This is a genomic window from Leclercia sp. S52, assembly GCF_039727615.1.
Classification (GTDB): domain Bacteria; phylum Pseudomonadota; class Gammaproteobacteria; order Enterobacterales; family Enterobacteriaceae; genus Enterobacter; species Enterobacter adecarboxylatus_B.
Genome location: NZ_CP152474.1, coordinates 2013166 through 2127347, shown reverse-complemented (window position 1 = coordinate 2127347; position 114182 = coordinate 2013166). Strand labels below are relative to the sequence as shown.

At 57.9% G+C, this 114182-nt stretch carries 105 protein-coding genes, 2 tRNA genes and 13 pseudogenes (2 of these 120 only partly in view); 69 read left to right on the top strand and 51 right to left on the bottom strand.

Annotated elements, in window-relative coordinates:
• The 9 genes and pseudogenes from AAHB66_RS10250 to AAHB66_RS10210 form a co-directional block, all read left to right on the top strand.
• Positions 1 to 46, top strand: partial view of a M20 family metallo-hydrolase gene (locus tag AAHB66_RS10250; protein WP_347116111.1) — the end only. It extends 1265 nt beyond the left edge of the window; 46 of the gene's 1311 nt are visible here — the last part of the coding sequence; its start codon lies beyond the left edge, outside the window; the stop codon is at positions 44 to 46.
• Entirely contained in the window at positions 46 to 1491 is a 1446-nt protein-coding gene (locus tag AAHB66_RS10245) for a M20 family metallopeptidase (RefSeq protein ID WP_347116110.1), read from the top strand. Before AAHB66_RS10250 ends, AAHB66_RS10245 begins: the two co-directional genes overlap by 1 nt.
• Positions 1492 to 1527: 36 nt before the next feature.
• Positions 1528 to 3091: pseudogene (gene abgT / locus AAHB66_RS10240) on the top strand (p-aminobenzoyl-glutamate transporter).
• Positions 3069 to 3584: a methylated-DNA--[protein]-cysteine S-methyltransferase gene (ogt, locus tag AAHB66_RS10235; RefSeq protein WP_307762692.1), complete on the top strand. Its 516-nt coding sequence runs from the start codon at positions 3069 to 3071 to the stop codon at positions 3582 to 3584. The pseudogene abgT and the gene ogt overlap by 23 nt, the downstream one beginning before the upstream one ends.
• 182 nt (positions 3585 to 3766) lie before the next feature.
• Positions 3767 to 4519, top strand: coding sequence for a fumarate/nitrate reduction transcriptional regulator Fnr (gene fnr, locus AAHB66_RS10230; protein WP_032617879.1), 753 nt, complete (start codon positions 3767 to 3769; stop codon positions 4517 to 4519).
• 138 nt (positions 4520 to 4657) lie between these two features.
• A complete protein-coding gene (gene uspE, locus AAHB66_RS10225) occupies positions 4658 to 5608 on the top strand; it encodes a universal stress protein UspE (protein ID WP_347116109.1) in 951 nt (316 codons plus the stop codon).
• Positions 5609 to 6287: 679 nt separating this feature from the next.
• Positions 6288 to 8549 (top strand): M23 family metallopeptidase, encoded by a 2262-nt coding sequence (locus AAHB66_RS10220; protein ID WP_347116108.1) that lies wholly within the window; start codon positions 6288 to 6290, stop codon positions 8547 to 8549.
• Entirely contained in the window at positions 8549 to 9205 is a 657-nt protein-coding gene (locus tag AAHB66_RS10215) for a hypothetical protein (RefSeq protein ID WP_347116107.1), read from the top strand. The genes AAHB66_RS10220 and AAHB66_RS10215 overlap by 1 nt, the downstream gene beginning before the upstream one ends.
• Before the next feature lie 150 nt (positions 9206 to 9355).
• Positions 9356 to 9439: pseudogene (locus AAHB66_RS10210) on the top strand (IS3 family transposase); the annotation flags it as partial.
• 47 nt (positions 9440 to 9486) lie between these two features.
• Here the strand turns inward: AAHB66_RS10210 and AAHB66_RS10205 are convergent.
• The 3 genes from AAHB66_RS10205 to pntA form a co-directional block, all read right to left on the bottom strand.
• Entirely contained in the window at positions 9487 to 10602 is a 1116-nt protein-coding gene (locus tag AAHB66_RS10205; RefSeq protein ID WP_347116106.1) for a mechanosensitive ion channel family protein, read from the bottom strand.
• Between the two features lie 110 nt (positions 10603 to 10712).
• The gene (pntB, locus tag AAHB66_RS10200; RefSeq protein WP_337015255.1) at positions 10713 to 12101 is read right to left on the bottom strand and encodes a Re/Si-specific NAD(P)(+) transhydrogenase subunit beta; all 1389 of its coding nucleotides are present in this window, start codon (positions 12099 to 12101) and stop codon (positions 10713 to 10715) included.
• Between the two features lie 10 nt (positions 12102 to 12111).
• On the bottom strand, positions 12112 to 13641 hold the full coding sequence (pntA, locus tag AAHB66_RS10195) for a Re/Si-specific NAD(P)(+) transhydrogenase subunit alpha (protein ID WP_347116104.1): 1530 nt from the start codon (positions 13639 to 13641) through the stop codon (positions 12112 to 12114).
• A gap of 178 nt (positions 13642 to 13819) precedes the next feature.
• On the opposite strand from pntA, the gene AAHB66_RS10190 reads away from it, so the two are divergent.
• The 4 genes from AAHB66_RS10190 (at position 13820) to folM (ending at position 17462) form a co-directional block, all read left to right on the top strand.
• Positions 13820 to 14188: a hypothetical protein gene (locus AAHB66_RS10190; RefSeq protein ID WP_347116103.1), complete on the top strand. Its 369-nt coding sequence runs from the start codon at positions 13820 to 13822 to the stop codon at positions 14186 to 14188.
• On the top strand, positions 14178 to 15131 hold the full coding sequence (gene ydgH, locus AAHB66_RS10185) for a DUF1471 family protein YdgH (RefSeq protein ID WP_347116102.1): 954 nt from the start codon (positions 14178 to 14180) through the stop codon (positions 15129 to 15131). The genes AAHB66_RS10190 and ydgH overlap by 11 nt, the downstream gene beginning before the upstream one ends.
• 186 nt (positions 15132 to 15317) lie before the next feature.
• A complete protein-coding gene (locus tag AAHB66_RS10180) occupies positions 15318 to 16700 on the top strand; it encodes an amino acid permease (protein ID WP_347116101.1) in 1383 nt (460 codons plus the stop codon).
• A gap of 39 nt (positions 16701 to 16739) precedes the next feature.
• The gene (gene folM, locus AAHB66_RS10175) at positions 16740 to 17462 is read left to right on the top strand and encodes a dihydromonapterin reductase (RefSeq protein ID WP_347116100.1); all 723 of its coding nucleotides are present in this window, start codon (positions 16740 to 16742) and stop codon (positions 17460 to 17462) included.
• Here the strand turns inward: folM and AAHB66_RS10170 are convergent.
• Positions 17459 to 17794 carry a GlpM family protein gene (locus AAHB66_RS10170; protein ID WP_347116099.1) on the bottom strand — a complete coding sequence of 112 codons (336 nt, stop codon included), beginning with the start codon at positions 17792 to 17794 and terminating at the stop codon, positions 17459 to 17461. The genes folM and AAHB66_RS10170 overlap by 4 nt on opposite strands.
• A 128-nt stretch (positions 17795 to 17922) precedes the next feature.
• Here AAHB66_RS10170 and rstA point away from each other — a divergent pair, with 128 nt between their 5' ends.
• From rstA to tus, 3 genes are all read left to right on the top strand, one after another.
• Positions 17923 to 18639, top strand: coding sequence for a two-component system response regulator RstA (rstA, locus tag AAHB66_RS10165; RefSeq protein ID WP_347116098.1), 717 nt, complete (start codon positions 17923 to 17925; stop codon positions 18637 to 18639).
• Between the two features lie 20 nt (positions 18640 to 18659).
• On the top strand, positions 18660 to 19958 hold the full coding sequence (gene rstB / locus AAHB66_RS10160; protein WP_347116096.1) for a two-component system sensor histidine kinase RstB: 1299 nt from the start codon (positions 18660 to 18662) through the stop codon (positions 19956 to 19958).
• A 73-nt stretch (positions 19959 to 20031) separates the two neighbouring features.
• Positions 20032 to 20961: a DNA replication terminus site-binding protein gene (tus, locus tag AAHB66_RS10155; protein WP_347116095.1), complete on the top strand. Its 930-nt coding sequence runs from the start codon at positions 20032 to 20034 to the stop codon at positions 20959 to 20961.
• Here the strand turns inward: tus and fumC are convergent, their stop codons facing one another.
• Together fumC and fumA are read right to left on the bottom strand one after the other, a co-directional pair.
• On the bottom strand, positions 20962 to 22356 hold the full coding sequence (gene fumC, locus AAHB66_RS10150) for a class II fumarate hydratase (protein ID WP_347116094.1): 1395 nt from the start codon (positions 22354 to 22356) through the stop codon (positions 20962 to 20964).
• Positions 22357 to 22504: 148 nt separating this feature from the next.
• Entirely contained in the window at positions 22505 to 24151 is a 1647-nt protein-coding gene (gene fumA, locus AAHB66_RS10145; protein ID WP_347116093.1) for a class I fumarate hydratase FumA, read from the bottom strand.
• Between the two features lie 199 nt (positions 24152 to 24350).
• On the opposite strand from fumA, the gene manA reads away from it, so the two are divergent.
• Together manA and AAHB66_RS10135 are read left to right on the top strand one after the other, a co-directional pair.
• Positions 24351 to 25523, top strand: a complete 1173-nt coding sequence (gene manA, locus AAHB66_RS10140; RefSeq protein WP_347116092.1) for a mannose-6-phosphate isomerase — start codon at positions 24351 to 24353, stop codon at positions 25521 to 25523.
• A gap of 101 nt (positions 25524 to 25624) precedes the next feature.
• The gene (locus AAHB66_RS10135; protein WP_347116091.1) at positions 25625 to 27178 is read left to right on the top strand and encodes a YdgA family protein; all 1554 of its coding nucleotides are present in this window, start codon (positions 25625 to 25627) and stop codon (positions 27176 to 27178) included.
• A gap of 41 nt (positions 27179 to 27219) precedes the next feature.
• Here AAHB66_RS10135 and AAHB66_RS10130 read toward each other — a convergent pair whose 3' ends face one another.
• Both AAHB66_RS10130 and AAHB66_RS10125 read right to left on the bottom strand, forming a co-directional pair.
• Positions 27220 to 28074, bottom strand: a complete 855-nt coding sequence (locus AAHB66_RS10130) for an alpha/beta hydrolase (RefSeq protein WP_347116090.1) — start codon at positions 28072 to 28074, stop codon at positions 27220 to 27222.
• A 15-nt stretch (positions 28075 to 28089) separates the two neighbouring features.
• Positions 28090 to 29061: an MBL fold metallo-hydrolase gene (locus AAHB66_RS10125; protein WP_347116089.1), complete on the bottom strand. Its 972-nt coding sequence runs from the start codon at positions 29059 to 29061 to the stop codon at positions 28090 to 28092.
• Between the two features lie 116 nt (positions 29062 to 29177).
• Between AAHB66_RS10125 and AAHB66_RS10120 the strand changes: the two genes are divergently transcribed.
• Positions 29178 to 30074 carry a LysR substrate-binding domain-containing protein gene (locus AAHB66_RS10120; RefSeq protein WP_347116088.1) on the top strand — a complete coding sequence of 299 codons (897 nt, stop codon included), beginning with the start codon at positions 29178 to 29180 and terminating at the stop codon, positions 30072 to 30074.
• 2 nt (positions 30075 to 30076) lie between these two features.
• Here the strand turns inward: AAHB66_RS10120 and AAHB66_RS10115 are convergent, their stop codons facing one another.
• Positions 30077 to 31105 carry a Mal regulon transcriptional regulator MalI gene (locus AAHB66_RS10115; RefSeq protein WP_347116087.1) on the bottom strand — a complete coding sequence of 343 codons (1029 nt, stop codon included), beginning with the start codon at positions 31103 to 31105 and terminating at the stop codon, positions 30077 to 30079.
• 178 nt (positions 31106 to 31283) lie between these two features.
• On the opposite strand from AAHB66_RS10115, the gene malX reads away from it, so the two are divergent.
• The 3 genes and pseudogenes from malX to add all read left to right on the top strand — a co-directional run bounded on the left by malX (position 31284) and on the right by add (position 35199).
• Entirely contained in the window at positions 31284 to 32876 is a 1593-nt protein-coding gene (malX, locus tag AAHB66_RS10110) for a maltose/glucose-specific PTS transporter subunit IIBC (protein WP_347116086.1), read from the top strand.
• Positions 32877 to 32927: 51 nt separating this feature from the next.
• Positions 32928 to 34100, top strand: a complete 1173-nt coding sequence (locus AAHB66_RS10105) for a MalY/PatB family protein (RefSeq protein WP_347116085.1) — start codon at positions 32928 to 32930, stop codon at positions 34098 to 34100.
• A 96-nt stretch (positions 34101 to 34196) separates the two neighbouring features.
• Positions 34197 to 35199, top strand: a pseudogene (gene add, locus AAHB66_RS10100) (adenosine deaminase).
• A 34-nt stretch (positions 35200 to 35233) separates the two neighbouring features.
• On the opposite strand, the gene AAHB66_RS10095 reads toward add, so the two are convergent.
• Entirely contained in the window at positions 35234 to 36274 is a 1041-nt protein-coding gene (locus tag AAHB66_RS10095; RefSeq protein ID WP_347116084.1) for an oxidoreductase, read from the bottom strand.
• A 245-nt stretch (positions 36275 to 36519) separates the two neighbouring features.
• On the opposite strand from AAHB66_RS10095, the gene blr reads away from it, so the two are divergent.
• The 12 genes and pseudogenes from blr (at position 36520) to gstA (ending at position 46811) form a co-directional block, all read left to right on the top strand.
• Positions 36520 to 36678 carry a division septum protein Blr gene (gene blr, locus AAHB66_RS10090; RefSeq protein ID WP_347116452.1) on the top strand — a complete coding sequence of 53 codons (159 nt, stop codon included), beginning with the start codon at positions 36520 to 36522 and terminating at the stop codon, positions 36676 to 36678.
• Positions 36679 to 36879: 201 nt separating this feature from the next.
• A complete protein-coding gene (gene ydgT / locus AAHB66_RS10085) occupies positions 36880 to 37095 on the top strand; it encodes a transcription modulator YdgT (RefSeq protein WP_032617854.1) in 216 nt (71 codons plus the stop codon).
• An 84-nt stretch (positions 37096 to 37179) separates the two neighbouring features.
• Positions 37180 to 37620, top strand: coding sequence for a DUF2569 domain-containing protein (locus tag AAHB66_RS10080; protein ID WP_347116083.1), 441 nt, complete (start codon positions 37180 to 37182; stop codon positions 37618 to 37620).
• 76 nt (positions 37621 to 37696) lie between these two features.
• Complete coding sequence (rsxA, locus tag AAHB66_RS10075; RefSeq protein ID WP_142489255.1) at positions 37697 to 38278, top strand: electron transport complex subunit RsxA; 582 nt, start codon at positions 37697 to 37699, stop codon at positions 38276 to 38278.
• Entirely contained in the window at positions 38278 to 38856 is a 579-nt protein-coding gene (gene rsxB / locus AAHB66_RS10070) for an electron transport complex subunit RsxB (RefSeq protein ID WP_347116082.1), read from the top strand. The genes rsxA and rsxB overlap by 1 nt, the downstream gene beginning before the upstream one ends.
• Positions 38849 to 40966, top strand: a complete 2118-nt coding sequence (gene rsxC / locus AAHB66_RS10065; protein ID WP_347116081.1) for an electron transport complex subunit RsxC — start codon at positions 38849 to 38851, stop codon at positions 40964 to 40966. The genes rsxB and rsxC overlap by 8 nt, the downstream gene beginning before the upstream one ends.
• Positions 40967 to 42021: pseudogene (gene rsxD, locus AAHB66_RS10060) on the top strand (electron transport complex subunit RsxD).
• A 10-nt stretch (positions 42022 to 42031) separates the two neighbouring features.
• Positions 42032 to 42653 (top strand): annotated as a pseudogene (rsxG, locus tag AAHB66_RS10055) (electron transport complex subunit RsxG).
• A 2-nt stretch (positions 42654 to 42655) separates the two neighbouring features.
• Entirely contained in the window at positions 42656 to 43342 is a 687-nt protein-coding gene (locus AAHB66_RS10050; protein WP_106993715.1) for an electron transport complex subunit E, read from the top strand.
• Complete coding sequence (nth, locus tag AAHB66_RS10045) at positions 43339 to 43974, top strand: endonuclease III (RefSeq protein ID WP_347116080.1); 636 nt, start codon at positions 43339 to 43341, stop codon at positions 43972 to 43974. The genes AAHB66_RS10050 and nth overlap by 4 nt, the downstream gene beginning before the upstream one ends.
• A gap of 615 nt (positions 43975 to 44589) precedes the next feature.
• Entirely contained in the window at positions 44590 to 46098 is a 1509-nt protein-coding gene (gene dtpA, locus AAHB66_RS10040) for a dipeptide/tripeptide permease DtpA (protein ID WP_347116079.1), read from the top strand.
• 107 nt (positions 46099 to 46205) lie between these two features.
• On the top strand, positions 46206 to 46811 hold the full coding sequence (gstA, locus tag AAHB66_RS10035) for a glutathione transferase GstA (RefSeq protein WP_142489247.1): 606 nt from the start codon (positions 46206 to 46208) through the stop codon (positions 46809 to 46811).
• An 84-nt stretch (positions 46812 to 46895) separates the two neighbouring features.
• Here gstA and pdxY read toward each other — a convergent pair.
• From pdxY to anmK, 5 genes and pseudogenes are all read right to left on the bottom strand, one after another.
• Positions 46896 to 47757, bottom strand: a pseudogene (pdxY, locus tag AAHB66_RS10030) (pyridoxal kinase PdxY).
• A 57-nt stretch (positions 47758 to 47814) separates the two neighbouring features.
• Positions 47815 to 49095: a tyrosine--tRNA ligase gene (tyrS, locus tag AAHB66_RS10025; RefSeq protein ID WP_347116078.1), complete on the bottom strand. Its 1281-nt coding sequence runs from the start codon at positions 49093 to 49095 to the stop codon at positions 47815 to 47817.
• Between the two features lie 126 nt (positions 49096 to 49221).
• On the bottom strand, positions 49222 to 49878 hold the full coding sequence (pdxH, locus tag AAHB66_RS10020; RefSeq protein ID WP_347116077.1) for a pyridoxamine 5'-phosphate oxidase: 657 nt from the start codon (positions 49876 to 49878) through the stop codon (positions 49222 to 49224).
• A gap of 57 nt (positions 49879 to 49935) precedes the next feature.
• Positions 49936 to 50259 carry a C-type lysozyme inhibitor gene (gene mliC, locus AAHB66_RS10015; protein ID WP_337015340.1) on the bottom strand — a complete coding sequence of 108 codons (324 nt, stop codon included), beginning with the start codon at positions 50257 to 50259 and terminating at the stop codon, positions 49936 to 49938.
• Positions 50260 to 50355: 96 nt separating this feature from the next.
• Positions 50356 to 51480, bottom strand: coding sequence for an anhydro-N-acetylmuramic acid kinase (anmK, locus tag AAHB66_RS10010; protein ID WP_347116076.1), 1125 nt, complete (start codon positions 51478 to 51480; stop codon positions 50356 to 50358).
• Positions 51481 to 51765: 285 nt separating this feature from the next.
• Between anmK and slyB the strand changes: the two genes are divergently transcribed.
• Together slyB and AAHB66_RS10000 are read left to right on the top strand one after the other, a co-directional pair.
• Entirely contained in the window at positions 51766 to 52233 is a 468-nt protein-coding gene (slyB, locus tag AAHB66_RS10005; protein ID WP_307762665.1) for an outer membrane lipoprotein SlyB, read from the top strand.
• 202 nt (positions 52234 to 52435) lie between these two features.
• Complete coding sequence (locus tag AAHB66_RS10000) at positions 52436 to 53797, top strand: GGDEF domain-containing protein (protein WP_347116075.1); 1362 nt, start codon at positions 52436 to 52438, stop codon at positions 53795 to 53797.
• 36 nt (positions 53798 to 53833) lie between these two features.
• Here the strand turns inward: AAHB66_RS10000 and slyA are convergent, their stop codons facing one another.
• Positions 53834 to 54274, bottom strand: a complete 441-nt coding sequence (gene slyA / locus AAHB66_RS09995; RefSeq protein WP_347116074.1) for a transcriptional regulator SlyA — start codon at positions 54272 to 54274, stop codon at positions 53834 to 53836.
• Between the two features lie 188 nt (positions 54275 to 54462).
• Here slyA and AAHB66_RS09990 point away from each other — a divergent pair, with 188 nt between their 5' ends.
• Genes AAHB66_RS09990 through AAHB66_RS09980 form a run of 3 tightly spaced genes read left to right on the top strand, consistent with a single transcriptional unit; the run spans position 54463 to position 57580 of the window.
• Positions 54463 to 54699, top strand: coding sequence for a DUF1656 domain-containing protein (locus tag AAHB66_RS09990; protein ID WP_347116073.1), 237 nt, complete (start codon positions 54463 to 54465; stop codon positions 54697 to 54699).
• Positions 54700 to 54701: 2 nt separating this feature from the next.
• Positions 54702 to 55565 (top strand): HlyD family secretion protein, encoded by an 864-nt coding sequence (locus AAHB66_RS09985; protein ID WP_347116451.1) that lies wholly within the window; start codon positions 54702 to 54704, stop codon positions 55563 to 55565.
• Positions 55562 to 57580: an FUSC family protein gene (locus AAHB66_RS09980; RefSeq protein ID WP_347116072.1), complete on the top strand. Its 2019-nt coding sequence runs from the start codon at positions 55562 to 55564 to the stop codon at positions 57578 to 57580. The genes AAHB66_RS09985 and AAHB66_RS09980 overlap by 4 nt, the downstream gene beginning before the upstream one ends.
• Here the strand turns inward: AAHB66_RS09980 and sodC are convergent.
• From sodC to AAHB66_RS09965, 3 genes are all read right to left on the bottom strand, one after another.
• The gene (gene sodC / locus AAHB66_RS09975; RefSeq protein ID WP_347116071.1) at positions 57559 to 58077 is read right to left on the bottom strand and encodes a superoxide dismutase [Cu-Zn] SodC; all 519 of its coding nucleotides are present in this window, start codon (positions 58075 to 58077) and stop codon (positions 57559 to 57561) included. The genes AAHB66_RS09980 and sodC overlap by 22 nt on opposite strands.
• Positions 58078 to 58158: 81 nt before the next feature.
• Positions 58159 to 59055 carry an aldo/keto reductase family oxidoreductase gene (locus AAHB66_RS09970; RefSeq protein WP_347116070.1) on the bottom strand — a complete coding sequence of 299 codons (897 nt, stop codon included), beginning with the start codon at positions 59053 to 59055 and terminating at the stop codon, positions 58159 to 58161.
• A 48-nt stretch (positions 59056 to 59103) separates the two neighbouring features.
• The gene (locus AAHB66_RS09965) at positions 59104 to 59343 is read right to left on the bottom strand and encodes a DUF1289 domain-containing protein (RefSeq protein ID WP_347116069.1); all 240 of its coding nucleotides are present in this window, start codon (positions 59341 to 59343) and stop codon (positions 59104 to 59106) included.
• Between the two features lie 146 nt (positions 59344 to 59489).
• Between AAHB66_RS09965 and eptA the strand changes: the two genes are divergently transcribed.
• The 5 genes from eptA (at position 59490) to rnt (ending at position 64145) form a co-directional block, all read left to right on the top strand.
• Positions 59490 to 61118, top strand: coding sequence for a phosphoethanolamine transferase EptA (gene eptA, locus AAHB66_RS09960; RefSeq protein WP_347116450.1), 1629 nt, complete (start codon positions 59490 to 59492; stop codon positions 61116 to 61118).
• Between the two features lie 38 nt (positions 61119 to 61156).
• The gene (locus AAHB66_RS09955) at positions 61157 to 61756 is read left to right on the top strand and encodes a TetR/AcrR family transcriptional regulator (RefSeq protein WP_347116068.1); all 600 of its coding nucleotides are present in this window, start codon (positions 61157 to 61159) and stop codon (positions 61754 to 61756) included.
• Between the two features lie 53 nt (positions 61757 to 61809).
• Positions 61810 to 62907, top strand: a complete 1098-nt coding sequence (locus AAHB66_RS09950) for an alkene reductase (protein WP_347116067.1) — start codon at positions 61810 to 61812, stop codon at positions 62905 to 62907.
• 83 nt (positions 62908 to 62990) lie between these two features.
• A complete protein-coding gene (gloA, locus tag AAHB66_RS09945) occupies positions 62991 to 63398 on the top strand; it encodes a lactoylglutathione lyase (protein WP_347116066.1) in 408 nt (135 codons plus the stop codon).
• A gap of 96 nt (positions 63399 to 63494) precedes the next feature.
• A complete protein-coding gene (gene rnt / locus AAHB66_RS09940; protein ID WP_347116065.1) occupies positions 63495 to 64145 on the top strand; it encodes a ribonuclease T in 651 nt (216 codons plus the stop codon).
• 48 nt (positions 64146 to 64193) lie between these two features.
• Here rnt and grxD read toward each other — a convergent pair whose 3' ends face one another.
• The gene (gene grxD, locus AAHB66_RS09935) at positions 64194 to 64541 is read right to left on the bottom strand and encodes a monothiol glutaredoxin 4 (protein WP_032617810.1); all 348 of its coding nucleotides are present in this window, start codon (positions 64539 to 64541) and stop codon (positions 64194 to 64196) included.
• 337 nt (positions 64542 to 64878) lie between these two features.
• Between grxD and AAHB66_RS09930 the strand changes: the two are divergent.
• Positions 64879 to 65685 (top strand): annotated as a pseudogene (locus AAHB66_RS09930) (C40 family peptidase).
• 122 nt (positions 65686 to 65807) lie between these two features.
• Positions 65808 to 66389: a superoxide dismutase [Fe] gene (gene sodB / locus AAHB66_RS09925; protein WP_347116064.1), complete on the top strand. Its 582-nt coding sequence runs from the start codon at positions 65808 to 65810 to the stop codon at positions 66387 to 66389.
• A 35-nt stretch (positions 66390 to 66424) separates the two neighbouring features.
• On the opposite strand, the gene AAHB66_RS09920 is transcribed toward sodB, so the two are convergent.
• Positions 66425 to 67591, bottom strand: a complete 1167-nt coding sequence (locus AAHB66_RS09920; protein ID WP_347116063.1) for an MFS transporter — start codon at positions 67589 to 67591, stop codon at positions 66425 to 66427.
• A gap of 164 nt (positions 67592 to 67755) precedes the next feature.
• On the bottom strand, positions 67756 to 67845 hold the full coding sequence (locus AAHB66_RS09915) for a YnhF family membrane protein (RefSeq protein ID WP_106993692.1): 90 nt from the start codon (positions 67843 to 67845) through the stop codon (positions 67756 to 67758).
• A gap of 295 nt (positions 67846 to 68140) precedes the next feature.
• On the opposite strand from AAHB66_RS09915, the pseudogene purR reads away from it, so the two are divergent.
• Positions 68141 to 69167: pseudogene (purR, locus tag AAHB66_RS09910) on the top strand (HTH-type transcriptional repressor PurR).
• Here purR and punR read toward each other — a convergent pair.
• On the bottom strand, positions 69164 to 70096 hold the full coding sequence (gene punR, locus AAHB66_RS09905) for a DNA-binding transcriptional activator PunR (protein ID WP_347116062.1): 933 nt from the start codon (positions 70094 to 70096) through the stop codon (positions 69164 to 69166). The pseudogene purR and the gene punR sit on opposite strands and share 4 nt — an antisense overlap.
• Before the next feature lie 116 nt (positions 70097 to 70212).
• Between punR and punC the strand changes: the two genes are divergently transcribed.
• Complete coding sequence (punC, locus tag AAHB66_RS09900) at positions 70213 to 71409, top strand: purine nucleoside transporter PunC (protein ID WP_347116061.1); 1197 nt, start codon at positions 70213 to 70215, stop codon at positions 71407 to 71409.
• A 280-nt stretch (positions 71410 to 71689) separates the two neighbouring features.
• Entirely contained in the window at positions 71690 to 72838 is a 1149-nt protein-coding gene (gene cfa / locus AAHB66_RS09895) for a cyclopropane fatty acyl phospholipid synthase (protein ID WP_347116060.1), read from the top strand.
• Positions 72839 to 72872: 34 nt separating this feature from the next.
• Here the strand turns inward: cfa and AAHB66_RS09890 are convergent, their stop codons facing one another.
• Positions 72873 to 73517 carry a riboflavin synthase subunit alpha gene (locus AAHB66_RS09890; protein WP_347116059.1) on the bottom strand — a complete coding sequence of 215 codons (645 nt, stop codon included), beginning with the start codon at positions 73515 to 73517 and terminating at the stop codon, positions 72873 to 72875.
• Positions 73518 to 73739: 222 nt separating this feature from the next.
• Here AAHB66_RS09890 and mdtK point away from each other — a divergent pair, with 222 nt between their 5' ends.
• The 3 genes from mdtK to AAHB66_RS09875 all read left to right on the top strand — a co-directional run bounded on the left by mdtK (position 73740) and on the right by AAHB66_RS09875 (position 75429).
• On the top strand, positions 73740 to 75113 hold the full coding sequence (gene mdtK / locus AAHB66_RS09885; RefSeq protein WP_347116058.1) for an MdtK family multidrug efflux MATE transporter: 1374 nt from the start codon (positions 73740 to 73742) through the stop codon (positions 75111 to 75113).
• A gap of 151 nt (positions 75114 to 75264) precedes the next feature.
• Positions 75265 to 75341, top strand: a tRNA-Val gene (locus AAHB66_RS09880).
• 11 nt (positions 75342 to 75352) lie between these two features.
• A tRNA-Val gene (locus tag AAHB66_RS09875) sits at positions 75353 to 75429 on the top strand.
• Positions 75430 to 75493: 64 nt separating this feature from the next.
• Here the strand turns inward: AAHB66_RS09875 and AAHB66_RS09870 are convergent.
• The 4 genes and pseudogenes from AAHB66_RS09870 to AAHB66_RS09855 form a co-directional block, all read right to left on the bottom strand.
• Positions 75494 to 76369 (bottom strand): 4Fe-4S binding protein, encoded by an 876-nt coding sequence (locus AAHB66_RS09870; protein WP_347116057.1) that lies wholly within the window; start codon positions 76367 to 76369, stop codon positions 75494 to 75496.
• On the bottom strand, positions 76369 to 77202 hold the full coding sequence (locus AAHB66_RS09865) for a DmsC/YnfH family molybdoenzyme membrane anchor subunit (RefSeq protein WP_347116056.1): 834 nt from the start codon (positions 77200 to 77202) through the stop codon (positions 76369 to 76371). Before AAHB66_RS09865 ends, AAHB66_RS09870 begins: the two co-directional genes overlap by 1 nt.
• A complete protein-coding gene (locus AAHB66_RS09860; protein ID WP_347116055.1) occupies positions 77195 to 77827 on the bottom strand; it encodes a DMSO/selenate family reductase complex B subunit in 633 nt (210 codons plus the stop codon). The genes AAHB66_RS09865 and AAHB66_RS09860 overlap by 8 nt, the downstream gene beginning before the upstream one ends.
• Positions 77811 to 80212: pseudogene (locus tag AAHB66_RS09855) on the bottom strand (DMSO/selenate family reductase complex A subunit). The gene AAHB66_RS09860 and the pseudogene AAHB66_RS09855 overlap by 17 nt, the downstream one beginning before the upstream one ends.
• Positions 80213 to 80509: 297 nt before the next feature.
• Between AAHB66_RS09855 and AAHB66_RS09850 the strand changes: the two are divergent.
• Positions 80510 to 82120: an FAD-NAD(P)-binding protein gene (locus AAHB66_RS09850; RefSeq protein WP_347116449.1), complete on the top strand. Its 1611-nt coding sequence runs from the start codon at positions 80510 to 80512 to the stop codon at positions 82118 to 82120.
• Here the strand turns inward: AAHB66_RS09850 and AAHB66_RS09845 are convergent.
• The 7 genes and pseudogenes from AAHB66_RS09845 to AAHB66_RS09815 form a co-directional block, all read right to left on the bottom strand.
• Positions 82107 to 82892, bottom strand: a complete 786-nt coding sequence (locus AAHB66_RS09845) for an amidase family protein (protein WP_347116054.1) — start codon at positions 82890 to 82892, stop codon at positions 82107 to 82109. The two genes, AAHB66_RS09850 and AAHB66_RS09845, sit on opposite strands and share 14 nt — an antisense overlap.
• 121 nt (positions 82893 to 83013) lie before the next feature.
• A pseudogene (locus AAHB66_RS09840) lies at positions 83014 to 83421 on the bottom strand (amidase family protein); the annotation flags it as partial.
• 55 nt (positions 83422 to 83476) lie between these two features.
• Positions 83477 to 84787 carry a histidinol dehydrogenase gene (gene hisD / locus AAHB66_RS09835; RefSeq protein ID WP_347116053.1) on the bottom strand — a complete coding sequence of 437 codons (1311 nt, stop codon included), beginning with the start codon at positions 84785 to 84787 and terminating at the stop codon, positions 83477 to 83479.
• Positions 84787 to 85926: an ester cyclase gene (locus AAHB66_RS09830; protein WP_347116052.1), complete on the bottom strand. Its 1140-nt coding sequence runs from the start codon at positions 85924 to 85926 to the stop codon at positions 84787 to 84789. Before AAHB66_RS09830 ends, hisD (AAHB66_RS09835) begins: the two co-directional genes overlap by 1 nt.
• Positions 85927 to 86044: 118 nt before the next feature.
• A complete protein-coding gene (locus tag AAHB66_RS09825) occupies positions 86045 to 86800 on the bottom strand; it encodes a nuclear transport factor 2 family protein (RefSeq protein WP_347116051.1) in 756 nt (251 codons plus the stop codon).
• Entirely contained in the window at positions 86757 to 87017 is a 261-nt protein-coding gene (locus AAHB66_RS09820) for a hypothetical protein (RefSeq protein WP_347116050.1), read from the bottom strand. The genes AAHB66_RS09825 and AAHB66_RS09820 overlap by 44 nt, the downstream gene beginning before the upstream one ends.
• Positions 87014 to 88084, bottom strand: a complete 1071-nt coding sequence (locus tag AAHB66_RS09815; RefSeq protein WP_347116049.1) for a LacI family DNA-binding transcriptional regulator — start codon at positions 88082 to 88084, stop codon at positions 87014 to 87016. Before AAHB66_RS09815 ends, AAHB66_RS09820 begins: the two co-directional genes overlap by 4 nt.
• A 351-nt stretch (positions 88085 to 88435) precedes the next feature.
• Here AAHB66_RS09815 and AAHB66_RS09810 point away from each other — a divergent pair, with 351 nt between their 5' ends.
• The 7 genes from AAHB66_RS09810 to AAHB66_RS09780 all read left to right on the top strand — a co-directional run bounded on the left by AAHB66_RS09810 (position 88436) and on the right by AAHB66_RS09780 (position 94525).
• Entirely contained in the window at positions 88436 to 89674 is a 1239-nt protein-coding gene (locus AAHB66_RS09810) for an MFS transporter (RefSeq protein ID WP_347116048.1), read from the top strand.
• Positions 89675 to 89746: 72 nt separating this feature from the next.
• Positions 89747 to 91069 (top strand): histidinol dehydrogenase, encoded by a 1323-nt coding sequence (gene hisD, locus AAHB66_RS09805; RefSeq protein ID WP_347116047.1) that lies wholly within the window; start codon positions 89747 to 89749, stop codon positions 91067 to 91069.
• Positions 91070 to 91072: 3 nt separating this feature from the next.
• Complete coding sequence (locus tag AAHB66_RS09800; RefSeq protein WP_347116046.1) at positions 91073 to 91837, top strand: SDR family oxidoreductase; 765 nt, start codon at positions 91073 to 91075, stop codon at positions 91835 to 91837.
• Between the two features lie 11 nt (positions 91838 to 91848).
• A complete protein-coding gene (locus AAHB66_RS09795) occupies positions 91849 to 92571 on the top strand; it encodes an alpha/beta hydrolase (RefSeq protein ID WP_347116045.1) in 723 nt (240 codons plus the stop codon).
• On the top strand, positions 92558 to 93346 hold the full coding sequence (locus tag AAHB66_RS09790; RefSeq protein ID WP_347116044.1) for an aldolase/citrate lyase family protein: 789 nt from the start codon (positions 92558 to 92560) through the stop codon (positions 93344 to 93346). Before AAHB66_RS09795 ends, AAHB66_RS09790 begins: the two co-directional genes overlap by 14 nt.
• Positions 93347 to 93357: 11 nt before the next feature.
• Positions 93358 to 94065, top strand: coding sequence for a hypothetical protein (locus AAHB66_RS09785; protein WP_347116043.1), 708 nt, complete (start codon positions 93358 to 93360; stop codon positions 94063 to 94065).
• On the top strand, positions 93980 to 94525 hold the full coding sequence (locus AAHB66_RS09780; protein WP_347116042.1) for a hypothetical protein: 546 nt from the start codon (positions 93980 to 93982) through the stop codon (positions 94523 to 94525). Before AAHB66_RS09785 ends, AAHB66_RS09780 begins: the two co-directional genes overlap by 86 nt.
• A 39-nt stretch (positions 94526 to 94564) precedes the next feature.
• On the opposite strand, the gene AAHB66_RS09775 is transcribed toward AAHB66_RS09780, so the two are convergent.
• Positions 94565 to 95200, bottom strand: a complete 636-nt coding sequence (locus tag AAHB66_RS09775) for a carbonic anhydrase (RefSeq protein WP_347116041.1) — start codon at positions 95198 to 95200, stop codon at positions 94565 to 94567.
• Between the two features lie 43 nt (positions 95201 to 95243).
• Complete coding sequence (locus AAHB66_RS09770) at positions 95244 to 96062, bottom strand: MBL fold metallo-hydrolase (RefSeq protein WP_347116040.1); 819 nt, start codon at positions 96060 to 96062, stop codon at positions 95244 to 95246.
• A 127-nt stretch (positions 96063 to 96189) separates the two neighbouring features.
• Here AAHB66_RS09770 and AAHB66_RS09765 point away from each other — a divergent pair, with 127 nt between their 5' ends.
• Positions 96190 to 96330, top strand: a complete 141-nt coding sequence (locus AAHB66_RS09765; RefSeq protein ID WP_032617828.1) for a hypothetical protein — start codon at positions 96190 to 96192, stop codon at positions 96328 to 96330.
• A 105-nt stretch (positions 96331 to 96435) separates the two neighbouring features.
• Here AAHB66_RS09765 and AAHB66_RS09760 read toward each other — a convergent pair whose 3' ends face one another.
• The 5 genes and pseudogenes from AAHB66_RS09760 to AAHB66_RS09740 all read right to left on the bottom strand — a co-directional run bounded on the left by AAHB66_RS09760 (position 96436) and on the right by AAHB66_RS09740 (position 99264).
• The gene (locus tag AAHB66_RS09760) at positions 96436 to 96918 is read right to left on the bottom strand and encodes a heme-binding protein (protein WP_347116039.1); all 483 of its coding nucleotides are present in this window, start codon (positions 96916 to 96918) and stop codon (positions 96436 to 96438) included.
• A 77-nt stretch (positions 96919 to 96995) separates the two neighbouring features.
• A pseudogene (locus AAHB66_RS09755) lies at positions 96996 to 97620 on the bottom strand (LuxR C-terminal-related transcriptional regulator).
• Positions 97613 to 98302, bottom strand: coding sequence for an ATP-binding protein (locus AAHB66_RS09750; RefSeq protein ID WP_347116038.1), 690 nt, complete (start codon positions 98300 to 98302; stop codon positions 97613 to 97615). The pseudogene AAHB66_RS09755 and the gene AAHB66_RS09750 overlap by 8 nt, the downstream one beginning before the upstream one ends.
• On the bottom strand, positions 98253 to 98942 hold the full coding sequence (locus tag AAHB66_RS09745; protein ID WP_347116037.1) for a hypothetical protein: 690 nt from the start codon (positions 98940 to 98942) through the stop codon (positions 98253 to 98255). Before AAHB66_RS09745 ends, AAHB66_RS09750 begins: the two co-directional genes overlap by 50 nt.
• A 160-nt stretch (positions 98943 to 99102) precedes the next feature.
• Positions 99103 to 99264, bottom strand: a complete 162-nt coding sequence (locus AAHB66_RS09740; protein ID WP_166182259.1) for a hypothetical protein — start codon at positions 99262 to 99264, stop codon at positions 99103 to 99105.
• Positions 99265 to 99505: 241 nt separating this feature from the next.
• Between AAHB66_RS09740 and AAHB66_RS09735 the strand changes: the two genes are divergently transcribed.
• The 4 genes and pseudogenes from AAHB66_RS09735 (at position 99506) to AAHB66_RS09720 (ending at position 102589) form a co-directional block, all read left to right on the top strand.
• Positions 99506 to 100324, top strand: coding sequence for an ABC transporter substrate-binding protein (locus tag AAHB66_RS09735; RefSeq protein WP_347116036.1), 819 nt, complete (start codon positions 99506 to 99508; stop codon positions 100322 to 100324).
• Position 100325: 1 nt separating this feature from the next.
• Entirely contained in the window at positions 100326 to 101141 is an 816-nt protein-coding gene (locus AAHB66_RS09730; RefSeq protein ID WP_347116035.1) for an amino acid ABC transporter ATP-binding protein, read from the top strand.
• A pseudogene (locus AAHB66_RS09725) lies at positions 101141 to 101909 on the top strand (amino acid ABC transporter permease). Before AAHB66_RS09730 ends, AAHB66_RS09725 begins: the two are co-directional and overlap by 1 nt.
• Positions 101903 to 102589, top strand: a complete 687-nt coding sequence (locus tag AAHB66_RS09720) for an ABC transporter permease subunit (RefSeq protein WP_347116034.1) — start codon at positions 101903 to 101905, stop codon at positions 102587 to 102589. Before AAHB66_RS09725 ends, AAHB66_RS09720 begins: the two are co-directional and overlap by 7 nt.
• Here the strand turns inward: AAHB66_RS09720 and fumD are convergent.
• The 4 genes from fumD to AAHB66_RS09700 form a co-directional block, all read right to left on the bottom strand.
• Positions 102570 to 102779 carry a fumarate hydratase FumD gene (fumD, locus tag AAHB66_RS09715; RefSeq protein WP_130588972.1) on the bottom strand — a complete coding sequence of 70 codons (210 nt, stop codon included), beginning with the start codon at positions 102777 to 102779 and terminating at the stop codon, positions 102570 to 102572. The two genes, AAHB66_RS09720 and fumD, sit on opposite strands and share 20 nt — an antisense overlap.
• A 111-nt stretch (positions 102780 to 102890) precedes the next feature.
• A complete protein-coding gene (locus tag AAHB66_RS09710; protein WP_039029111.1) occupies positions 102891 to 103703 on the bottom strand; it encodes a MetQ/NlpA family ABC transporter substrate-binding protein in 813 nt (270 codons plus the stop codon).
• A gap of 28 nt (positions 103704 to 103731) precedes the next feature.
• Positions 103732 to 104400 carry a methionine ABC transporter permease gene (locus AAHB66_RS09705; RefSeq protein ID WP_032617773.1) on the bottom strand — a complete coding sequence of 223 codons (669 nt, stop codon included), beginning with the start codon at positions 104398 to 104400 and terminating at the stop codon, positions 103732 to 103734.
• Entirely contained in the window at positions 104393 to 105415 is a 1023-nt protein-coding gene (locus AAHB66_RS09700) for an ATP-binding cassette domain-containing protein (protein WP_347116033.1), read from the bottom strand. Before AAHB66_RS09700 ends, AAHB66_RS09705 begins: the two co-directional genes overlap by 8 nt.
• Before the next feature lie 397 nt (positions 105416 to 105812).
• Between AAHB66_RS09700 and AAHB66_RS09695 the strand changes: the two genes are divergently transcribed.
• Together AAHB66_RS09695 and AAHB66_RS09690 are read left to right on the top strand one after the other, a co-directional pair.
• The gene (locus AAHB66_RS09695; protein WP_347116032.1) at positions 105813 to 107183 is read left to right on the top strand and encodes a cystathionine beta-synthase; all 1371 of its coding nucleotides are present in this window, start codon (positions 105813 to 105815) and stop codon (positions 107181 to 107183) included.
• A 10-nt stretch (positions 107184 to 107193) separates the two neighbouring features.
• Positions 107194 to 108339: a PLP-dependent aspartate aminotransferase family protein gene (locus AAHB66_RS09690; RefSeq protein WP_347116031.1), complete on the top strand. Its 1146-nt coding sequence runs from the start codon at positions 107194 to 107196 to the stop codon at positions 108337 to 108339.
• Here AAHB66_RS09690 and AAHB66_RS09685 read toward each other — a convergent pair.
• The gene (locus AAHB66_RS09685; RefSeq protein WP_347116030.1) at positions 108321 to 108539 is read right to left on the bottom strand and encodes a hypothetical protein; all 219 of its coding nucleotides are present in this window, start codon (positions 108537 to 108539) and stop codon (positions 108321 to 108323) included. The two genes, AAHB66_RS09690 and AAHB66_RS09685, sit on opposite strands and share 19 nt — an antisense overlap.
• 177 nt (positions 108540 to 108716) lie before the next feature.
• On the opposite strand from AAHB66_RS09685, the gene pykF reads away from it, so the two are divergent.
• Positions 108717 to 110138 carry a pyruvate kinase PykF gene (gene pykF, locus AAHB66_RS09680; protein WP_333849948.1) on the top strand — a complete coding sequence of 474 codons (1422 nt, stop codon included), beginning with the start codon at positions 108717 to 108719 and terminating at the stop codon, positions 110136 to 110138.
• 311 nt (positions 110139 to 110449) lie between these two features.
• Positions 110450 to 110686, top strand: coding sequence for a murein lipoprotein Lpp (gene lpp / locus AAHB66_RS09675; protein ID WP_001082307.1), 237 nt, complete (start codon positions 110450 to 110452; stop codon positions 110684 to 110686).
• A gap of 62 nt (positions 110687 to 110748) precedes the next feature.
• On the opposite strand, the gene AAHB66_RS09670 is transcribed toward lpp, so the two are convergent.
• The 4 genes and pseudogenes from AAHB66_RS09670 to sufD all read right to left on the bottom strand — a co-directional run.
• Positions 110749 to 111762 carry a L,D-transpeptidase family protein gene (locus AAHB66_RS09670; RefSeq protein ID WP_347116029.1) on the bottom strand — a complete coding sequence of 338 codons (1014 nt, stop codon included), beginning with the start codon at positions 111760 to 111762 and terminating at the stop codon, positions 110749 to 110751.
• 97 nt (positions 111763 to 111859) lie between these two features.
• Complete coding sequence (gene sufE / locus AAHB66_RS09665; protein ID WP_347116028.1) at positions 111860 to 112276, bottom strand: cysteine desulfuration protein SufE; 417 nt, start codon at positions 112274 to 112276, stop codon at positions 111860 to 111862.
• A gap of 13 nt (positions 112277 to 112289) precedes the next feature.
• Positions 112290 to 113512, bottom strand: a pseudogene (sufS, locus tag AAHB66_RS09660) (cysteine desulfurase SufS).
• Positions 113509 to 114182 carry the 3' portion of a Fe-S cluster assembly protein SufD gene (gene sufD, locus AAHB66_RS09655; protein ID WP_347116027.1) on the bottom strand. The gene runs 598 nt beyond the window's last position, so the window shows 674 of its 1272 coding nt (coding positions 599–1272); the start codon falls outside the window, past its right edge; its stop codon occupies positions 113509 to 113511. Before sufD ends, sufS begins: the two are co-directional and overlap by 4 nt.

Below are 114182 nucleotides of genomic sequence, written 5' to 3'. Positions count from 1 at the left end.
CCTGGCGCGTATCGCGCTTAACTTCCCGTGGACGCGAGGTGTGTAATGCAGAGCATTTACCGTTTTGTTGAGGATGCCATCGACACCCGATGTCAGGACTTCACCGACATTGCCGATGAGATCTGGGATCACCCTGAGACCCGTTTTGAAGAGTACTGGTCCGCCGAACGGCTGGCCAGCGCCCTGGAAGAGGCCGGTTTTACCCTGACCCGCGAGGCTGGCGGCGTGCCGAATGCCTTTATTGCCAGCTACGGCGCGGGCAAACCGGTGATCGCCATTCTGGGAGAGTACGATGCGCTGGCAGGCCTGAGCCAACAGGCGCACTGCGCCACCCCGCAGACCGACACGCCAGGGGCCAACGGTCACGGCTGCGGGCATAACCTGCTCGGCACCGCCGGGCTGGCGGCTGCGGTGGCGGCAAAGTCCTGGCTGGAGCAGCACGGCGGCAGCGGCACCCTGCGCTTTTATGGCTGCCCTGGCGAAGAAGGCGGATCGGGTAAAACCTTTATGGTGCGCGAGGGGCTGTTCGACGATGTGGACGCCGCGGTCACCTGGCATCCGGAAGCCTTCGCCGGGATGTTTAACGTCAGCACCTTAGCCAACATTCAGGGGGCGTGGCGTTTTCACGGCACCGCCGCCCATGCCGCTAACTCCCCGCATCTGGGGCGCAGCGCGCTGGATGCCGTTACGCTGATGACCACCGGCACCAACTTCCTCAATGAACACATTATTGAAAAAGCCCGCGTCCACTACGCCATCACCGATACCGGCGGCATCTCCCCGAACGTGGTGCAGGCCCAGGCGGAAGTGCTGTATCTGATCCGCGCCCCGGAGATGGCCGACGCGCAGCAGATCTATGAGCGAATCGAAAAGATTGCCCAGGGTGCGGCGCTGATGACCGAAACCACCGTCGAACGCCGCTTCGATAAAGCCTGCTCCAGCTACCTGCCGAACCGCACGCTGGAGGCCGCCATGTACAGCGCCCTGCAGCATTACGGCACCCCGACGTGGAGCGATGAAGAACGCGCCTTTGCGGCGGAGATCCGCGCCACCCTGACCGATAACGATCTGCAAAACAGCCTGAAAAATATCGCTGCCACCGGCGGGGAAGACGGAAAGCACTTTGCCCGTCGCCATCAGCAGACCCTGCTGGTTGATGAGGTGGCTCCGTACGCCATCACCGATAACGTGCTGGCGGGTTCCACCGACGTAGGCGACGTCAGCTGGAAAATGCCGGTTGCTCAGTGCTTCAGCCCCTGCTTTACCGTCGGTACGCCGCTGCACACCTGGCAGCTGGTGGCCCAGGGCCGCACCTCCATCGCCCATAAAGGGATGTTGATGGCCGGGAAGGTGATGGGGGCGACCGCCCTGGCGCTGCTGCAGGATCCGGCGCTGCTGGCCGCCTGCCGCGAGGAGTTTACACAACAGATAAATGAAAAACCGTACGTTTGCCCGATCCCAAAAAACGTGACACCGTCACCTTTAAAATAATAAAACACCACAACACAACACTCCCGAGGAACGCCCATGAGTATGTCATCCATACCTTCGCATTCCCCCACCGGCAAGCTCTATGGTTGGGTTGAAAGGATCGGCAATAAAGTGCCGCACCCTTTCCTGCTTTTTGTTTATTTGATTGTGATCCTGGCGGTGACCACCGCCGTGCTGTCGGCCTTTAACGTCAGCGCCCGTAATCCGGCCGATGGCAACCTGGTGGAGGTCAAAAACCTGCTCAGCGTTGAGGGGCTGCACTGGTTTTTACCGAATGTGATTAAAAACTTCAGCGGTTTTGCCCCGCTGGGGGCGATCCTGGCCCTGGTGCTGGGTGCCGGTCTGGCCGAACGTTCCGGCCTGCTGCCTGCCCTGATGGTAAAAATGGCGTCCCACGTCAGCGCGCGTTACGCCAGCTATATGGTGCTGTTTATCGCCTTCTTCAGCCATATCTCATCCGATGCGGCGCTGGTCATCATGCCGCCGATGGGGGCGCTGATCTTCCTCGCCGTCGGACGGCATCCGGTGGCGGGCCTGCTGGCGGCCATCGCCGGGGTCGGGTGTGGTTTTACCGCCAACCTGCTGATCGTCACCACCGACGTGCTGCTCTCCGGCATCAGCACCGAAGCGGCCAAAACCATCGATGCCGCGATGCACGTCAGCGTGATCGACAACTGGTACTTTATGGCCAGCTCGGTGATTGTGCTGACCATTGTCGGGGGGGTTGATCACCGATAAGATCGTGGAGCCGCGTCTGGGCAAATGGCAGGGCAGCAGCGACGAGAAGCTGGATGCGCTGTCGCCGGAGCAGCGCCGCGGGCTGCGCGTTGCCGGAGTAGTGTCGCTGCTGTTTATCGCCGCCATCGCCCTGATGGTGGTGCCGGAGAACGGCATCCTGCGCGATCCGGTGCAGCACACCGTGCTGCCCTCGCCGTTTATCAAAGGCATCGTGCCGCTGATCATCCTGTTCTTCTTCGTCGTCTCGCTGGCCTACGGCATTGCCACCGGGAAAGTGCGTCGTCAGGGCGATCTGCCGCAGCTGATGATCGAGCCGATGAAAGAGATGGCCGGGTTTATCGTAATGGTGTTCCCGCTGGCGCAGTTTGTCGCGATGTTTAACTGGAGCAACATGGGCAAGTTTATGGCGGTGGGCCTGACCGACCTGCTGGAAACCGCCGGGCTGAGCGGCGTGCCCGCGTTCGTTGGTCTGGCGCTGCTCTCCTCCCTGCTGTGCATGTTTATCGCCAGCGGCTCGGCCATTTGGTCGATTCTGGCGCCGATCTTCGTGCCGATGTTTATGCTGCTGGGCTTCCACCCGGCGTTTGCGCAGATCCTGTTTAGGGTAGCGGATTCGTCGGTGATCCCGCTGGCCCCGGTGTCGCCGTTCGTGCCGCTGTTTTTAGGCTTCCTCCAGCGCTACAAGCCCGAGGCCAAACTGGGTACCTACTATTCGCTGGTGCTGCCGTATCCGCTTATCTTCTTAGGAGTATGGTTGGTGATGCTGGTGGCGTGGTATCTTGTCGGCCTGCCCATCGGGCCGGGGGGTGTACCCGCGACTGAACTAAGGAAGAGCACACATGCTGAGATTACTCGAAGATAAAATAGCCACCCCGCTGGGGCCGCTGTGGGTAATTGCGGATGAGCAATTTAACCTGCGCGCCGTCGAGTGGGAGGAGCACAGCAACCGGATGGTGGAACTGCTCAATATCCACTACCGGGCGCAGGGCTATGAGCGTATCAGCGCCCGCAACCCGGGCGGGCTTAGCGATAAGCTGACCGCCTGGTTCGAGGGCGATCTCAGCATTATCGACACCCTGCCGACCGCCACGGCCGGCACCCCTTTTCAGCGTGAAGTGTGGCAGGCGTTGCGCTCCATTCCCTGCGGCCAGGTGATGCATTATGGTCAGTTGGCCGCACAGCTGGGTCGCCCGGGCGCAGCGCGCGCCGTGGGTGCCGCTAACGGGTCTAATCCGGTCAGTATCGTGGTGCCCTGCCACCGCGTGATTGGCCGCAACGGCACCCTCACCGGCTATGCTGGCGGCGTGCAGCGCAAGGAGTGGTTGCTGCGTCACGAAGGGTATTTGCTGCTGTAGATCCAGGCTTTTAGTGCTTAATTTTCCTTAAGTTAGTGATAAAGTCCGCAGCTAATTTGTGGAATTTCAAGAAGATGCTAGCGCATTCACGGTTCTTGTCCTGATTGATGGTTTACCAGGCTTACGCAGGGTCCAAAAAGATGTTAAAATTGACCAATATCAATTAAGGCTTGAGCAAACCTATGATCCCGGAAAAGCGAATTATTCGACGCATTCAGTCTGGCGGTTGTGCTATCCATTGTCAGGACTGCAGCATCAGCCAGCTCTGTATCCCGTTTACCCTGAATGAGCACGAGCTTGATCAGCTTGATAATATTATCGAGCGTAAAAAGCCGATTCAGAAAGGGCAGACGCTGTTTAAAGCGGGAGACGAACTGAAATCGCTGTACGCTATCCGTTCTGGCACCATCAAGAGCTATACCATCACCGAACAGGGCGACGAGCAGATCACCGGCTTCCACCTGGCGGGCGATCTGGTGGGCTTTGATGCGATCGGCACCGGTAACCATCCGAGCTTTGCTCAGGCGCTGGAAACCTCAATGGTTTGCGAAATCCCGTTTGAAACTCTGGACGATCTGTCAGGCAAAATGCCGAACCTGCGCCAGCAGATGATGCGTCTGATGAGCGGTGAGATCAAAGGCGACCAGGACATGATCCTGCTGCTGTCCAAAAAGAATGCTGAAGAGCGTCTGGCGGCCTTTATCTATAACCTGTCCCGTCGTTTCGCCGAGCGTGGTTTTTCACCGCGTGAGTTCCGCCTGACCATGACCCGTGGCGACATCGGTAACTACCTGGGCCTGACCGTGGAAACCATCAGCCGTCTGCTGGGTCGTTTCCAGAAAAGCGGCATGCTGGCGGTGAAAGGTAAATACATCACCATCGAAAACGGTGAAGCGCTGGCGGTGCTGGCGGGCCACTCGCGTAACGTGGCATAACGTCCTCAAAAAATCCTCTGCCAGATCGGTAATTTTACTGATTTATTGATCTGGCAAATCTTCCCCCCCTGTTTCATTTCAGATATATAGGTTACTCTTTTAATTACAGACTGTGGTGACAGTAGTAAGGAGACCTGTATGGCAAAGTATCAAAACATGCTGGTGGCCATCGATCCTAATCAGGACGATCAACCGGCGTTACGACGAGCTGTCTATTTACATCAACGGATTGGTGGCAGAATTAAAGCGTTTCTGCCGATATATGACTTTTCTTACGAAATGACCACCCTTCTGTCGCCTGACGAACGCACCGCTATGCGTCAGGGAGTGATCAGCCAGCGTACCGCGTGGATCCGCGAGCAGGCAAAATTCTATCTTGAGGCCGGTGTCCCCATTGAGATCAAAGTGGTCTGGCACAACCGTCCCTTTGAAGCCATCATCCAGGAAGTGGTGAGCGGCGAACACGATCTGCTGCTGAAGATGGCCCACCAGCACGACAAGCTGGAAGCGGTGATCTTTACCCCGACCGACTGGCACCTGCTGCGTAAATGCCCATGCCCGGTGTGGATGGTGAAAGACCAGCCGTGGCCGGAAGGCGGTAAAGCGGTGGTGGCGGTGAATCTCGCCAGCGAAGAGAACTACCACAACGCCCTGAACGAAAAACTGGTGAAAGAGACGCTTCACCTGGCCGAGCAGGTCAACCATACCGAAGTCCACCTCGTGGGGGCCTACCCGATTACCCCGATTAACATTGCCATCGAACTCCCGGAATTTGATCCGAGCGTCTATAACGACGCCATTCGCGGGCAGCATCTGCTGGCGATGAAAGCGCTGCGCCAAAAATTCGGTATTGATGAGAAGTTAACCCACGTCGAGAAAGGGCTGCCGGAAGAGGTCATCCCGGATCTGTCAGAGCATCTGCAGGCGGGTATTGTGGTGCTGGGCACCATCGGCCGCACCGGTATCTCTGCCGCCTTCCTCGGCAACACGGCGGAACAGGTGATCGATCATCTGCGCTGCGACCTGCTGGTGATTAAGCCGGACCAGTATCAAACCCCGGTTGAGCTGGACGACGACGAAGACGATTAACAGCGAAAAAGCCCGCCTGAAAGGACTGCACCCCAAATGTTGGATACCCAACTGAGTAAGGTGCAGTTTTTTATGGCAAAGCCAAAATATTCCCTCGAGCTTCGACTGGAGGTCGCTCATCACTACCTTTCAGATAAGGATGGAAAACAGCATACAGCCGCGTTTTTTGGTATTGAGAGAACATCTGTTCTTCGCTGGGTCAGAGCCTGGCAATTGTACGGCATCGATGGCATCCCCTCGAAAAATTACCACCATTCGCCAGCGTTCCGGCTGGTTGTTGCCGGGAATGTTCTCAGTAAGAACTTTCGATGCGCGAAGCTGCAGCACGGTTTAATATCTCAAATGAAGCCGTTGTTCGGCACTGGGTCTATGTCTATAAAGAGACCGGCCCGAAAGAACTCTTGAGCGTTAAATCTGCAAGCCGAAAGTTCATGACAAAACCCAAACAGGCGTCTGTGCTTAACGATGCGGCATGGCGGCTAACAGTCAACCGGGAACAGATGCTAGCTCTACGGCAGGAAGGCCTGGATGCATCAGAAATAGCCCGCACCCCGGTCTATAAAATATCTTGTAAGGCATAGGTATTCCGCATTTTCTTTGCCAGCGAACAATGCTTTCTTAAGTGAAATTGCGCTATTCTGCGCTTTTATGGATTCTATAGATCAGACAGGGAGTCAATATGATAATCAGTCCGCCGTTTATCCGTCCCCGGAACGCCGGAGAAAGTGAGCCATCATGGGTCAGCAGAATGATGCCCGTGGATACCAACCGGGACTTCCCGCTCAACCGGCGCGCGTCATGGCACGGTGGCGTTCATGTTCTCCACACTGACCGCGATGGTGAAGAAGGCTATGATCGCATTGAGTTTGTTCGCGCCATTGCGGATGGGGAAGTTGTTTCTTTTCGTTCTCCGTCTTCCACAGACAAACGCGATACTTTCCCGCTGAATTATGATGGCAGAACCGATGACGGATATGTGCTGCTGAAGCATCAAACCGATATCGGTGAAAACTGTAGTGTCGTGTATTACTCCCTGTACATGCACCTCATGAACCGACTGGACCCCTCAATCAGTGTCGGAGCAAGAATCTGGCGTAAGGAGCGCATCGGGCAGAGTGGTATGGTTAGCGAAACCAATGCCTTTCATTTTCAGGTGTTCTGCGACAACGAAAACATGCTGAAACTGACCGGACGCACCACGCCCGAACTCGATATCACCCGTGACGGCAGAATCGACACCGTTTACGGCGATATCCATTTTTATCAGCCTCCCGGTACACGCTTTTACGAATCGGTACCTGACGCTGCCTCACCGGGCACGGACCGTCTGAATGCCGTTCATACCAGTGCCGAACCGCTGTTCGTCAGCATGACGTTCGAAAAAGGCGACTGTACTATGGTCACCCGCAGACAAAACACCACCACCGAGGCACGCTTCGACACTGTGGGGGAGCCGCTGACCAATACTGATGCTAGTCCAGCAGACAATTCGATTGCTGAGACATATCTGAAATATGAATACAATCTGTACAGGACAGCCAGACGTCTTTACCCCCAGAATCCCTCTGCCGGGTTCGAGCTGCTCCGCTTCGGCCGGGTCATCAGTGCAGAATATGAAACCCTGACGCCTGCTGATGCCCCGCTGTGGCGTACCGTCAGCTACCCCGGAGGAACGGGCATGGTCAATCTGGCCTCCCCTGACATTAAAAAATTCAGCGATGCCGACTTCCCGCACTGGACGGGCTGGCGGGTGGTGAACGATGACACGGACAACAACAGTCAGTGTAATTCCTCCCTTATTGCCGGATTACAGGACAGCGAACATTTCATCGATCTGAAAAGCCGTCTGATCTGTCATTTCCCGCTGGAATGGAATGCCGCCACATTTGACCAGCGCTATGCCTGGCTCAGGACCGGCTCTGACGATGTTCCGGCCATGTCTGAAGAAAACTATGAACGGCTGAAAAGTCATGTCTCAGCGCTGTGTTTTGACACGGGCGAACATGGCATCGGCCGGTTATGGCATTTCCATCCGGAGGCCTTCATCACCCATTTCCGCAAATGCTGCTGGCTGAGCAAGTCAGAGCTGAAGCAGCTTGTTCCCCGGAACGCGTTAAGGATGGCCGGACGGAATGATTACCGCTGGGAGGCCATCACCTACCGGGACGGCAACGGCAGCATTGCGGACAATATCCGTACGCATATAAACAGGACAATGCAGAAACACCTGATAACTACCCCACTGCGCATTGCCTGTTTCCTAGGGAATGGCATTCAGGAGACGGGCTGGCTCGGGACGATGGAGGAAGGTTACCGCTATACGGAAACAGACCCGCGCACGCATCAGGTCATCCGACGATACAACATCTGGTACTACCCGTGGTACGGACGTGGCCTGTTACAGCTTACCAGTCCAGTGAATTACTTCGAGTATTTCAGCTTCAGAGGACGAACCTGCCCTGAAAATATCACGAACACTCTGATAAACGAATATAATCGTCTTTATGCACACCGGCCCCTTCGCTACTCGAATAATCACCTTTCTGATGCGGAAAACCACGTCCCTGAGAACATTATCCGATGGCGGGATAACGTCAGTAGCGACCGCCATGAGGCGGCAAGCAGCGCCGGGTTTTACTGGGTGGCAAGGGATATGTCCCCCTACGCTGATGCCGAACACGTGCTAGAGCGGTGCAGCGTCACTCCCCGACGGAGTGGTATAAAGATTTACTACCGCAGCCCGGCCTTCTGGCGGGCCAGCGCCGCCGTTAACCTGCCAAACCAGGTGAGCAACACCGAATATCAGGGGCTGAATGGTTTTGATACCCGCTGCTGCGTCTACGGCAGCGCGATAGCCGTCCTTACCGAGCAGAAATTCCCGGACAGCCATAACAACCCGGTCAACGAAAAACCCGAATCAGACCAGCTAAGGAGAGGCTGATGAAGAAATTATTACTATTAGTGGTTATCCCTTTTTTTTCCTTAGGAAAAATAACGCCGGAGATAACCACGCCAGACAGCTTCAGTGAGTTGTCTTTCGACCAGCTAACATTACACAGAGGCAACTACCTGGCGAACACGGCTGACTGCGGAATGGTTTCATTAAAATTATTCTACCCAGCAGAGCATAATAAATACCCGCCTTCAGCATCCTGGCTTTGCCTGTTTCCTGTTGATGTAATCAAAGACGGATACGGCCCAAACAGGTCGCTTACTGAAAAGGTCTATTTTGATAAAAAAACGGATCTGTGGAAAAAGAAAAAATATAACCGGAACAGAGAAGAAACCCGGCGTTCTCTGGTCGTTTATGGTATCAACAACCTGAACGAGTTGCAGCCTCTGGAGCTGTATAACATTCAGTCTATCAATACCCGTGGCTATGCGGTTATAGACAGCAATATTCCCCTAGAGGAAAAGCAGAAAGGAGTGAAGAAAAAACTGTCATTCTGCCTTATACAAAACCAGAGCTATTCAGCATTCTGTGGTTCAGGATCAATCATTGATGAAGAAAATGGAAAAGAAATCGATTTCACCCCCTACATGCTCAAGTCTCTTGAAACAGTCGAAATAGGTCTGCCGGAAAAATCATATAACTGATGGTGGATGAAATTTGCCTTAAGCTTAATTCAGAGCCATATAGATAACTAAGGTCCTCACAAACGAATGGATCTAATAAGGATTTTTTGTTTATCCCGGCTTACCATAATTTCTGAATGTGAGTTCTATTTGCACTGAGCTTCAGGCTCCTACTACAACAACGAGCGGATAAGCTTGAAATTTCATGGACTGAGTCCGGTTGAATACCGGACTCAGTCCATGAAAGCCGCTTAACATGAACTGTTCAATTTTTGGGTGCAGTTCAACTGGCGGGCTTTTTTTTAGCTCTCGATGGCGGGCTGAGGGGAATGTTGCGCGCCCTCGCCCTCTTTCATCCAGGGCGCATGCAGTACCATGCTTGGCAAGGCCAGTTTCACTCCCTCATCATTCAGACTCTCCAGAATGCGAATATTGATCTCCTGCTGGATATCCATGTACTTGTTGTAATCCGCCGTGTTGACGATATGCACCACTTCAAAGGTGAGCCGGTCTTTGTCAAAGCCCAGCAGATGAGCACGGTCAAAGCGCGTTTCGCCAATGTCGGTGATAATTTTCTTCACGTTATCGCCAATGATCCGCAGCTTTTCCGGCGGCGTATCGCTGGCCACGCCGAAGGTAAAGACGATACGACGGGTCTGCATCCGCTTGTAGTTATGCAGCGTCTGCTGAAGCAGGATCGCATTACCACAGACAATCTGTTCCCCACTCAGGCTACGAATACGGGTTGTCTTGAGGCCGATATGCTCCACCGTCCCGGCAACGTCGTTAAACACCACAAAATCGCCGATCTCAAAGGGCTTGTCGAAGCCAATGGAGAGCGAGGCGAAGACATCGCTGAGAATGGTTTGTACCGCCAGCGCTATCGCAATACCCCCGACCCCAAGGCTTGCCACCAGCGCCGTAATGTTCACCCCGGCGTTGGCCAGAATCGACAGCAGCATCACGGACCAGACAATCGCCCGCAGGATCATCCCGGTGATCACCAGGGTGACCGGGTTTTTATGGCTTCCCGGGGCCAGCATCACGTGCCGTAGCCAGGAGACCACCCCCTGATCCATCCACAGCGCCACCTGAATCGCCAGCACCAGGAACCAGGCGTGGCTCAGGGCACCGTAAAGGCGATCCGGCAGTTCGACAAATCGCAGGCTAAACAGAAAGGCGACCACGAACAGCAGAACCCGGCTGGTTCTGTTGAGTATCTCCGTGAGGATAAAATGCATCTTGTGGGTGGCGGGATGTTTGTCGCCCCAGCTGGTGATGCCCTTATGGACAAAGGTGATGAGGCGTTTCAGTAGCCAGTAGATCAGCAGGGTGACCACCGTCACGGTGGCAAAACCAATCCAGAATCTGGGGGTCATCATTAACGTCAGAAAATCGAAATGTGACAAAAACTGCATGTCCCTTCTCCCTTTACACAAAAAAGGAAAGTATAGACAGTGAGCGTGTACAGCCTGCAGAAATGAGAAAACCGCCCAGATGGGCGGTTTTATTAGGGTGCGTTGCCGGATTACAGCGCTTTCAGAATCGCATCCACGCTGGCCTTGGCATCGCCAAACAGCATGTGGGTGTTCTCCTTGAAGAACAGCGGGTTCTGCACGCCAGCGTAACCGGTGTTCATGGAGCGTTTGAAGACGATAACGTTCTGCGCCTTCCACACTTCCAGAACCGGCATACCGGCGATCGGGCTCTTCGGATCGTCCTGCGCGGCCGGGTTAACGGTATCGTTCGCGCCAATCACCAGCACGGTGTCGGTATCGGAGAAGTCGTCGTTGATCTCATCCATCTCCAGCACGATGTCGTAAGGCACTTTCGCTTCCGCCAGCAGCACGTTCATGTGGCCCGGCAGACGCCCGGCAACCGGGTGAATACCAAAGCGCACCTTGATGCCACGGGCACGCAGACGCTCGGTGATTTCCGCTACCGGATACTGCGCCTGTGCGACCGCCATGCCGTAGCCCGGGGTGATGATCACCGAGTGCGAGTTTTTCAGCAGGTCAGCGGTATCTTCAGCGTTGATCTCGCGATGTTCACCCACCTCTTCGTCACCGTCGGAGGTTTGTCCGTCGGTACCAAAGCCCCCGGCAATCACGCTAATGAACGAGCGGTTCATCGCCTTACACATGATGTAGGAGAGGATCGCACCGCTGGAGCCCACCAGCGCACCGGTGACGATCAGCAGGTCGTTGCTCAGCATAAAGCCCGCCGCTGCCGCCGCCCAACCGGAGTAGGAGTTCAGCATCGAGACCACCACCGGCATATCTGCACCACCGATGGAGGCCACCAGGTGCCAGCCGAAGGCCAGGGCGATGATGGTCATCACCAGCAGCGCCAGCACCTGCATGCCCACGCTGTCGGTACGCACGAATACCACCAGCAGCACGAAGGAGACGACCAGCGCCGCCAGGTTCATCTTGTGACGGTTTGGCAGCATCAGCGGTTTAGAGGAGATCTTGCCGCGCAGCTTGCCGAACGCCACGATAGAGCCGGTAAAGGTCACCGCACCGATGAAGATGCCGAGGAACACTTCGGTCAGGTGGATGTTCACCAGAATCGGCTCCATCCCCGGCTCGTGATACAGGTAGCTGTTAAAGCCGACCAGCACCGCCGCCAGACCCACGAAACTGTGCAGGATCGCCACCAGTTCCGGCATTTCGGTCATTTCAACGCGTTTGGCGAGACGGATACCAATCGCACCGCCGATGATCATCGCCACCAGGATCCACGCGACGTTGCCGGTGTCCGGCCCGAAAATCGTGGCAATCAGCGCAATCGCCATCCCGGCGATACCAAAGTTGTTACCCTGCTGCGACGTTTCATGTTTTGAAAGCCCCGCGAGGCTGAAAATAAACAGGACCGCGGCAACAATGTATGCAGCTGTAACTAATCCTCCAGACATAGGTTACCCCTTATCCCTTACGAAACATTTTCAGCATGCGCTGAGTCACGGTGAAGCCACCGAAAATATTGATACTGGCGATCAGTACCGCGATAAAGCTGAGGAAACTGACCCAGCCGCCGTGACCAATCTGCAATAATGCCCCGACCACGATGATCCCGGAGATGGCGTTGGTGACCGACATCAGCGGCGTATGCAGCGCATGGGAGACGTTCCAGACCACGTAGTAACCCACTACGCAGGAGAGCGCGAAGACGGTGAAGTGGCCGAGGAACTCTTTCGGTGCCACGTCTGCCAGCCAGCCGAACAGAATGATAGCCAGCGCCATAAAGGCAAATTTCCGCCACGGCGAGGCCGGTTTTTCAGGCTCTTTAGGTGCCGGAGCAGCTTTGGCTGCCGCCTGCGGCTGGGCGGAGACCTGAATTGGCGGTGCCGGCCAGGTAATCTCACCTTCGCGAACCACGGTCACGCCGCGCACGACCACGTCGTCAAAATCAACGGTGATGGTGCCGTCTTTCTCTTTGCACAGCAGCTTCAGCAGGTTAACCAGGTTGGTCCCGTACAGCTGGGAGGACTGGGTCGGCAGACGGCCCGGCAGGTCGGTATAACCGATCACCTTCACGCCGTTAGCGGTGGTAGTGACTACGCCCGGCACGGTGTATTCGCAGTTGCCGCCGTTTTGCGACGCCAGATCGACGATCACGCTCCCGGCCTTCATAGAGTCGACCATTTCGCGGGTGATCAGCTTCGGTGCCGGTTTACCCGGGATCAGCGCGGTGGTAACGATAATATCCACCTCTTTCGCCTGGGCGGCGAATAGCGCCATCTCGGCTTTGATAAAGGCCTCAGACATCACTTTGGCGTAGCCGTCGCCGCTGCCGGCCTCTTCTTTGAAGTCCAGCTCAAGGAACTCGGCGCCCATACTCTGCACCTGCTCTTTCACTTCCGGACGGGTATCAAAGGCACGGACGATAGCGCCGAGGCTGTTAGCCGCGCCAATGGCGGCCAGACCGGCAACCCCTGCGCCGATAACCATCACCTTCGCCGGCGGGACTTTACCCGCCGCGGTGATCTGCCCGGTAAAGAAGCGACCAAATTCGTGTGCGGCTTCGACGATGGCACGGTAGCCCGCGATATTCGCCATTGAGCTCAGGGCATCCAGCGATTGCGCACGCGAGATGCGCGGCACGGAGTCCATCGCCATCGCGGTGACGCCGCGCGCCGCCAGCTTCTCCATCAGCTCCGGGTTTTGCGCCGGCCAGACGAAGCTCACCAGCGTGGTGCCTGGATTGAGCAGTGCGATTTCATTCTCTTCCGGTGCGTTGACCTTCAGAATAATGTCCGAATGCCAGACGTTATCGCCGTCTACAATTTCTGCGCCAGCCTGAATAAACGCCTCGTCATCGAAACTTGCCAGCTTGCCTGCGCCGCTTTCAACCGCGACGGTAAAACCCAGTTTGAGCAGCTGCTCCACCGTTTTTGGTGTTGCCGCTACGCGGGTTTCATTGGCAAACCGTTCTCTTGGTACCCCAATACGCATAGTAATCCCTTCCATCGGTTTTTGATGATGGTTTGTCGAACATTCATCACGGGTACACGACAGCAGTGGCATGACTTAACCTGCCACTCACGCTTACCCGCAGAAAATAAAACAGTAACAAACTTTCTATAACCTACTGAAAATACCGCCTGTGATCCACAGCAAGAAAACACTATTTATGACTTTAACTGTCAAAAATAAGCGATCGGCGTCTCAGACAGGCATATCTGCCTTTATTTCCCCGCCAGGGCCGATGTTTAGCTCAGCCGAAGCGGCAAAAACACGATATAGCCCCAGCAAGAAACAACTTATTAACATTAAATCAACCAGTGGAAGTTATATGCTTTATGAGTTTTACTGGTCAAACGCGTATTTTTTCAACATATCACTAAATGTTATATATTTTGGCGACTTAGTCCGCACCCGCCGCAAAAAATGCCGCAGACAGCGGCAGGTGTTAAATGCAATAATCGACAACGTTTTCAAATTAACAACTACACCAGTACCTGGTTTGCGTAAGGCGAAGGATTATTTTTATGAAGCTTAAGAACACTCTCCTGGCGTCCGCACTCCTTGCTGCGACCGCCCTGTCTGCCAATGCCGCGACAGAGTTAACGCCAGAGCAAGCGGCTGCAACGAAACCTTACGATCGCGTTTTGATCGTAGGTCGTTTTAACGCAATTGGCGACGCGGTTGCTGCCGCCTCCAAACGCGCCGATAAAGAGGGCGCCGCCGCATTTTACGTCGTGGATAACTCCGATTATGGCAACAGCGGTAACCAGCGCGTGCTCGTTGCGCTGTATAAAGACAATGCCCCGAAAGCGGATGAGCAAAAAAACCGCGTCATCAACGGCGTAATGGAGCTGCCGAAAGAGCAGGCCGTTCTGCTTGAGCCGTATGATACCGTCACCGTCCAGGGCTTCTACCGCAGCCAGCCGGATGTGAACGAAGCCATCACCAAAGCCGCGAAGGCGAAAGGGGCTGATTCTTACTACATCGTTCGTCAGATCGATGCCAACGATGGCGGCAACCAGCGCATCACAGCCTATATCTACAAAAAAGACGCTAAAAAACGTGTCCTGCAGAGCCCGGATGCGATCCCGGCTGACTCTGATGCCGGCCGTGCAGCCGTTGCCAAAGGCGGCGAAGAAGCGAAGAAAGTGGAAATCCCGGGCGTGGCCACCAGCGCAGCACCTGGCGCCTCCGTTGCCGGCGTGGGTCGTTTCTTTGAAACCCAGACCACCAAAGGCGGCCGTTACAGCGTGACCCTGACCGACGGCACCAAAATTGAAGAGCTGAACAACGCCACTGCCGCGCAGATGGTGCCGTTCGACAGCATCAAATTCACCGGTAACTACGCCAATATGACCGAAGTCTCCTACCAGGTGGCGAAGCGTGCGGCGAAGAAAGGGGCCAAGTATTACCACATCACCCGCCAGTGGCAGGAACGCGGTAATAACATGACCATCAGCGCCGACCTGTACAAATAAGTAAACAGTGACTGAGAGGCGGCGTAATGCCGCCTTTTTTTTCGCTTTTTACGCAGAATTCCTCCCTTCCTGATTGCATGCCTTCGTGACACTCCGTAAAATCCCGCGCCTTAGTGTGATCCACCATTTTTATGCGCTTCGACGAAATAATTATTCTGGATCTGACCCTTTTTAAAAAGGAAGCCAATGGAAAAGAAACTTGGCCTGAGCGCTTTGACTGCGCTTGTTTTAAGCTCCATGCTCGGTGCAGGCGTATTCAGTCTGCCGCAGAATATGGCTGCCGTTGCCAGCCCGTCTGCGCTGCTTATCGGCTGGGGGATCACCGGTGCCGGGATCCTGCTGCTGGCCTTCGCCATGCTGCTGCTGACGCGTATCCGTCCCGATCTCGACGGCGGCATTTTCACCTACGCCCGTGAAGGCTTTGGTGAGCTGGTGGGCTTCTGTTCCGCGTGGGGTTACTGGCTGTGCGCGGTGATCGCCAACGTCTCTTACCTGGTGATCGTCTTCTCTGCGCTGAGTTTCTTTACCGATACCCCAGAACTGCGCCTGTTTGGCGATGGCAACACCTGGCAGTCCATCGTCGGCTCCTCGGTGCTGCTGTGGTTTGTCCATTTCCTCGTTCTGCGCGGCGTGCAGACCGCGGCGAGCATCAACCTGGTCGCCACCCTGGCGAAGCTGGTGCCGCTGGGGCTGTTTGTCGTGCTGGCGTTTATCGCGTTTCGTCTTGATGTGTTCAGCATGGACTTTACCGGCGTGGCGCTGGGGGTCCCGGTCTGGGAGCAGGTGAAAAACACCATGCTCATCACCCTGTGGGTATTCATCGGGGTGGAAGGCGCGGTGGTGGTTTCGGCCCGGGCGCGTAATAAACAGGATGTCGGTCGCGCCACGCTGCTGGCGGTGCTGGCTGCGCTGGGGGTCTATCTGCTGGTCACCCTGCTCTCCCTGGGCGTGGTGGCCCGTCCTGAACTGGCGGAGATGCGTAACCCGTCGATGGCAGGTCTGATGGTGAAGATGATGGGGTCCTGGGGCGAAGTGGTGATTGCCGCCGGTCTGATCGTGTCGGTGTGCGGGGCCTATCTGAGCTGGACGATTATGGCGGCAGAGGTGCCGTTCCTCGCCGCCACTCATAAAGCGTTTCCGCGTCTGTTTGCCCGTCAGAACAAAAACAGTGCGCCTTCCGCCTCGCTGTGGCTGACCAACATCAGCGTGCAGGTTTGTCTGGTGCTGATCTGGCTCACAGGTTCGGACTATAACACGCTGTTAACCATCGCCTCCGAGATGATTCTGGTACCCTATTTCCTGGTGGGCGCATATTTGCTAAAAATAGCTACCCGCCCGATGCACACCGTTGTGGGGATGGGGGCCTGTATTTATGGCTTATGGCTGCTGTATGCCTCCGGCCCGATGCATCTGCTGCTCTCTGTGGTACTTTATGCGCCGGGGCTGCTGGTGTTCATTTACGCCCGTCGCACGCACCAGCTGCAACACGCGCTGAAGCGCCGTGAAATGGTGTTGATTGGAATGTTACTGGTTGCCGCATTACCGGCAACGTGGATGCTGATGGGATAAGTGACCGTTTCCCATCGTCGAACGGTTAAGGAGAATACGATGGGACACGCAAAGCCGCTCCCGATCCTGATTACTGGCGGAGGCCGTCGCATCGGCCTCGCGCTTGCCCACCATTTTTTGAATCTTCACCAGCCTGTCATTATCAGCTATCGCACGAAATATCCGGCGATTCAGACATTGTGCGAGGCCGGTGCGACCTGCATTCAGGCCGATTTTGCCACGGATGAGGGTATCCTGGCGTTTGCCGAACGGGTTAAATCTGAAACCTCCGGGTTGCGCGCCATCATTCATAACGCCAGCGCGTGGATGTCAGAAACCCCGGGGACCTCGCTCAGCGAAACGCTCTCCTGCATGCTGCAGATCCACGTTCACGCCCCCTATCTGCTTAACCATGCTCTGCAGGATCTGCTGCGCGGGCACGGCCACGCCGCCAGCGACATCATCCACTTCACCGACTATGTGGTGGAGCGCGGCAGCGATAAGCACATCGCTTACGCGGCCAGCAAAGCCGCGCTGGATAACATGACCCGCTCGTTTGCCCGCAAGCTGGCGCCGGAAGTGAAGGTTAACGCCATCGCCCCGTCGCTGATCCTGTTTAACGAGCACGACGATGCCGACTATCGCCAGCAGGCGCTGAATAAATCGCTGATGAAGATCGCCCCCGGTGAAAAAGAGGTGATCGACTTAATCGACTACATTTTCACCAGCTGCTACGTCACAGGCCGGTCGTTTGGCGTCGACGGCGGGCGGCCGTTACGTTAGTGAAAGCGGCTCCAGCAGAAGATTAACACCCAGGCGCTGAGGCACCAGCAGACCACCGCCCCGCCCAGCGCCAGGGGCAGACGCATTACGCCGACGAAATACCAGAGCGAGAGCAGATAGAGGAAGTAAGGAATAATCGCCCACATCCCAAAGATAATGGTGGTGCGCAGCGCCTCGATGCCGCGCTCGGAGGCGACAATATAATGGGCTATCAAAGCAAAGGTCGGAAACAGCGGCAGCAAGCCGGCGATATAGTAGTTTTTCGTTTTCGCCAGTATCCCAATCAATAACACCACCAGCGCGCCTATCGCCGCTTTAATAAACAACCCCATCCCTTTTCCCTTAACAACTAAATAACAATGCCGGGCAGCATAACGGAACGGCAATAATTTGCGAACGATTAATGGAAGGTTAAGGTTGCGCGGTGTATGTTGGCCTTTTCCGCAGACACAGACGTGCTATGAACAAGATCGTATACGTTGAGGATGAACCCGAAGTTGGCCAGCTGATTGCTGCCTATCTGGGTAAACATGATATGGACGTCATCGTCGAACCGCGCGGCGACCGCGCTGAAGAGGTGGTGGCGCGGGAAAAACCCGATCTGGTGCTGCTGGATATTATGTTGCCCGGTAAAGACGGCATGACCCTGTGCCGCGATCTGCGTGCCCGCTGGCAGGGCCCGATTGTGCTGCTGACCTCCCTCGACAGCGATATGAACCATATCCTGTCGCTGGAGATGGGCGCCAACGACTATATTCTCAAAACCACCCCACCGGCGGTGCTGCTCGCGCGCCTGCGCCTGCATCTGCGCCAGCACGTTGCGGCCTCCAGTGAGGTTCCCGCTCCGCTGTTAACCCCGCACAAAGCCCTGCGGTTCGGCACCCTGTCCATTGACCCGGTGAATCGCCAGGTGCTGCTGTCCGGCGAGCAGGTCGCGCTGTCGACGGCGGATTTCGATCTGCTGTGGGAGCTGGCAACCCATGCCGGACAAATCATGGACCGGGACGCGCTGCTGAAAAACCTGCGCGGCGTCAGCTACGATGGCATGGACCGCAGCGTGGACGTGGCCATCTCCCGCCTGCGTAAAAAGCTGCTGGATAACGCCACCGAACCCTTCCGCATTAAAACCGTGCGTAACAAAGGCTATCTCTTCGCGCCACACGCCTGGGATATCTGACACTTCCTTCGGGTACTTTCATGAAAAAGCTGTTTGTGCAGTTTTACCTCCTGCTGTTTGTCTGCTTTCTGGTGATGACCATGCTGGTCGGGCTGGTCTACAAGTTCACCGCCGAGCGCGCGGGCAGACAGTCGCTGGATGATTTAATGAAAAGCTCGCTCTATCTGATGCGCAGCGAACTGCGTGAGATCCCCCCGCACGACTGGGCGCGCACTATCAAACAGCTGGATCTGAACCTGTCATTCAAACTGCGCATTGAACCGCTGAAAAAGTACGACCTGGATGCCCCGACCATGCAGCGTCTTCGTAGCGGTGATATCGTGGCGCTGGACGAGCAGTACACCTTTATCCAGCGTATTCCGCGCAGCCACTATGTGCTGGCGGTCGGCCCGGTGCCCTACCTCTACTTCCTGCACCAGATGCGTCTGCTGGATATCGCCCTGCTGGCCTTTATCGCCATCTCGCTGGCCTTCCCGGTGTTTATCTGGATGCGCCCCCACTGGCAGGACATGCTGCGCCTCGAGGCCGCCGCCCAGCGCTTTGGCGACGGGCACCTGACCGAGCGGATCCACTTCGACAGCGCCTCCAGCTTTGAGCGTCTGGGCGTGGCCTTTAACCAGATGGCGGACAACATTAACGCCCTGATCGCCAGCAAGAAGCAGCTGATCGACGGTATCGCCCACGAGCTGCGCACCCCGCTGGTGCGGCTACGCTACCGGCTGGAGATGAGTGAAAACCTGACCGCCGCGGAGTCGCTGGCGCTGAACCGCGATATCGGCCAGCTTGAGGCGCTGATCGAGGAGCTGCTGACCTACGCCCGCCTCGACCGTCCGCAAAACGAGTTGAAGCTCACCACCCCGGACCTGCCTGCCTGGCTGCGCAGCTACGTTGAAGACGTGCAGAGCGTCAATCCGCAGCGCACGCTGCTGATCGACAGCATGAACGGCGATTATGGCGCGCTGGATATGCGTTTAATGGAACGGGTGCTGGATAACCTGGTTAACAACGCCCTGCGCTACAGCGATAACACCCTGCGCATCTCGCTGCAGCTGAACGGCAGCCGCGCCACGCTGTCGGTAGAGGATGATGGCCCCGGCATCGCGCCAGATGCCCGCCAGCGGGTGTTTGAGCCCTTTGTACGCCTCGACCCGAGCCGGGACCGCGCCACCGGCGGCTGCGGCCTCGGGCTGGCGATCGTCCACTCTATCGCCCAGGCGCTGGGCGGCGACGTGAGATGTGAAGCAAGCGATCTCGGCGGAGCCCGGTTCTGCTTCAACTGGCCCATCTGGCATCATATCGCCCTGCCCATCCCTGATTAATCTAAACCGCACGCTGGCCTGACCCGGCGTGCTGTGCTATATATTGAGTATGTTGTAACTAATGTGGTGCGCTATGGCAACTTACGATCTCATCGAACGCTTAAACTCAACCTTTCGCCAGATGGAGCACGAGCTGGCGCAACTCACGGACGATCTGCAGTCCTGCCGCCTGCTGGCGGGCCGCGTCTTCTCCCTGCCGGACGTCGCCAAAGGCGCCGAGCACGATCCGCTTAACGCCATTGCGGTGAAGCAGCACCTCGGCAAGGAGGCGCTGGCGATGGCGCTGCAACATTACCGCCACCTGTTTATTCAGCAGCAGTCGGAAACCCGCAGCAGCAAGGCCGCCGTGCGCCTGCCGGGGGTGATCTGCCTGCAGAGCGATGCCGCCCACAGGGCGCAGCTGACGGACCAGATTTCGAGCATTAACGCTTTAAAAGCGGAATTTGAGAAAATTGTTACCGAGGAGTCAGGCCTCGCCCCCGCCGCCCGCTTTGAGTGGGTGCATCATCAGCTGCCGGGTTTGATTACTCTTAATGCCTATCGCACGTTAACGGTCATCAACCACCCCGCCACCCTGCGCTTCGGCTGGGCCAATAAGCACATCATCAAGAATTTCACCCGCGATGAGGTGCTGGCGATGCTGGAAAAAAGCCTGAAATCGCCGCGCGCCGTGGCGCCCTGGTCCCGGGATCAGTGGGTGGAGCGGCTGGAGGCAGAATATACCGCTATCCACGCCCTGCCTGCGGAGGCGCGGCTGAAGATCAAAAGGCCGGTGAAGGTGCAGCCCATTGCCCGGGTCTGGTATGCCGGACAGCAAAAGCAGGTGCAGTACGCCTGCCCGACGCCGCTGATCGCCCTGTACGACGCCGATCAAGGGGCGCTGATCCCGGACATTGGAGAGCTGCTGAATTACGATGCTGACAACGTTCAGCATCGCTATAAGCCGCAGGCACAGCCGCTGCGATTGATTATCCCGCGGCTGCACCTGTACGTGGCGGAGTAGCTATTTCAGGCTGCCAACCATCTCTTCCGGGCGGACCCAGCTGTCAAACTCGGCCTCGGTAAGATACCCCAGCGCCAGGGCAGAGGCTTTCAGGGTCAGCCCCTCTTTGTGCGCTTTCTTGGCGATTTCAGCCGCTTTGTCATAGCCGATATGGGTATTGAGCGCCGTCACCAGCATTAACGACTCATTGAGCAGCTGGCTGATGCGCTCGCGGTTCGGCTCAATGCCCACCGCGCAGTGCTCGTTAAAGCTCTCCATTCCGTCCGCCAGCAAACGCACCGACTGCAGGAAGTTATGGATGACCATCGGGCGATAGACGTTGAGCTCAAAGTTGCCCGAAGCCCCGCCCATGTTCACCGCCACGTCGTTGCCCATCACCTGACAGCAAAGCATGGTCATGGCTTCGCACTGGGTCGGGTTGACCTTGCCCGGCATGATGGAGCTGCCCGGCTCGTTCTCGGGAATGCTTATTTCGCCGATGCCGCAGCGCGGCCCGGAGGCCAGCCAGCGCACGTCGTTGGCGATTTTCATCAGCGAGGCCGCCAGCCCTTTCAGCGCCCCGTGGGCGTGCACCAGCGCGTCACAGGTCGCCAGCGCCTCGAACTTGTTCGGCGCGGTGACGAACGGCTGCCCGGTGATGGTCGCCAGCTCTTCCGCCACGCGTACCGCGTACTCGGGATGGGTGTTGAGCCCGGTGCCCACCGCGGTGCCGCCCAGCGCCAGCTCCGCCAGGTGCGGCAGGCTGTTGTCGATATGGCGCAGATTGTGCTCAAGCATCGCCACCCAGCCGGAGATCTCCTGGCCGAGGGTCAGGGGGGTGGCATCCTGCAGATGAGTACGCCCAATTTTGACGATTCCGGCAAAGGCCTGGGCTTTGTCGTCAAGGGTCTGCTTCAGCACGTTCAGCTGGGGGATCAGCTGCTCGCGCAGGGCGATCACCGCCGCCACGTGCATCGCCGTCGGGAAGACGTCGTTGGAGCTCTGGCTTTTGTTGACGTCATCGTTGGGGTGGATTTTGCGCTCCATCCCTCGCACGCCGCCGAGCAGCTCGCTGCCGCGGTTAGCCAGCACCTCGTTCATGTTCATGTTGCTCTGGGTGCCGGAACCGGTCTGCCAGATGGCGAGGGGGAATTCATCGGGATGTTTGCCCACCAGCACTTCATCGGCGGCACTGATAATCGCGGTGGCCTTTTCCGCCGCCAGCAGGCCTAGATCCTGGTTTACTTTGGCGGCCGCACGTTTAGTCAGCGCCAGGGCCTGGATCAGCGAGACCGGCATTTTTTCAGTGGAAATACGGAAATGTTCCAGCGAACGCTGGGTTTGCGCGCCCCAGAGTTTGTCCTGCGGGACGTCGATGGCACCCATCGAATCTTTCTCACTGCGTGAGGTGGTCATTACTTTCTCCTTGATAACACTGAAGTGGATTGCTCACAGCTCAAAGAAACAAGTATTGATGAGAACGGGGAAAGGGTATGGCGCTTTGTGCGCTCTTTTTGTTGCCCGGCTGTGCCGGGTGGCGCTGCGCCACCCGGCAGGTTTCAAACTACTTCACACAGGCCGCACACTGGGATGACTGGATCTGTTTGAAGAAGTCGTTGCCTTTGTCATCCACGAGGATAAACGCCGGGAAGTCTTCTACTTCAATTTTCCAGATCGCTTCCATCCCGAGCTCCGGGTACTCCACGCACTCGAGGCTCTTGATGCTGCCCTGGGCCAGTACCGCAGCCGGGCCGCCGATGCTGCCGAGGTAGAAGCCGCCGTGCTTGTGGCACGCGTCGGTCACCTGCTGGCTGCGGTTGCCCTTCGCCAGCATGATCATGCTGCCGCCATTGGCCTGGAGCTGATCCACGTAGGAGTCCATACGCCCGGCGGTGGTTGGGCCTAAGGAGCCAGAGGCATACCCGTCAGGCGTTTTCGCCGGGCCCGCGTAGTAGATCGGGTGATCCTTGATGTACTGCGGCAGCCCTTCGCCGTTATCCAGGCGCTCTTTCAGCTTGGCGTGGGCGATGTCGCGGCCCACGATAATGGTGCCATTCAGGGAGAGTCGGGTGGAGACCGGGTACTGAGAGAGCTGAGCCAGGATCTCGCTCATCGGACGGTTGAGGTCAACGTGGACCGCCTCGCCCTCGCCCGCCTTACGCAGCTCTTCCGGGATGTACTTGCCCGGGTTGTTTTCCAGTTTTTCGATCCAGATACCGTCGCGGTTGATCTTGGCCTTGATGTTGCGGTCTGCGGAACACGACACACCCATGCCCACCGGACAGGAGGCGCCGTGACGCGGCAGACGGATCACGCGGATATCGTGGGCGAAATATTTGCCGCCAAACTGCGCGCCGAGGCCGAGGTTCTGCGCTTCCACCAGCAGCTCCTGCTCCAGCTGGACGTCGCGGAACGCCTGGCCGTGCTCGTTACCTTCGGTCGGCAGGCCGTCGTAGTATTTGGTCGAGGCCAGCTTGACGGTTTTCAGGGTGCTTTCCGCCGAGGTACCGCCGATGACAAACGCGATGTGGTACGGCGGACAGGCTGCGGTCCCCAGAGTGCGCATCTTCTCCACCAGGTAATTCTTCAGCTTGCCCGGAGAGAGCAGCGCCTTGGTCTCCTGATAGAGATAGGTTTTGTTGGCTGAACCGCCGCCTTTGGCGATGCAGAGGAATTTGTATTCGTCGCCATCAACGCTGTAGAGGTCGATCTGCGCCGGCAGGTTGGTGCCGGTATTCACCTCTTTGTACATATCCAGCGCGGCATTTTGCGAGTAGCGCAGGTTGTCTTCGATATAGGTGTTGTACACGCCGTGCGCGAGGGCCGCTTCATCGCCGCCGCCGGTCCAGACGCGCTGGCCTTTTTTGCCGGTGATGATGGCGGTGCCGGTGTCCTGACAGGTCGGCAGAATGCCTTTCGCCGCGATATCGGAGTTACGCAGGAACTGCAGGGCGACATATTTGTCGTTCTCACTGGCCTGCGGGTCGCTGAGGATATCGGCCACCTGCTGCTGGTGCGCCGGGCGCAGCATAAAGGAGGCGTCGTGGAAGGCGTGCTGCGCCAGTAAGGTCAGCGCCTGCGGATCGACTTTGAGGATCTCCTGACCTTCAAACTCAGAGACAGACACGTGATCGCGGGTTAACAGATAATATTCGGTCTGATCCTTGGCCAGCGGGAAAGGATCCTGATAATGGAAGGGTTTATTCGACATTGATCTCTCACTTACTGCTTGGGTCTGATTATGTAGAGCAGATGTTCCGCTGCCCCGATTAAAAGCGAGTTGGCTTATCCTACACAATTTTTTAACAAAAACTGAGACTAGTACGACTTTTTCCGTGCGCAGGTTACTTCCGCCCGGTTTATTGCTTTAATACGGGCAGTTAATTCCACATTTGAAACAGGGCTTGATAATGCAAAAACTCATTAACTCAGTGCAGAACTACGCCTGGGGAAGTAAAACTGCGTTAACGGATCTCTACGGTATCGCCAACCCGGACAACCTGCCGATGGCAGAGCTGTGGATGGGCGCGCACCCGAAGAGCAGCTCAAAAATTGACGATGCCCGCGGGGTGCGTTCCCTGCGCGAGGTCATCGACGCGGATAAAACGACGCTGCTGGGCGCGAAGGTCGCGGACCGTTTTGGCGAGCTGCCGTTCCTCTTTAAGGTGCTGTGCGCCGATCAGCCGCTGTCGATTCAGGTTCATCCGAACAAGCAGGCTTCTGAAGCGGGCTTTGCCAAAGAGAACGCGGCAGCTATTCCGCTGGATGCCGCCGAGCGTAACTATAAAGATCCGAACCACAAACCGGAGCTGGTGTTCGCCCTGACGCCGTTCCTGGCGATGAACGCCTTCCGCGAATTTTCGGAGATCGTCTCCCTGCTGCAGCCGGTGGCCGGGGCGCACAGCGCCATTGCCCACTTCCTCGAAAAGCCGGATGCCGAACGCCTGAGCCACCTCTTCGCCAGCCTGCTCAATATGCAGGGGGAGGAAAAATCCCGCGCGCTGGCGGTGCTGAAAGCAGCTCTTAACAGCCAGCAGGGCGAGCCGTGGCAGACCATTCGCGTGATTTCAGAATTTTACCCGGACGACAGCGGCCTGTTCTCTCCGCTGCTGCTGAATGTGGTCAAACTGGAGCCAGGCGAAGCGATGTTCCTGTTCGCCGAAACCCCGCACGCCTACCTTAAGGGTGTGGCGCTTGAGGTGATGGCCAACTCCGATAACGTCCTGCGTGCAGGCCTGACGCCGAAGTACATCGACATCCCGGAACTGGTGGCTAACGTCAAATTCGTCGCCAAACCTGCAGCAGAGCTGCTGACCCAGCCGGTGAAAAACGGCGCGGAGCTGGACTTCCCGATCCCCGTGGATGACTTTGCCTTCTCGCTGCACGACCTCAGCAGCGCAGAGACCCGGATTGCCCAGCAGAGCGCGGCAATTCTGTTCTGCGTCGAGGGCGAAGCGGTGCTGAGCAAGGGCGACGAGCGTCTGGTACTGAAGCCGGGCGAGTCGGCGTTTGTAGCCGCCAATGACTCGCCGGTCAGCGTCAGCGGCGTCGGCCGTCTGGCCCGGGTTTTCAACAAGCTATAGTGACCTGCTGAATTTTTTAACAATTATTGCTAAGCTATTGGTAATCTTATGACCTCACCGGGCGGTTTTCACCGCTCGGTTTCATTTTAGGGATAATCACGATGAAGAAATCGGTTATAGCTGCAGGCGTTATTGTTGCATTAGGGGTGGTCTGGACGGGTGCATCCTGGTATACCGGGAAACAGCTGGAGAGCCATCTGGCAGAAATGGTGGCGCAGGCGAATAGCGAATTCAAACGCACCGCACCGGAAGCCGGGCTGGAGTTGAGCTATCAGGATTACCAGCGCGGCCTGTTCAAAAGCCATCTGCAGCTGGTGCTTAAGCCCATTCCGGGCAACGAGAATCCGTGGCTTCAGCAAGGACAAAGCCTGGTGCTGAACGAAGTGGTCGATCATGGCCCTTTCCCGCTGGCCCAGCTGAAACACTTCAACCTGATCCCGTCGATGGCCTCGGTAAAAACCACGCTGCTGAACAACGAAGCCTCTAAGCCGCTGTTCGATCTGACGAAAAATGAATCCCCTTTCGAGGCCAATACCCGCATCAGCTATGCCGGTGATACCAGCACCGATCTGGCGCTGAAAGCGTTGAATTACGAAAATGGCGACGAGAAAGTGGCCTTCAGCGGCGGCAATTTCAAACTGGATGCTGACCGCGACGGCAACAGCTTCTCCCTGAAAGGTGAAGCGGCAAGCGGCCTGGTGAATGCGGTGAACGAGTACGGCCAGAAAGTGCAGCTCACCTTCAATAACCTGAAAACCGAGGGCAACAGCCGTCTGACCGACTTTGACGAGCGGATCGGCGATCAGAAAGTGACCCTCGATAAGCTGGCTATCGCCATTGAAGGCAAAGAGATGGCGGTGCTGGAAGGGACGGATCTGAACGGTAAGGCTGAGCTATCGAAAGACGGCAAGAGCGTCAACAGCCAGCTGGATTACAGCCTTAAGAGCCTGAAAATACAGAATCAGGACATGGGTACCGGCAAGCTGACGCTTAAAATCGGCAATATCGATGGCCAGGCATGGCACCAGTTCAGCCAGCAGTATCGCGCCCAGAGCCAGGCCCTGCTGGCCGACAAAGAGCTGATGACCAACAACCCGGCGCTCTATCAGCAGAAAGCGGCGGAGGCTTTCTTCAGCAACCTGCCGATCCTGCTTAAAGGCGAACCGGTGGTCACCCTCGCGCCGCTGAGCTGGAAAAACAGCAAAGGCGAAACCAACTTCAACCTGTCGCTGTTCCTGAAGGATCCGGCCACCGCCACGGGTGAAGCCCAGACGCTGGCTCAGGAAGTGGATCGCAGCGTGAAATCGCTGGAGAGCAAGCTGACCATCCCGATGGACATGGCGACCGAGTTCATGACCCAGATTGCGAAGCTGGAAGGCTATAACGAGGATGACGCCGGCAAGCTGGCCAACCAGCAGGTGAAAGGCCTGGCGGCGATGGGTCAAATGTTCCGCATCACCACCGTGGAAGATAACGTCATCAGCACCAGCCTGCAGTACAGCAACGGTCAGGTGACGCTGAATGGTCAGAAAATGCCGCTGGAAGAGTTTGTCGGCATGTTTGGCGTTCCGACGCTGAACCTGGCCGTACCGGACGAGCCTGCCGCGCCTGCGGTGCCGGCCCCTGCGCCAGCGCCTGCGGTTCCGCAGCAGTAAACGGCAAAACCCCTCTCCGGAGGGGGTTTTTTTATTACCCATCATCCTTGCCAGCCGGTCAGGAAGTCCATCAGCAGGGCGTTCACCTTCTCAGGCTGTTCCTCCTGCGGCAGATGGCCGCACTCTTCAATGGCATAAGCCCTGAGATCGTCTGCCATTTCCGCCCAGACGCTCTGCATATCGAACAACTTACCCACGGCGTGGAAGTCATTACCCCACAGCGACATCACCGGACAGGCGATTTTAACCTCCGCGTCGGCCAGATCCTGCGCCACATCCTCGGCGTTGGCGCGATAGTCCGCCATCGCCCCGCGCACGGCACCGGGGGCCTGATACGCCCGGACGTAAGTATCAAACGCCTCGCCGCTAATGGTGGCGGGATCGAAGGTCCAGTCTGAGAAGAAATGGCGCAACCAGATATGCTCCCGACCGGCAATCAGGGCTTCCGGCAGATCGGGCACCAGATGGAACAGAAAGAACCAGTAGGCGCGGGCGATGGAGGCGTTCAGATCCCGCGCCACGATACGCGTCGGCACGTTGTCCATCACCACCAGGCGATCCACCAGCTCGGGATAATCTTTGGCAAAGCGGGTGGCAACGCGCGCCCCGCGATCGTGCCCCACCAGCACCACTTTCTTCAGCCCAAGTGCGCGCATCAGCTCCCGGATATCCCGCGCCATATTGCGTTTATCGTAGCCGGAGGCCGGTTTATCGGTCTCGCCGTAGCCGCGCAGATCCGGGGCAATCACCCGGTAGTGCTTTGACAGGACCGGAATTTGATAGCGCCAGGCGTAGTGGGTTTCCGGGAAACCGTGGAGCAGGATCACCGGGGCGCCTTCGCCCTCTTCAACCACAAACTGACGAATGCCATTAGCCGTTACGGTGTAACTTTTCATGATGTTTTCCTCGTCTTATTTCAGCAGGGGCACGTCGGTCGCACGTTGATACGGGCCATAAATTGCCGGATTCCAGCTGTATCCCTGAGCGTTGGTCGTGATGTGGCCAATGCCCGGGAAGGCCAGATGCGCTGCCGCCATCCACTCGCCATCTTTCGCCAGGGCGTTAAACTCCTGCCCGCGGGATGCGGTGGCTTTCTTCGCATCCACATCAAAGCGAATCGATACTTCCGGGTGCGGGAACTGCACGGCCGGGGTGTGGATCAGATCCCCGATAAAGTTGATGGCCTTCCCTTCAGAGGCAAAACGATACACCGTGCTGCCTGGGGTATGACCGGTTGCGTATGCCGTCTGGACTTCCGGAATGGGCGAGGCGGGCGGAACGAAGGTTTTCAGCTTTCCGGCCGCTTTATAGGCCGCAAGGGCGTGCCGGGCGATAGCGAAATACTCCTTCGCATTGGCAGGCGCGCTGGCCTCTTTCGCCGGATCCAGCCAGAAGTCGGCTTCACCCTGCGGCACCCAGACGGTGGCATTGGGGAACAGCGCTTTACCCGAGGCATCGCTCAGGCCACAGACGTGGTCCAGGTGGAGGTGGGTCAGGAAGAGGGTATCCACCTGTTCCGGGCGATACCCGGAGGCCTCCATATTGGGAATCAATTGCCCGGCGGTTTGCGGCACGCAGTGGCCCGCCCCGCTGTCAATCATCACCAGATGTTTACCGGTATTCACCAGAAAGGCGTTAAAGGAGGTAGGCATGCGCTCGGCATCAATCTTATGCTGCGCCAGCAGATCGCGGATTTTGTCGGCTGAGAGGCCTTTTAACAGCGAGGGCGAGAGATCGTTATAGCCATCGAAAAGCGCCGTCACCTCATTTTGCCCCACCGCCAGGCGATAATAACCCGGCACCTGCTGGCGCACCTGCGCGGGGGCGTCAGCCCAGGCTGAGCCAGCAAAAACCAGGCTGCTGAGCGCTAAAACCGTTGTCATCTTTTTCATCGTCACTCCAAATTCATGTTTATCAGGATGTGGAGTGACTATGGCGCTATAACGATAATTAGTGTAGATGTGTAATTTGATACGCCAGTATAACGAGAAACGAGATAATGAGACTGGACGATGTGGAAGTGTTCGTTGAAGCGGTAAAAGCGGGCAGCCTGGCGGGTGCCGCGCGTCGGCTGTCAATGAGCGCCATGGCGGCGTCGCGCTGCCTCAATAACCTGGAAGCGGAGCTGGGCGTCCGGCTGGTACATCGCACCACGCGCTCCCTCTCGCCCACCAGCGATGGCGAAGTCTTTTTGCCGCACGCCCAGGCGCTGCTGGAAGATAAAACCAATGCGCTGGCCGACCTGTTTCCCGATGGCGCACACCTTTCCGGGCGGCTGCGCATCACCACCTCGGCGGCGTTTGGCCGCAAGATCGTCGCCCCGATGCTGCCCGGATTTATGCGCCAGCATCCTGCCCTGCAGGTGGATTTGCTCGCCACCGATGAACAGGTGGATATTGTCGGGAAAGGCATCGACGTGGCGCTGCGTATCGCCCCGCTGCGGGATAACCGGCTGGTTGCCCATCGCCTGTGCGATAATCCCCGCGACCTGTGCGCCAGCGCTGAATATCTGGCGGCGAACGGCTACCCGAAAACGCTCGGCGATCTGGCGGCCCACAGCTGCCTGACCACCTCTGACACCACCCACTGGTGGTTTGAGCAGGCCGGGCAGCGGAGCAGGCAAAAGGTGTCGGGGCGATTTTCGGCGAATTCGATTGAGGCGATTTTTGAGGCGTGCCTGGGTGGAATGGGCATTGCCAACTTATCCCGCTGGTACGTTGGGCCCGCCCTGGCGCAAGGCCAGCTGAAGAAGATCGTGCTGGAGGACGCCGAGCCGGAAGCGTTGGCCGTCTGGGCCGTTTATCCGACTTCGCGGCTGATCCCCGCGAAGGTGCGTAAGTTTGTCGAGGCGCTGGAGGCGCGCCTGGCGCTCAACCCGCTCACGCCCTGGCCCTGAGGCTATTTCACCGTGACTAACCGGGCCGACACAATCTGGTGCCCGGCCGGCACGTCGGATTTCTCAATCCGCTGCATAATGCGGTCTGCCAGGGTGTAGCCCATCTCCCGTGCCGGGGTGGTGGCCCAGACGATAGGCAGATCGTCCAGCGCGTTCTCTGACACATCCGCAAAGGCACCAAGCGCCACCTGATGACCAAAGAAGGTTTCCACCCCGCCTTCCCCGCCCTGACGACCGGCGCGGATCAAACCAAACCAGGCCCCCATGGCGATGACGTCGTTGTAACAAATCACGGCGCTGATGGTCGGGCTGGCGCGCAGCAGCGTACTTATCGCCTCTGCCGCCTGTTTCTGGCTGGATCCGCACTCCACCACCCACTCGCTGTGGAACGGGAGGCCGTACTTTATCAGCGTCGAGCAGTAGCCACCCACCCGTTCGGCGCGGGTCAGGGACGAACTTTGCCCCCCCAGCCAGGCGATCCGCTGATGGCCGCGACGAATAAGATGTTCGGTCAGCATTTGTGCTGCCTGCATGTTGTCCGGACGCAGGGTGTCGGCTTCATCGAGATAGCTGGCGCGTGAGGCAAACACCAGCGGAACGCCCTTCTCTGCGGCACGCTCGCAGAGTTCATTGCTCACTCCGGAGGCCCCGGCGACGATCACGCCATCAACCCCCTGGTTCAGCAGCATGTCGAGGCGCTGGAGCAGCTGATCGGCCTCTCGACCACCGTGCAGTAAAAAGACCATCCGTCCCTGGGCTTCCAGCGCTTCGGTCAGGCCCGCCGTGAGCTCTGCATAGAACGGCGAGGTGAGATCGCGGACGATCAGGCCAATCACCCCGCTCTGCCCACCGCGCAGCGCTGAGGCCTGGCGGTTACGCACAAAGCCCAGCTGCTCAACCGCGTCGTTGACGCGCTGGCCCGTCGCGGAGGAGATCCGCCCTTTCCCGCTCAGCACCAGTGACACCGTGCTGACGGAGACGCCCGCCGCCAGCGCGACGTCATTGATGGTGATCTTTTTCGCTACCGCCATGTGTTGCCGTGACTCCCTGATAATGAGATCGGTAAAACGTTTTATCAATACGTTATCTTTATACTCTCTGCCAAAGCCTGAGAATGTGATTTAGCGCGCACTAAACTTTGATAAAACGTTTTATCTTCTCGCAGCACTGAGGCAGGTAAACTTATTTTAACAATAAAGGAGTCGTTTTATGACGGCGAAAGCAGCACAAAAAATCTCGCTATGGGAATTTTTCCAGGAACTGGGTAAGACCTTTATGCTGCCCGTGGCTCTGCTCTCCTTCTGCGGGATCATGCTGGGGATCGGCAGCTCGCTCAGCAGCCACGATGTCATTACGCTGATCCCGTTCCTTGGCAATCCTGTGCTGCAGGCGATCTTTATCTGGATGAGCAAGGTCGGCTCCTTTGCCTTTAGCTTCCTGCCGGTGATGTTCTGTATTGCTATCCCGCTGGGGCTGGCCCGTGAAAACAAAGGCGTGGCGGCGTTTGCCGGTTTCGTTGGTTATGCGGTGATGAACCTGGCGGTCAACTTCTGGCTGACTGCGAAAGGCATCCTGCCGACCACCGACGCGGCGGTGCTGAAAGCCAACAACATCCAGAGCGTGATTGGTATTCAGTCTATTGATACCGGGATCCTCGGGGCGGTGATCGCCGGGGTGATCATCTGGATGCTGCACGAGCGTTTCCACAATATCCGCCTGCCGGATGCGCTGGCCTTCTTCGGCGGCACCCGCTTTGTGCCGATCGTTACCCTTGTGGTGATGGGGCTGTTTGGCCTGGTGATCCCGCTGATCTGGCCGGTCTTTGCCATGGGCATTACCGGCATTGGACGGATCATTAACAGTGCCGGTGATTTTGGCCCGATGATCTTCGGTACCGGCGAGCGCCTGCTGCTGCCGTTTGGTCTCCAGCATATCCTCGTGGCGCTGATCCGCTTCACCGAAGCGGGCGGCACCATGGACGTGTGCGGGCACGATGTGAGCGGCGCGCTGACTATCTTCCAGGCGCAACTGAGCTGCCCGACCACCCATGGCTTCTCGGAGAGCGCCACCCGCTTCCTCTCCCAGGGTAAAATGCCGGCCTTCCTCGGCGGTCTGCCGGGTGCGGCGCTGGCGATGTACCACTGCGCCCGTCCGGAAAACCGTCATAAGATTAAAGGTCTGCTGATCTCCGGCGTCATTGCCTGCGTGGTGGGCGGCACCACCGAACCGATCGAATTCCTGTTCCTGTTTGTGGCGCCGGTGCTGTACCTGATTCACGCCGTGCTGACCGGTCTGGGCTTTACCACCATGGCAGTGCTGGGCGTGACCATCGGTAACACCGACGGCAACGTGATTGACTTTGTGGTGTTCGGGATCCTGCACGGTCTGTCGACCAAGTGGTATCTGGTGCCGGTGGTGGCGGCAATCTGGTTTGCGGTGTACTACGGGATCTTCCGCTTCGCCATCACCCGCTTTAATCTGAAAACGCCGGGGCGCGATACCGACGCGGCTACCAGCGTTGAGCAGGCCGTGGCGGGTACCATTGGTAAATCCGGCTATAACACCCCTGCTATTCTGGCAGCGCTGGGCGGTGCGGATAACATTACCTCGCTGGATAACTGCATCACCCGCCTGCGCCTGTCGGTGGCGGATATGTCTAAAGTGGATACCAACGCCCTGAAAGCCAACCGCGCTATCGGCGTGGTACAGTTGAATCAGCATAATTTGCAGGTGGTCATCGGCCCGCAGGTGCAGTCAGTGAAAGACGAGCTGGCAACCCTGATGCGAACAGTAGAAGCCTGATGCCTCAGCCCCCCTCGCCATGAGGGGGGTTTTATTTTAAGGACCAACGTCATGTTTGATTTTTCTACCGTCGTGGATCGTCACGGCACCTGGTGTACCCAGTGGGACTACATTGCCGACCGCTTCGGTGCCGCGGATCTGCTGCCCTTTACCATCTCGGATATGGATTTTGCCACCGCCCCCTGCATCATCGACGCCCTGCAAGCCCGCATCGGCCACGGAGTGTTTGGCTACAGCCGCTGGAAAAATGACGAATTCCTGACCGCCGTTGCCCACTGGTTCCGCCAGCGCTTTAACAGCACCATTGATACCAGCACCATCGTCTATGGCCCGTCGGTGATCTATATGGTGTCTGAGCTGATCCGCCAGTGGTCGGACGCCGGCGACGGGGTGGTGATCCATACCCCGGCTTACGACGCCTTTTACAACGCCATTGCGGGGAATAACCGTCAGGTGGTCTCCGTCGGTCTGCACAAAGCGGCGGAAGGCTGGCAGTGCGATATGGCCGAACTGGAAGCGGTGCTGGCCCAGCCGCAGAACAAAATTCTGCTGCTCTGTAGCCCGCACAATCCGACCGGCAAGGTCTGGACCCGGGGCGAGTTAACGACCATGGCTGAACTCTGCGCGCGACACGGCGTAGCGGTGATTAGCGATGAGATCCATATGGACATGGTGTGGGGCAACCATCAGCACACCCCCTGGTGCAAGGTAGCGCTGGGTAAATGGGCGCTGCTGACCTCCGGTTCCAAGAGCTTCAATATTCCGGCACTTACCGGCGCTTACGGCCTGATTGGCGATGACGTCAGCCGCACGGCGTATCTCCAGGCGCTGAAGGGGCGCGACGGGCTCTCCTCACCGTCGGTGCTGGGGCTGGTAGCGCATATCGCCGCCTACCAGCAGGGCGAAGAATGGCTGGATGAATTGCGCGCTTATCTGGAGGCGAATTTACGCTATGTGGCCGACAGTCTGAATGCCGCCTTCCCGGCGTTAAACTGGCAGCCGCCTGAGGCGACCTATCTGGCGTGGGTCGATCTTCGTCCGCTCAATATTGACGATAAGGCACTGCAGAAGGTGCTGATTGAGCAGCAAAAAGTGGCGATCATGCCGGGATATACCTACGGCGATGAGGGTAATGGTTTTATCCGCCTTAACGCCGGATGCCCGCGCAGCAAACTTGAGGAAGGTGTGAAGCGCCTGATTGCCGGGATTAACACCCTGCGGTGATTTTGTTGCGCAACGGATATTTATTTTGCGCAAATAGCTTTTTAACCGCTTTTGTTTTTATAATGGGTCGCACTTCTACTAATAAAGAGTGCGACCATGATTGATACCACCCTCCCGTTAACTGACGTTCATCGCCACCTTGATGGCAACATCCGCGCCCAGACCATCCTTGACCTGGGTCGTCAGTATAATTTAACCCTGCCCGCACAAACCCTTGAGACGCTGATCCCACACGTGCAGGTGACGGAAAACGAGCCGGATCTGGTCAGCTTCCTGAGCAAACTTGACTGGGGGGGTAAAAGTCCTCGCCTCGCTGGATGCCTGCCGGCGTATCGCCTTCGAAAATATTGAAGATGCCGCGCGCAACGGCCTGCACTACGTCGAGCTGCGTTTCTCGCCGGGCTATATGGCGATGACCCATCAGCTGCCGGTCGCAGGTGTGGTAGAAGCCGTGATTGCCGGCGTGCGCGAAGGCTGCAAGACCTTTAACGTAGAAGCGCGCCTGATCGGCATCATGAGCCGCACCTTCGGGCAAGATGCCTGCCTGCAGGAGCTTGAGGCCCTGCTGGCGCACCGGGACCATATCACCGCCGTGGATCTGGCGGGCGACGAGCTGGGCTTCCCGGGCAGCCTGTTCCTTTCTCACTTCAATCGCGCCCGGGATGCGGGCTGGCACATCACCGTCCATGCCGGTGAAGCGGCAGGTCCGGAGAGCATCTGGCAGGCGATCCGCGAGCTGGGTGCCGAACGTATCGGACACGGGGTGAAGGCGGTCGAAGATCGCGCCCTGATGGACTTCCTGGCGGAACAGCGCATCGGGATTGAATCCTGTCTGACCTCCAACATTCAGACCAGCACCGTGGCGACCCTGGCGCAGCATCCCCTGAAAACCTTCCTTGAGCATGGGGTGATGGCCTCGCTGAACACCGACGATCCGGCGGTTCAGGGGGTGGATATTATTCACGAGTATACGGTTGCCGCTTCGCTGGCTGGACTTAGCCGGGAGCAGATCCGTCAGGCGCAGATCAACGGCCTGGAGATGGCTTTCTTAACGCCAGCCGAAAAGCAGGCGTTGCGCGACAAGGTCGCACGCGGATAAGAAAAAGCCCGGCAATGTTGCCGGGCTCTGTTTTTTAAGCGAGACATAAGGTCGCGCGATGCTTCGCGGACTCAATCCCCAGCTCAATCAGCTCCATAATCTGGATCGCCTGGCTTGCCGGAACCGGGTTTTCACCGTCGCCGTTCAGCGCATCGCGGATCCCGGCATAATAGGCCGGATAGTTACCCGGCAGCGTCAGCCAGGTCTCTTCCACACGCTCTTCCCCTTCGACGCGGGTCAGCACGCCGTCACGCATGTCGTAGCCCCAGTCTTCCTGCGGCAGACGTTCGCCGTTTTTCAGACGATCTTCCTGCGGGTCGAGACCAAACTTCACGTAGCTGGCGCGGGTGCCGTGCACGATATAGCGCGCGGATTCCGCTGCCGCCATCATGGTGCCATGCAGTACCACGCGACGCTGCGGGTAGCTCAGCACGGCGTGGAAGTAGTCGGTAGCCTGCGCGCCAGGGCGCAGCTGGGCCAGATCGACGTTCAGACTCACCGGCAGGCCGAACAGGTTAACGGCCTGGTCGAGGAGATGCGGGGCCAGATCGTACCAGATGCCGCTGCCCGGGCCCGCCTGCTCGCGCCAGCGGTTACGTACCTGCGGACGAAAACGGTCAAAATGGGATTCGAAGAAGGCCACTTCCCCGAGGGAGCCATCGGCGATCAATGCCTTCAGGGTCAGGAAATCGCTGTCCCAACGGCGGTTATGGAACACGGAGAGCAGCTTGCCGAGGCTTTTCGCCAGCGCATCCAGCTCACGGGCCTGTGACAGTGTCACGGTAAAGGGTTTATCCACGACCACATGCTTGCCGGCTTCCAGGGCCGCTTTTGCCAGCGGGAAGTGGGTGTCATTTGGTGTCGGGATGACGATCAAATCGATAGTGGGATCGTTAAACAGATGCTTTGGCTCGGATACCACCGGGACCGTCGGCCAGTCGGCATGCACTTTCGTTGCATCGCTGCTGGAAATTGCCGCCAGCTCCATCCCCGGAGTGCCATCAATCAGCGGGGCATGAAACGTTTTACTCGCATAACCATAACCTATTAATCCAACACGGATTTTATCGCTCATGAAGTCGCCTCTCATCTTTTGACACGCATATTTCACACTAACTCTACTCTGGTCACAATAGATTAATCCGGGGTTTCGTGCCTTAAGACGATACAAGCAATCAGTAATTTCTGATTAACAATTATAACTCGCTGAATACAATCGCAAAACATCAATGCAAAGCGCTTGCCGGAAGGCATTCTGCGCTGTAAAATTCTCAATCTGTATTTATGGATAAAACAAAATAACGAATCATGACGACAATTATTAATCGAATTATTGAGTTAGCCGGGTGGATTGTGTTGGGCGTGTCGGTGATATTGCTGGGGATCGCCAGTCATATCGATAACTATCAACCGCCAGAGCCGGTCAATAGCGTCACTCAAGCTAAGCCGCATGCACTGATCAAAAATAGTGACATATGATGTCAGTTGCATATTGCCAGCCGTCATGAACAGCGTTAACCTTCATCGCCAGGCGTCGACCGACGCCTGATTTCACCAGTAAAGAATATTCTTATTTTTGCCGATACGCGTCGGCAAATGTTTACGTCATTTTTGTTCCGTTTAGTATTCGATCGAATTACTCCTTTGGTATCACTCCTTCTTATATGGAAAATTATTAATATGACCGTTCAGGACTATTTATTAAAATTTCGCAAGATTAATTCTCTCGAAAGTCTGGAAAAGCTGTTTGATCATCTCAACTACAGCCTGAGCGATAACCAGGAGATCATCAGCATGTACCGCGCTGCGGATCACCGCCGGGCGGAACTGGTCTCTGGCGGGCGTTTGTTCAACATTGGCGAAGTCCCTAAATCCGTGTGGCGTTACGTGCTCTAAGAGGGTAGCCATTCCCTGGAAATGTTATATACTCTCGCCCCTGTTAATTTGCAGATTGCGCTGTTACTGATTTCAGGAGAGAACATGACCACAACGGCTGGAGAAAGAATTGGCGGCTGGTTACTGGCTCCGCTTGCCTGGCTGCTGGTGGCATTATTAAGCGCCTCGCTGGCACTGGTACTTTACTCTACGGCGTTAATTTCGCCGCACGCGTTAAAAACGCTGGGCGCGCAAAATACCATTAATATTGTCATGTGGTTTATTTCTTTCGCCTTTGCGATTGCCATGTGGTACTACACGCTGTGGCTGACCATTGCGTTTTTTAAACGCCGTAGGTCTGTACCTAAACACTATATTATCTGGCTGCTTGTCTCTGTATTACTGGCCGTTAAAGCCTTCGCATTTTCGCCGGTCTCCGATGCGCTGGCGGTCCGTCAGTTACTATTCCCCCTGCTGGTGACCGCGCTGTTTGTGCCCTACTTTAAGCGCTCGGCACGCGTAAAGAACACCTTTGTGAACCCGTAATAACCTTACAGTTAACCTGTTGTCGCCTGCCCCGGTTTGTCCGATAATAGGCGGCTTTTTTATTTCAGGCTGAAAAATGACCGATTACTTACTGCTCTTTGTCGGCACGGTGCTGGTAAACAACTTCGTCCTCGTGAAGTTCCTTGGCCTGTGTCCGTTTATGGGCGTGTCCAAAAAGCTGGAAACCGCGATGGGGATGGGGCTGGCAACCACCTTCGTGATGACCCTTGCCTCGATCTGCGCCTGGTGGATTGACACCTGGATCCTGATCCCCCTCGGTCTGACCTACCTGCGCACGCTGGCCTTTATTCTGGTTATCGCGGTGGTGGTACAGTTCACCGAAATGGTGGTGCGTAAAACCAGCCCGGCGTTATACCGTCTGCTCGGCATCTTCCTGCCGCTGATCACCACTAACTGTGCGGTGCTCGGCGTGGCGCTGCTCAACATTAACCTTGGGCACAATTTCCTGCAGTCGGCGCTGTACGGCTTTTCGGCTGCGGTCGGCTTCTCGCTGGTGATGGTACTGTTTGCGGCGATCCGCGAACGCCTGGTCGCTGCCGATATCCCGGCACCGTTTCGCGGTAACGCTATCGCGCTGGTTACCGCCGGTCTTATGTCTCTGGCCTTTATGGGCTTTAGTGGTCTGGTGAAGTTGTAATGAATGCAATCTGGATCGCCATCGCAGCCATCAGCGTACTGGGGCTGCTTTTTGGCATCATTCTCGGTTACGCCTCGCGCCGCTTCGCGGTGGAGGACGATCCGATCGTTGAAAAAATTGATGAGCTGCTGCCGCAAAGCCAGTGCGGACAGTGCGGCTTTCCTGGCTGTCGCCCGTACGCCGAGGCGGTAGGCAACGGCGGGGAGAAAATTAACCGCTGTGCGCCCGGTGGCGAAGCGGTGATGCTGAAGATTGCCGCGCTGCTGAACGTTGATCCGCAGCCGGTCGACGGCGACGAAAGCGCGCAGGAGCCGGTTCGCATGCTGGCGGTGATCGATGAACCTAACTGCATCGGCTGCACCAAATGTATTCAGGCCTGCCCGGTGGATGCCATCGTCGGTGCCACGCGCGCCATGCACACCGTGATTGAGGATCTGTGTACCGGCTGTAATCTCTGCGTCGCTCCCTGCCCGACCCAGTGTATTGAGTTACGCCCGGTAGCGACAACGACCGACAGCTGGAAATGGGATCTTCAGGCCATTCCGGTTCGCAATATTCCTGTGGAACAACATGCTTAAGTTATTTTCTGCCTTCAGAAAAGAGAAGATCTGGGATTTCGACGGCGGTATTCATCCGCCGGAGATGAAAACCCAGTCCAGCGGCACGCCGCTGCGCCAGATCCCGCTGGCCAACCGTTTTGTTATCCCCCTGAAACAGCACATCGGTGCTGAGGGCGAGCTGTGCGTGAAGGTCGGCGACCGCGTGTTGCGCGGCCAGCCGCTGACCTTCGGCCGCGGCCGTATGCTGCCGGTTCATGCCCCGACCTCCGGCACCGTGGCGGCGATTGCCCCGCACACCGTGGCCCACCCTTCCGCCCTCTCCGAGCTGTGCGTGGTGATTGACGCCGACGGCGAAGATCGCTGGATTGAACGCGACGGCTGGAGCGATTTCCGCAGCCGCAGCCGGGAAGAGCTGATTGCACGCATCCACCAGTCTGGCGTCGCCGGTCTGGGCGGGGCGGGCTTCCCGACCGGCAACAAACTGCAGGGCGGTGGCGACAAGATCCAGACTCTGATTATCAACGCCGCCGAGTGTGAGCCGTACATCACCGCCGACGATCGTCTGATGCAGGACTGCGCCGCGCAGATCGTCGAAGGCATCCGCATCCTCGCCCATGTTCTGCAGCCGAAAGAGGTGCTGATCGGCATTGAAGACAACAAGCCGCAGGCCATCTCTATGCTTCGTGCGGTGCTGGCCGGCAGCCACGATATCAGCCTGCGGGTGATCCCGACCAAATATCCTTCCGGCGGTGCGAAGCAGCTGACCCAGATTTTAACCGGCAAGCAGGTTCCGCATGGCGGCCGCTCTTCGGATATCGGCGTGCTGATGCAGAACGTCGGCACCGCCTATGCGGTGAAGCGCGCGGTCGTGGACGGCGAGCCGTTGACCGAGCGTGTCGTGACCCTGACCGGGGAAGCCGTCAGCCGTCCCGGCAACGTCTGGGCACGTCTGGGCACCCCGGTGCGTCATCTGCTGGATCAGGCCGGTTTCTGCCCGAGCGCCGAGCAGATGGTGATCATGGGCGGGCCGCTGATGGGCTTTACCCTGCCGTGGCTGGATGTTCCGGTGGTGAAAATCACTAACTGCCTGCTGGCTCCGTCCGTCAGCGAGATGGGCGAAGAGCAGGAAGAGAAAGGCTGCATTCGCTGCAGCGCCTGCGCCGACGCCTGTCCGGCGGATCTGCTGCCCCAGCAGCTGTACTGGTTCAGCAAAGGGCAGATCCACGATAAAGCGAAATCCCATAACCTGGCCGACTGCATTGAATGCGGTGCCTGCGCCTGGGTTTGTCCGAGCAATATTCCGCTGGTGCAGTACTTCCGCGTTGAGAAGGCCGAAATATATGCCATCGCGCAGGAAGAGAAACGCGCTGCCGACGCCAAAGCGCGCTTTGAAGCACGCCAGCAGCGCCTGGAGCGCGAGAAAGCCGCCCGCGAAGAGCGTCATAAGAAAGCAGCGGTACAGCCTGCAGCGAAAGATCAGGATGCCATCAATGCGGCCCTGGCTCGCGTGCGGGAGAAGAAAGCCACCGCCGCGCAGGACGTGGTGATCCCGGCCGGACAGCGCCCGGATAACAGCGACGCCATTGCCGCCCGCGAAGCACGTAAAGCCGAGGCCCGCGCCCGTCAGGCGGAAAAAGCCCAGACCAGCGCCGCGCAGCCAGAGACCGATCCGCGTAAAGCCGCCGTCGAGGCCGCTATCGCCCGGGCGAAAGCGCGTAAAGCCGCGCCGCCGGAGGAGACTCAGGCCGAGGCTGCCCCGGTCGATCCGCGTAAAGCGGCCGTCGAAGCGGCCATAGCTCGTGCGAAAGCCCGCAAAGCGGCCCAGCCGGGCGATATTCAGATCGAACAGACCCCGGTCGACCCGCGCAAAGCCGCCGTCGAAGCGGCCATTGCCCGCGCGAAAGCCCGCAAAGCGGCCCAGTCCGGGGAAGTCCAGGCAGAACCGACACCCGTCGATCCGCGTAAAGCCGCGGTCGAAGCCGCCATCGCCCGTGCGAAGGCACGTAAAGCGGCACAACAGGAAGAAGAACCGGCAGCCAATGACGATCCACGCAAAGCGGCAGTTGCGGCCGCCATTGCGCGCGTTCAGGCGAAGAAAGCCGCACAGAAGGCAGTTAACGAGGATTAAATGGTTTTCAGAATCGCAAGCTCCCCTTATACCCACAACCAGCGCCAGACATCGCGCATCATGATGCTGGTCTGTCTGGCCGCGCTGCCGGGCATTGCCGTTCAGGTCTGGTTCTTCGGCTGGGGTACGCTGCTGCAGATCGTTCTCGGCTGCGCGAGCGCGCTGGCGGCGGAAGCCCTGGTCCTCAAACTGCGTAAAATCGCGGTGAGCAAAATCCTGGCGGATAACTCCGCCCTGCTCACCGGCCTGCTGCTGGCGATCAGCATTCCGCCGTTCGCCCCCCTGGTGGATGGTGGTGCTCGGCACCGTATTCGCGGTGATCATCGCTAAACAGCTGTACGGCGGCCTCGGGCATAATCCCTTTAACCCGGCGATGATTGGCTACGTAGTGCTGCTGATCTCCTTCCCGGTGCAGATGACCAGCTGGCTGCCACCGCATGAGATTGCCGCGACCGTGCCAGGCTTTATGGATGCCCTGCAGGTGATCTTCTCCGGCCATACCGCCAGCGGCGCGGATATGAACACCCTGCGGATGGGCGTGGACGGCATCAGCCAGGCCACCCCGCTCGATACCTTTAAAACCTCCCTGCACGCCGGTCACAGCGTGGAGCAGATCCTGCAGTACCCGATTTACAGTGGCGTGCTGGCCGGCGCGGGCTGGCAGTGGGTTAACCTGGCGTATCTGGCCGGGGGGAGTATTCCTGCTGTGGCAGAAAACGATCCGCTGGCATATCCCGGTGAGCTTCCTGGTCACTCTCGCGATCTGTTCTGGCCTGGGCTGGGCATTTTCGCCGGAGTCGCTGGCTTCCCCGCAGATCCATCTGCTGTCCGGCGCGACCATGCTGGGGGCGTTCTTTATTCTGACCGATCCGGTGACGGCCTCCACCACCAACCGGGGACGCCTGATTTTCGGCGCGCTGGCCGGTCTGCTGGTGTGGCTGATCCGCAGCTTTGGCGGCTATCCGGACGGCGTGGCTTTTGCGGTTCTGCTGGCTAACATCACCGTACCGTTAATTGATTACTACACGCGCCCGCGCGTGTACGGCCATCGCTAAGGGACTCGCCATGTTAAAAACGATGCAAAAACACGGCGTGACGCTGGCGCTGTTTGCCGCGGTGCTGACCGGCCTGACGGCCCTCGTCAACGGCCTGACCAAATCCACCATTGACGAACAGGCAGCCCGTCAGCAAAAGGCGCTCTTTGACCAGGTGATCCCGGCGGAACTCTACGATAACGATCTGCAAAAAAAGCTGTTATCTTGTCGAGGCCGCGCCCATAGGCAAAGGTACTCGCCGCATCTTTATCGCCCGTAAAGGGGATGCCCCGGTGGGTGCGGTGATGGAAGTCACTGCGCCAGACGGCTATTCCGGCGCCATCCAGCTGCTGGTCGGCACCGATTTCTCCGGCACCGTACTGGGAACCCGCGTCACCGAGCACCACGAAACGCCAGGCCTCGGGGATAAAATCGAAACCCGCTTAAGCGACTGGATTTTGCACTTTGCCGGCAAAACCATCCACGGCAGCAACGATCCGGCCTTCGCGGTGAAGAAAGATGGCGGTGAATTCGATCAGTTTACCGGTGCGACCATCACCCCTCGTGCGGTGGTGAATGCCGTTAAACGTGCGGGCGTCTATGCTCAGACGCTGCCTGCGCAACTTAACAATCTGCCCGCCTGTGAGGAGTGATCATGAGCCAGGTTAAAGAGGTTATCGTCCAGGGTCTGTGGAAGAACAACTCCGCTCTGGTACAGCTGCTGGGGATGTGTCCGCTGCTGGCCGTCACCTCGACCGCCACTAACGCGCTCGGTCTGGGTCTGGCCACCACGCTGGTGCTGACCCTGACCAACCTGTCGATCTCGGCCCTGCGTCGCTGGACGCCGTCAGAAATCCGTATTCCGATCTACGTGATGATCATCGCCTCGGTGGTGAGCGTCGTGCAGATGCTGATCAACGCCTACGCCTTTGGCCTCTATCAGTCGCTGGGGATCTTTATCCCGCTGATCGTGACCAACTGTATCGTGGTCGGCCGCGCCGAAGCCTTTGCGGTGAAGAACGACCCGCTGATCTCAGCCCTTGATGGCTTTTCCATTGGCATGGGGGCCACCGGGGCGATGTTCGTGCTGGGCTCGATGCGTGAAATCCTCGGCAATGGCACCCTTTTCGACGGCGCAGACGCGCTGCTAGGCGGCTGGGCGAAATCACTGCGCATTGAGGTGTTCCACACCGATACGCCGTTCCTGCTGGCGATGCTGCCACCGGGCGCGTTTATTGGCCTCGGCATGATGCTGGCGGTAAAATACCTGATTGATGAGAAACGTAAGCGCCGCGCTGCTGCACGCAGCGTAGAGGAAGGGATCCCTGAGAAGGCCTCATGAACAAAGAGAAGCGTTTAACCATTTTGCAGCGCCTGCGGGATAACAACCCGCACCCGACGACCGAACTGAACTTTACCTCGCCGTTTGAACTGCTGATCGCAGTCCTGCTCTCTGCGCAGGCCACTGACGTGAGCGTGAATAAAGCCACCGCGAAGCTCTATCCCGTCGCCAACACGCCGCAGGCGATGCTGGAGCTGGGCGTAGAGGGCGTCAAATCCTATATCAAGACAATCGGCCTGTTTAACAGCAAAGCCGAGAACGTAATCAAGACCTGCCGTATGCTGCTGGAGCTGCACGGTGGTGAGGTGCCGGAAGATCGTGCCGCGCTGGAAGCCCTGCCCGGCGTAGGGCGTAAAACCGCCAACGTGGTGCTGAATACCGCCTTTGGCTGGCCAACGATAGCCGTGGATACCCATATCTTCCGCGTCTGTAACCGCACCAATTTCGCCCCCGGCAAGAACGTCGAACTGGTGGAAGAGAAGCTTCTGAAGGTGGTTCCGGCGGAGTTTAAGGTCGATTGCCATCACTGGTTTATCCTCCATGGGCGCTATACGTGCATCGCGCGGAAACCGCGCTGCGGCTCCTGCATTATCGAAGATCTCTGTGAATATAAAGAGAAAACCGACCTCTGAAACCGTCATCCGACGGTTTTTTTACGCTGTGTATTTCTTACAGAAAGTATGACTCCCTGCTCATATCCACTTTCACAGCCATTCTGCCTGAGTCAAAGTTCGTCCTTCGCGGATTGTGCGGCTATATAACAATAAAACAGGTTAATTGTTTTTTCGTCAGCGAAATTTTCTATATAAATGTGATCGGGATCACTCTGTTCACATGGTGTTAATTTTATGTATCGAAAAACCTAATAAAGCCTTATTGCATCAACAAATCGCCCCTGATAACCGGAAGATATGACCGGATATATTTCAGAACTTAGCCCATATCACTGCCCTTTCCCTTTTACAGCAGAACATATCGCCAGTTGCGCACTTTTTCGGCTAAGTGATAGTGGAAAAAACCAGTTTCACCGCAACGGTAAAATTTAACGCTAAATAACATTTAGGTTTCTGGCGCATTATAGCGCGGGAGTTATATGTAACAGAGTATTACAAACGCCTTGCCAGATGGGTCAGGATAGTGAACATTACCCGCCGTTTCCCCTCCCACTATAACTATAAAGCGGATGGACTACGGTCTTCACGCTATGAACACCCCCGTTAATATGGGATGTAAAAAAAGAGGTATATGTGTCTACTGCAAACAATAAACCAGCTGAGGAAAGCGTAAGTCTTAACGCTTTCAAACAACCGAAATCGTTCTATCTCATTTTCTCCATTGAGCTGTGGGAACGTTTCGGTTACTACGGTCTGCAAGGGATCATGGCGGTTTACCTGGTTAAACAACTGGGTATGTCCGAAGCTGATTCCATCACGCTGTTCTCTTCTTTCAGTGCTCTGGTGTACGGTCTGGTCGCGATTGGCGGCTGGCTGGGCGATAAAGTACTGGGAACCAAACGTGTCATTCTGCTGGGCGCCATCGTTCTGGCGATCGGTTACGGTCTGGTTGCCTGGTCTGGTCATGATGCCGGTGTGGTGTACATGGGTATGGCGACCATCGCGGTCGGTAACGGCCTGTTCAAGGCGAACCCATCTTCCCTGCTCTCGACCTGCTATAACAAAGATGATCCCCGTCTCGATGGCGCATTTACCATGTACTACATGGCCATCAACATCGGTTCCTTCTTCTCTATGCTGGCGACCCCGTGGCTGGCAGCGAAATTCGGCTGGAGCGTGGCGTTTGCCCTGAGCTTCGTCGGGATGCTGATCACCGTGGTGAACTTCCTGTTCTGCCGCAGCTGGGTGAAGGACTACGGTTCCAAGCCTGACTTTGCGCCGGTACAGATGGGCAAACTGCTGGCGACCATCGTCGGCGTGGTGATTCTGGTTGCCGTTGCCACCTGGCTGCTGCACAACCAGGGTATCGCGCGTGCGGTGCTGGGCGTGGTTGCGCTGGGTATCGTCTGTATCTTCGCCAAAGAAGCCTTTGCCATGCAGGGCGCAGCACGTCGTAAGATGATTGTTGCCTTCATCCTGATGGTTGAAGCCATTGTCTTCTTCGTCCTGTACAGCCAGATGCCAACGTCCCTGAACTTCTTCGCTATCCGTAACGTTGAGCACTCTATCCTCGGCATCGCGTTCGAACCTGAGCAGTTCCAGGCCCTGAACCCGTTCTGGATCATGATTGGTAGCCCGATTCTGGCCGCTATCTATAACAAGATGGGCGACCGCCTGCCGATGCCGCACAAGTTCGCGGTGGGTATGGTGCTGTGCTCCGGTGCCTTCCTGGTGCTGCCGCTGGGCGCGAAATTCGCCAGCGACGCCGGTATCGTCTCCGTTAACTGGCTGATCCTGAGCTACGCCCTGCAGTCTATCGGTGAGCTGATGATTTCCGGTCTGGGTCTGGCGATGGTTGCACAGCTGGTGCCACAGCGTCTGATGGGCTTCATCATGGGTAGCTGGTTCCTGACCACTGCCGGTGCAGCGATCATCGCCGGTAAGATTGCTAACCTGATGGCCGTGCCATCTGACGTAACCGACCCGCTGCAGTCTCTGCATGTCTACGGTGACGTATTCCTGCAGATTGGTATCGCCACCGCGGTTATCGCCGTGCTGATGATGCTGACCGCACCGAAACTGAATCGCATGACTCAGGACGACGACACTACCGCAAAAGCGAGCAAAACCGCGACCGCGTAATGTCATCGGGAAACGACTGAATTGAAGCCGCTAACTGTGCGTTAGCGGCTTTTTTTTATCCTGGGCCGCACTACCATAGGATAAACCTACGTAAACAGGAGTGACCGATGAAACTGTTCTATAAACCAGGCGCCTGCTCTCTTGCCTCCCATATTACGCTGCGCGAGAGCGGTAAAGACTTCACCCTCAACGGGGTGGATCTGATGAAGAAGCGTCTGGAAAACGGCGATGATTTTTTCGCGGTGAATCCTAAAGGCCAGGTCCCGGCCCTGCTGCTGGAAGACGGTACCCTGCTGACCGAAGGGGTGGCGATCATGCAATACCTGGCGGATGGCGTCGCGGATCGCCAGCTGCTGGCCCCAACCGGCAGCATCGCCCGCTATAAAACCCTCGAATGGATGAACTACATCGCCACCGAGCTGCACAAAGGCTTCACCCCGCTGTTCCGCCCGGATACCCCGGAAGAGTACAAGCCGACCGTACGCGCCCTGCTGGAGAAAAAGCTGCAGTATGTGAACGAGTCGCTGAAAGACGAGCAGTGGATCTGCGGTCAGCGCTTTACCATTGCCGATGCCTATCTGTTTACCGTTCTGCGCTGGGCGCGGGCCGTGAAGCTGAACATGGAAGGGTTGAGCCATATTGACGCGTATATGCAGCGTATGGCGGAGCGTCCTGCCGTAGCGGCAGCGCTGGAAGCGGAAGGGTTGAAGTAAGTCTGTTGCCGGGTGGCGCTGGCGCTTACCCGGCCTACGGTTTTCCAGGCCCGTGCAAGCGCAGCGCCGCCGGGCATTATGATGCTAAAGCCGGGTCGCGCTAAACAGGTGCTCCGGCTTCGCAATCCGGTCCTGTGCGGCCACAACCTGCAGCTCGTACTCCTGCATGTTCTTTGTGGCGATCATGATTTCATACACCGCTGCAGTGACATGCTCAAGCGCATCGCGCACCGTTGCCCCCCTGCAGCAGTTTCACCAGCAGCAGACCGCTGGTCACATCTCCAACGCCCACCGGCTGACGGCTGCCGAAATCCACCAGCGGACGGCTGATGTGCCAGGCTTCGTCTTTGGTTACCAGCAGCATCTCAAAGCGGTCCGGGCTGATCCCGGCGCGCGCCAGATGCTTCACCAGCACGATCTCCGGGCCCTTCGCAATCAGCTCGCGGGATGCCGCAATGGCCTCTTCCACGCTATTGACCGGATGCTCACAGAGGATCTCCAGCTCGATAAGGTTCGGGGCGATGATGTCGCTGGCCGGTAAAGCATGACGGACATGAAACTCCGCGACGCCAGGCGCGACGATGCAGCCCTTCTCCGGGTGACCCATCACCGGATCGCAGAAATATTTCGCCGCCGGATTGGCCGCCTTCACCTGACGGACAATCCCCAGAATATGCTCGCCCTGCTCGGCTGACCCCAGATAGCCGCTCAGCACGGCGTCACAGGTTTTGAGCTTGTCGATCTCCGCAATGCCCTGGACAATCTCTGTCAGATGGGCGGGCGGCATCACGCAACCGGTCCACTTGCCGTATTGCGTATGATTGGAAAACTGAACGGTATTTAACGGCCAGACGTTGGCCCCGAGACGACGCATCGGAAATTCAGCGGCGCTGTTGCCAGCATGCCCAAACACGACGTGGGACTGGATGGCGAGGATATTCTTCATTTTCTTACCACAACCCTGAAAAAATAAAGGGGCATGGTTTCCCATGCCCCTGTGCTTTTACGATGACTTCCAACAGATCAGACAGTAATTCTTTTTGCCGCGACGCAGTAAGGTGTAGCGGCCAAACAGGCGATCGCTGTCCACAAAGGTATACTCCTCGTTGGACTGTTTTTCGCCGTTGATGGTGATGGCGTTCGAGGCGATGGTTTTACGCGCCTGGCCACGGGACGGCTGCAGCCCGGAGTCCACCAGCGCCTGCATCAGGTCTGCCCCTTTCTCCATCTCAACCATTGGCACGCCGTCCTGCGCCAGCTGTTCGAAGTCAGCTTCGCTCAGATCGCTCAGGGTACCGTTGAACAGGCTGGCGGTAATACGCTTCGCGGCCGCCAGGCCCTCTTCACCGTGAACCAGCTTCGTGACCTGCTCCGCCAGTACGTACTGGGCGCGCGGGGCTTTGCCGCTGTTCTTGTCTTCTTCTTCCAGGGCGTTGATCTCTTCCAGATCCATAAAGGTGAAGAACTTCAGGAAGCGATAGACGTCAGCATCCGCGGTGTTGATCCAAAACTGGTAGAACTTGTACGGGCTGGTTTTCTTCGGATCGAGCCATACCGCGCCGCCTTCGGTCTTACCGAACTTGGTGCCGTCGGCTTTGGTGATCAGCGGAACCGTCAGGCCGAAGACCTGGTTCTGGTGCAGACGACGGGTCAGGTCGATACCGGAGGTGATGTTACCCCACTGATCGGAGCCGCCAATCTGCAGCGACACGCCGTGCAGGTTGTTCAGGCAGGCGAAGTCATAACCCTGCAGCAGGTTATAAGAGAACTCGGTGAACGAGATGCCCTGGTCGTCACGGTTCAGACGCTGCTTCACCGCTTCTTTGTTGATCATCTGATTAACGGAGAAGTGCTTGCCGATATCACGCAGGAAGGTCAGCACGTTCATGCCACCGAACCAGTCGTAGTTGTTAGCGGCGATCGCTGAGTTTTCACCACAGTCGAAATCGAGGAACGGGGCGACCTGTTTGCGGATCTTATCCACCCACTCCTGCACGGTGTCTGCCGTATTCAGTTTACGCTCAGCGGCTTTGAAGCTCGGGTCACCAATCAGACCCGTTGCGCCGCCGACCAGCGCCACAGGCTTATGGCCTGCCAGCTGGAAGCGTTTCAGGCATAACAATGGAACCAGATGCCCCAAATGCAAGCTGTCGGCGGTAGGATCGAAGCCGCAATAGAGCGCGATCGGGCCTTGCGCCAGTCGCTCTGCTAACGCTTCCTCGTCCGTCACCTGGGCTACCAGCCCCCGCTCTTGCAATTGTTTAATCAAGTTACTGCTTGCCATCAAATTCTCCATGTATAAAACGACTGCACCTCTGCCGGTACACGACTTTTCGCCAGACGCGAAAGGTACATAGAATAAAGCGCTGACACCCGTTGTACCAGCGCTTAAGAGAACAAATTTCGGGGATTAAGGTGCGAGACGATCGATTTTCCAGGCGTCGTTATCACGCTGGTATAAAAAGCGGTCGTGCAGGCGATGTTCACCGCCCTGCCAGAACTCCATCTGCTGAACCGAGACGCGGAAACCGCCCCAGAAGCTTGGCAGGGGCACTTCGCCCTGCTGGAACTTCTGTTTCAGCTCAAGGAACTTGCTCTCCAGCACGCCGCGTGCGGAAATGCGGCTCGACTGTTTCGAGACCCAGGCGCCAATCTGGCTGTCGCGTGGGCGGCTGTGGAAATATTTCACCACTTCCAGGGTAGAGAGGCGCTCGACGGTGCCGGTGACCATCACCTGACGCTCCAGCATGTGCCAGGGGAAGAGCAGGCTGATGCGCGGGTTATTTTCGAGGTGGTGCGCTTTGCGGCTGCCGAGGTTGGTGTAGAACACCAGCCCTTTCTCGTCATAGTGCTTGAGCAGCACAATGCGCTGGTAGGGTTGACCCTGTTCGTCGACCGTCGCTACCACCATCGCGGTGGGATCGGCCAGACGGGCTTCACAGGCCTGTTTCAGCCAGTGCTCAAACAGCACCAGCGGCTCGGCGGGGAGATCCTGGCGACGCAGGCCGCCTTTGGTGTATTCGCGCCTGAGGTGCGCGATATTCTGCAATTCGTCGTTATCTGACATGGCGTTAGCTGACATTGACAATGGGTGACGCTATTGTGCGCCGCCCCCTGCAAAATCTCAACGCTTCGGATTTTCGATCTGACAATTGTTCAGCACGATGCGATCGCGCTTGTAGACCGTCGCGCTGTCGCCTTTCGACCAGAACACATACACCCCGTCGCTGTAACGGGTGCCGGAAGCCGACATCCCCTGCTTCAGCGTCAGCAGCTTGTTGTCATAGACGAAACTGACTTCCTGACGAGGATTATTGAGCTTCACGGTGAGCGGTTTCTCTTCGCACTGGTACGCCAGGGTGTCGGTTTGCATGCGTTCGACAAACTGGTTGTAGACGCTACAGCTCGCCAGCAGGAAGGGGGATAAAGCAAGAAGCAGTTTTTTCATGGGTGAGTTCCGAAGACTTTCCTGGTCCCGGAGGGCGCAAACGCCCTCCCGTTTTTCCGTGTCATTCTACCCATCACGCCTTTAAGCGAAATTCGGTTAACTCTGATTTTGCCGCGGATTGGCTGGAAAAACAGCACCTAACACGCTGGCTTCCCGCGCGCCGGTCACGGAAGGCAGATTTCCCGGCAGGCCCGCCACCGTTCGCCACGCCAGCCAGGCGAAGGCCAGCGCTTCCATATCATCGCCGCTGATCCCGGCCTTATCGGTAGTGCTAACCTCCGTGCCCGGCAGCAGACCGGCCAGTCGCGCCATCAGCAGCGGGTTACGGCTCCCGCCGCCGCACACCAGCAGACGATCGCAGCCGCCGCTCAGCAATACCTGTTCCGACACCGAGACGGCGGTCAGCTCAGCCAGCGTAGCCTGCACATCTTGCGGGGCCAGGCCCGGGAAGTTCGCCAGCTGGCGCTCCAGCCAGCCGTAGTTGAAATACTCGCGGCCGGTGCTCTTCGGTGCCGGGGCGGCAAAATAGGGATCGCAGAGCATGCTTTGCAGCAGCGGGATGATGACCTTACCGCTGCAGGCCCACTGGGCGTCTTTATCGTAAGGTTTGCCGGCCTGACGCCAGATCCAGGCGTCCATCAGCATATTCCCCGGCCCGGTGTCGAAACCGCGTACCGGCTGCCCGGGGATCAATAAGGAGAGATTGGCGATACCGCCAATATTGAGCACCATGCGGCGCTCCGTCGGGTGGGCTAGCAGCGCGTGATGGAAGGCCGGAACCAGCGGCGCGCCCTGCCCGCCGAGCGCCATATCCCGACGGCGGAAATCGCCGACGACCGTCACGCCGGTTTTGGCCACGATCTGGTTGTTATCGCCAATCTGCAGGGTATGAGGCGCTTCCCCGCCCGGCTCATGCCAGACCGTCTGGCCGTGGCAGCCGATCGCCACCACATCCTGAGGGCGCAGATCTTCCTGATTCATCAGCGCCAGCACCGCATCGCCAAACAGACGTCCGAGCTGCGTATCCAGTTGCCCCAGCTGAGACAGCGTGAGCTGCTGGCCCTGACAGATATTCAGGATCGCTTGTTTGGTTTCCGGGGGAATGGGCCAGCTAAGGCTTGCCTGCTGTGCCACCATATTCTCGTCGATTGCTGCGAGAACGACATCCACGCCATCCAGACTGGTTCCTGACATTACGCCAATATAGCGACCCGATTTCATCCGTTTTCCTTACTCCGCTGGGTTGATGGCCCACTCCACCATAAACCCGACATCAATGCCATGACGCGATAATACTTTTTAACAATACCTGGACGTAACGATGATTCCAGGAATTATCCTTAGCGAATGCGGGGTGAAGTCAGAGCCTGTTTATATCTGGTTAAGCCAGAATCAAGTACTATTCTCCTAATGTTTAGGCGAAGATAGGAACTGTGGCACCTGATGCCATATAATTTAGCCATAACGGATGCTCACAGAGCGTTTTTTGGTGAACAGGAGATTCAAATGATTTTACGTGTACTGGCCGTTTCGCTGGTTGGATTCACTCTGGCCGGCTGTGTTAATGATAGCTCCCTCTCCGGGGATGTTTACAGTGCGTCTGAGGCGAAACAGGTACAACAAGTCACCTACGGCACCATTGTGAACGCACGCCCGGTGCAGATTCAGGGTGGTGACGAGAACAACGTGATCGGTGCCCTTGGCGGTGCGGTCCTGGGTGGCTTCCTCGGTAACACCGTTGGTGGCGGCACCGGCCGTTCACTGGCGACTGCGGCAGGTGCTGTAGCCGGTGGCGTTGCCGGTCAGGGCGTTCAGGGCTCAATGAACAAATCCCAGGGCGTTGAGTTAGAAATTCGCAAAGATGACGGCAGCACCATTATGGTGGTGCAGAAACAGGGCAACACCAAATTCGCCGCTGGCCAACGCGTTGTGCTGGCAAGCAACGGCAGCCAGGTGACCGTCTCCCCGCGTTAATGACATTATGGGCGTGGTCTTCTGGCCACGTCCATTTACATTACTCACTTCTCATTGGTCGGATGAATATATTTGCGAAATGTATTCACCAAACAAATAGTTAATATTCGCTTATCTTGTTCCTGCGCAAAGTATTTCCCCCTGCGCTTATGAGACTATTCGCAAACCCTCTTTACCTGTTTACTATTTTAAAACAATACCTATGGTTGCGATGAGTCGTTATATTAAGAACAATTGTGTTCGGTTTTTTCTGGGATGCATGATTGTTATCGGAATCTTACATTCGCTGTTTATAGGGCTCGAAGAGAAGATTTCGTCGTTTTCACCGCTTTTATTTCCGATGCTCACCATATTTTTACTGGTTTTTCACCTCTTTATTGCCTGTTTTATGGTAATGAAATACTGGTGCGACAGACAGCGCTTATATCTGATGGCTTTTGCTTTCGCCTTTGTCGGTTCCGCTATGCTGATGGTGGGGACGCTCTCCAGCTATCCGGCGTGGCTGGACCTGCATCAGTTCAACGTGGTGAACTACAACGACGCCATGATCTTCTTTACGTTCCGTCATCTGCTGATGGCGGTGCTGTTTATCGTTTCGGCCCTGCTGTACTTTATCCGTAACAGACCGCTGTCGCGGACGTTTCATCTTTCCATCATTGTTGGCGCGTCTCTTTTTACTGCCCTAATCGTAACGCTGGCCTGGTTTTATTCCAGCTATTCGTCTTTGCTATCAATAGATTTGGTTGATAATGAAACCCGGCAATATATGCTGCTGTGGAAAGAGGCCATTAGCATTGCCTTAATTATCCTGTGGGTTGTTTCATTAGCAACATTGATGATTATTACCCGCGTGCGCAATATGTTTTGGGTCGGCGGTAATTTTTTATGTGTCTGTTATATCGCAACCCTGGTGATGCTGTATTTAGGTGGTCACGCGGAAGACATTACCTGGTATCGCGCCCGCTTATTTGAAACCGTTGCTACGCTGCTGATTATTTTTGTCCTGCTGTATGACGTATTTAATCTGTATCGCGAATCGCATCTGAAGTACCAGCAGTCTTATCAGAACTCGATTCGCGATCCCCTGACCCGCCTCTACAATCGAAGCTATTTTTACGACGCCCTGAACCAGTCGCTTCGCACGACAAACGATCATCACCCGGTTTCGGTTATCGTGAGCGATCTCGATCGTTTTAAGCGTATTAACGACAACTACGGGCACCTGCAGGGAGATAAGGTATTGCAGTTTGTCTCCCGGCTGCTGATGGATTCGGTACGGCCTCAGGACATCGCAGCGCGCATTGGTGGGGAAGAGTTCGTCCTGATGTTAACCCATACCTCTTCCGACGCAGCCCGCCAGGTTGCAGAGCGGATCAGGTTAAAACTGAGCAGCTTTGACAGAGCCAGCTCCGGGGGACAGCTTCCTGAACCTATTACCATCAGTATGGGCGTGTTTACTGCCACCTCGTCGCAAACCAGCGCAGAAACGTGCGTTGAATGTGCGGATAAGGCGATGTACGAGGCGAAGGAGACCGGGCGTAACCGGGTGGTGGTGTTCCGGTAAAGAAAAAGCCTTGCATTCGCAAGGCTTTTTTAATGGTTAATCACGGGACTGTAGCTCGTGGATATTGCTTTCAAGCCGGGCGACCAGCGAGATCAGCATTTCCAGTTCAGCCGGGCTGATCCCGGAGAGGATTTCACCGCGCGTTTTGCTGATTACGGCTTCCATCTCAGTGATGATCGGTGTGGCTTTGTCGGTAAGTTTAATGCGCTTGGCACGACGATCGCTGGCACAGGTCTGACGCGAAATCAGTCCCTTATCTTCCAGTTGATCGAGCGTACGTACCAGTGATGGCTGCTCGATGCCAATCGCTTTTGCCAGTTGGATCTGTGACTGGTCGGGCGGCAGCTGATGGATATTATGCAGCGTGACCCAATGCGTCTGTGTCAACTCCAGAGGTTTCAGGCGATGGTCAATCAGAGCACGCCAGATGCGTACTAACCTTGCCAGATCAGAACCTAGTGGCGATTCCAATTTCATCTCCTTATAATTAGCTTGCTAAGTTATTATACTGATTTTAGAATAGTGTGCAGCATTTATATTGCCAAAACAAATGCAATACTGGATAAAAACTTGATGACCGTCTGCTTTATATTGAGTTGAGACGCCGCCAGGCGTTATGCGGCTGCTTTTTTTAGTCACTTTCCCCTATGCAAAGGAACCGGCTCGTGAATTTCACGTTTAACGCCACGGGGTTACCGCTTCAGGATCTGATTGTCGGCGCCTCGGTGTACTTTCCCCCCTTATTCAAGGCGGTGATGCTGGGTTTTGTTATCTGGCTTGTCACCCACCGCTTGCTGCGTGACTGGATGTATTCCGGTGAAATCTGGCACCCGATGTTGATGGATCTGTCGCTGTTTGTGCTGGCGGTGTGCCTGAGTCTGTTTCTGTTGATTGTGTGGTGACGATACCTATGAAAACAATTAAATATTTTTCATCATTACTTGTTCTGGCCCTGGCACTGATCGCCGGCTGGTGGCTATGGAATTACTATATGCAGTCGCCCTGGACCCGCGACGGCAAGGTGCGCGCCGAGCAGGTCAGCGTCACGCCGCAGGTCTCCGGCACTATCACCACACTGCAGGTTAAAGACAACCAGTTTGTCCACGCGGGCGAGGTGCTGTTTCATATCGATGAAACCCCTTATCACATCGCGGTCCTCAACGCCGAAGCGCAGCTGGCAAAATCCCAGTCCGACCTGGCGAAAGCCAATAACGAGGCTAACCGCCGCCGCCATCTGTCGCAGAACTATATCTCCGCCGAAGATCTGGATACCGCCAATATCAACGTTAAGGCGATGCAGGCCAGCGTCGCGGTGGCCGAAGCCACGCTCAAGCAGGCCCAGTGGCAGCTAACCCAGACGGTGGTCAAAGCCCCGGTCGACGGCTGGGTGACCAATCTTTCCACCCGCCCAGGCGATTACGCCACCACCGGCCAGCCGGTCTTCGCTCTGGTCGACAGCCATTCGTTTTACGTGGTGGGCTACTTTGAGGAGACCAAACTCCGGCATATCCGCGAGGGAGCGCCAGCGCAGATCGTCCTCTACAGCGGCTCGACAAGGTTACAGGGGCATGTTTCCAGTATCGGGCGCGCCATCTACGATCAGAGCGTGGAGACCGATTCCGGCCTGGTGCCCGACGTTAAACCCAATATTCCCTGGGTGCGACTGGCGCAGCGCATCCCGGTGCGCATTGCCTTTGACCAGCTGCCGACGGACCTGACGCTGGTCTCCGGCACTACCTGCACCGTCTCCATCGGAACTGCCCGGTGAACTGGCGCAACCTGCCGTGGCTCAGGGCAACCCCGGCGCAGTGGCGCTATGCCCTGCGCAACGGCATTGCAATGTGCCTGGCCCTCACCGTCGCCTATTGTCTCAACCTGGATGAACCCTACTGGGCGATGACCTCGGCGGCGGTAGTCAGCTTTCCGACCGTGGGTGGCGTGATCAGCAAAAGCCTTGGACGCGTAGCGGGCAGCCTGATGGGGGCCACCGCGGCGCTGATCATCGCGGGCCACACCCTTAACGATCCCTGGCTGTTTTTATTAAGCATGGCGGCCTGGCTGGGGATCTGCACCTGGGCCTGCGCCCATTTCACCAATAACGTTGCCTACGCCTTCCAGCTTGCGGGTTACACCGCGGCGATCATCGCTTTCCCGGTGATCGACATCCTCGACATTACCCAGCTGTGGGATATTGCCCAGGCCAGGGTGTGCGAAGTCATCATCGGTATTCTGAGCGGCGGGGTGATGATGATGATCCTGCCCAGCACCTCCGACGGCACGGCTCTGATCAACGCCCTGAAAGCGATGCACGCCCGGCTGCTGGAGCACGCCGGCCTGCTGTGGCAGCCCGACAGCAACGATGCCATTCGTCTCGCCCATGAGAAGGTCATCGCCCAGATCCTGACCATGAACCTGCTGCGCATTCAGGCCTTCTGGAGCCACTATCGCTTTCGTCGGCAAAATGCCCTGCTCAACTATCTGCTCCACCAGCAGCTGCGCATGACCAGCGCCATCTCCAGCCTGCGCCGCATGCTGCTGAACTGGCCCAACCCGCCTGCCCATACCCGGGAGGTCATCGACCAGCTGCTCGCCGCCCTCGCCCGTCCCGACGTCGATTTTTATACTGTGTCCCGCATCATTGCCCCGCTCAAACCGGGCAATGACGGTGATTACCGGCATCGCGCCGTCTGGCAGCGGCTGCGCTATTTCTGCCGCCTGTATCTGCGCAGCAGCCGCTGGATAGCGGCAGTAGAAGCGGCCACGCCGGTGACGGAGTTTGCCGTGCCGCGCAGCCCGGCCCTGGCCCGGCATACCGATAACATGGAGGCACTGTGGAGCGGCTTTCGTACCTTCTGCGCCCTCATTCTGGTGGGGGCCTGGACCATCACCGCCCAGTGGGATGCCGGGGGCGCAGCCCTGACGCTGGCGGCGATCAGCAGCGTGCTCTACTCGGTGGCGGCTTCGCCCTTCAACTCCCTGACGCTGCTGCTGCGCACCCTGATCCTGCTCTCGCTGTTCAGCTTTGTGGTTAAGTTTGGCCTGATGGTGCAGATCTCCGATCTGTGGCTGTTCCTGCTGTTCCTGTTCCCGCTGTTGACCACCATGCAGCTGCTGAAGCAGCAAATGCCCGCCCTTGCCGGTCTGTGGGGGCAGTTGATCGTCTTTATGGGTTCGTTTATTTCGGTGACCAACCCGCCGGTGTATGACTTTGCCGATTTCCTGAATGACGATCTGGCAAAAATTCTTGGCGTGGGGCTGACCTGGCTGGCCTTTGCGGTGCTACGACCGGGATCGGATGCGCGGAAAAGCCGTCGTCATATCCGGGAGCTGCGGCGGGGGTTTGTCGATCAGCTCAGCCGTAAGCCGCGATTGAGTGAAAATGGCTACGAATCGCTGGTGTATCACCATGTGAGCCAGCTCAACAGCAGTCAGGATGCGCTCTCGCGCCGCTGGCTGCTGCGCTGGGGGGTGGTGTTGCTTAACTGCAGCCACGTGGTGTGGCAGCTGCGCGACTGGGAGACCCGCTCGGATCCGCTGGCGCAGGTGCGGGATGTCGCGGTGTCGCTGCTGCGGGATATCATGAGCGAGCGCGGGGTACAGCAGCGGCCGCTGGCCGCCACCCTTGATGAGCTTCAGCGCATCTGCGACGCCCTGGGGCATCATCCGCAACCGGCCGGGCAGGAGCTGGCGGCCCTGATCTGGCGCCTGCACTGCTCGCTGTCCCAGCTGGAACAGGCGCCCGCCCCGGGCACCTTAAGCGATCAGATCACCCCGCAGGCGTAACGCGCCCCGCCTCCGCCGAGCGGTTTGGGTTGATCCGACATGTTGTCGCCGCCAACGTGGATCATCAGCGCTTTGCCTTTGACCTCATCCAGCTTTTTCAGGCGCGGCGCGACCACAGGATCGGTGGCTTTTCCATCGTTATTGACCACCAGCGCGGGCAGATCGCCGAGGTGGCCCATGCCCTCTGGTCCTTCATGCTTGCCGGTATTCTGGGGATCGAGGTGTCCGCCCGCAGCCTCAGCGGCAGAAGGTTTACCCTCTTTCATGGCCGGTTCGCAGGAACCTTTAGCGTGGACGTGATAGCCGTGTTCGCCCGGCGGAAGGGCTTTGAGGTCGGGGGAAAACTCCAGCCCTTTATCGGTTTCGGTAATTTTCACCGTCCCGATGGACTGGCCTATCCCCTGAGAGGTGACGAGGTTCATCTCGACTTCTTCACTGGCAGCCTGCGCACCTGCGCAGACCACCAGCGTCAACGCTGCCAGAGTAAATCGCTTCATATGACCTCCTTCGGTTGTTTTTTGCCCCTTAAGCTTATACCAGGGGCAATAATTTCACCGGGAAGTCAGATAAATACGGAATTACGGCACGTCATAACCCAGCGCGGCCTTGCGAATGCGGAACCACTGCTGGCGCGTCATCTGAAGCTGCTCTGCCGCCAGGGCCGCACGCACGCGCTCGATTTTACCGGAACCGATAATCGGCAGCGGCTGCGATGGCAGGCGTAATATCCACGCGTACACCACCTGCTCGATGGTTTCGGCATTCAGCTCCTGGGCAACCTGAGCGAGTTCATCGCGCAGCGGCTGGAAGGCGTCGTCATTAAACAGACGACCGCCGCCGAGGCAGGACCAGGCCATCGGGCGGATCCGCAGCTGCTGGAGCTGATCGAGGGTGCCGTCCAGCAGCAGCGGCTGGTAAACCGGGGAAATCTCGACCTGGTTGGTCGCCAGGGTGAACGGCAGACGCGACTGCAGCAGGGCAAACTGCGCCGGGGTAAAGTTAGACACGCCGAAATGGCGCACCTTGCCGCTCTGATGCAGAGCAAGGAAGGCCTCGGCAACCTCATCGGCATCCATCAGCGGATCGGGGCGATGGATCAGCAGCAGGTCAAGATAATCGGTCGCCAGGTTAGCGAGGGACTGTTCCGCACTGCTGATGATATGGTCGCGGTCGGTGATGTAGTGACCGAGGGCATGCTCTGGTTTGGCGGTGGTAGCAATGCCGCATTTGGTGACGATCTCCATCCGCTGACGCAGCGCGGGAGAGAGCTTCATCGCCTCACCGAAGGCCGCTTCACACTGGTACCCGCCATAAATATCGGCGTGGTCGACGGTGGTGATCCCCAGATCAAGATGCTCTTCAATAAAGCTGACCAGCTGTTGAGCGGACATATTCCAGTCCATCAGACGCCAGTAACCCATCACAAAACGAGAAAACTCCGGGCCCTGCGGGGCAAGGGTAATACGCTGAACCATAGCAATTTCCTTAAAAAAAGTCTGGGGAGAGTATACGCGTTTACGGGGCTAAAACAGTGAGGGTTGCTGCGGTTCTTCGGTTTCAGGGGCTTTGTTTGCGCGCAATTTGCGCAAAAGACGCTGGCGGCACAGGCGCAGAACCTCCTGCTTCTGGGCATCACTGAAGGTTTGCCAGTTAAAACGTTCATCCCGGGTGCGCATACAGCCGCGACAAAAACCCCGTTCGTCAGACTGGCAGATACCCCGGCACGGGCTCTGGACAGGAAAGAACTCCAGTTGTTCAGCCACACGACCCTCCCGAAACCCAAGATTGAGTAAAGTGAAGACCTTAAGTCCGGGTAACGCAAGAGGTCAACCACAGAATTGTGGCATTAAGGTTTCACTAATCTTCGCTCCCTATACTCGCCTCATCACTACGATCTGGTTTAACGATGATGCTGACCTTCAAAAAGTTACAGTGTAACGATACGAAATTTACGCTGGGCTGCGCACTCTTATTTACGCTGTTAAATGCCCTGTTTATTCACCGCAGCTGGCAGGTGATCTCTCCCGCCCGGCTGCATGACGTCATCTTCGCCCTCACGGTGCCGCTGGTGCTGTTCTGCGGCTGGGTGATCGTATTCAGCATTCTGAATATTCCGCTGATCCGCAAACCGCTGCTGGTGCTGCTGACCCTCGGCTGCGCGGCGGCGACCTGGTTTATGTTTACCTACGGCGCGGTGATTGACCAGAATATGATGGTCAACGTCTTTGAGACTAACTCCCAGGAGGCCACGGCGCTGGTCACCCCGCAGCTGGTACTGTGGCTGGTTGTCGCCGGACTGGTGCCTGCCTGCGTGCTGGCGATGATCCGCATCCGCCCTGGCAAGTGGTGGCAGACGCTGTTAATGCGCCTCGCGGCTATTCTCGCCAGCCTGGTGGTCATTATTCTGGTGGCGGCGGTCTTTTATAAGGACTATGCCTCGCTGTTCCGCAATAACAAAGGCATCGTCAAGATGGTGACCCCGGCCAACTACGTCAGCGCCCTGGCGAAGTACAGCAAGGCGCGCTGGTTTGCGGGCGATCAGACCTTAATTCGTCTCGGTGAAGATGCCCGTAAAGGCCCGGTGCTGATGGCGCAGCAGAAAAAGACCGTGCTGGTCCTGCTGGTGGGCGAAGCTTCCCGGGCAGAGAACTACTCCCTGAACGGCTATAACCGTGAGACCAACCCTGAGCTGAAAAAACAGAACGTGATTAACTTCCCGCAGGCCTCTTCCTGCGGGACCGAAACCGCCGTCTCCGTCCCGTGCATGTTCTCCGGGATGCCGCGCAAAAAATACGATGCTGACCTGGCGCATCATCAGGAAGGATTAATGGATGTGCTGGGCCACGCCGGGATTAATATGCTGTGGCGGGATAACGACGGCGGGTGTAAAGGCGCCTGCGATCGCATCCCGCACACCGACATGACCCAGTGGAAGCTGGACCAGTTCTGTAAGGACAAATCCTGTATTGACGACGTTAACCTTTATCGCCTGAATGACACCCTGGATGGCCTGAAGCAGGATACGGTGCTGGTGATCCACCTGATGGGCAGCCACGGCCCGGCCTACTATCAACGTTACCCGGAGCAGTACCGTCGCTTTACCCCGACCTGCGACACCAATCAGATTCAGGACTGCGATCATCAGGCGCTGATAAATACCTATGACAATACCATTCTGTATACCGACAGCGTGGTGAGTCGCACCATTGATGCCCTGAAAGCCCGCCAGGCGACGATGAACACCGCGCTGGTCTATCTCTCCGATCACGGGGAGTCGCTGGGGGAAAACGGCCTGTACCTGCATGGCACGCCGTACATGCTGGCCCCGGAGCAGCAGACGCACATTCCGTTTATGTTCTGGCTGTCGCAGGACTATAAACAGAACTTTGGCGTTGATGAGCAGTGCCTGCGCGATCAGGCGGCGAAAGAGACGGTGTCGCAGGATAATCTGTTCTCCACCGTGCTGGGGATGATGAACATCCAGACGTCGGTCTATCAGCCGCAAATGGATCTGCTCACCCACTGCCGTCGAACATAAGGCTTGCATTAGACCGATTGGTCTACTACATTGACGACATGAATAAGCATACTGAACACGATACACGCGAACACCTCCTGGCGACCGGCGAGCGGCTGTGCATGCACCGCGGGTTTACCGGGATGGGGCTGAGCGAACTGCTGAAAACCGCCGATGTGCCGAAGGGGTCGTTCTATCACTACTTCCGCTCCAAAGAGGCGTTTGGCGTGGCCCTGCTGGAGCGCCACTATGCGGGCTACCATCAGCGTCTGGCCGCGCACTTCGCCAGCGGTAACGGCAACTGTCGCGATCGTGTTCTGGCTTATTATCAGGAGACGCTGGCCCAGTTTTGTGCCCAGGGCATTATCAGCGGCTGTCTGACGGTGAAACTGTCTGCCGAGGTGTGCGATCTCTCCGAAGATATGCGCACCGCGATGGATAAAGGGGCAACGGGTGTGATCACCCTGCTGGCGCAGGCGCTGGCGAAAGGGCGGGATGAAAAATCACTGACCTTCGTCGGCGAACCGCTCACCCAGGCGCAGGTGCTCTACTCCCTGTGGCTGGGCGCCAACCTGCAGGCCAAAATGTCCCGCAGCGCGCTGCCGCTGGAGAGCGCGCTGGACCATGTTAAAAATATCATTGCGACGCCTGCCGTTTAACAGGCGTTTTTATTTCACGAATTACTAGACGACCGGTCTACTCAGGAGCCACTATGTCAGCCGAAAAATTATTCACCCCGCTTAAAGTGGGCGCGATCGTTGCACCAAACCGCGTCTTTATGGCACCCCTTACCCGTCTGCGCAGCATTGAGCCGGGCGATATCCCGACGCCGCTGATGGGCGAATACTACCGTCAGCGCGTCAGCTCGGGTCTGATCATCTCTGAAGCGACCCAGATCTCCGCCCAGGCCAAAGGCTATGCGGGCGCACCTGGTCTGCACAGCCCTGAGCAGATCGCAGCGTGGAAGAAGATCACTGACGGCGTGCATGCCGAAGAGGGCCGTATCGCGGTCCAGCTGTGGCACACAGGCCGTATCTCTCACAGCAGCATTCAGCCGGGCGGCGAAGCGCCGGTTTCGGCCTCTGCGCTGAATGCGGGCACCCGCACTTCCCTGCGTGATGAAAACGGCCATGCGATCCGCGTCGACACCACCACCCCACGCGCGCTGGAGCTGGACGAGATCCCGGGTATCGTTGACGATTTCCGCCAGGCGGTTGCTAACGCCCGTGAAGCCGGTTTCGACCTGGTCGAGCTGCACGGTGCTCACGGCTATCTGCTGCACCAGTTCCTGTCGCCGTCTTCTAACCAGCGTACCGACCAGTACGGCGGCAGCGTTGAGAACCGCGCCCGTCTGGTGCTGGAAGTGATTGATGCCGTCTCGAAAGAGTGGAGCGCCGATCGCATCGGGATCCGCGTTTCGCCAATCGGTTCCTTCCAGAACGTCGATAACGGCCCGAACGAAGAAGCCGACGCGCTGTACCTGATTGAAGAGCTGGCAAAACGCGGCATCGCCTATCTGCACATGTCCGAGCCAGACTGGGCCGGCGGCGAGCCGTACACCGACGCGTTCCGCCAGAAAGTGCGCGACCGCTTCCCGGGCGTGATCATCGGAGCCGGTGCCTATACGCCAGAGAAAGCGGAAGATTTGATTAACAAAGGGCTGATTGATGCCGTGGCCTTTGGCCGCGCCTACATCGCCAACCCGGATCTGGTGGCGCGCCTGGAGCGCAAAGCCGAGCTGAACCCACAGCGCCCGGAGAGCTTCTACGGCGGCGGCGCGGAAGGTTATACCGATTACCCTTCTTTATAATCCCTTCATTGATAGCGGCGACGATTCGCCGCTATACTAAAACATCGTTTCTGTTCAAGATGATAAAAAGCTAAGAGGATAATATGCGCCTACTTCACACCATGCTGCGCGTCGGCGATCTGCAACGTTCCATTGAGTTCTATACCAACGTGCTGGGCATGACCCTGCTGCGCACCAGCGAAAACCCGGAGTACAAATACTCTCTGGCGTTTGTGGGTTACGGTCCGGAGAGCGATGAAGCCGTTATCGAACTGACCTATAACTGGGATGTTGATAGCTACGAGCTGGGCACCGCCTACGGCCACATCGCGCTGGAAGTGGATAACGCGGCAGAAGCCTGCGAGCGTATCCGCAGCAACGGCGGCAACGTGACCCGTGAAGCGGGTCCGGTTAAAGGCGGCACCACGGTGATCGCTTTTGTCGAAGATCCAGACGGTTACAAAATCGAACTGATCGAAGCCAAAGACGCCGGTCGCGGTCTGGGCAACTGATCCCTGCGGGCGCGCCAGGCGCCCGTTGTTTTACTGCATCTCATTGCAAAATTTGCCATAATGCCCACTGCTTTTTTCCCCTTGTAAGAGATCCAGATGTCCGATAACGCTCAACTTACCGGTCTGTGCGACCGTTTTCGTGGTTTTTATCCTGTAGTCATTGATGTCGAAACCGCTGGATTTAACGCCAAAACCGATGCGCTGCTGGAAATTGCCGCCATCACGTTGAAAATGGATGAACAGGGCGATTTGCTGCCGGACTCCACGCTGCATTTCCATGTCGAACCCTTTGAAGGGGCGAACCTGCAGCCGGAGGCGCTGGCGTTTAACGGCATTGATCCGCATAACCCACTGCGCGGGGCGGTCAGTGAATATGAGGCGCTGCATGCCATTTTTAAAATGGTGCGCAAGGGCATGAAAGACCAGAACTGTAATCGCGCGATTATGGTGGCGCATAACGCGACCTTCGATCACAGCTTTATGATGGCCGCCGCCGAGCGTGCATCACTGAAGCGTAATCCGTTCCACCCGTTTGTCACCTTCGATACCGCCGCATTAAGCGGGCTGGCGCTGGGGCAAACCGTGCTGTCGAAAGCCTGCATCACCGCCGGCATTGAATTTGACGGTACCCAGGCGCACTCTGCCCTGTACGATACCGAGCGCACCACGGAACTGTTTTGTGAAATTGTGAACCGCTGGAAACGCCTTGGTGGCTGGCCGCTGCAGGAAGCCGACGACAACGCATAAAAAAAAGCGACCAGAAGGTCGCTTTTTTTATTTACCGGGCCCGGTGGATCACTCGGCGCCTGGCTCTTCAGATTTGTATTTCGCAGCCGTCTCTTTGATCAGCTGTTGCAGCTCACCGCGCTGATACATCTCAATCAGGATGTCGCAGCCGCCAACCAGTTCGCCGTCAACCCACAGCTGCGGGAAGGTCGGCCAGTTCGCGTATTTTGGCAGCTCAGCGCGGATATCCGGGTTCTGCAGAATATCAACGTAAGCAAAACGTTCGCCACAGGCAGAGAGCGCCTGGACCGCCTGAGCGGAGAAACCACAGCTTGGCAGTTTCGGGGAACCTTTCATGTACAGCAGGATCGGGTTTTCAGCAATCTGCTGCTGAATTTTTTCAATAGTAGTGCTCATGTTTTGCTTCCTTTAACTTCTGTTACGGCAATCGTCTGTCATTGTAGCGTTTCAGACCGACAACGGAAAATAACATTTTTGTCACTTATATGATTTTACCGTGCGTGCCTTAAAGATGCATTCAGAACCTAACTTATCGCGAGATTAGCTGCGGTTTTGTTCAGCTAATGCGCAGAATGCCCCTGTGAATTTATGATATTTTTGCACTCGCTAACGAAACGTAGTTTTAGATGCAAAAAGTTTATTAACGTCGGGCCTTTTTATAGATTAGAATCGACGGGTTTTGTAAATCATACGCAGGTTTATTTATAACCCGCTATTACCAGAGGATTGCCCAGTGGCGCGAATAAATACATTCTCGATCACGCTCTGTGCTTTGCTGTTTACGTCTCTCACATTCACGCCGGTGGCTAACGCCTCAGAGCAGGCGCGGCCTTCTGCCGCGCATAAAACGCATCTGGCGAAAGCGACCGAACCTAAGAAAAAAAGCACTACCAGCAAAACCACAAAAAAAAGAGAGCACCAGTAAAAAAGAGCAACACCAAAAAAAAGCCTCGCTAAAACACAGTCTACGCATTCCAGCAAAAAAAGCCGAACCACCTCCCGCAGCGCCAGTCGAACCACGCAAACCGCCTCCCGCGTTGTGACAGAAAAATGCACCACCCGTAAAGGGCGTAAAGCGCAGTGCGTGAAAACCAGCAAAACCACAACGCTTGCTGAAGCGCATAAAGTTCGGATGCAGAAAGCGCAGAAAACGGCCATGAATAAGCTGATGGGCCAGATTGGAAAACCTTATCGCTGGGGCGGTACTTCTCCGCGGACCGGCTTCGACTGCAGCGGTCTGGTTTATTACGCTTATAAAGATCTGGTTAAATTCCGCATTCCGCGCACCGCTAACGAAATGTACCACCTGCGCGACGCCTCCCCGGTTGATCGCGGTGAGCTGGAGAGCGGCGACCTGGTGTTCTTCCGCACTCAGGGTCGTGGTACCGCCGATCACGTTGGCGTGTACGTAGGCAACGGTAAATTTATTCAGTCTCCGCGCTCGGGTCAGGATATTCAGATCACCTCTCTCAGCGAAGACTACTGGCAGCGCCATTACGTCGGCGCACGTCGCGTAATGAAGGCCAACACCCTCCGCTAATCCCCTGCCCCGCCGGATCGCCGGCGGGGTAAGTTCCTCTTTTGCATACCCTTTCAATTTGCTACTCTATCCCTTCATTCAGTAGGGCTATTGAATGGATCACTATAATAAGGAGAGAAGCAATGTCGTTTGAATTACCTGCATTACCGTATGCAAAAGACGCCCTGGCCCCGCACATCTCGGCGGAGACCCTGGAATACCACTACGGCAAACACCACCAGACCTACGTGACCAACCTGAACAACCTGATCGGCGGCACCGCATTCGAAGGGAAATCCCTCGAAGAGATCGTGCGCACGTCCGAAGGCGGCGTGTTTAACAATGCCGCTCAGGTGTGGAACCACACCTTCTACTGGCACTGTCTGGCACCCAACGCAGGCGGCGAACCGACGGGTGAACTGGCGGCAGCCATTACTGCTGCGTTCGGTAGCTTTGCGGAATTTAAAGCGAAGTTCACCGATGCCGCGGTGAAGAACTTTGGCGCAGGCTGGACCTGGCTGGTAAAAGAGGCCGACGGCAATCTGGCGATCGTTTCAACCTCCAACGCGGGAACGCCGTTAACCACCCGCGCTACCCCGCTGCTGACCGTCGACGTCTGGGAACATGCGTATTACATCGATTACCGTAATGCGCGCCCGAACTACCTTGAGCACTTCTGGGCGCTGGTAAACTGGGAATTTGTGGCGAAGAACTTCGCGGCATAATGAAAACGCCGAAGGGAACTCCTTCGGCGTTATTTTTATTCAGTGGCGCAAACCGGCTCAGGTTGTTTTCGTTCAGAGGCAAAGACCAGAATAAGCCCCAGCGCCGCGATGATGGCCCCCATCACCGGCACAAAGCTGTAACCCATCCCGCTGGAAATAACGGCCCCACCGGCTGCCGCCCCCAATGCATTGCCCAGGTTAAAGGCACCGATGTTCACCGACGACGATAATCCCGGCGCATCGCTGGCCACGCGCATGACGCGCATCTGCAGCGGCGGTACCACCGCAAAGGTCGCCATGCCCCACACCACCATCGCCACGGCCGCGCCCACTTCATTACGCGCCAGCCACGGAATAGCCAGCATGATGACGATCAGCAGCAGTAAAAAGCCTTTCAGGGTGCCGCTCACGGACTTATCCGCCAGCTTGCCGCCCAGATAGTTGCCGATGGAGAAACCGACGCCAATCAGCACCAGCATGGCGGTGATAAAGGCCGGCGTCGCCTGGTTGATGTCATGCAGCACCGGGGCAATGTAGGTATAGAGGGTGAACATCGCACCGGCACCGAGCACGGTGGTCAGCAAGGCAGATAGCACCTGCGGACGCAGCAGCACCGCCAGCTCTTTACGCACCTCCGGCTTTTCACCCGCCCCGCCAGCCGGCAGGGAGAAGAACAGCGCGATCATCGAGACCACGCCCAGCAGTGCGGTCGCCAGGAAGGACATGCGCCAGCCAATCGCTTCGCCCATCCAGGTTGCGGCAGGCACGCCGCCGATATTGGCGATGGTCAGGCCCATAAACATGGTGGCGACGGCGCTGGCCTGCTTGTGCTTCGGCACCACGCTGGCGGCCACTACCGACCCGAGGCCGAAGAAGGCGCCGTGGTTGAGGCTGGTCAGAATACGCGACAGCATCAGGGTGGTGTAATCCGGCGACAGCGCCGACAGAACGTTACCGACGGTAAAGATCGCCATCAGGAAGATCAGCGCATTGCGGCGTCCGCGATGGGACAGCAGCAGGGTCATCAGCGGCGCACCCACCATCACGCCGATGGCGTAGGCGCTGATCAGCATGCCTGCAGCGGGAATTGAGACATCCACGCCCCGGGCGATAACCGGTAACAGGCCCATCGGGGAAAATTCGGTTGTGCCGATACCAAAGGCGCCAATGGCCAGGGCCAGCAGCGGAAAATTGATTCTCATACTTCAACTCCAGACACCGTGTCGTCAGGCGACACAGAACAATGAAGGCGAAAGCATGACATCAATCACAAAAAATGAGAAGTTAACAATTGCGCAAAAGATTTTTGCAGGGCGCGTAACAATCAGCGCAAGGAACGAGGGAGAGCTGACCTCTCCCGCATTAATCAGTGCAGTGCCGCAGTCAGACCGCTGGCAACAATCAGGCTCAGAACAATAATGGTGGTAATCAACGAAAACTTAAGATCGGTACTCATCAATTTTTCTCCTTTTAATCACCCTACGAAGAGTGAGCTTGCTCATTTTTACACAGTTGAGGGTAAAAATCTTGCAGGATTTAGATTGATATCGGTTTTTGCTCTTCCCCTTTTGGCCAAGATAAGACAAAATTCCACGCTAAATTTATTAGCGTACCGGCCATTGACCCCCTCCTGACGTCCTGTGTCGTTTTCCCGGCGTACCGCAATTCAAATTGCGCAATTAGGGCGAGTGAAGGCAAACGTTTACCTACTGGTTTTTCAGGAGCTTGGATATGGTCTGGAGTGACATCTGATGGCAACAATTAAAGACGTGGCGAAACGCGCAAACGTTTCCACTACAACCGTATCACATGTTATTAACAAAACCCGCTTTGTCGCGGAAGAGACCCGCAACAACGTCTGGGCGGCCATTAAAGAGCTGCACTACTCTCCCAGCGCCGTGGCCCGCAGTCTGAAGGTGAATCACACCAAATCGATCGGCCTGCTGGCGACCAGCAGCGAAGCGCCCTATTTTGCGGAAATTATTGAAGCGGTAGAGAAGAACTGCTTCCAGAAGGGCTACACCCTGATCCTCGGCAATGCCTGGAACAGCCTCGAAAAACAGCGGGCCTATCTGTCGATGATGGCGCAGAAGCGCGTCGACGGTCTGCTGGTGATGTGTTCCGAGTACCCGGAACCCCTGCTGACGATGCTGGAAGAGTATCGTAATATTCCGATGGTAGTGATGGACTGGGGCGAAGCGAAGGCCGACTTTACCGACTCGGTAATCGATAATGCCTTTGAAGGCGGCTATATGGCCGGTCGTTATCTGATCGAACGCGGCCACCGCGAAATCGGCGTGATCCCCGGGGCGCTGGAGCGCAACACCGGTGCCGGGCGTCTGGCAGGTTTTATGAAAGCCATGGAAGAAGCACTGATCACGGTGCCGGAAAACTGGATCGTGCAGGGCGACTTTGAGCCGGAGTCCGGCTATCGCGCCATGCAGCAGATCCTCTCCCAGAGCCCGCGTCCGACCGCCATCTTCTGTGGCGGGGATATTATGGCGATGGGTGCACTCTGTGCCGCCGACGAGATGGGCCTGCGCGTCCCGCAGGACGTTTCGCTGATCGGGTATGATAACGTGCGCAACGCCCGTTTCTTTACCCCGGCGCTGACCACCATCCACCAGCCGAAAGATTCGCTGGGGGGAGACCGCCTTCAACATGCTGCTGGACCGCATCGTCAACAAGCGTGAAGAGTCCCAGTCCATTGAGGTGCATCCGCGCCTGATTGAACGCCGTTCCGTCGCGGATGGCCCGTTCCGCGACTACCGCCGTTAATCCTCTCCGGGAGCCAGCATCTCTGGCTCCCGCAGCCACTCCCTGTTCATCGTTTCACTGTCTCCCAGATAATCCAGCAGCCAGGCCAGGGCCGGTGACATATCATTTTGTTGCCAGGTCAGGCAGCACGCCGCATCCGGGAAGGGATTTTCCAGCGACAGCGCCACCCATTTGCCGCTGTCGATCCACGGACGGGCAAAATGCACCGGCACCATCCCTACGCACAGTCCGGCCGAGAGGCAGGTGGCAGACGACTCCCAGTCCGGGGTGACGATCCGCCGCTGGTTATCCAGCAGCCAGGTGATGCGTTTCGGCAGCGAGCGGGAGGTGTCTTCGCGCACCAGCGAGGGCCAGTTGCGCAGGGTATCATCGCTGAGCGGCCCTTCCATGGCGGCCAGCGGATGATGGCTGGCGACCACGCAGATCCAGCTCAGCGTCCCCATATCGCGAAACGCATAGCGTCCCCCGACCGGGATGGCCTGGGTGGCGCCAATCGCCATCTCCACCCTGCCGTCCGCCAGCGCGTCCCAGACGCCGTTAAAGACCTCCTGCGAGACCCGCAGCTCGACGTCCGAAAAGTGGCGGTAAAAATCGACAATCATCTGCCGGGTGCGCTCGGGGCGCACGATATTATCCACCGCAATGGAGATATGGCTGCGCCAGCCGTTGGCAATCTGCTGGCATTGCTCGCGGGTGATCTGCATTTTTTTGATAACAGACCGCCCTTCTTTGAGAAACCACACCCCTGCTGGAGTCAGTTCCACGTCACGGTGACGCCGCTCAAACAGCGGCACCGCCAGCCACTCCTCCAGCTGACGCACGGTATAGCTGATGGCGGACGGAACTCGATGCAGCTCCTGCGCTGCCGCGCTGAAGCTACCGTTACGCGCGACGGCATCCACCACTTCAAGAGAATATTCTGACCACATTTTCTGCCTGCAAAATTTTTGAATGCAACCGCCAAATATTAGCGTTTCACAAGCGGGTTTGCACTCCCTACACTCAGCGGCTACCCATACCTGCGCCCAAACGGAGTAATAGAACAATGACACCCGGGAAAGGATTTTTAGTCTGGCTCGGCGGCTTAAGCGTGCTGGGCTTCCTCGCCACCGATATGTACCTGCCTGCCTTTTCGATCATGCAGGAGGATCTGCAAACCCCGGCGGCCGCCATCAGCGCCAGCCTGAGCCTGTTCCTGGCGGGCTTCGCCTTTGCCCAACTGTTGTGGGGCCCGATGTCCGACCGCTTCGGCCGTAAGCCGGTGCTGCTGGCCGGTTTAGCCATTTTCGCCCTCGGCTGCCTCGGCATGCTGTGGGTCCGGGATGCCACCTGGCTGCTGGTGCTGCGCTTTATTCAGGCGGTAGGGGTCTGCGCCGCGGCGGTGACCTGGCAGGCGCTGGTGACCGATTACTACCCTGCTTCGCGCACTAACCGGATTTTTGCCACCATCATGCCGCTGGTCGGGCTCTCTCCGGCGCTGGCGCCGCTGCTCGGCAGTTGGATCCTCGCCCACTTCAGCTGGCAGGCAATTTTTGCGGTGCTGTTTGTTATCACCCTGGTGCTGATGATCCCGGCGTTTTTCCTGAAGCCGACAGCGGCAAAGAAAGGACAATCTGAGCAACGCGTCACCTTTTTCTCGCTGCTGCGTTCGCGCACCTACCGCGGCAACGTGCTGATCTACGCCGCCTGCTCCGCGAGCTTCTTCGCCTGGTTAACCGGCTCGCCGTTTATCCTCAGCGATATGGGCTACAGCCCGGCGGCGATCGGCCTGAGCTACGTCCCGCAGACCATCGCCTTCCTGATTGGTGGCTATGGCTGCCGCGCCGCGCTGCAGAAATGGCAGGGTCACCAGATGCTGCCGTGGCTGCTGGGCCTGTTTGGCCTCAGCGTGATTGCCACCTGGGCGGTCGGGTTTATCCCGGACGTGGGCCTGGCTGAGCTGCTGATCCCCTTCTGCCTGATGGCGGTGGCGAACGGCGCGATCTACCCGATTGTGGTCGCTCAGGCTCTGCGTCCCTTCCCACAGGCAACCGGCAGCGCTGCCGCTCTGCAGAACACCCTGCAACTGGGCCTCTGCTTCCTGGCGAGCCTGCTGGTGTCATGGCTGATTGCCACCCCGCTGCTGACCACCACCAGCGTGATGCTGGCGACCGTGGTTCTGGCGGCGCTGGGCTATCGGATGCAGTACGTTCCTGCCAGCCAGCAGGAAGAGGGTCTCCATGCCGAGTCCTCACGGGCCTGACAGAATAATTGATTAGCTCGCTAACAATATCCTGTTGAATCACCAGGATATCAGTCCTATACTGACTGAAGCGTTCTGATAAATACTACAAATATTAAGTGTTAACGGGAGCCGGAGTGCTCCCGTTTTACCATGGATGGCCTTTCGGCAAGGGTCCTCTCCCTTCCTCTGTTCTACGTCGGATATTAGCCTCACGGGTCACACCGTGAAATTTCTCACTCTCCATAAAGAGCGTCTACGCTGTTTATGGATTCTGATCACATCAGGTGATGGAGAAGCTATGAGTTCATCGTGTATAGAAGAAGTCAGCATCCGGAATGATGACTGGTTCCGGATAGTCAATGAATTGCTGAGCCGCGCGGGTATCACCATTAACGGCCCGGCATCCTCCGATCTACAAATTAAACACCCCGATTTTTTTAAACGCGTCCTGCAGCAGGGCTCGCTGGGTCTTGGCGAGAGCTATATGGACGGCTGGTGGGAGTGTGAGCGGCTGGATATCTTTTTCAACAACGTCCTGCGGGCGGGCCTGGAAACACAGCTGCCCAGCCACCTGAAGGATACGCTGCGGATAGCCACCGCCCGCCTGTTCAACCTGCAGAGTAAAAAGCGCGCCTGGATCGTCGGCAAAGAGCATTACGATCTCGGTAACGACCTGTTCAGCCGCATGCTCGACCCCACCATGCAGTACTCCTGTGGTTACTGGAAAGAGGCGACCACCCTCGAACAGGCGCAGCAGGATAAATTACGCCTGATTTGTGAAAAACTGCAGCTGAAACCCGGCATGCGGGTGCTCGACATCGGCTGTGGCTGGGGCGGGCTGGCGCATTTTATGGCGCAGCACTATGGCGTCAGCGTGGTGGGCGTGACCATCTCCGCGGAGCAGCAAAAAATGGCACAGGCGCGCTGTGAGGGGCTCGATGTCACCATTCTGTTGCAGGATTACCGCGATCTGCGCGACCAGTTCGATCGCATCGTCTCGGTGGGGATGTTTGAGCACGTCGGGCCGAAGAACTACCGCACCTATTTTGAGGTGGTGGATCGTAACCTGAAGCCGGATGGTCTGTTCCTGTTGCACACCATTGGTTCACAAAAAACCGATCATCACGTCGACCCGTGGATCGATAAATACATCTTTCCGAATGGCTGTTTACCTTCAGTCCGCCAGATTGCCAATGCCAGCGAACCCCATTTTGTAATGGAAGACTGGCATAATTTTGGCGCTGATTACGATACTACCCTGATGGCATGGCATGAACGTTTCCTCGCCGCCTGGCCGGAGATCGCAGACAACTATTCCGAACGATTTAAACGGATGTTCAGCTATTACCTGAATGCCTGTGCCGGGGCGTTTCGCGCCCGTGATATTCATCTGTGGCAGGTTGTGTTCAGCCGCGGCGTGGAGAACGGGCTGCGGGTGGCGCGCTAAAAAAAACACCCCGGCTTGCCGGGGTGTTTTTTTATCACGCGTCGTTGAGCGTCTGTTGGATGGCGGCCGCCTCTTTGGCCGCCAGCACGCGCTCGACGGTATCGACCACCGCCTGGGTTTGCGGATCGATTTCAATATTCACCCGATGGCCGAGCTTTTTATTGCCGAGGGTGGTGCGCTGCAGCGTCTCCGGGATCAGGTGAACGCAGAAACGGGTTGGCGTCACTTCGCCCACCGTCAGGCTGATGCCGTCCACGCCAATAAATCCTTTATAAAGGATGTATTTCATTAACGATGGATCCAGAACTTTAAACCAGATCTGGCGGTTATTTTCCGAGGTCAGGATTTTAGAAACTTCAGCCGTGGTCATAATATGGCCCGACATTAAATGTCCGCCGATTTCATCGCTGAATTTCGCCGCGCGTTCCACATTAACCACATCACCCTCTGCCAGGTCGCCCAGGTTAGTGATGCGCAGCGTTTCCTTCATTAAATCGAAACTGATCAGGTTCCCGTTAATTTCGGTGACCGTCAGACAACAACCGTTGTGCGCAACCGATGCCCCGGTCTCCAGCCCATCGAGCATCTCATCCGGCAGGGCCACAACATGGGTTCGGAAGTTGGGTTTTTCATCAATGGACACCAGTTTCGCGGTGCCCTGCACAATACCAGTAAACATGCTTACGACTCCTGTTTGTTCCTTCGGTGATGACACCGTTTTATCGCACCACAATAACAGTTGAAAATAGAGGTTGCCAGTACCCCACCTTTTCTGGCGATTTTTTCACTAGATAATTAGCTTATCCCCGCTACAATAGCTGGAATTCCCCGCATCTTCTTTTTGCTGCTTTTCGCAGCGGCTTTTTCTCTTTCAAATAACAACAATATCAAAGGTGTTCACGTGCAGAAGTACTTCATTGAAGCGCGTCAGTTATTAGCTCTGGCGATCCCGGTCATACTCGCGCAAATTGCCCAAACCTCGATGGGATTCGTCGATACCGTGATGGCGGGCGGCTACAGCGCCACCGACATGGCCGCGGTCGCCATCGGCACCTCTATCTGGCTACCGGCGATTTTATTTGGTCACGGTCTGCTGCTGGCGTTAACCCCTACTATCGCGCAGCTGAACGGCTCCGGGCGACGGGAGCGTATTGCCCATCAGATCCGTCAGGGGTTCTGGCTGGCGGGTTTTGTCTCGGTGCTGATCATGCTCGTTCTGTGGAACGCGGGCTATATTATTCACGCCATGCGCAATATCGATCCGGCCCTGGCCGATAAAGCCGTCGGCTATTTACGCGCTCTGCTCTGGGGGACGCCAGGTTATTTATTCTTCCAGGTGGCGCGTAACCAGTGTGAAGGTCTGGCGAAGACCAAACCGGGCATGGTGATGGGGTTCATCGGGCTGTTAGTGAATATTCCGGTGAATTACGTCTTTATTTACGGTCATTTCGGCATGCCGGAACTGGGTGGCGTGGGTTGCGGCGTGGCGACGGCAGCGGTGTACTGGGTGATGTTCTTCGGCATGCTGTCATATGTGAAGCGCGCCCGTTCCATGCGCGATATTCACTACGAAGCCGGTTTCAGCAAGCCGGACATGGCGGTGGTGAAACGTCTGGTGCAGCTGGGCCTGCCGATTGCCCTGGCGCTGTTTTTCGAAGTGACGCTGTTCGCTGTGGTGGCGCTGCTGGTCTCCCCGCTGGGGATTGTCGACGTGGCCGGTCACCAGATCGCCCTTAACTTCAGCTCGCTAATGTTCGTTCTGCCGCTGTCGCTGGCCGCTTCCGTGACCATTCGCGTCGGGTATCGCCTCGGCCAGGGCTCTACCCTGGATGCGCAAACCGCCGCCCGCACCGGGATTGGCGTTGGGGTGTGCATGGCGGTCTGCACCGCGCTGTTCACCGTCACGCTGCGGGAGCAGATCGCCCTACTCTATAATGACAACCCGGAAGTGGTGATCCTCGCCTCCCAACTGATGCTGCTGGCGGCGGTGTATCAGATCTCCGACTCTATTCAGGTGATTGGCAGCGGCGTGCTGCGTGGCTATAAAGATACCCGCTCGATCTTCTTTATCACCTTTATCGCCTACTGGGTGCTGGGGCTGCCGAGCGGCTACATTCTGGCCCTCACCGACCTGGTAGTGGATCGGATGGGCCCCGCCGGCTTCTGGATGGGCTTTATTATCGGCTTAACCTCTGCTGCAATCATGATGATGCTGCGCATGCGTTTCCTGCAGCGCCAGCCATCAAGCGTGATTTTGCAACGCGCTGCACGCTAATTGCGCATTAGCCGCCCCCGGGCGGCTACTTTCTCCTCATTTTGCGCGGGAATACAGCAATCGCGTGAATTCGTGAAGAAATTTGCAGTTTTCCTCTTGCCTGATGCCCGCACTGCCGCTAATATTCGTCCCCGTTGTCACACACAACAATGCGTTCATAGCTCAGTTGGTTAGAGCACCACCTTGACATGGTGGGGGTCGTTGGTTCGAGTCCAATTGAACGCACCATTCTCTACAGTGCGTCCGTAGCTCAGTTGGTTAGAGCACCACCTTGACATGGTGGGGGTCGGTGGTTCGAGTCCACTCGGACGCACCATTTCAGTAAGTCCTCAGCAATTCCTTTTATCTCTCTTGTTAACCAACCTGTTCTCACGCGTTACTTATGCTTCCCGCATACCGTACTGATGCCGCTGACAAACCGCACAGCGATTCGTTTCCGGGGTAAAAGTATAATATTCCCGCTGGCAGCAGCCGCAGGTTTTTTGCCTCCACGGAAAGCGCAATACCCTGTTTTCACCCACGATCTTGTCGATGCGAACAGCGTTCACCGGACAGACCACCGCACAGCTGTTGCAGCCGGTGCAGGGTGATGACGAAAACGTCAGCGCTCCCTCGCCCATACTGAGCGCCCTCTCCCCGCACACCCTGGCGCAGGCCCCGCAGACCGTACACTGCCTCTGCTCCAACGCCAGCTGATATTCGCTGATCGCAGAAAAAGCCTGACGCCGGGCCCGACGCCCGATGCTCACGGTGGCAGACTGCACGTCCAGGTCGCTGGCCTTAATAAAGTGTCGGCGCCCCGTGTTGATGGCTTTTTGCGGCGGAGGAAGGATCTGCCAGACCGGGGCATTCAACTCCCGAAGCCGGATATTGAGTGCCGCAACGGCGCGCACCCAGCCGGGGAAGGCCTCTATATCCATCTCCACCGCCCGGATCCCGTACTGCTGATGCCACATCAGTAACTCATCCACGGAGGGCTCCAGCGTGGAAAAGGGCGCAACCAGCGTCGATGCCGTAAAGCGGCGGGTTTCTGGCCGAATGTTTTGCAGCGCATCCGCCGGACAGACGAACAGGCAGCGGCCGCACTGCAGGCAGTCCAGCGCGTTAACGATCGGCGTGGTGGCCGTGGCGGTAATGGCCTGCACCGGGCAGACCGCCATACAGGCATCGCAGTCGTGGCGGGGAAGCTGATTGTGCAGGCAGGACTCCCCCACGCCGGGCGGCGCGGGGGCTTGCGTCAGGCGAAACAGCGCCATCAGTTAATGCAGAAGAAAATAAAGCGGAACAGCACTTCAGACAGCACCAGCAGCAGGCTGCCGACCATCAGCCCGAGCTTGCCCTGTCGCCATGCGCTTACCGCAAACAGCAGCGCGCCGAGCACGGATAAGGTCCAGCTAAACAGCCGCAGACCGCTGAGCTGAGCGAAGATCTCCATCGGCTGATGCGGCAGGGTGACAACGCCGCTCAGGCTGGCACTGGCCAGATACGCCATATAGTCCGGCTGCGCCAGCAGACGTATGGCGACAATCGCCACCACCATTGCCGCCGCGAAGCGCATCACTGACTGTCGCTCCCGGGCCACGGACCGGGCTTTGAGCATTGGCAACCACGCCAGCGCTACCGCGCCCAGCACCCCAACGGCACCGTAAAACATCAGCCAGGTGTTGAAATGGCTCCAGGTAATGACCGACGTATGGGCATAAATCGCACTCATGCACCAGACATCAATCAGCCCCAGCACCGCGGCTACCGGCAGTAACAGCGGGATCAGCTGCTTTCTGACCAGCATCACCAGCGTGCAGAGCCCAAGCGCCGCCAGATACAGGCTGGCAAAGACGATCTCACGGCTCAGCCATGAGCTGGCGACGTGGCGCAGGGCATTAAACGCGTTGAGCGGATAACCGAGATGCAGGGTGGAAACCATTAGTCCCAGCCCGCCCGCCACGCAGGCGATCAGCATGCCCGGCAACAGCTGGGGTCTGACCTCCGGCACGCGCGATCCCGCCCTGGCGGACAGGGTCAGGAAGAGGGTCATGCCAACCGAGCCTTGCACCAGCAGGGTAAAGATCAGAAGCGGTAACTCATGCATGGGGCTGTTCCTCTTTTTCTGCACCCTGATGCGGTTTAATCACCAGGTTAGGCTGCGTGATGGATGAGTCCGGCAGGCCCTGCACGTCGCAAAGGCTGCCGTACTTCGCACGCAGCTCCTCGATCGGTCCGAACTGGATCGCCCCCAGCGGACAGGTGGCAACGCAAACAGGCTGTTCGCCTTTGGCCTGTAAATCCACGCAGAAGTCGCATTTTGACATCTGCCCGGCCTCCTCATTCATCTGCGGGGCGCCGTAAGGGCACGACCAGGCGCAGTAGCCGCAGCCGACGCATTTATTGGTATCGACGCGGACAATGCCATCCCCGGGGCGCTTATGCATCGCCGTGGTCGGGCAGTTTTTGGTGCAAATCGGATCCGCACAGTGGTTGCAGGAGATCGACAGGGTGAAGGCATAGACGTTATTGGCATAGCCGCCCTGCCCGGTCGGGATAAATCCGCCGCCCTTCACCTCATAGACGCGACGGAAACGACGCCCCACCTCGAGGTTGTGCTTGTCCTTACAGGCCACCTGGCAGGCTTTACACCCGGAGCAACGCGACGAGTCAATGAAAAAGCCGAGCTGCTTATCGCTGACCGGAGGGTATTCCTTATACTGCTGACTCATACTTTGCGACCTCCACAAGCATGGTTTGATGAGAATTGCCTTTCGCAAGCGGAGTAATACGTGCGGAGCTCAGGACGTTGGCACACCCGCCGTGGTCGACGCCGTCGGCGTCCGGCTGCCACCAGGCCCCGGCCTGCATGGCGACCACCCCAGGCATAATGCGCTGGGTGACTTCCGCCGGAACCTGGCAGACGCCGCGCTGGTTGTGAATGCGCACGCTGTCCCCCTGACGGATCCCCCGCTGTTGGGCATCCGCCGGGTTGATCCACAGCTTCTGGATCTGCACTTCCTGCAGCCAGGGGTTGGCATACTGCGTGGAGTTGGCGCGGTTTTTCCCTTTCCAGGTGATCAGCTGGAGCGGGAACTGCTTCGCGAGCGCATCTTCCGGGCCTTCGTGCGCCGGAACGTAATGCGACAGCGCCGGGATCTCCGGATTATTCATGTCGTAGAGACGCTTCGAGAAGATCTCAATTTTCCCGGACGGCGTCGGGAAAGGATGATTCTGCGGATCGCGGATGTTGTCCTCAAACGCCACATACGGCTTGCTCTTGAAGAGATGCTGACGTTTTTCCCGCAGCTCGGCGAACGTCGGCAGATGTTCATCCGGCATGGAGAGGCGGGTCTGCTCCCAGATATGCTCAATCCACTCCTGCTCGCTGCGGCCTTCGCTGAACTGCGGCTCAATCCCCAGCTTAGCGGCCACTTCACGCTGCCAGTCGTAGTCAGAGCGGCGCTCAAACTCCGGCTCGATCAGCTTTTCTGACAGGATCAGGTAGCTTGCCGTCCCCCAGGTTTCCCCGATGTTCCAGCGCTCCATAAAGCTGGTTTCCGGCAAGAGCAGATCCGCATAGCGGGCGCTCGGGGTCATATAGAGGTCGCTGGCGACGATAAACTCGATCTTCGACTCATCCTCCAGCACCTTCACCGCCTGATGCAGATCCGGGTTCTGGTTCGCCAGGTAATTACCCGCCAGCGAGAAGAGAATACGGATATTGCTTTTCAGCTTATCCGTCCCTTTCAGCCCCGCTTCCGCCGTCACCTTGCTGGCATCGTCAGCGGCCTGCACCCAGTTCATGATCGAGATCGACCCTTTCACCGGGTTATCCGGCATTTCCGGCCCTGCCGCGAATTTACGGTTGCCGCAGCCGCCGTAGCCCGCCGCCCAGCCGCCTTTGATTCCGACGTTGCCGGTGAGGGTTGCCAGCAGCGTTGAGCCGCGGGCGGTACGCTCGCCACAGTTGTGTCGCTGAGGACCCCAGCCCTGAATCAGGGCCGCCGGTTTGGTATTGGCGTAATCCCGCGCCAGCTGGCGAATGGTCTGTGCCGGGACACGGGTGATCTTTTCCGCCCACTCGGGGGGTCTTAACCTGGCCGTCTTTATCCCCCATCAGATAGGCCACCAGCGACTCGTTGGCGGGCACGCCTTCCGGCATGGAGGCTTCGTCAAAGCCCAGGGTATAGCGTTCGATAAAGGCCTTATCGTGTAGATTTTCGCTGACGATGACGTACATCATGGCGTCCATCAGCGCGTTGTCGGTGGCGGGCAGCAGCGGGATCCACTCATCGGCCAGCGACGCCACGGTATCGGAATAACGCGGATCGACGACGATAAAGCGGGTGCCGTTCTGTTTCATCTGCTGAAAATAGTGATTGGTATGGCCGAAGATGGTTTCGGTCGGGTTGTGCCCCCAGAGGATCACCAGTTTGGTGTCCGCCAGCGTATCCAGCGAATTACCGCTGGCGGCCGTGCCGTAGGTATAAGGCGTGGCGGCGGCGGTGTTGCCCATGCTCACCGAGTGGTAGTACTCCAGATAGCCCCCCGGTGAGATTAAGCAGACGACGCATCATCTTATCGCCGGAGAAAGTGCCCCCGCTGGTGGCAGTATTGTTGTGCACAAAGCGGCACGCCGGGCCATATTTGGCGGTGATGCGTTGCAGGTTGTCGGCGATAAGCGTGGTGGCCTCTTCCCAGGAGATGCGCTCAAACTTCCCTTCGCCCCGTTTCCCGACGCGCTTCATCGGATACTTCAGGCGATCCGGGTGGTAGACAAACTTACGATAGCTGCGACCGCGCACGCAGGCGCGCATTACCGGCATCTGCGGATCGAGCACGCTGTCCGGGCGAGTGGTGATCTGGGTGACCACGCCGTCCGCGACGTGGGCGCGAATATCGCATTTACCGCCGCAGTCAAAGGTGCTGCAGGTCTGGACGACGCGTTCAGCGGCTTCTGTGGACTCTGACGTCGTCCCGGCCGCAGTTTTCGCGGCAAGCGCCTTGCCGGACATCACAAAGGGGAGCGTCACCAGGGCCGAGCCCGCCTTGAGCAGTCCTCTGCGCGTGATTTCGGGAAAAAGCGCGTCCCTTTTTTCTTTGCGTTCTGACATGTTATTCCCTCTCAAAAAAAGAGGTGCATTCTTCCCTATAACCCCAATGAGTTAATTGATATGAATCAATTGAGAAAATGTGCCCTGTTTCTGACGCGTTATTTTTATTTTATTCAGACAAAACAATTGAGTATGTGAATGCTCTATTTCGCACACATTCACATAACTAATGATTTAGAGGTATCCCGACGCTGCCGGTTTGCTCATTTTGCGTTTTCATCCACACTTATTTTTCATGGATTAATAACGCGCGTGCCTGAAACGATTTTCAGGCAGGCAAAAAAAGGGTGAGCAATGATGAAAAGGATCGCCATTATCGGCGCAGGGCCGACCGGCATTTATACGTTTTTCTCGCTACTGAACCAGGGGACGCCGCTTTGCATCACGGTCTTCGAGCAGGCTGAAAAAGCCGGCGTCGGCATGCCCTATAGCGACGAAGAGAATTCCCGAATGATGCTGGCCAACATCGCCAGCATTGAAATCCCGCCCATTTTTTCAACCTACATCGACTGGCTGCGCAGCCAGGACGATGCTCATCTGGCGCGCTACGGCGTGGAAAAATCGGCCCTGCATGTCCGACAGTTCCTGCCGCGTATTCTGCTGGGGGAGTATTTCCGCGATCAATTTGTGCAGCTGGTTGAGCAGGCAAAAAAAGCGGGTTTTGAAATCGAGGTGCGTGAGTCCTGCCAGGTTACCGACGTGGAAGCCACGCCTGAGGGGGTCAATATTCTGGCTGAAGACGACGCCGCGCCGAGGCCGTTCGATCTGGTGGTTATCGCCACCGGGCACGTCTGGCCTGAAGAAGACAATGCGTCGCGCTCCTTCTTCCCCAGCCCCTGGTCCGGGCTGATGGAGGCCAAAATTCGCGCCTGCAACGTGGGCATTATGGGCACCTCGCTGAGCGGACTGGACGCGGCGATGGCCGTCGCCGTTCAGCACGGTAAATTCATTGAGACGGATGATGAACAGATCCAGTTTCGGCTGGACGCGGGCAGCGAAGCGCTGAAGATCGTGCTGATGTCCCGCTCAGGCATCCTGCCGGAAGCCGATTTTTACTGCCCGATCCCCTACGAGCCGCTCACCATCGCCACCGAACAGGCGATCGACGCCGCTATCGAACAGGGCTCTGAGGGCTTACTCGACCGCATCTTTGAGCTTGTCGTTGCCGAGCTTCAGCACGCCGACCCGCAGTGGTGCGACACAGTGGCGTTAGAGACCCTGACGGCCGATACCATTCGTGACGCCTGGTTTGCCGACAGGGAAAAACACGGCCCGTTCCGCTGGGCGGTCTCTAATCTCGATGAGGTGGAGCGCAACAAGCGCGATAAACGCACGGTGCCGTGGCGCTACACCATTCTGCGCCTGCACGAGGCCGTCGAGAAGATTGTGCCCCACCTGACAAAACAGGACAAAGAGCGCTTTAAGGTCGGTCTGGCGCGTATTTTCATCGACAACTATGCGGCCATCCCGTCCCAGTCGATCCGCCGCCTGCTGGCCCTGCGTGAGGCGGGCGTCATCAGCATTCTGACCCTGGGTGACGATTACGAAATGGCGGTAAAAGAGGATCGGACGGTGATCCACGCCCGGGGCGAAACGTCGTATTTCGATGTGTTTATCGATGCGCGCGGGCAGCAACCGCTCAAAACCAGGGATCTGCCGTTCCCGGTCCTGCGCCACCAGCTGGAGTCCGCCGGGGAGGAGATCCCCGAGGTGGGCGATGACTATACCCTGCTGGCCCCTGACTACCTGCGCGGAAAAATTGCCTTCGGGGCCCTGCCGTACCTGATGCACGATCGCCCCTTTGTGCAGGGGCTGGTGGTGTGCGCCGAAATCGGCGAGGCGATGGCCAAAGCCGCGGTTCAGCCCGCCTCGCGCGTGCGCCAGCGTCTACCGTTTACGGCAGACTGAACGCGGTTTCGCAGGCGGCGGCCAGCGCCAGCAGCGCGGACTCCTCACCGGCGGCAGAGAGAATTTCCAGCCCCACAGGAAAGCCGGTTAGCGTGGTGCCGCAGGGGATCGTGATGGCGGCAAAGCCGCTGATGGCCGCCAGCTCGGGCGCACAGCCGGGCGGCATTTTCTCCAGGCTGTCCGGCACCCGGCCCACCGTCGGATAGAGAAAACCATCGAGTCGCCCCTCCTCCGCCAGCAGACCAAGCGTCTGATGCAGCCGACGCCGCAGCTGTCGTCCGGCCCGCCACTGGGGCGTTCTTAGCGTCTCGCTGGCCAGCATCTGGTTCAGGAGCGGCATAAACTCCGGCAAACACTGCCCGGAGGCGACAACCGCCCCCAAATCCACGGGGGCGCCAGGGTGCTGTTGTAGCCAGGCGTCAAAGGCCACGCGAAACTCATACAGGCTCAGGCAGGTAGCTATCGCCACCTCGGGCAGGATCGGCAGGTCAGTGTCGACGAGCGTGGCGCCGTGCCGTCTCAGGGTTGCGAGGGCGTCATACCAGACGGCCTGTTGTGCAGGATCGTCCCCTTCCAGGGCGCGGATCACCCCCAGCCGCACGCCCTTCAACGACAGAGGCTCAAGGGTAGACGGTGTCTGACCGTGAATAATCGCATGTAGCAGGGCCGCATCCTGCACGCTGTGCACCATCGGCCCCACCGTGTCTTTGCTCAGGGAGAGCGGCGCGATGCCCTGCATCTGCGCCCTGCGTACCCGCGGCCTTAACCCCACCAGCCCGGTATAGCTGCACGGAATACGGATCGAGCCGCCGGTATCGGTGCCGAGCGCCCCCCTCCGCCATCCCGGCCGCCACCGCCGCCGCACTGCCTCCGCTGGAGCCGCCTGCGGTAATACCGGGAAACCGCGGGTGACGCACGTCCCCGCCCAGCGTGCTGCGGGATCGGACGTCAAAGGCAAACTCGGACATGTTGGCCCGGGCCAGAACGATCGCCCCGGCCTGCCGCAGCCGGCGCACCACCAGGGCATCCGCTGTCGCCCGCAGCTGCGCCAGCGCGGCGCAGCCTAACGTCAGGGGCAGCCCGGCGCAGGCGATGTTATCTTTAACAATCAGCGGCACGCCGTGCAGCGGCCCGGCAGGCTGGCCGCGACGGCGCAGCCTTTGATACTGCGCCGCCTCAGCCAGCGCATCCGGGTTGACCCCGAGAAGGGCATTCAGCTGCGGATGCGTATCGATAATGGTCAGCCGCCGGGTTATCTCCTCAACGCAGTCCGCTGGCGGTATCAGCCGTTTATGTTGCATACCCTTCCTTACATTAATGCCGGAGGCCAGGCCAGCGCCTGACCTCCCGTCGCCTTTAGTCGCGCAGCCCAGAGGTGATGGCATCCAGTGCCTCCGGACGCAGACGGATCTCTGCGGCGCGGCGGTGCCCCTGCATCCCCTCGGTACGGCTCTGGCGGATTGCCGGCTCCGCAATCGCGGCAATGCCCTGCTCGTCGATCCACTGGTGGGTACAGATTTTCACATAAGCCCCGACCCACAGCCCGCCGGTATAGCGCGCCGCCGCCATGGTCGGCAGGGTATGGTTGGTGCCGCAGCATTTATCTGAGAACACCACGCTGGCATTCTGGCCGATAAACAGCGAGCCGTAATTGCGGATTTTCGCCGCCGTGCCGTGCGGATCACGGGTATGGACCTGCAGATGCTCGGTCGCCATATAGTCTGCAAAGGCGATCAGCTGCTCCTCGCTGTCGCAGACCACGATTTCCCCCTGACGACGCCAGGCCTCGCCCGCGGTGGCGGCGGTAGGCAGGTTTTTCAGCTGGCGTTCGATCTCTGCCAGGGTTCCTTCGGCAATCGCCCGGCTGGTGGTCGCCAGCCCCACGCGGGTGTGGACATCATGCTCGGCCTGAGCCAGCAGGTCGGCGGCGATAATGCGCGCATCGGCGCTGTCGTCGGCGATGGTGAAGATCTCGCTCGGTCCGGCCAGAGCGTCGATCCCTACCTTGCCGAACACCTGCCGCTTGGCCTCGTTGACAAAGGCGTTGCCCGGGCCGACGATTTTATCCACTGCCGGCACGCTTTCGGTGCCCCAGGCCATGGCGGCGATGGCCTGCGCGCCGCCGATTTTAAAGATCCGGTGTGCGCCTGCCAGGTGGCAGACCGCAATCATCGCCGGGTGCGCGCCGGGCGGCAGACAGGCGATAATCTGTTCACAGCCAGCCACCGTGGCCGGCACGATGGACATCACCGGTGCGGAGAGGATCGGATAGCGCCCACCTGGCACGTAACAGCCCACCGTCTGGACGGGGATAATGCGGTGCCCCAGATGCACACCGGGCAGGGTTTCCACCTCCAGCGGCTGCATGGTGGCGAGCTGGGCCTCGGCAAAGCGGCGCACCTGCTGGATGGCAAACTCGCTGTCGCGACGGGTCTGGGGATCCAGCTCGCTGAGCGCCGTTTCGATCTCCTGAGCGGTGACTTCAAACTGCGCCGGCACCACCTTATCAAACTGCTGTGAAAAGGCCTTCAGGGCCGCGTCGCCTTCACCCTTCACGCGCGCAATAATGGCACTCACCGTGTCGGTTAACGACCTGTCGGCCTGCGCATCCTGCCCCTGAGGACGTTTGATCCAGTTCACCTGGTCAACAATTGACTGTACAGACATTATGCTTCCTCCATTTGACCCAGTTTGATTTGCGCCAGCAGCGCCAGGTGATCGTAAACCACCCACTCGTCGACGATTTTGCCGTTGATAATGTGGTAGTGAGACATGCCCATCACGAACAGGCGTTCGCCGGTCGGTTTACCCAGCTCGCCGTAGCCCAGATGGTGGCCCTCGATGATCCAGCGAACCGCCACCTTGGTGCCACCCTCCTCGCACGGATTGGAGCAGATATGCTGCGGCAGCCAGGCGCCGTCCGGGATCATGCCGATCAGGGCCAGGGTCTGGTGCGTCACCGACGCCGTGCCGTACAGCTCTTTCATCAGCGGGCCGTGCCACTGGACGTTCGGGGCGTAGACCTCTTTGATCTTGCCCAGCATCCGGCGGTTGTAGATTTCATGCAGCCAGCGCAGGCACTGCTCTTCGGTATCGGTATGGGCAATGGAGACGTCGCAGACCATTTCCGGCGGATACTGCCCCAGCATGCGGCCGTTTTCGCCGATGTCGGTGACGCGGAAGCCCTTGTCGAACTGCTCTTTCGCCATGTTAAAGGCGATCTCGTCGGTGTTGAGCCCCAGCTGCTTCATCAGAGACATGTTGTCGCTCACCACCCACTCCCGGTAGATTTTGTTTTCGTGGATCATGCAGTCGGCCACGGTGCGGGTGACGAAGGTGCGGTTGGTTGGCTTGCCCAGGTGGCTGAACTGAGTGTGGCGACCGCTGCCGGTGACCAGGTGCGAGGTATAGAAGCCGTCCACGTCGTTACCGTTCCAGATCACCTGGGTGGCCATGCCGCGGCGCTCAGGGAAGGCCACCAGGCGCTGGAGAGTATCCTGCACCACCTGCTCGCGGGTATAGAGAGTGCCCAGCGCGTTATATAACACGCAGTTGTGCGTATAGTGGGTATAAATTAATCCCACGTCGCGTTCATCCCATATTTTATGGGTGCAGCGAACAATGTAATCGACAATATCGGTATAGCAATCGTCGAACCCACGTAATGATTGTACGCGCTGGCGTTTCTCCGGCACTAAATCAATAAAGTCCCGGCGCTCAACCTGTAATACCGGTTCGTCGCGGGTGAGTTTACTGTTTTTCTCAGGTACGGCTGGCGCTTTATTTGTTGCTTCGGTTGAAGACATATAAACTCCTGCATCTATTTTCAGACAATACGATCCCGCACCCGGAATGGATGGAGAAGAGAGCCGCAATATCTATTGCGGCGGATTTAAAAAATATTTTTAGATAAAGATAGTGCGCTTAATTAACGATTTGTGACCAGATAGCTAATTCATCAATCCCTAAATATTCGCGAATAATGAGTCCATCGCGTAATTCCAGCTGGCTGATCCCGGTAATGGAGACCGGTTTACGGGTCGGCACGCCAAATTTACCGTAGCCGTCGTGCCAGGTCAGAAGCGACCAGCGCAGCGAAATGCGCACCGGCTCGTTGGGATCCCGCCGCACGATCAGGTGGTGCAACTGCACCTCGCTGTCCGCAAACGACGCCCGGTAGCCCGACAGCAGCGCGGCGATCTCCTGCTCGCCGGTGCCGATGCAGTGCCCCGGGGCATAGAGCGTGGCGGCAGGATGGTAAAGGCCCGGTACGGTGCCGCTGTTGCCGCCTGCCCACATCGTCAGATAGCGCTCCACCACCCCGGCGATCGGCCCTTCGACATCATCCCCTTCAGGCCCGCCCGCCCAGCGGGCGTCGAGGGTTTCCGCACTTTCCCGGGCGATCCCCAGCTGGTTCTGCATCAAGCCGAGATTGCGCGCAAACTCCTGCACGTTGAGCCCCAACTGTGCCACAATCGCCGCCCGATCCTGCAGCAGCCACTCCTGCCGCACGGCCCCCTCGGCGCAAATTCGATCCGCCCAGGTACGCACCCAGACGGTTTTCCCGGTCGGCGGGCCGAAGAAGCCCTCTCCCTGATGGCGGATACAGGCGATGGTACGCTGGGCGGCGTAATGCTCATCCCCGGGATTTTGCGTCGCCAGGATGTCTTCCGTCAGCACCGTACGCTGGGGGGAAGCTGTGCATCGCCTCCAGGGTCAGGCGCATAAACTGCGAGAGATCGTTAAGCTGTTTCTCCGGGGTGATAAACACCACCGGCGTGGCGTAAAAGTCGGCCAGCTGACCGATGTCCTTCTGCTCCCAGACCACGTGCGTCAGGGTGCGAATAAACTGTTGAATGGAGTCGAACTGGGGGCTGAATCCCGGCAATCTGCTCATTTGTCCTCCTGGGTCTGGAACACGTAATTACCCTCTGCGTCGAGGCTGCCCGTATGCGGGCGGCGCGCAGAGTGACGAACCACCAGCCTGCCCGGAACGACGACCTGTTCGGGTTCGATAGTGCCGCTGTCGATCTGCTTCATCAGCAGCTCCACCGTGGCGGCGACCATCGCCTCCACCGGCTGCGAGGCGGAGGTTAGCGCGTAGGAGGCCCAGCCGGACGGGCCGATATCGTCATAGCCAATGATGGAGACGTCTTCCGGGATCCGCAGGCCAAACTCGTAGCGCGCCACGTCCATCACGACGACGGCCATATGATCGTTAGCGACGAAAATGGCGTCCGGCGCGGGCGCGGCGGAAAAGAGCGCGTAAGCCGCGCGGGCAGTCTGCTGCGCGTCATAGTTGCCGTTGACCACCCGGACGTCTTCAATCCCCTGCTCCTGCAGCGCGCCCAGATACCCGCGCTGGCGGGCAATGTTGACGGACGAATCCGCCACGCCGCCAACGAACGCATACCGCTGGTGCCCGGCGGCCAGCAAAAACTCGGCAATCTGGCGGGCGGCCGCCTCGTTGTTGCTGTTGACGCTCGAGGCCATTCCGCTCTCTTCGCTGCGGTTAAACAACACCACCGGGATCCCGGCGGCGAGACACTCCTCCGACAGATCCAGCGACAGCGTGACCGAGGCCAGTACGATGCCATCCACGCGATACTGCATGATCTGGTCGAAAATCCGGTCCACGTTCCCCTCGCGATCGCCGACAAACAGCAGCAGGTGGTAGTTGAGGGTGTCCAGCTTTTGCGCCAGCGCCTCCAGCACCTGCGGGTAAAACTGGTTATCAAAATAGGAGATCACCACGCCGATGATGCGCGAGCGGGCGGTGTTGAGCGAACGCGCAATGGCGTTCGGCCGGTAGCCCAGCTCCCGGGCCGCCTTCAGCACCTTTTCACGCGTGGCCGGCGAAATGCTCGCCCCCGGCGTGAAGGTGCGGGACACCGCCGACTGTGATACGCCTGCCAGCTGCGCCACCTGCTGCGATGTCACCGCTGTAAAAGTCTTACGTTTCATTACGAGTGTTCCTTATCCCTTTCGCTTCCCCATTCTGGCACAGATTCAAGGCGTTATGCCGGAGACCCGCCATAAACCCCCGCAAAACTGCGCCTCAGGAAGCGGGTACTTTTTAGTCTTACACCATCTTTGCATGCGTATGCAACAGCCAGAATTATTTTTTTCACAATGGTGACAAACGACCTTTACAAAATTGAAACCTTTTCGTAACTTCAATTTTTGAATACGTATGCAGAGCAGTTTTCACACCGTCAATGGTACCGGGTAAATTGGGCAATCACCCAATGGAGTGAGCCGGTAAAGTTGTACCTGGATGGTTTTAACCCATTACGTTTTAAGAGGTTCACAACCATGTTTCGAGCACTGTTACGCCGACCGGAAGCCCGGCTGTTCTTTATCATCAGCGTGTTGTTTTTTATCTGTATTCACAGCATTGATGCGTTTCTGGCCCCGATGATGATCAATCAGGGGATGGAGCCGCAGGTGATGGGGATTATCATGGGAGCCAGCGGCCTGGCGACCCTGCTGATCCGCTTCCCGCTGGGGATTGTCTCCGACGTGGTGAAGAGTCGGAAAATCTTTATCCAGTTTGCGCTGGTCCTGCCGATCGTCGCCTGGCCGCTGGCCTGGCTGGAGCCGAACGCCATTACGCTGTATCTGGCGAAAGCCGCAGACGGCGTCACCGCCGCCACCTGGGTGCTCTACAACATCCTGTTTATTCGCTACTTTGACCAGAAAGATGCCCCTGCTGCCGTAGCATTTCTGGCGCTGGCCGGGCCTCTGGGGGTGTTCCTCGGCAACTGCATCGGCGGGCTGTTGATTCACTATTTTGCGAACAACATCGCCTTTTTCGTCTCCTGTGTCTCGGCGCTGGTGGCGCTGTTCCTCACCACCCGGATCCGCGACGTCCACGACCCGGTAAAAGCCCCGACGCTGAAGGCCTGTATCGCCGGTGCCCGCCTGCAGCTCGCCGACCGTTCGGTATGGCTGATCGGTATTCTTGCCACCATCGTTATCCTGGTACCCTTTGCTACCCGTGACACCCTCACCCCGATTTATGCCGAGCAGCTGGGCGCCCGCGCCGGGATCTTAACCCTGCTGAGCAATATCCATCTGATCTTCTACGCTCTCGCCATTGCCCTGTGCAGCAGCGTCTTTTATCAACGTCTGGGGCTGGTTAAAACGGCGGTGCTCGGCATTGTGCTGCAGGTCATCTCCACCTTTGGCATCCCCTTTACCAGCAATCTGTATCTGATCTATCTGTTGCAGGCGCTGGCCGGATTCTCCTTCGGGATGGCGTTCGCGGCCTTTATGTCCCTGAGCGTGGTCAACACCACCGCCGATGAGCAGTCGACGCGGATGGGGCTGTTCCAGACCATCTACTCCTGCGGCATGTTTGCCGGGCCGGTGATCATGGGCGTGATGATGCAGCACATTAACCTCTCTTCCGGTTATCTGTTTATTGCTGCCCTGTCGATCGTGGCGGCGATTGCCACCCCGCTCTCGGTGCGCTGGGTCTATTCCCGTAAAACACCGGCGACGGCTGAATTATCTCTTAACAGTTCCCTCGCGCCCGCGCGCGACCAGTAATTTTATTCCCGATTAAATAATCCCGGCCCGCCGGGAGGGTACCCCTCATCATAAATACAGAAGGAAGATAGTGTGGCTTATCTACTTAAAACCAGTAAACCGGTTCAGGAACGCCAGGATGCACAGCGACAAATAAGGGAAACGGTGGAACTTATTCTTGCGGATATTGAAAAGCGCGGGAATAAAGCCATTCGTGAATTATCCGTCAAGTTCGATCGCTATGACCGTAAGGATTATCGCCTGAGCGAGGCAGAAATTAATGCCTGCATAAACAAATTAAGTCGTCAGGATATTCACGATATTGAGTTTGCTCAGGAGCAGGTCTTTAATTTTGCCCGCGCGCAAAAAGGCTGTCTGCTTGACCTGGAAATAGAGACCCGCCCGGGAGTGATCCTCGGTCATAAAAACATTCCGATTAATGCGGTGGGCTGTTATGTCCCGGGCGGGAAGTATCCGCTGCTGGCCTCGGCGCATATGTCGATTATTACCGCCAACGTGGCGGGCTGCTCCCGCATCGTCAGCTGCGCCCCGCCGTTCGGCGGCGAGCCTGCGCCGGCCATCGTGGCTGCGCAGAAAATGGCCGGGGCCAGCGAGATCTACGCCCTCGGCGGCATTCAGGCGATTGGCGCGATGGCGCTGGGCACCGACTCCCTGGCCCCGGTGGATATGCTGGTTGGGCCGGGTAACGCCTTTGTGGCGGAGGCCAAGCGCCAGCTGTTTGGCCGGGTCGGGATTGACCTCTTTGCCGGTCCCACCGAAACCCTGGTGATTGCCGACGACACCGTCGACGCCGAGATCTGCGCCACCGACCTGCTGGGACAGGCCGAGCACGGGGTTACTACACCGGCGATCCTGCTGACCAACTCAATGGCGCTTGCCAAAGAGACGCTGCGCGAGATTGACCGCCTGCTGGAAAAACTGCCTACCGCCGACATTGCCCGCCAGGCCTGGCACGACTACGGGGAGATTATCGTCTGCGACAGCTACGACGAAATGCTCGCCGAAGCGGATCGCATCGCCTCGGAACACGTCCAGGTGATGACCGACCGCGACGACTGGTTCCTCGCGAACCTGACCAACTTTGGCGCCCTGTTCCTCGGCCCACGCACCAACGTCGCCTACGGCGACAAGGTCATCGGCACCAACCACACCCTGCCGACGCAAAAAGCGGCGCGCTACACCGGCGGCCTGTGGGTCGGCAAGTTTATGAAAACCTGCACCTGGCAAAAGGTCCTCAGCGATGAGGCCACCGCGGAGATCGGCAGCTATTGCTCGCGCCTGTCGCTGCTGGAGGGCTTTGCCGGCCACGCCGAGCAGGCCAACGTTCGCGTGCGCCGCTACGGTCAGGTAGAGGTGCCTTACGCCACCCCTGCCCCGGTCAGAGAGAAGGTGTAACCCATGACTTTTCCTGAGATGCCCTCCTTTGACCTGCACGGCAAGCGCGCGCTGGTAACGGGCGGCTCCAGAGGGCTGGGGTTTGCCTGCGCCGTCGCCCTGGCCCACGCCGGGGCACAGGTGTGGATCGCCGCCCGGGATCGCCAGGGCCTGGACGACGCCGTAACGCTCGCCTCTCAGCACAAGCTGGTGCTGCATCCGGTGGCGCTGGATATCACCGACGTGGCGCAGGTTGAGTCGGTGCTCGCCGGGCTGCCCGCGTTCGACGTTCTGGTGAACAGCGCCGGGCTGGCGCGCCACGAAGCATTTCTGGCCGTCAGTGAGGAGAATTTCGATGCAGTGATGGCGGTCAACTTGCGGGCCACCTTCTTTGTCAGCCAGCGGGTGGCGGCGCGAATGCGCGACCAGCGGATCGCCGGATCGATTATCCATCTCTCCTCGCAGATGGGCCACGTTGGCGGCCCCCGCCGCAGCGTCTACTGCGCGTCGAAATTTGCTCTGGAAGGGTTAACCAAAGCCATGGCGCTGGAGCTGGGTGAGGACGGGATCCGGGTCAACACCCTGTGCCCGACCTTTATTGAGACCGCGCTCTCGGCCCCGTCGCTGGCCGAACCGGAGTTTCGCCGCTACGTGCTGGACAACATCAAGCTGCGCCGGCTGGGCAAAGTGGAGGACATCATGGGCCCGGTAGTATTCCTGGCCTCCGATGCCGCGGGGATGATCACCGGCAGCGCGTTGATGGTCGACGGCGGCTGGACCGCAACCTGAGGAGTGAGACTGTGGATAATCCCGCCCTGCCGCTGGTGCTGCTTAGCGGCACGCTCTGTAACGCCCGGCTCTGGCAGCCGATCCTGGCCCGGCTCAATCTGTCTGCGGCGATCTGCTCCAGACTGACGGGGGACACTTCGGCGGCGCAGGCCTCACAGCGGCTGCTCGAACAGCTGCCGCCGCGCTTTCTGCTGGCCGGATTTTCGCTGGGGGCGATAGTGGCGCTGCAGATGGTCGCCGATGCCCCCGGGCGCATTGCCGGGCTGGCGCTGCTGTCGGTCAATCCGCTTGCCGATCGCCCGGAAAATGCCGCCATGCGGCGCGAGGCGGTGAGCGCCGCCCGGCAGCAGGGGCTCACCCACTGGCTCTCGGCCAGTCTGTGGCCGAAGTACGTTGCCCCGTCGCGTGTGGATGACCAGGCCTTACTGGCGCTTATCTGCCGGATGGCAGAGGAGAGCGGCCTCGATACCCTGGCGACGCAGACCGAAATCGCCATTACCCGGCGGGACAATCGCGGGGCGCTGGCCTCGCTCGCCTGCCCCATCATCGTTATTAACGGCGCGCAGGATCCCCTCTGCACGCCCCATCACCATCAGCTGGTGGCGGAGAGCGCCCCGCAGGCGAGATGCGTCACCCTCGCCACCGCCGGGCACTTCACGCTGCTTGAAGCGCCCGACGAGGTCGCTACCCCGCTACGCCATTGGATTCAGGAGTGTTCAGATGCGCAAGAATAAACTCAGGGCGGTGCAAGAAAACGCCGCCATTATCAACGGCTGGCTGGCAATCCCTTCCAGCTACAGCGCCGAAATCCTCGGCCATCAGGGGTACGACGCGGTGACCGTCGATCTCCAGCACGGGATGATCGACTTCGCCAGCGCCCTCGCCATGCTGCAGGCGCTCTCCGCTACCCCGGCGGTGCCGCTGGTGCGGGTGGCCGATAACGATCCGGCGCAGATCATGCGCATGCTGGATGCCGGGGCCTACGGCATTATCTGCCCGATGATCTCCACCCCGGAAGAGGCCCGGCGTTTTGTCGCCGCCTGCCGCTATCCGCCGCTGGGCAATCGCTCCTTCGGCCCGGCCCGCGGGCTGCTGTACGGCGGGTCCGATTACCCCCAGCACGCCAATGACGAAATCCTGACCCTGGCGATGATCGAAACCCGCGAAGGGCTGGCGAACCTCGACACGATCCTGGCCACCGAGGGGCTGGACGGGGTGTTTATCGGCCCTAACGATCTGTCCCTCACCCTGACCGGCAGCGCCAGCGCCGAATCCCGTCACCCGGAGATGCTGGCCGCCGTAGAAAGAGTGGTCAGCCGCTGTCGTCAGCAGCAAAAAATCGCCGGGATCTTTTGTACCTCCGGCGAGGCCGCCGCCCGGCGAATCGGCGAAGGCTTCCGGTTTGTCACCCCCGCCAACGATGTCATGCAGCTTGGCCGCGCCTCGCGTGAAGCCGTCGCCCAGGCGCGCGGCAACGCTGTCCCCACTACCGGCGCATCAGGCTATTAACAGGAGAGAAGATGAAAGCACGTCACATTACCCCCGAACAGGCCAGAAGCCGTCTGGTTGCTCCCGAAGATATGGTCTCCTGCAATCTGGCATTTATCGATTGCAAACTTCCCGGCTCGCACCTGAAGCAGAACTACTCCTTTATTGGGCCGGGCGTGACCCAGTCGTCCGCTCAGGTGGTGAATATCCCCGAGCCGCACGGCTTTAACATTGGTGCCGCGGCCATGCCGAAAGGGGTGACCAACAACCTGCATCTGCACTTCACCGCCGAAGTCTTTTTGATTCACGAGGGCACCTGGCGTTTTCGCTGGGGAGCCAACGGCGAAAACGAAGCGGAGTTCAGCGCCCCGGCCATACTGTCGATTCCAACCTGGATCTTCCGCGGCTTCACCAACGTCAGTAAAGAGGAGACCTGCGGCATGGTCTACACGGTGCTGGGCGGCAATAACACCGGGGGGGATCATCTGGCACCCGTCGATTCTGGACGCAGCCAGCGAGTACGGCCTGTATCTGAGCAAAGAGAATATGCTCATCGACGTCAACGCGGGGGATACCCTGCCGGAACCGGCGGGACTGCTGACCCCGCTTGCGCCGGAAGAGATTGCCGCCCTGCGTCACTACTCCGTGGAGGAGATGCGTCAGCGGGCGGTGACCGGAGAAGATCGTCGCTGGTCTGCGGCGGGACTGCTGGATTCGGTCCTGCCGGGCCACGGGGGTGAGATTGCGCCGGTGATTGGCTTCGGCATCAGCCAGGATAAACACGCCGCCCCCGCTATCGTCAATCCGCACGGCTTCTCCGTGGAGTGGCTGCGCCTGAAATCCGATCATCTTGTCGGTCGTCATCTGTGCCCGGACGTGCAGGTGATCATGGTCTTTAAGGGAACGCTGGAGGTGACCTGGAACCTGGAGGGCGAAGAGGTGAGCATTATCGCCCCTGAACGCTCGGTGATTTCGGTCCCGGAGAACAGCTGGCGGTCCTACCGCGCGCTGGACGGCGATATGGAGTGCATTCTCACCACCCAGGGCGATCAGCGTAAGCGCATCTACTGGGATGAGACGATCCTGGAGCAGGCCAGAGCGGCCAATCGCTGCCTTGACCCAGATGGCTATGTGACGGCGGTGGATCTGCTGCCTGAAACGGCGAAGCGGGCGGGACGCAGACTGGAAGCACTGCCTTAAGCGGAGTCAGGGCGGGGATCCCGCCCTGAAGATGCGTTTCTACTCGAAGTAAACGCCCGGGTTTTCGGACAGGGAGACGAAGGTTTTCGAATCTTTATCCAGGGCGCGAATGTCGCCGCTTTCGATATCGTAAACCCAGCCGTGCAGACGGATAGCGTTATTACGCAGGCCGACCGCCACCGACGGGTGGGTTTTGATGTTGCTCAGCTGGGCGAAGACGTTTTCCTGCACCATGGCGTTGACTTTGTCGGTCGGGTTGTCCCAGGTCTTGTTTTCCACCACCGCTTTGGCGGCATCGGAGTAACGCAGCCAGTGTGACACGGCCGGCATTGGCTCGAGGTCGGCATTGTCGGCAATCGCCTTCATCGCGCCGCAGTTAGAGTGGCCGCAGATCACGATGTCGGTGACGCCCAGCGCCACCACGGCGTATTCGATGGTGGCGGAGACGCCGCCCGGCTCTGGCCCGAAAGGTGGCACAATGTTGCCCGCATTACGAATGACAAAGAGCTGTCCCGGCTCCTGCTGGGTGACTAATTCCGGCACCAGACGGCTGTCAGAACAGGAGATGAACAGCGCTTTGGGATTCTGGCTGGAAGCCAGACTGCGGAACAGGTCTTTACGTTGCGGGAAAACTTCTTTTTGAAAGCTGAGAAAACCTTCAATGATATGTTGCATAGCAAAGTCTCATTTTTTTGTGATTGTACAGGCATGATCGAGATCACGGTTTTTCGAGTTTACCCACCGGCCCCGAGTTCAGACAAGCAATATATTTCTCGACCGACCGCATAACAATCTCCCGCGCGCTGGCGGAAATGTTCTGCCCTTCAAAGGCGCCGTAGAGCCGTTCAAAGCGCACATCGTCCAGACGGGCGGCGATTTCGCTCACCTCGCTGGCCGGCAGCGGCAGCATATTCGGGTAGCTCCACATAAACGAGACGGCGTCTTTTCCGGGGGTCACCTGCAGGATGTCCCCGGCCAGCAACACGCCCCCGTCGACGTTGTGGTGCAGCACCGTGCCACCGGCAAAATGGCCGCCCAGCCGCAGCAGCCTGACGTCAGGAGCGATCTCAAGGGAATCCCCTTCCCAGAAGCGCAGGGCGGGACTGTCGCGCATCACCCACTGCCGATCGCTGGCATGCAACCAGACCGGGGCATTAAAGGCCGTGGCCCAGTCCTGCATGGTGGTGTAGTAGTGCGGGTGCGAGATGGCGATAGCGTCGATCCCGCCCAGCGCCGTCACCAGCGCGTGGGTGGCAGGGTCGAGGTTGGCGATGCAGTCCCACAGCACGTTACCCTGCGGGGTGCGCAGCAGGATCGCCCGCTGGCTGATGGCAAACGCGGGAACGGTTTTGATGCTCAGAAGATTGTCTTCGAGCTGTTGCCACTTGTTGGTGTGGGTGGCGGTCAGGGTGCTGAAATCAACCCACGCCTGCCCGGTCGCGGGCACGTACTGGCGTTCATCTTCACAAATGGCGCACTGTTGCGGTTCGCTGGCCACGTCATAGGACGTGCCGCAGGTTTTACACAGGACGATCATGAGGTCTCCTTAGCCGGATGATTTATCAGTATGGCAAGGATTATCCTTATGTGCGCTGGGGTGCCCCAGCTCATGGTTTTGCTCTATAATACGACCTGGAACAAAAACCGAACAAAGCAGGTAAATGATGGAAATTGATCTCAACAATCTGGTGTTTGACGGGCTGGATGAAGCGGAAGAACGTAACGCAGAACGCCTTGAAGATGCGGATAAAAAAGCCCAGGCGATTGTAGCGGACGATGACTGCGGCGACGCCTGCAAGATCTAATGTAAAAAGCCCCGGACGATCGCCGGGGCTTTAGATTTATGCCGGGTGGCGCTTCGCTTACCCGGCCTACAACACCTACAAAACCATCCCGTACGTCGGGAATGATTACGACTTCGTCATACCGTCAATTGCTTGCTGGGCGCAGGCTTCATCCAGATGCCCACCCGGCGCACCGCCAATCCCGATGGCCCCGATCACGTCATCTCCTTCTTTAACCGGCAATCCACCCGCCAGCAGCAGCAGGCCCGGGATATCACGCAGGTTCTGCGCCCCCGCGTTGCTTTGCGCGGACTCCATCACTTTGCCCGAGGCATTTTTGGTGCTGAGTGCGGTAAAAGCTTTCATCTCGCTGGCTTTCAGGGTATGCGGACCAGCATTGTCCGTGCGCTGTACCGCTTTAACCACTCCGGCACGATCCACCACCGTGACGCTGACCTGATAATTTTTGGCGGTACAGGCCTGAATGGCCGCGCTGGCCAGGGCGTTCGCCTGGGTCAGGGAGAGATTTTTTTGCGCCACGGACTGCGCCTGCGCCGATACGCTGACCATCCCGGCTACACAGGCTGCTGCCATCATTAACTTTTTCATCGCACATCCTCAGGTAAGTGGAAACAGATGCAGCGTACCGATGTGCGTACTGAAATGTTATTCGGTCGACTACGGGGTTACCCTGGTAGTTCTACGGATTGCAATTTGTCGTATTCCCGAATGGCCTGCACCAGGCTGGAGACCCCCCAGCTTGAGGAACACCGCCGCCCGGTGCGCTTCCACCGTCCGCGGCGAGAGGTTGAGCCGGGCGGCGACCTCTTTATTACTGCTGCCTTCCATCAGGGCCAGCAGCACCTCGTGTTCCCGGGCGGTGAGCTGCCGAAACAGCGCTCTGGCCCGTCTGGCCTCCTGCCAGCGCCCCACCCGCTGCTGGCTCTCTGCCAGCGCGGCGGTGATGGATTCGATCAGCGTGTCGGCATCCAGCGGCTTGGTGAAAAACTCAAATACCCCGTTATGGAACGCCCGTCGACAGGCATCGATAGTGCCGTGGCCGGTCATCAGGATCACCGGCAGCAGCGGCCAGGGCCAGGCCCCCTCCTCCAGCCAGGCCAGCCCGCCTTTACCCGGCATGCGCATATCCAGCAGCAGGCAGCCGGTCAGGGCCTTCTCTTCGCCGTGGGCGGCGGTAAAGGCCGCAATACTCTCATAAGGTTCAACGCGCCAGTTCATCCCGGAGAGCAGAAAAACCAGCGACTCCCTGACCGACGCATCATCGTCAATTAACCAGATGACATTATCCATTTTCCTGACTCCCGTGATAAGCGAACTGCAACCGGACCCTGGCGCCGCCTTCCGGGGTATTATCCAGCGCAAGGGTGCCATTCATTCTGGTGACCAACGATTCGGTTAAGGTCATGCCCAGACCGATACCGCCCTGCCGCCCGCTGTAAAAGGGCATAAAGGCGTTTTGTAAGGCGTCCGGGGTAAAGCCCGGCCCGCCGTCGGCGATCTCTATCCGGATAACCTCGCCGTTGCGCTGACTGCGGATATGCACCCATCCCGCCGCACGCTCCTGCTGCGCCTGGATGGCGTTGCTGAGGAGGTTGTGCAACACCTGCTCCAGCCACAGCCTGTCGGCGCAGAGCGTGCGGGCATCGGGGGAAAAATCATGGGTGAGGCGGATATGTCTGGCGGTACGCTCGTGCTCCAGCAGGTTGCCGACCTGCTGCCAGCAGCTGGCCAGATCCACCTCGCCCAGGTCCACCCGCTCCTCGGTGACGTGTTCGCGAAAGCGGGTCAGCAGCTCGGCTATCCGCTGGGTTTGCACCAGCGCCGATCCGAGGGCCTGCGCCACCGCCTCGGGATTGCCCTGCCGCAGCTGACGCTGCGCCCCCTGGATCCAGGTCTGGGCCGCGGTCAAGGGCTGATTGATCTCATGCACGATGCCCGCGGTGATCTCCCCCCAGGGTATTGAGCCTGGCATGCTGGTAATACCGGGCGCGCTGGTCGGCGTTCTGGCGCTGTTTACGCTGCCAGAGGATCACCCCGCCTACCGCCATCATCCCGGCCCACCCCAGCCAGAGCAGCAAAAACGGCATCAGGGCGACATTCAGCCACGCCGGTCGGGCGTCGGCCCGCAGGATAAAGGGTTGGGTGTGCTGAGCGAACTGCCGCTGCCAGTGCCAGAAGGTATCCGCCGGGGGTGGCGAGGCGTCACTGCGGAGATCCAGGCTGAGACGGGTAAAATGCGGCCAGGCACCGATCACCGCCCGGGTATCGATGAGTACCCGGATCTGTCGCCAGGGGTTGTAGAGCCAGTACTGCGTGTCGCCCAGGGGTTCTACCCGCGCGGCGTCGAGGGCGCGCCCCCGGGTCTTTTGCAGGTCGAGGATTTGCGGGAATTTTTTACGCAGCGCGGCCAGATCTTCATCGCCATTTAACAGCGGCAGCACCGACTCGTTCTGCGTAAGCACCGCCCCCGCCTCGGCAAAGGCCGTGGCAAACGCCCGGTCCAGATCCCAGAACTGACGGCGGATCTGTTCGGCATACAACAGCACGCTGCTCAGCAGGCAGAGCAGGAGCCAGATCAGAAGCCCACGTTTTAAAAATTTTCGGCTGTTCATTCGGTTAACTGGCGCTGGTAAAGGACGCCAGAGACCTTAGCAGGAAGCTAAGCCGGGGACAAAATTTGCGGTGATTTTTGGATGTTAGCGTCCAGAATGGCGGGGCGAGCGCGGAATAACGCACACCTCGTTCCAGTAGGTTTCCCGCACATGGCGGTGCTCAGCGTTGCGTTTGCTCATGGAACCACTCCGGGTCGATGTTGGCGATGTCCACGCCATACAGGCTGGCAACCGGCAAGATAGATTCAATAATACGCTGCGCGCTGTTCTCTTCCGGTTTCGCGGCAAAAAACCGCCGTAACGTACTCATCAGTTTGCCCATTGCCCTGTTCCTCATTTTTTCAGCCTGTATGCAGTAAACCAGCAATCTGGCGCGGCGAGAAATGCCGATTCCGGCAGAGGATGTGCGCGAATCGCAAAAGCACCTCTTCTTTTTACGGCTACGTAACAGGCTGTTCACTAATGATTTTTTTCACATAGCAAAGACGATATTGGCATTTGGCGGCCGGAGGCGGTTATGGGAGCGTAACAGGACAAAACAAAAAACAGACTCAGAGGAATTTATGGCAAAACAGACAAAACGGGCGCTGGTACTGGCTTTACTGGCCGCAGGCGGGATCCTTTCCGCTCAGGCGCAGGCAGACCAGCTGGCCGATATCAAGGCGGCGGGCGTGGTGAAAGTCGCCACCTTCGATGCTAACCCGCCGTTTGGCTCGGTGGATGCGAAAAGCCACGAGATCGTCGGCTACGACGTGGATTTCGCCAAAGCATTAGCCAAAACGCTGGGGGTCAAGCTGGAGCTGGTCGCCACCAACCCGGCTAACCGCATCCCGCTGCTGCAGTCGGGCAAGGCGGATCTGATCGTGGCGGATATCACCATCACCCCGGAGCGTGCCCAGGTGATCGATTTTTCCACCCCCTACTTCGTCACCGGGCAGCAGTTCCTGGTGCCGGCCAAAGGGGCGGATAAACTGGATGCTTACAGCAAGGCGCGTATCGGGGCGGTAAAGGGCACCACCGGGGAGCAGGCGCTGCATCAGCGATTCCCGCAGTCCCGCGTGCTCTCCTATGACGATATCCCGCTGGCGCTGACGGCGTTGCGCAACGGCAACGTGCAGGCCATCACCCAGGACAGCACCATTCTGGCCGGGCTGCTGGCTCAGGCGCCGGACAAAGCCAACTTTAAAATTCTGCCCGATCTGCTGAGTAAGGAGGAGATCGGCGTCGGGGTGAAGAAAGGCGAAACCGCGCTGCTGAAAGTGGTGAACGACGAGCTGGTGAAGCTGGAGAGCAACGGCGACGCGGCGAAGATCTACGACGTCTGGTTTGGTCCACAGACCCCTTCCCCGCAGCCTCGCGCCTTTAAAATAGAAGCCCAGTAATATGCGGTCAGGTCTATTCTCACGCTCCGCGGCATCTGCCGCGGATTTTTCACATCTGGAGCAGGCCAGCGTCACCTTTTCTGAGGTCGTGAAACGCTACGGCGATCGCCCGGTGCTGAAAGGCATTAACCTCAGCGTCACGCCGGGGGAAGTGGTGGCTATTCTTGGCCCCTCGGGCTCCGGTAAATCGACGCTGATCCGCCTTATCAATCAGCTGGAAACCCTGACCTCCGGCGACATCCTGATCGACGGCAAATCGACGCGTCAGCTTAGCCGTCAGGCGTTGCGCCAGCTGCGCAGTCGGGTTGGGTTTGTGTTTCAACAGTTCAACCTTTACAGCCATCTGACCGCGCGGCAAAACATCGCCCTGGCGCTGAAGCACGTTCACGGCTGGCGGCCGGCCGAAGCCGAAACCCGCGCTGAGGCGCTGCTGGCGCAGGTGGGCATGGCGGACAAAGCCGACCACTATCCGGAGGCGTTATCCGGCGGGCAGCAGCAGCGGGTGGCCATCGCCCGGGCCCTGGCCTCCTCGCCGCAGATCATCCTGTTTGATGAGCCCACCTCGGCCCTCGATCCGGAGATGATTGGTGAAGTGCTGCTGGTGATGAAGGCCCTCGCCCACAGCGGGATCACCATGATTGTCGTTACCCATGAGATGCAGTTTGCCCGGGAGATTGCCGACCGGGTGGTGTTCATCGACGGCGGGCATATTCTGGAGGTGGCTCCGCCGGAGCTGTTCTTTCAAAACCCGTCCCATTCCCGCACCCAGCGTTTTCTGCAGAAGGTGCTCAATCCGCTGCATCCGGGAGCGGTGTGATGCCAGCCCTCGACTGGCAAGGGGTGCTGACCGGCCAGCCCCTGCAGTGGATCCTCTCCGGTTTTCTTACCACCCTGTGGTTGACCCTGGCGGGGATCCTCGTCGCCAGCCTTATCACCCTCGCCTGCCTCGGGCTGCGTCTCGCCGGGGGGGCGCATCGGGGTGAAGATCGTTGCCGTATGGGTTTCGCTCTTTCGCAATACGCCCATGCTGGTGCAGCTGCTGTTCTGGTATTTCGCCGCCTGGAACGGACTGCCTGCGGATTTCCGCACCTTTGTGATGGACGATCACGCCTGGTCGGTGTTGCCGGGTCAGGTGTGGTGGTTCACGCCCGAGTTTCTCTGCTCCGCCTGGGGTCTGGGGGTCTTTACCTCGGCCTTTTTGACCGAGGAGATTACCGCCGGGCTGCGCGCCGTCTCAGCCGGGCAGCGGGAAGCCGCCCTGGCGCAGGGCTTTTCTGCCTGGCCGCTGCTGCGCTACATCCTGCTGCCGCAGGGGCTGGCGAACGCCTGGCAGCCGGTAGTGGGACAGTACCTCAACCTGATGAAACTCTCGTCGCTGGCGAGCGGAATAGGCTTTGCGGAACTCACTTATCAGGTGCGGCAGATAGAGAGCTATAACGCCCACGCGCTGGAGGCCTTCACCGTCGGTACGGTGCTGTATCTGCTCACCGGCGTGGCGATGGGCGTGCTGCTGACGAAACTCGGCCCCTCAACCGAACGGCGGCGAAAAGCGGCGCTGACTCCCCGGAGTGTAAAGAAATGCTAGCCGGACTCACTGTGATTACCGATAACCTGGATTATCTGCTCTGGGGACGGGCTGCGGTCGGACAGCCCGGCGGCGTCCTGCTGACGCTGCTGATGGCCTCAGGCGCGGCGGCGCTGGCGTTACCCGCCGGGATTGCGCTTGCCGGGCTGGCGTGGCGATTTCCGGGGGCCATACGCAATACCCTGTTCCTGTGGGCCGAGATCATTCGCGGGATCCCGCTGATATTTGTGATTTTCTGGCTGTGGTATCTGCTGCCGCTGATCGTCGGGGGCGATCTGCCGGGGGGGCTCACCGTGACCCTGGCGCTGGCGTGGTTTACCGCCGCCGCGGTGATGCACTCGGTGCTGGCCGGGCTGCGTGCGCTGCCTGCCGGGCAGGTTGAGGCTGCCCAGGCGCAGGGGTTTGGCGCGCTGCAAACGCTGGGATGGGTGCTGCTGCCGCAGACGTTGCGCAACACCTTACCTTCGCTGCTGGGGATTTTTATCAGCCTGCTGAAGGATACCTCGCTGGCCTTTATCGTCAACGTGCCGGAGCTGACCACCGTTGCAGGCCAGGTCAACAACCGGGTGCAGATCTACCCGGCGGCTATTTTTGTCTTTACGGGGGTGGTCTATTACCTGCTGTGCTGCGGGATTGAACAGCTGGCTAAACGCTGGCGGTTTAACCGGCCAGCGCTTTAACGACGGTTTCCATCGCCTGGGTGGTTAATTCACTGCGTTGCACCCGCTGGTTCGCCAGCGAGGTGCGCAGAACCCCGGCGATCACAATATGCTTTGGCTCCTGCCCGAGATCGCGCATCTCCAGAACCACTTTGCCTACCACGCGACACATCTCCTGATACAGCGCTTCGTCTTTGGTTACATTGCCCATGACCTTCACTCCATTGCCTGAAAACGCCAGCTTAAAGCATTCATTAGCCTTATACAAAAAAAGAAGCCCGGCGAGAGACTCACCGGGCTTTTTAAACGCAGAATCAGGGAATTAGTTGTTAACCGGGATCACAGCGCCTTTGTATTTGGTGCGGATCCAGTCCTGAATCTCTTTGGAGTGCAGCACGTCCACCAGCGCCACGATATCCTTCTTCTTCTCATCACCACGGTGCACGGTGATGATGTTGGCGTACGGGTTGTTTTCACCGCTCTCTACCGCGATCGGATCGTGAACCGGATCCAGACCGGCGTCGATGGCGTAGTTGGCGTTGATCACCACCGCAGCGCCTTCGTCGTTGTTATACATCTGCGGCAGCAGAGAGGCTTCAACGTTCGGGGTGAACTGCAGCTTTTTCGGGTTCTCAACGATGTCGCTGATGCGCGCGGTCACTTTGTCGATGCCCGGCTTCAGCTTGATCACGCCCTCTTTCTCGAAGATAGAGAGGATACGACCCTCTTCAGAAACCGCATCACGCATGATGATTTTGCCGCCTTCCGGCAGATCTTTCAGCGACTTGTATTTTTTGGAGTAGATACCGATTGGCTCGATGTGGATGGCACCGGCGCTGACGAAATCGTACTCTTTATCCCCGGCGTGATCTTTCAGCACGCTGTTCAGGTAAGGAATGTGCTGGAAGTAGTTGGCGTCGATGTCACGACCCGCCAGCGCGGTGTTCGGCAGGATGTAATCCTGGAACGGTTTGATCTCCAGGTCGATACCCTGCTTCGCCAGAATCGGCTTCGCCTGCTCCAGAATTTCCGCATGCGGGGTGTTGGACGCGCCCACGGTCAGGGTATCAGCCCAGGAGGCGAAGCTCAGGGCGCTCAGGGTTGCTGCGGCGATCAACGTCAGTGTTTTTTTCATGATGATGGTTCCTGTGTGTTATTTGTGTTTATCTTTTATCTAACAGTGATGTGATGATGTCGCCGCAGAACTGGATAATGAAAACGATGATCAAAATGGTCACCGTTGCCACCAGCGTGACGTCACCATGGTTGCGTTGGAATCCTTCCAGATAAGCCAGATTTCCCAGACCACCGGCACCAATCACCCCCGCCATTGCGCTGTAGCTGACCAGCGCAATCAGCGTCACCGTGATCCCTGAAACCAGAGCGGGTGATGATTCCGGCAGTAAAACCCGAAAAATTAAGGTGCTCAGTCGGGCACCCATTGAGCGCGTCGCCTCGATCACCCCTTTGTCCACTTCACGCAGGGCAATCTCCACCAGACGGGCGTAGAACGGCGCAGCGCCAACAATCAGCGCGGGCAGCGCGGCATTCGCCCCGAGGATGGTCCCCACCACGGTTTTGGTGAAGGGGATCAGCAGCACGATCAGGATAATGAACGGGATCGAACGGAACACGTTCACCACAATCGAAATCACGCTGTAGACCGTGCGGTTGTGGAACATGCCACCGCGGGCGGTTAAAAACAGCGCCAGGCCGAGAACCAGCCCGAGTACAAAGGTCGCGACGCCGGAGAGCGCCGTCATGTACAGCGTTTCCAGGGTGGCGGCCCAGAGCTGGTCCCATTTCAGATGCGGGAAGAGATTCTCAGCCATGTTTAATTACCTCGCCTTCAATATCACTGTGCTGCAGGTCGACGAGGATATTGTTCAGTTGTTCTTCTGTTGCCACCACGTGCAGCCAGAGCTGGCCGAACACGCCGTGGGCGGTTTGCGTCATTTTGCCGTGCAGGATGTTAAACGGCAGGCCGTAGCGCAGGGTCAGCTCCCCGACAATCGGCTTGTGGGTGCTGTGGCCGGTGAAGGTCAGCTTGATGACAGTGCCTTCCAGCTCCTTCGCCAGCTCGGTGTTAAAGGTCTCTTCTTCGGCGTACTGGCTGACCTGACGCACAAACTGTTGCGTAATCGGCTGCTGCGGATGGGTAAAAACCTGCAGCACTTCGCCTTCTTCCACCACGTTGCCGTTTTCCATCACCGCCACGCGGTCGCAGATTTTGCGCACCACGTGCATTTCATGGGTGATGAGCACGATGGTCAGCTTAAAGCGACGGTTAATGTCGAGGAGCAGATCGAGGATCTGATCGGTGGTCTGCGGATCCAGCGCCGAGGTGGCCTCGTCGCAGAGCAGCACATCCGGGTTATTTGCCAGCGCGCGGGCAATGCCGACGCGCTGCTTCTGCCCACCGCTGAGCTGGGACGGGTAAGCCTGTTCGCGGCCTTTCAGCCCGACCAGCTCCACCAGTTCCGCCACGCGGGCTTTAATTTTGGCTTTTGGCACCCCGGCAATCTGCATGGAGAAAGCGATGTTCTCGCTCACCGTGCGGGACCACAGCAGGTTGAAGTGCTGAAACACCATACTGATCTTCAGGCGCGCCTGGCGCAGGGCTTCACCTTTCGCGGCGGAAATGTCCTGTCCGTTAATGGTCACACTGCCGGTGGTCGGTTTTTCCAGACCGTTGAGCAGGCGGATTAAGGTGCTTTTACCGGCGCCGCTGTAGCCAATAATTCCATAAATCTGTCCCTGCTCTATCGTCAGGTTCACGTTGTCAATGGCCGTTAGCGCCACTTTTCCGTTGTCAAAAATCTTCGAAATATTCCTGAGTACAATCATTCTTATCGTAATCCGTCGCTCATGGCGGTTTAGCAGTATGGATGTCCAAAAGATAGTAAACAGCCATTATCAGGTTTTAAATGACCAAAAAGGAATTTCTTATAACAGCAAGGAATAACGGGCGGATTGACTGGGCGGAAAGGAATTAGATGAATTTCAGCAATGATTATCTGCCAGATGCATATCCCGCAGCCCCCATCCGGCAAAAATGGCTATTTTTGCAGCATTTCATGCCAATATAGCCATCCTGACATCCGGACAACTTTACGTCTTGCTGTCCTTACCTCTGAAAACGCGATGAATATTCATTTCTGTTCTAAAAGGCAGTGAAACGTTCTTTATAGAGAAATTTTTACGGCCCTATCATCCGGTCATGACCCTCTCACAGGAAAACATCATGACGATTTACCACTCCGTCACCGAACTGATTGGCCAGACTCCCCTTATTCAGCTGCATAAACTGGACACCGGCCTTTGCTCGCTGTTTCTGAAGCTGGAAAACCAGAATCCTGGCGGCTCCATTAAAGACCGCGTCGCGCTGTCGATGATTAATGAAGCCGAGCGCAGCGGCCAGCTCCAGCCCGGCGGCACCATTATTGAGGCTACCGCAGGGAATACCGGACTGGGTCTGGCGTTGATTGCCGCCCAGAAAGGCTATTCCCTGATCCTGGTGGTGCCCGACAAAATGAGCCGCGAGAAGATTTTCCACCTGCGCGCGCTGGGGGCTCAGGTGGTGCTGACCCGCTCGGACGTCAATAAAGGCCATCCGGCCTATTACCAGGATTACGCCCAGCGTCTGGCGAACGAGCTGCCGGGCGCGTTTTACATCGACCAGTTCAATAACGAGGCCAACCCGCTGGCGCACCGCACCACCACCGCGCCGGAACTCTTTGAGCAGCTCGACGGCAAGATTGACGCCATCGTGGTCGGCGTCGGTTCAGGCGGTACCCTGGGCGGCCTGCAGGCGTGGTTTGCCGAACATTCCCCGCATACCGAGTTTGTGCTGGCCGATCCGGCCGGGTCGGTGCTGGCCGATCAGGTGGAGACCGGGCGCTATGACGATGCCGGATCCTGGCTGGTTGAGGGCATCGGCGAAGACTTTATCCCCCCTCTGGCGCACATCGAAGGGGTGAATCGCGCCTGGCGCATCACCGATCGTGAAGCCTTTACCACCGCCCGGGAACTGCTGAAAACGGAAGGCATTCTGGCGGGCTCCTCCAGCGGTACCCTGCTGGCCGCGGCGCTGAAATACTGCCAGGCGCAGACCACGCCGAAGCGCGTCGTAACTTTCGCCTGCGACAGCGGCAATAAATATCTCTCCAAAATGTTCAACGATGACTGGATGCGCCAGCAGGGGCTGATCTCGCGTCCGCTGGCAGGCGATCTCTCGGATTACATCGCCCTGCGCCACGACGAGGGCGCCACCGTCACCGCTGCGCCGGATGACACCCTTTCCACCGTGCTGGCGCGCATGCGTCTGTATGACATCTCCCAGCTGCCGGTACTGGATAACGGCCGGGTCGTCGGCATCATCGATGAATGGGATCTCCTGCGCCATATCGGCGGTGACGGGGATCGTTTCGCCCTTCCGGTGACGGCGGCGATGACGCGTCAGGTGGAGTTTCTTGATAAGCACGCGCCGGAAAGCGCCCTGCACGCCATTTTCGACCGCGGTCTGGTGGCCGTGATTAATGACAACGACCGTTTTCTGGGCCTGATCACGCGCAGCGATGTCCTGACCGCCTGGCGCAACCGTCTTCAGCAATAAAGGAATAAAGATGAAAAATTTAGCTACTCTGAGCGTCCATAGCGGCGAGTTTAACGACCAACACGGCGCGGTCATGCCACCCATTTATGCCACCTCGACGTTTGCGCAACCCTCGCCGGGGGAACATACCGGCTATGAATACTCCCGCAGCGGCAACCCAACCCGCCACGCGCTGGAAACCGCCATTGCCGAACTGGAAGGCGGCTCGCGGGGCTACGCCTTTGCGTCCGGCCTCGCCGCCATTTCGACCGTGCTCGAACTGCTGGACAAAGACAGCCATATTGTCGCCATTGATGATGTGTATGGCGGAACGTATCGCCTGATTGAGAACGTGCGCAAACGTAGCACCGGGCTGCAGGTAAGCTGGGTCAAGCCGGACGATCTGGCCGGGCTTGAGGCGGCGATCCGCCCGGAAACCCGGATGGTGTGGGTAGAAACACCGACTAACCCGCTGTTGAAGCTGGCCGATCTGGCGGCCATTGCCGCGATTGCGCGTCGTCATAACCTTATTAGCGTGGCGGATAACACCTTCGCCTCGCCGGTCATTCACCGTCCGCTGGAGACAGGCTTTGATATTGTGGTGCACTCCGCCACCAAATACCTTAACGGCCATTCGGACGTGGTCGCCGGGCTGGCGGTGGTGGGTGATAACCCGACGCTGGCCGAAAAGCTCGGCTATCTGCAAAATGCCGTCGGCGGGGTTCTGGATCCGTTCAGCAGCTTTCTGACCCTGCGCGGGATCCGCACCCTGTCCCTGCGCGTCGAGAAACACAGCGCTAACGCCCTGGCGCTGGCACAGTGGCTGGCGCAGCAGCCGCAGGTGGAAAAGGTGTTTTATCCGGGACTGGAATCACACCCACAATATCCGCTTGCCCGCGCGCAGATGGCGCTGCCGGGCGGGATGATTTCGATTGTGGTGAAAGGCGATGCGCAACGTGCCGCTGAAGTGATTCGTAAACTTAAACTTTTTACCCTCGCGGAAAGTCTCGGTGGCGTGGAGAGTCTGGTCAGCCAGCCTTACAGCATGACCCACGCATCAATACCACTCGAGCAGCGGCTGGCAAACGGAATTGTGCCGCAGCTGATCCGCCTGTCCGTGGGTATCGAAGATGCGCAAGACCTGATAGCCGATCTCAGTCAGGCGCTCAGAGAATAAGCAAAATGCGGCAGGCCACTCGCCTGCCGCCATAGGTTGTCATCATGCCTTAACGCCTTGATAACAATCCGTTGTGAAACGGCATATAATATTTTTGAAACGCTGTTTTTCTTTCCCTTTTGCGCATCTTTAAGCGTATAATGTGCGCCTAATCCCTGGTGAATGGTTTCAGCGCTTGGAATACAAAAAACAACGTACAACTTCTCCTCTCCTTCGTTGGGCTGTCACTCAGGCACACTTTCTTCTGCACGCTCATTTGATGTCTCCTATCCTTAGTGCGTGTCATATACGCTTTTGCAATACAGGTTTGACTCCGCGGCCGTGCGCCCCTGGAGCGAGATTTCCATATCCTTCCCAACTTAAAGACTAAGACTGTCATGAAAAAGACGAAAATTGTTTGCACCATCGGCCCGAAAACCGAATCTGAAGAGATGCTGACCAAAATGCTGGACGCCGGCATGAACGTTATGCGTCTGAACTTCTCTCACGGTGACTATGCTGAACACGGTCAGCGCATCCAGAACCTGCGCAACGTGATGAGCAAGACCGGTAAAAAAGCAGCAATCCTGCTGGATACCAAAGGTCCAGAAATTCGTACCATCAAACTGGAAGGCGGTAATGACGTTTCGCTGAAAGCGGGACAGACCTTCACCTTCACCACTGACAAGTCCGTTGTCGGCAACAGCGACATCGTTGCTGTAACTTATGAAGGCTTCACCAGCGACCTGTCCGTTGGCAACACCGTACTGGTGGACGACGGCCTGATCGGTATGGAAGTCACCGCAATCGAAGGCAAAAACGTTGTTTGTAAAGTGCTGAACAACGGCGACCTGGGCGAAAACAAAGGCGTTAACCTGCCAGGCGTTTCCATCGCCCTGCCTGCTCTGGCAGAGAAAGACAAACAGGACCTGATCTTCGGCTGCGAGCAAGGCGTTGACTTCGTTGCTGCCTCCTTCATCCGTAAACGTTCTGACGTGGTTGAAATCCGTGAGCACCTGAAAGCGCACGGCGGCGAGCACATCCAGATCATCTCCAAGATCGAAAACCAGGAAGGCCTGAACAACTTCGACGAAATCCTCGAAGCCTCTGACGGCATCATGGTTGCACGTGGTGACCTGGGCGTTGAGATCCCGGTTGAAGAAGTGATCTTCGCGCAGAAGATGATGATCGAGAAGTGCGTTCGCGCACGTAAAGTGGTTATCACTGCGACCCAAATGCTGGACTCAATGATCAAAAACCCGCGTCCAACCCGCGCAGAAGCCGGTGACGTAGCGAACGCCATCCTCGACGGTACCGATGCAGTGATGCTGTCCGGTGAATCCGCGAAGGGTAAATACCCGCTGGAAGCCGTTTCCATCATGGCGACCATCTGCGAGCGTACTGACCGCGTGATGCCAAGCCGTCTGGACAACAACAACGACAGCCGTAAACTGCGTATCACCGAAGCGGTTTGCCGTGGTGCTGTAGAAACTGCCGAGAAACTGGAAGCACCGCTGATCGTGGTTGCCACCCAGGGCGGTAAATCTGCTAAAGCCGTGCGTAAATACTTCCCGAACGCCACCATCCTCGCCCTGACCACCAACGAGATCACTGCTCGTCAGCTGGTGCTGAGCAAAGGCGTTGTGCCACACCTGGTGAAAGAGATCGCCTCTACTGATGATTTCTACCGTCTGGGTAAAGAAGTGGCCCTGCAGCTGGTTGAGCGTGGCCTGGCGCAGAAAGGTGACGTTGTGGTGATGGTTTCCGGTGCTCTGGTCCCAAGCGGCACCACTAATACTGCATCTGTTCACGTGCTGTAATAATATCGAACGAATTAATTTGTATAAAAAGCGTCCTTCGGGACGCTTTTTTTTATTTCCGCTATCAACCAAACTTATTAAAAAAGCAAATCGGGTTTTTCTATTTAACGGGTACGTTTTCTAAGATGAATCCGATGAAAATTGTCTGTTTTTGCACAATATTTTTCACGAAATAGTCAAAACAGGTGCTTCTTTGAGCGAACGATCAAAAATAGGCATATTCCCATCAAAAAAATATTCTCAACCTAAAAAACTTTGTGTAATACTTGTAACGCTACATGGAGATTAACTCAATCTAGAGGGTATTAATAATGAATCGTACTAAACTGGTACTGGGCGCGGTAATCCTGGGTTCTACTCTGCTGGCAGGTTGCTCCAGCAATGCTAAAATCGATCAGCTGTCTTCTGACGTTCAGACTCTGAACGCTAAAGTTGACCAGCTGAGCAACGACGTGAACGCAATGCGTTCCGACGTTCAGGCTGCTAAAGATGACGCAGCACGCGCTAACCAGCGTCTGGACAACCAGGCTACTAAATACCGTAAGTAATAGTACCTGTGTTAATAAAATGGCGCACATTGTGCGCCATTTTTTTTGCCCCGCATTTCGCTTTACTGAATCGCCAGTTCATGCCCACTTTGAGTTGCAGCTACCGGCAGCTGCGTATTACGGGCTGACAACCCCGTACTGTCGACCTGCGGCCCGGCCCCTGTCGATACCACCACCGGGATCCCCGCCCGGCGCGACAACGCTTTGTTCACCAACGTCTTATCGCTACCACTTTGCGCCATAAAGGACGCAAAGGCTCCGGACTGGGCGATCGTCACGGTTTGCGGGTTTTCGCCCTCCACCATCGCCAGCGGACGATGCACTTCAACGTAACGCTTACCGTCCGGCTCAACCGAGAACTTCACCGGCTCGTTGATGATCTGCACCCGCGTGCCGACCGAGGTCTGGGCAAAAAGCGCTTTAATATCCGGTGCATTCATACGCATACAGCCGGAGCTGACGCGCAGCCCGACGCTGTCCGGTGCGCTGGTGCCGTGGATGAGGTATTCGCCGTTACCTACGCCCAGACGCAGCGCAAAGCGCCCCAGCGGGTTATTAGGCCCCGCGGGGACCACCGGGGGCAGCTTGATGCCCTGCTCCAGCGAGCGCGCTCTGATGCCTGCTGTGGGGGTCCAGGTCGGATTAGGGATTTTCTGGCTGATACGGGTGACGGTGACCGGCGTTTCCAGCCCAAGTTGACCTATCCCCAGCGGATAGACCTGGACGATGTTTTCCCCCGGCGGATAGAAGTAGAGCCGCAGCTCCGCCAGGTTCACCACGATCCCCTCCCGGGGGGTATCCGGGAGCAGCATTTGCGACGGAATGGTGATCTCAGTCCCCGGCGCCGGATAGACCGGGGCGATGGTATTATTGGTTTCGAGGATTAAGTGCGCAGCGGTATTAAACCGGCGCGCAATGGACTGCAGCTTATTATCGCCTTCCTGAATGACATAGGTCTGGTTTTGCCCGATAAGTCGACTGCCCGCCGGCGGCAAGGGATAATCCACCGCCCAGGCGCTATTAAGCGCGCTGAGCGAACCAAAGAGAATGAGAGTAACAAGGGACGCGCGCTTCATACTGAGATTCCTTATTCACTGACTGAGCGTCAGAAAGCTGAAAAACCCACGAGGCGGGAACCACCTCGTGAAACAGAATGATAGCTGTCCTGTTAGTTTAGCTAATGTTGGCGGCTTTGGAGCGGATTGCGCGGATCATCGCCTCAAGACCCTGAGAGCGGGAAGGCGTTAAATGCTGGGTGAGCGCCATTTTTTCAAACCACGGGCGCACGTCAAAAGCGACAATATCCTGAGGGGACATCTGTTGATATAAAATAAACACTACAGCTATTAGGCCTTTTACTATTGCCGCATCACTGTCGCCCGCTAATTCAATCATTCCGGACTCGTTCTGGTGCATTATTATCCACACCTGGCTCTGACAGCCCTGAATACTATTTTCCGGGATGTGCGCGCTTTCGCTGAGTACAGGCAGACGCTGCCCCAGTTCAATGATGTAGAGGTATTTCTCTTCCCAGTTTGCGCAACGCGTAAAGTTGCGCAGCAATTTATCTCTGTCTGGCAATGCAGCCATCTCTTGCCCTCTTTTAGCCCAGCAGGTGGTGGATACGTTTCAACCCGGCCACCAGTCTGTCGACCTCTTCCAGTGTGTTGTACATCACCAGCGATGCGCGGCACATCGCCGGTACCTGATAGAACGCCATCAGCGGCATGGCGCAGTGGTGTCCGGTGCGCACCGCCACCCCGTAATTATCGAGGAAACTGCCGACGTCATAGGCGTGGTGTTTCCCGAGGTTAAAGGCGATCACCCCCTGACGATCGGCCGGGCCGTAGAGCGTCAGATCCGGCACGCTGGCAAGTTCGGCCAGGGCGTAATGCATCAGCATCTGCTCGTATTCGGCAATGGCATCGAGGCCGATGGCGGAGACATACTCCATCGCCGCCCCGAGTCCAATAATGCCTCCGGTGTTGGGCGTCCCGGCTTCGAAACGCCAGGGTGCGCGGGCGTAGGTGGTGCCTTCGCTCAGGCTGACGGTGGCGATCATCGATCCGCCCCCCTTCCCACGGCGGCATCTTTTGCAGGATCTCGTCTTTGACGTAGAGTACGCCGATCCCGGTCGGGCCGTAGAGCTTGTGCCCGGAGAAGACGTAGAAATCGCAGTCCAGCGCCTGCACGTCCACGGTGTGGTGCATCACCGCCTGAGCCCCGTCCACCAGCACTTTCGCGCCGACAAGATGGGCTTTAGCAATAATCTCCGCCACCGGGTTTTCGGTGCCCAGCACGTTGGAGATTTGGGTAATGGCCACCAGCCGGGTGCGTTCATCCAGCAGCGTATCCAACAGTTCGAGCTGGAGCGTGCCGTTCTGATTCAGCGGGATCACCCGCAGCTCGGCTCCGACGCGCTCGCACAGCATCTGCCAGGGGACGATGTTCGCATGATGCTCCATCTGGCTGATGATGATGTTATCGCCCGCATGGACCTCAGCACTGCCCCAGCTGTTCGCCACCAGGTTGATCCCTTCGGTGGTGCCGCGCACGAAGACCAGCTCTTCCGGCGAACGGGCATTTAAAAATGCCGCAGCCCGGGTACGGACGTTCTCCATCCGCTGCGTCGCCTCTGCGCTGAGGGTGTGGATCCCCCCGATGCACCGCCGCATAACCGTGCCGGTAAAACTCTGCCTCGGCCTCGATCACCTGCGTCGGCTTTTGCGCGCTGGCGGCGCTGTCGAGATAGGCAAGCGGCAGACCGTTCACTTCACGGGTCAGGACGGGAAAATCCGCCCGCACTTTCTCTACAGGAAAACTCATGCCACACCTCCGGGCAGACGCTGGCCGATACGCGCCAGCACCTGCTGTCTTAAGGTTTCATCTCCAAGCGCTTCGGTCAGCTCGGCGGCAAAGGCGTAAATGATCATCTTCTCTGCCGCCTGCTTGTCGATCCCGCGGGAGCGCAGATAGAACATCTGCTCGTCATCAATTCGCCCCACCGTAGCCCCGTGGCTGCACTTCACGTCATCGGCGTAGATTTCCAGCTGCGGCTTGGTGTCCACCTCCGCCAGCCGGCCCATCAGCAGATTGTTGTTGGTCATCTGGCCGTCGGTTTTGATGGCGTGCTGCGCCACGTTAATCAGCCCGTTAAACACCGCCCGGCCCTTATCGCTGACGATAGTTTTGTGCAGCTGACGGCTGTTGCAGTAGCCTTTATTGTGCTCAAGCCAGGTGCGGGTGTCGCACACTTCGGTTTTCACCGGCATCGCCAGGCTGTTGATGCGCAACGTGGTGTTTTCGCCGTTGAGCTGGGTGCTGGTGTTATGCCGCAGTACCGCCCCGCCCAGCAGGAAGCTGTGGCTGTAAGCTGCCGCATCGGCGGCAAGCTGCAGATCGTTATGGGCGAAGTGATGGCTCGCCGCATTCTCAAACGCCAGCTTGATATGGTGCAGCTGAGCGTTGGCCGCCACGTTCATGGTCAGACGCGAGC

Coding starts and splice junctions, on each gene's coding strand:
- AAHB66_RS10245 (WP_347116110.1), top strand. CDS start 46: ATGCAGAGCATTTACCGTTTTGTTGAGGATGCCATCGACACCCGATGT.
- ogt (WP_307762692.1), top strand. CDS start 3,069: ATGCTGAGATTACTCGAAGATAAAATAGCCACCCCGCTGGGGCCGCTG.
- fnr (WP_032617879.1), top strand. CDS start 3,767: ATGATCCCGGAAAAGCGAATTATTCGACGCATTCAGTCTGGCGGTTGT.
- uspE (WP_347116109.1), top strand. CDS start 4,658: ATGGCAAAGTATCAAAACATGCTGGTGGCCATCGATCCTAATCAGGAC.
- AAHB66_RS10220 (WP_347116108.1), top strand. CDS start 6,288: ATGATAATCAGTCCGCCGTTTATCCGTCCCCGGAACGCCGGAGAAAGT.
- AAHB66_RS10215 (WP_347116107.1), top strand. CDS start 8,549: ATGAAGAAATTATTACTATTAGTGGTTATCCCTTTTTTTTCCTTAGGA.
- AAHB66_RS10205 (WP_347116106.1), bottom strand. CDS start 10,602: ATGCAGTTTTTGTCACATTTCGATTTTCTGACGTTAATGATGACCCCC.
- pntB (WP_337015255.1), bottom strand. CDS start 12,101: ATGTCTGGAGGATTAGTTACAGCTGCATACATTGTTGCCGCGGTCCTG.
- pntA (WP_347116104.1), bottom strand. CDS start 13,641: ATGCGTATTGGGGTACCAAGAGAACGGTTTGCCAATGAAACCCGCGTA.
- AAHB66_RS10190 (WP_347116103.1), top strand. CDS start 13,820: ATGACTTTAACTGTCAAAAATAAGCGATCGGCGTCTCAGACAGGCATA.
- ydgH (WP_347116102.1), top strand. CDS start 14,178: ATGAAGCTTAAGAACACTCTCCTGGCGTCCGCACTCCTTGCTGCGACC.
- AAHB66_RS10180 (WP_347116101.1), top strand. CDS start 15,318: ATGGAAAAGAAACTTGGCCTGAGCGCTTTGACTGCGCTTGTTTTAAGC.
- folM (WP_347116100.1), top strand. CDS start 16,740: ATGGGACACGCAAAGCCGCTCCCGATCCTGATTACTGGCGGAGGCCGT.
- AAHB66_RS10170 (WP_347116099.1), bottom strand. CDS start 17,794: ATGGGGTTGTTTATTAAAGCGGCGATAGGCGCGCTGGTGGTGTTATTG.
- rstA (WP_347116098.1), top strand. CDS start 17,923: ATGAACAAGATCGTATACGTTGAGGATGAACCCGAAGTTGGCCAGCTG.
- rstB (WP_347116096.1), top strand. CDS start 18,660: ATGAAAAAGCTGTTTGTGCAGTTTTACCTCCTGCTGTTTGTCTGCTTT.
- tus (WP_347116095.1), top strand. CDS start 20,032: ATGGCAACTTACGATCTCATCGAACGCTTAAACTCAACCTTTCGCCAG.
- fumC (WP_347116094.1), bottom strand. CDS start 22,356: ATGACCACCTCACGCAGTGAGAAAGATTCGATGGGTGCCATCGACGTC.
- fumA (WP_347116093.1), bottom strand. CDS start 24,151: ATGTCGAATAAACCCTTCCATTATCAGGATCCTTTCCCGCTGGCCAAG.
- manA (WP_347116092.1), top strand. CDS start 24,351: ATGCAAAAACTCATTAACTCAGTGCAGAACTACGCCTGGGGAAGTAAA.
- AAHB66_RS10135 (WP_347116091.1), top strand. CDS start 25,625: ATGAAGAAATCGGTTATAGCTGCAGGCGTTATTGTTGCATTAGGGGTG.
- AAHB66_RS10130 (WP_347116090.1), bottom strand. CDS start 28,074: ATGAAAAGTTACACCGTAACGGCTAATGGCATTCGTCAGTTTGTGGTT.
- AAHB66_RS10125 (WP_347116089.1), bottom strand. CDS start 29,061: ATGACAACGGTTTTAGCGCTCAGCAGCCTGGTTTTTGCTGGCTCAGCC.
- AAHB66_RS10120 (WP_347116088.1), top strand. CDS start 29,178: ATGAGACTGGACGATGTGGAAGTGTTCGTTGAAGCGGTAAAAGCGGGC.
- AAHB66_RS10115 (WP_347116087.1), bottom strand. CDS start 31,105: ATGGCGGTAGCGAAAAAGATCACCATCAATGACGTCGCGCTGGCGGCG.
- malX (WP_347116086.1), top strand. CDS start 31,284: ATGACGGCGAAAGCAGCACAAAAAATCTCGCTATGGGAATTTTTCCAG.
- AAHB66_RS10105 (WP_347116085.1), top strand. CDS start 32,928: ATGTTTGATTTTTCTACCGTCGTGGATCGTCACGGCACCTGGTGTACC.
- AAHB66_RS10095 (WP_347116084.1), bottom strand. CDS start 36,274: ATGAGCGATAAAATCCGTGTTGGATTAATAGGTTATGGTTATGCGAGT.
- ydgT (WP_032617854.1), top strand. CDS start 36,880: ATGACCGTTCAGGACTATTTATTAAAATTTCGCAAGATTAATTCTCTC.
- AAHB66_RS10080 (WP_347116083.1), top strand. CDS start 37,180: ATGACCACAACGGCTGGAGAAAGAATTGGCGGCTGGTTACTGGCTCCG.
- rsxA (WP_142489255.1), top strand. CDS start 37,697: ATGACCGATTACTTACTGCTCTTTGTCGGCACGGTGCTGGTAAACAAC.
- rsxB (WP_347116082.1), top strand. CDS start 38,278: ATGAATGCAATCTGGATCGCCATCGCAGCCATCAGCGTACTGGGGCTG.
- rsxC (WP_347116081.1), top strand. CDS start 38,849: ATGCTTAAGTTATTTTCTGCCTTCAGAAAAGAGAAGATCTGGGATTTC.
- AAHB66_RS10050 (WP_106993715.1), top strand. CDS start 42,656: ATGAGCCAGGTTAAAGAGGTTATCGTCCAGGGTCTGTGGAAGAACAAC.
- nth (WP_347116080.1), top strand. CDS start 43,339: ATGAACAAAGAGAAGCGTTTAACCATTTTGCAGCGCCTGCGGGATAAC.
- gstA (WP_142489247.1), top strand. CDS start 46,206: ATGAAACTGTTCTATAAACCAGGCGCCTGCTCTCTTGCCTCCCATATT.
- tyrS (WP_347116078.1), bottom strand. CDS start 49,095: ATGGCAAGCAGTAACTTGATTAAACAATTGCAAGAGCGGGGGCTGGTA.
- pdxH (WP_347116077.1), bottom strand. CDS start 49,878: ATGTCAGATAACGACGAATTGCAGAATATCGCGCACCTCAGGCGCGAA.
- mliC (WP_337015340.1), bottom strand. CDS start 50,259: ATGAAAAAACTGCTTCTTGCTTTATCCCCCTTCCTGCTGGCGAGCTGT.
- anmK (WP_347116076.1), bottom strand. CDS start 51,480: ATGAAATCGGGTCGCTATATTGGCGTAATGTCAGGAACCAGTCTGGAT.
- slyB (WP_307762665.1), top strand. CDS start 51,766: ATGATTTTACGTGTACTGGCCGTTTCGCTGGTTGGATTCACTCTGGCC.
- AAHB66_RS10000 (WP_347116075.1), top strand. CDS start 52,436: ATGGTTGCGATGAGTCGTTATATTAAGAACAATTGTGTTCGGTTTTTT.
- slyA (WP_347116074.1), bottom strand. CDS start 54,274: ATGAAATTGGAATCGCCACTAGGTTCTGATCTGGCAAGGTTAGTACGC.
- sodC (WP_347116071.1), bottom strand. CDS start 58,077: ATGAAGCGATTTACTCTGGCAGCGTTGACGCTGGTGGTCTGCGCAGGT.
- AAHB66_RS09970 (WP_347116070.1), bottom strand. CDS start 59,055: ATGGTTCAGCGTATTACCCTTGCCCCGCAGGGCCCGGAGTTTTCTCGT.
- eptA (WP_347116450.1), top strand. CDS start 59,490: ATGCTGACCTTCAAAAAGTTACAGTGTAACGATACGAAATTTACGCTG.
- AAHB66_RS09955 (WP_347116068.1), top strand. CDS start 61,157: ATGAATAAGCATACTGAACACGATACACGCGAACACCTCCTGGCGACC.
- AAHB66_RS09950 (WP_347116067.1), top strand. CDS start 61,810: ATGTCAGCCGAAAAATTATTCACCCCGCTTAAAGTGGGCGCGATCGTT.
- gloA (WP_347116066.1), top strand. CDS start 62,991: ATGCGCCTACTTCACACCATGCTGCGCGTCGGCGATCTGCAACGTTCC.
- rnt (WP_347116065.1), top strand. CDS start 63,495: ATGTCCGATAACGCTCAACTTACCGGTCTGTGCGACCGTTTTCGTGGT.
- grxD (WP_032617810.1), bottom strand. CDS start 64,541: ATGAGCACTACTATTGAAAAAATTCAGCAGCAGATTGCTGAAAACCCG.
- sodB (WP_347116064.1), top strand. CDS start 65,808: ATGTCGTTTGAATTACCTGCATTACCGTATGCAAAAGACGCCCTGGCC.
- AAHB66_RS09920 (WP_347116063.1), bottom strand. CDS start 67,591: ATGAGAATCAATTTTCCGCTGCTGGCCCTGGCCATTGGCGCCTTTGGT.
- AAHB66_RS09915 (WP_106993692.1), bottom strand. CDS start 67,845: ATGAGTACCGATCTTAAGTTTTCGTTGATTACCACCATTATTGTTCTG.
- punR (WP_347116062.1), bottom strand. CDS start 70,096: ATGTGGTCAGAATATTCTCTTGAAGTGGTGGATGCCGTCGCGCGTAAC.
- punC (WP_347116061.1), top strand. CDS start 70,213: ATGACACCCGGGAAAGGATTTTTAGTCTGGCTCGGCGGCTTAAGCGTG.
- cfa (WP_347116060.1), top strand. CDS start 71,690: ATGAGTTCATCGTGTATAGAAGAAGTCAGCATCCGGAATGATGACTGG.
- AAHB66_RS09890 (WP_347116059.1), bottom strand. CDS start 73,517: ATGTTTACTGGTATTGTGCAGGGCACCGCGAAACTGGTGTCCATTGAT.
- AAHB66_RS09870 (WP_347116057.1), bottom strand. CDS start 76,369: ATGGCGCTGTTTCGCCTGACGCAAGCCCCCGCGCCGCCCGGCGTGGGG.
- AAHB66_RS09865 (WP_347116056.1), bottom strand. CDS start 77,202: ATGCATGAGTTACCGCTTCTGATCTTTACCCTGCTGGTGCAAGGCTCG.
- AAHB66_RS09860 (WP_347116055.1), bottom strand. CDS start 77,827: ATGAGTCAGCAGTATAAGGAATACCCTCCGGTCAGCGATAAGCAGCTC.
- AAHB66_RS09850 (WP_347116449.1), top strand. CDS start 80,510: ATGAAAAGGATCGCCATTATCGGCGCAGGGCCGACCGGCATTTATACG.
- hisD (WP_347116053.1), bottom strand. CDS start 84,787: ATGTCTGTACAGTCAATTGTTGACCAGGTGAACTGGATCAAACGTCCT.
- AAHB66_RS09830 (WP_347116052.1), bottom strand. CDS start 85,926: ATGTCTTCAACCGAAGCAACAAATAAAGCGCCAGCCGTACCTGAGAAA.
- AAHB66_RS09820 (WP_347116050.1), bottom strand. CDS start 87,017: ATGAGCAGATTGCCGGGATTCAGCCCCCAGTTCGACTCCATTCAACAG.
- AAHB66_RS09815 (WP_347116049.1), bottom strand. CDS start 88,084: ATGAAACGTAAGACTTTTACAGCGGTGACATCGCAGCAGGTGGCGCAG.
- AAHB66_RS09810 (WP_347116048.1), top strand. CDS start 88,436: ATGTTTCGAGCACTGTTACGCCGACCGGAAGCCCGGCTGTTCTTTATC.
- AAHB66_RS09800 (WP_347116046.1), top strand. CDS start 91,073: ATGACTTTTCCTGAGATGCCCTCCTTTGACCTGCACGGCAAGCGCGCG.
- AAHB66_RS09790 (WP_347116044.1), top strand. CDS start 92,558: ATGCGCAAGAATAAACTCAGGGCGGTGCAAGAAAACGCCGCCATTATC.
- AAHB66_RS09785 (WP_347116043.1), top strand. CDS start 93,358: ATGAAAGCACGTCACATTACCCCCGAACAGGCCAGAAGCCGTCTGGTT.
- AAHB66_RS09780 (WP_347116042.1), top strand. CDS start 93,980: ATGCGTCAGCGGGCGGTGACCGGAGAAGATCGTCGCTGGTCTGCGGCG.
- AAHB66_RS09775 (WP_347116041.1), bottom strand. CDS start 95,200: ATGCAACATATCATTGAAGGTTTTCTCAGCTTTCAAAAAGAAGTTTTC.
- AAHB66_RS09770 (WP_347116040.1), bottom strand. CDS start 96,062: ATGATCGTCCTGTGTAAAACCTGCGGCACGTCCTATGACGTGGCCAGC.
- AAHB66_RS09765 (WP_032617828.1), top strand. CDS start 96,190: ATGGAAATTGATCTCAACAATCTGGTGTTTGACGGGCTGGATGAAGCG.
- AAHB66_RS09760 (WP_347116039.1), bottom strand. CDS start 96,918: ATGAAAAAGTTAATGATGGCAGCAGCCTGTGTAGCCGGGATGGTCAGC.
- AAHB66_RS09750 (WP_347116038.1), bottom strand. CDS start 98,302: ATGCCAGGCTCAATACCCTGGGGGGAGATCACCGCGGGCATCGTGCAT.
- AAHB66_RS09745 (WP_347116037.1), bottom strand. CDS start 98,942: ATGAACAGCCGAAAATTTTTAAAACGTGGGCTTCTGATCTGGCTCCTG.
- AAHB66_RS09740 (WP_166182259.1), bottom strand. CDS start 99,264: ATGGGCAAACTGATGAGTACGTTACGGCGGTTTTTTGCCGCGAAACCG.
- AAHB66_RS09735 (WP_347116036.1), top strand. CDS start 99,506: ATGGCAAAACAGACAAAACGGGCGCTGGTACTGGCTTTACTGGCCGCA.
- AAHB66_RS09730 (WP_347116035.1), top strand. CDS start 100,326: ATGCGGTCAGGTCTATTCTCACGCTCCGCGGCATCTGCCGCGGATTTT.
- AAHB66_RS09720 (WP_347116034.1), top strand. CDS start 101,903: ATGCTAGCCGGACTCACTGTGATTACCGATAACCTGGATTATCTGCTC.
- fumD (WP_130588972.1), bottom strand. CDS start 102,779: ATGGGCAATGTAACCAAAGACGAAGCGCTGTATCAGGAGATGTGTCGC.
- AAHB66_RS09710 (WP_039029111.1), bottom strand. CDS start 103,703: ATGAAAAAAACACTGACGTTGATCGCCGCAGCAACCCTGAGCGCCCTG.
- AAHB66_RS09705 (WP_032617773.1), bottom strand. CDS start 104,400: ATGGCTGAGAATCTCTTCCCGCATCTGAAATGGGACCAGCTCTGGGCC.
- AAHB66_RS09700 (WP_347116033.1), bottom strand. CDS start 105,415: ATGATTGTACTCAGGAATATTTCGAAGATTTTTGACAACGGAAAAGTG.
- AAHB66_RS09695 (WP_347116032.1), top strand. CDS start 105,813: ATGACGATTTACCACTCCGTCACCGAACTGATTGGCCAGACTCCCCTT.
- AAHB66_RS09690 (WP_347116031.1), top strand. CDS start 107,194: ATGAAAAATTTAGCTACTCTGAGCGTCCATAGCGGCGAGTTTAACGAC.
- pykF (WP_333849948.1), top strand. CDS start 108,717: ATGAAAAAGACGAAAATTGTTTGCACCATCGGCCCGAAAACCGAATCT.
- lpp (WP_001082307.1), top strand. CDS start 110,450: ATGAATCGTACTAAACTGGTACTGGGCGCGGTAATCCTGGGTTCTACT.
- AAHB66_RS09670 (WP_347116029.1), bottom strand. CDS start 111,762: ATGAAGCGCGCGTCCCTTGTTACTCTCATTCTCTTTGGTTCGCTCAGC.
- sufE (WP_347116028.1), bottom strand. CDS start 112,276: ATGGCTGCATTGCCAGACAGAGATAAATTGCTGCGCAACTTTACGCGT.